The organism is Ureibacillus endophyticus (genome assembly GCF_024159215.1).
Taxonomy (GTDB): Bacteria; Bacillota; Bacilli; order Bacillales_A; family Planococcaceae; genus Ureibacillus; species Ureibacillus endophyticus.
Map to the genome: position 1 here is coordinate 3,087,335 of NZ_JAMYWW010000001.1, position 115,343 is coordinate 3,202,677.

Consider the following 115,343-nt stretch of genomic DNA (forward strand, 5'->3'; position numbering starts at 1 on the left):
ATCAGGCGTTTCGTCGTAATATAATAATTTGGATGCAATGTTTTTGCTGTTGATTCATTTTTCACAATCTCATCAATTTTATCGCGAACAAATTGAGAAACAACTGCATTCGTATCTTTGTTTACCGAAACATCTGGATACACTGAGCCTAATGCTAGACCACCAGTTTTCCAAACATACTCTAACGTTTCCTTTTGTTCTTGTGGTGTAAATTCTGTAGCAGATTTACCTGTTGTAAACATACGGATTCCACCAGGTGTTGTGAAGAATGAATCACGAATTTCATCATATTTCGAGATTGCTTCATCCTGTTGTTCTTTTGTTAACGGGTGGTTTCGAGCTTCCGCTACATAGTGCGGCGTGCGCATTAATAGTGTTAGCTCTTTCGCTTCTTTTGCAATCAGTGGCATTGCTTGTACTCCACTTGAACCATTTCCGATGACAACAACACGTTTACCTGTGAAGTCAACTTTTTCATGTGGCCATCTTCCAGTATGGTATTTTTCACCTTTGAAAGACTCAACTCCTTCAAATGGCGGAATATTTGTTGTTGATAAACAGCCAACACCACTAATGAAATATTTCGCAACAAATAATTCATCCGTATCTGTTTCAATTTCCCACAACTTCGTATCCTCATTAAACGTTGCTTTTTTAACATAAGTCTCGAATTGGATATCCGGACGTAATTCTAATTCATCTGCTACAAAATTCAGATACTCCAATATCTCAGGTTGTGCAGCATAACGCTCTTTCCAACGCCATTTTTTATATAAATCTTCTGAGAATGTAAAATTATAATAGATTGAGTCCGAGTCACATCTCGCGCCTGGATATCTGCTCCAGTACCATGTTCCGCCTACCCCATCAGCCGCTTCAATAACTCGAACATTTAGTCCTCGCTCTCTTAACTTATGCAACATGTAAAGCCCAGCAAACCCCGCACCAACTACTATCGCATCAAATTGTTTCGCTTCCATTATAATTCCCCCTTATTAAGAATTAACTTTTAAAGCATTTAAAAACTGAGCGATTGCATTCACTGTCTCTTTTGTTTCATCTGCAAAAACAGCCATGTTGCTAAAGTAACCGTGTATGCTACCAGGTAACACTGTATACTCTACTTTCACACCGGCATCTTTTAATTTATCGCGATATTGTGCACCTTCATCCAACAGTACGTCATTTTCAGCAGCCACAATGATTGCTGGAGGTAAAGCGCTTACATCCTCACACAATAAAGGCGACACATCTACGTTTTTATAATCTTCTTCACTATTCACATAATACTCACCAAACCAAATCATTAAATCTTTATCAAGACCGAATCCGTCTGCAAATTTCTCGTAGGACGCTGTAGTGAAGTCAAGGTTTGTTACTGGGTAAATTAGAGCTTGAGCTGAAATCGCTGGACCATCATTCTCTTCACTAAGAATTGTCATAATCGTTGCTAAGTTTCCGCCCGCCGAGTCTCCACCGACCACAATGTCATCTGCAATTGCATTTAACTCATCAGCATGATCATGTGCCCAGCATAGTGCCGCATAACTATCCTCTACTGGTACAGGGTATTTAAATTCTGGTGCTAATCGATAATCAACTGAAACCACAACACGTTTTGTATTTTCAGCTAATAATCGGCAACCTGCATCCGAAGTTTCTAAATTCCCTAGTACCCAGCCGCCACCGTGATAATAAACAAATAATGGGAATGGTCCTTCTCCTTCAGGTGTGTATATACGTACAGTAATCTCGCCTTCATGAACAGGAATTTGACGATTTTCAACTTTCGCAACAGGTGGTACTTCAACACCTTCTGGAACTGGAGCGTTCAATGCTTGACGTACAACATCTGGAGTTAAATCCTGAATTTTTGGACCACTATAAAATGCCTCTAAATACACCTTCGCATTATTTGATAAACCCATATTCTTCATCCCCTTATTTAGAAATTCGCATGCATTTGTATGCTAACTAAATACTATCAAACTATCTTTTTCGGTGTAATTCCTACTTTTAGCTATTTTCACTAACAAAATAGGTGAAATTTTTAGAATATGTACTACTTTTTGTATGATTTTTTGCATATTAAATAATTAGGGGTGATTGAATGAAAATAGATTCATGGACAATAAAAGAAGAGTTGAAAAGCATAGTACATTTACATTCACAAGAAGAGCAAATATGTTCCATCCTAAAACTTTTTGAAAAGTTATTTAAAGGTGAGAGACTTTCATTCTATCGTTTTAGTCCAATCGGTTATGTGGGAGAAGGAGTAGCTCTGTTAGACAATGGGCAACTTCATGCGCTTAATTATATTCGAGATGATATTCGTGGATTACCAGCAATTAGACAAGCTATCGAAAAGAAAGAAGCTATCTATTATTCCGGCAAAGATATTATTACCCAGATTACTAGTCGTTATCAGCAACCCTATCAACTTAAGTCATTACTAGTAGTTCCTATTATCGCAAATAATATAACGATTAGTTATATTTGCAGAGAGATACTAAATGAAGATCCTCTGTACCCTCCACAACAACTTGAGGAATTTTCTTTGTTCGGTAAAATAGCTGGTGAATTATTGATTCAACCTCAGAAAATCCAACACCCTAAACTAAGTCCCCGTGAAAATGATATTTTAATCGCTTTAGCAAATGGTTACTCCACAAAGGAAATGACAACCGTACTTTTATTAAGTGAAGCAACCATTAAACAATATATTAAATCCATCATGGTCAAACTGAATGCGAAAAACCGTGTTCATGCCGTCTCTATCTACATGACGCAATATATATAATGAAAAAAACTTGGTCTTCTCAATATACGAGAGACCAAGTTTTCTATAATACAATGATGTATTTTATTAATTATTGTTCAGGTGTACCACGATATTTGTATGTTAATCCTTTAATAAAGTTTCGTGTAAAGTTATCTCCACATTCTTTGTAATTTCGATGATCTGCCTTACGCAAGATTGCACCAAGTTCCCCTTTCGAAACTCTTAAACCAGCTTCACTAAAGATGTCTAACATATCTTCTGTTGTTAAGCTTAATGCAATTTTCACTCGTTTAATAAATAAGTTATTCGGTGTATCTCTCTTAGTAGTTGGTGGCGTTGATTTCTCTTGGTTTGGTTTTTGTTCCTGTTTACCACGTTTAAAAATAATAAAACCATTTAAAAACGCTTCAAGCATGTCATAATCGCATGGAATAAAATCATCACTTGGTGTTAAGTCATATTCACCATCTTCATTTACTTTTGGCTTAGTTAAGATTTTAAGTATTTCTTCTTTCGAAAAATCCATCCCACCTAAACGGAAAATTTCCACCATATCATTATTTTTAATATCTAAAGCATATCGCAGCCTAATTAATAAATCGTTATTCGTCATTTTGGTTCTCCTTTTATGTAAAAAATGTTTCTGTACCTTTACTTCAATTGTAACCATGCAATAAGCTTGTATTCCATCTACATATGAAATTAAAGGGATGAGCAGAAACTTTTTATTATCTGTGCATCCCTATTATTATGCATTAATCGGATAATATTTCAATAGTTAGCAGTAACTAGTCTTGCTTTTTGTACAATGTCGTTCTGTTTTTTCCAGTTTTCTTCGATTGGTAAAGGGCGTAATCTGCTCTTTCAATAATAGTTTTCGGATGGTTATCCATCTCCTTTAGACTTGTCACACCTAAAGAAACTGTAATTGGCTTTCCTGTTGGACTCGCAGTTTGTTCTATCTTACGTCTAAGCTGCTCAGCAATCTTATATGCTTCGTCTTCGCTTTTATTTTTAAGTAATATTCCAAACTCTTCTCCACCATATCTAAAACTTAAATCATCTTCACTTGAAAAATTGTTAATAGTGGCAGATAAATATCTTAACACATCATCACCGACTAAGTGACCATACGTATCATTTACTTTTTTAAAATTATCAATATCTAAAAATATAATTGAGAAAGATTGTCTTTTATTTATCCAATCTTTTATTATCTCATCAAACGTTCTTCGGTTCGCAAGCCCAGTTAAACCATCTAATTGCACTTCTTTCTTTAACATAACTAAATGACTTTTCACTTGACGATAAAGTTGATTTATTTCGTAAATATGTGATTGTATATTGATATCATCTTTACCGATATCAATTTTTCTATTAAGAATCGACTTTTCAGAGTACAGAGCTAATTCAGTTAACGGCTTTGTTATGCTTCTTACTAAAAAAGTTGCAATGATTAATAAAATAATTAAAGTCGTTAATGACCTTGTTACAATTTTTATTAGTAAGTCATTTATAGGTTCATTAATAGTCGATGCTGGTGTTAAGGAAACAATTCCCCAACCTAAATTTTTAGTAGTCGTATACCCTGCAAAATATTCCTTATCCCCTTTTGTTACCTTATCAAATCCACTTTTTCCTTGTTTTAATATTTTCATAATAGGATTATCACTTATATCTGCATAAATTCTACTAATATTAGGGTGAGAAATAATATGACCTTTTTTATCAACTGCAAAAACATATGATCCATCATCATATCCATGAGTGCCAAGTGCTATTTTAATAGCATTTTGATCCTCTAAATACACAGTCCCAACCATTACACCTATATGCTCTCTCTGTTCGTTAAAAACAGGTGCTGTTACAAGTAAAAATAACGTTCCACTTTTCGTTTTATATACTTCAGAAATAAAAGGTTTTTTTTCAGTTAATGCTCGCTTCATTATTTCTGAATCAATTTTTGTACCAGCTCTAACACTTATGTTATCAGGGGTATTAATAACACTTGGACTTATTAATTGAATCACTCCATTGGTATCTGTAAAGAAGATTGAATTAAAGTGATCATTCTCTGAATAAAAAAGGGTGTCCAAATTACTTTGTTGTCTAAAATCAGAGGAACTGGAAAGATTAGCAATAGTGATAATTCTTTTTTGCAATTCATCTGTAATGTAATCTACTTCCTCCGCTAACTTAATAGCGTAATTATGATTACTTTCAAGATAATTATTGGTTAATGACGTCCTTAAAGCATCCATTGAAGAGTATAAGTGAATGACAGTAGCAAAGAATACCACTAAAATGACTAGTATATTAATTACTACATTAAGTTTTAATACCTTCTTCATCATAACTCAGTCATCTTCTTTCAATGGGAAATCCAATTATTAAAGTCATCATTAGTATAATTTTTTACTTGTAGTTTTCAATAGGGTTTTTACAAAAAAATCCAAAAATATTATTACAATTATAATATTAGAATAAAATAGAGTTTATTCTTTTACAGGTTTTTATTATGGATTCAATTTTCCCAGAGGCTGGTCGACTTTCCTTTACTTCTACCATAAAAAATAGTAGAACATACCTTGGATATGGTTGTTCTACTAATGTTTACTATTTTACATAATTACAAAGTTTCCCGATATGCTCTACTTCTACTACTACAGTATCTCCAGATTTCATTGGACAACTTCCTGCGGGGGAACCCATCGCCAAAACATCTCCAGGTTCTAAAGTCATAACCTTTGATATCCAACTAATTAGGAAAGGAATAGAAAATGTCATTTGATTTGTATTCGCATCTTGAACTATTTTACCATTCAAGGTTGTTACAATTCGTAAGTTCGTTGGATCGATACCTTTTACAATACACGGCCCCAATGGACCAAACGTATCAAAACCTTTCCCCCTTGTAAATTGTGGGTCTTTCATTGTGAGATCTCTTGCTGTTACATCATTAAAAATCGTACACCCAAAAACATAATCTAACGCATCTTCTTCTTTTATATTTTTTCCGCGTTTTCCAATAATCAGTGCTACTTCTCCTTCCAATTCAACCTGATTTGTTAACTCTCTTGGTGGAAGAATGATTTCTGCTTGGTCTGGAATAATAGAAGATTGTGGTTTTAAAAATAAAAATGGTTCTTTAAGATTTTCTATTCCTCCTGTCTCCTTCACATGAGCTGCATATGTCCAACCAAAGTTAACAATTTTTGAAGGGATGACAGGCTCTAAAATTTTCACTTCATTGTATTTTAGAATTATTCCATCATATTTTAGTTCATCATTCACAATTTCATTAAAATTACTAGATAATTGCATAATTTCATTACCATCTAAAATTCCATAATAAATGTTATTGTTAGGGTGCTGGTAACGAACAAATTTTTGCGTTTTTTGTTGTGATTTCAAATCTATTTCAACTCCATAATTTTATAAAAATGACAAAGTAATATTATACATTCTAAGTCAACTTTCTTAAAATAATTTAATCGTTAAGTATAGTTAACGATTAAATTATTTTTTCTAAAACTTTCATAACTAACTTAGATGTATAGTATCTAGTTTTGCTATTTACTCCCACTATCTACTTTATTATTGATCTCATTAATTTGTTCACTTCGTTTAATGGATATAAAATATAAATAATACTACTGAATGGAGATGTAAGTATGCTCGATAGAATTCTCGGAGGCTTATTTGGTGTAGCAATTGGTGATGCTTTGGGAGCAACAACGGAATTTATGTCACAAAAAGAAATTGAAAAAGAGCATGGGATTGTAGATGATATCATCGGTGGCGGATGCTGGGATGTACTACCAGGAGAAACAACCGATGATACGGCTATGACTATTGCCGTAGCAAAAGGGATCATTACCAACCGCAATAATCCAATAGATGATATGGGAAAAGAGTTTTTGAAGTGGAAAAATACAGACCCTAAAGATATTGGCATTACGATTCGAGTTGTTTTTGATCGTTTTAATGGCAATTGGTTTGAAGCTGCAAAAAGTGCCCATGACTATCTGGATGGGAAAAGTGCAGGAAATGGTAGTTTAATGCGCTGTTTACCGATTGCATTAGCCTATCCAAAACTTGATAAAATTGAAGAACTGACTATTGCTCATTCCAAGATGACTCATTATGATGATTTAGCTAGTGAAGCGTGTGTCATTTATAATCGAATTGCCTATCGCGTATTAAACAATGAAGATTTAAAATCAAGTATTTTAGATGAAATAAAAAATACACGTTATGAAAAAAATGCAGCTAGTAAACCCGATTGCCCTCCTGATGGATTTGTTGTGAATTCAATGAAATGGGTTTTATATTGGCTTTTAAATAGCGATACATTCGAGGAAGTGATAATAGGCGCAACAAATATGGGTGGAGATAGTGATACGATTGCAGCCATTGCAGGTGGTTTAAAAGGTTTAGAAGTCGGCTATGAAAAACTACCAAATCACTACAAAGACAAATTACTGGATAAAGCAAAACTAAATGAACTTGCACATCAGTTACATGAAATCAGAGAACAAGAAACTCTAAACACATAAGGGAAAAGACCATATTGAAATTTTTAGTGAAGAAAAGGACTATGCAGAAATTCTATTATCTGCATAGCCCCAGTACTCTCTATATAAAAACAACCTTTTCTAAACTCTCAATGAACCACGGAATCCTCTAGCAGCATAATAGGAATCTGCCCCATTGTGATACATGAAAACCGTGTCATAGCGGCGGTCACAAAAAATGGCTCCTCCTAATTTTCGAATATTATCAGGAGTTTTCACCCAGCTTGAAGTCTTCAAATCAAAATTCCCAAGCTTTTGAAGTTCTCTATATTGTTCTTCCGTTAAAATCTCAATACCCATGTCTGTAGCCATATTTATTGCACTATTTTCAGGTTTATTTTTCTTACGTTTTTCTAGTGCTTCATGGTCATAACAAACACTTCTTCTCCCTGAAGGACTTTCTGCTGAACAATCATAAAAAATATATTTATCCGTTTCTTTGTCATACCCTACAACATCTGGTTCCCCACCTGTTACTTCCATTTCATTCAGTGACCATAGTTTCTCAAGATTGGCTACCAACTTTTCTTGTACTTTCTCCCACTGGACATCCTCATGACGAACCATATTATCTTCAAAACGATTTTTTAGTATTTCTAATAGTTCTTCTACTTGATCTGGTAATAATTCTTTCATAGCTGCTCTACTCCTTCTCTATTCCTTCATTCAATCCTTATTTTCCCTTGATACAAAATCTTAATCAATAAAAGCGCACTCTTATTAAAAATATTTTGAACAGGTGTAATTGGATTGGTGTAGAAATTTATATTAACCCACAAATTCATTTGAAACAAAAAAGGCAATTCAAATGAAATGGGTTTGAGACAAAAAGTGGTTTTTCAAATTTATTTAGAAATATTAGTGATGAAAATCTGCTATTTACAAAAAGTTGATTGAAATGGAGTGTGGCTGAGTGTAGCTGACGGCATTCGCCTTTCGCTACAGAGCAAAGCTTCCTGCGGGAATAGCATGAGCCGAAAATCCATTTTTGCCGGCTATAGACGGCAAAAATTAGTTGCGGCCATGCCCTCGGAAAGCGTCCACACGGAATGGAAATCAACGTCCTTCATATCAAAAAGACACCATTTTTCACGTTAGAAAAATGGTGTCTTTTTAGTTTTGTCCCAGCTTCACATTTTCTTGAATTGCCAGATACAATTACTCAGATACTGTATTTGTATCGATATTATAGTTATATTGTGTAGGGTCAACTGGAGTAAATCCTGTTGGTGTGTAGAATCTTAATAAATCACCATTTACAACCTTGTCTGATAATTGTAGTCGATAATCTACTTCTTTTTTAATATCATTAGCCATCTCAGCTTGACTCTCGTCTAATGGTAAACCTGTTTTAGCATCATAAAGTTTTTCATCGATTGAATAAATTGTTGAGCTTACAAAGTCACCATTTCTAAATGGAACAACATCATTATGTTCATCAGATAATAAATCTGAACCGAACTGAACATAATTTTGTGAATCAACACCTAATAAATGTAACACTGTTGGAAGAAGGTCGATTTGGCCACCGTAAGTATGGTTTATTCCACCTTCCATACCTGGTACATGAATGAATAATGGTACCTCTTGTAAATTAGCATTTTCATAAGGTGTAATTTCTTTTCCAATAATTTGTTCCATTGCTTTGTTATGATTATCTGAAATACCATAATGGTCTCCATAAAGAATAATCATACTGTTATCGTATAAACCAGATTCTTTTAATTGATTAAAGAACTGTTCAATTGCTTCATCTGCATAACGAGCCGTTTGGAAATAGTTATCCACAGATGGATCTCCTGTATTAGCTTTTTCAATAGAAGTTAATTCTTGATTAATTTTATAAGGATAATGGTTACCAACCGTAATAAATTTTGTATAGAAAGGTTGTGGTAACGTATTTAATAGTTCAGCTGATTGTTCGAAAAATGGTTTATCTAATAAACCATATTCCGCCATATCTTCTGGTGAGCTTGTATCATAATAGTCAGCATCAAAGAATTTATCATAACCAAATGATTTATAGATTACGTTTCGATTCCAGAACGTTCCACCATTACCGTGGAATACAGCAGATGTATATCCTTTATCTTTTAGGATACCAGGAGCTGCTTGATACGTATTTTGACCTTTCGTAATATAAGCTGATCCTTGTGGTAAACCAAATAATGAGTTTTCTAACATAAACTCAGCATCTGAAGTTTTACCTTGTGCAGTTTGATGGAAGAAATTATCAAAGTACAATGTTTTCGGATCTTTTGATAAAGAGTTTAAGAATGGAGTAACTTCTTCTCCATTTAATTTATAGTCAATAATAAAGTTTTGAATTGATTCTAAATGTAAATAAATAACGTTCATGCCTTCCGCTGCACCGAAATATTTAGGATTTGGCTCGGCATAATTTGATTTTGTATAGTTAATAACTTCTGTCATATCATCGCTATCCGCTAAAGCTCTTTGAGAAGATGCTTTAACAGTTTCAGCTGCATCATAAATCGTATAGTTATACATTCCTAAATATTTCACAATATAGTTTCTATCAAAACCACGTGTTAATAATTGTGGACGGTCAGCTTCAGCTAGTCCTAAATTTACGATTGAAATCGCTAAAGCAAACGTTACAATCACAATTCCTTTTCGATAACCAATACCACTTACTTGCTTTTCTACTTTTTTTGTAAAACGTAAGTAAAACATTACAAAAACATCAATAAAGAACAAAATATCATAAGGTTTTAATAATGAAAGAACACTACCACCTAAATCTCCAAAATTCTGTGTTTGGATGACTGTAGGTAATGTAATAAAATCACTAAAGAATCGATAATATACAACATTCGCATATAACAGAAATGATATAAGTGCGTAAATAGCAACAAGTGCTGTGTATCTTCTTTTTCCTTTAAATAAAAATGAAAATCCTAGAAAAATAAGTGCAGAACCTAAAGGATTTATAAATAAAAGGAATTGTTGCAGAAGTCCTTCTGCACCTAGTTCAAATTGTGTTGTTTGCGTTAAATATGTTTTAATCCATAACATTAAAACAGCTAAAAAGTATATTCCTAAAAATTTATTAAATAGGCCATCTTTTGTATTTACTAAACTTTTCATTTTTACACCTACCTTTTAATTTTCATGTATATCGGAGAAACTATTATTTTAAGATAACTTTCATAGATTATATATAGTATTCCTATTTTTCATTTCTGTCAAGTTTATATAACGAAAGACAATTAATATAGTTCCCTTCTAATATAGCTCTAAACTATACCAAATGATGCGTTTAATATGAGACTAAATATATATCTATTTAAACCTTATTTGAAATTGCCAGTTTGTCATTTTTATTAACTTTTCTCCAATTAGGTTGCTAAATTTACTACAACATATTATCACTTATTTTAGACTAGGAGGTGTTTTTTGATGAATCAAGCAATTTCGATTCAAAACGTGAATAAAAGCTTCGGAAAGAAGAATGTTTTAAAGGATATTAAATTCGAAATTATGGAAGGGAAAATTTATGGGTTTATTGGACCTTCAGGAGCAGGAAAAACAACATTAATAAAAATGATTGTTGGAATGGATATACCTGATACAGGTTCCATTTATTTATTAGGGGAAAAAATGCCGAATTTAAATGTCCTTCAACAAATTGGCTACATGGCGCAATCCGATGCACTGTACAAAGAACTTACTGGTAAAGAAAATTTAATGTTTTTTGCATCGCTCTATCAATTAAATAAAAAAGAACGAAAAAATCGAATTGAATATGCAGCAAAATTAGTTAATTTAACTGCTGACCTAAATAAAAAAGTGTCAGCCTACTCAGGTGGGATGAGACGACGATTATCCCTTGCAATTGCGTTAATCCAAAATCCAAAAATACTCATATTAGACGAACCGACAGTAGGGATTGATCCAGAATTAAAATTAAGTATTTGGAATGAACTGTTAAGACTTAAAAACGAAGAAGGCAAAACGATTATCGTCACTACCCACGTGATGGATGAAGCCGATAAATGTGATGTTATTTCTATGGTTCGAGAAGGTTCTCTTATTGCCACAGGTACACCTGAACAATTAAAAGAAAAATACTCTGCACAAAGCTTAGATGAAGTATTTTTAGCGGCTGGGAGGAAGGATCAATGAGAACTCTAGCACTCATTAAAAGAATTCTATTACAAATAGTAAGGGATAAACGTACTTTAGCTCTACTTTTCATTGCACCACTATTAATACTTACCCTTATGAATTTAGTATTTAATGGGAATACAGTAGAACCAGCTTTAGGAGTAGAAAATGGTAGTCCACAATTAATCGAGTCATTAAAAGAATCTGAAATAATTGTTCATGAATATGAAGATATTTCAGATGTTGAGAAAGCTATCTTGAAAGATAATTTGACCGGCTTTTTACAAATAGAAGGTACTGAGACTAAACTCACACTATTAAATGATGATCCGACAGCTGCCAAAAGTATAGAAATGAAAGTAAAACAAGTTATTAGTAAAGAACTTCAATTACAAGTAATGGGCATGACGCCAAACAATGATAGCATTCAAACAAACTACATTTATGGAAGCAAAGATACGCAACTATTTGATACCTTTAGCCCAATACTCATTGGATTTTTTGTATTCTTTTTCGTCTTCTTAATTTCTGGTATCGGCTTATTAAATGAAAGAACTACAGGTACTCTAGAACGATTAATGGCTACACCTATCCGGAGAGGTGAGATTGTTGCTGCTTATTTAATAGGATATGGACTATTAGCAATCTTACAAACAATCATCGTTGTTCTATTTTCAATCAATATATTAGATATAAATTTAGTCGGTTCGTTTTGGAATGTTATTTTAATCAATATCGTTGTAGCCATAGTCGCATTATCCCTTGGAATACTATTATCTTCTTTTGCGAGCTCTGAATTTCAAATGGTGCAATTCATTCCATTGGTTATTGTTCCTCAAATCTTTTTCTCGGGTATCTTTTCGATTGAAGGAATGGCTGATTGGTTACAAGTTTTAGCAAAAATAATGCCACTATATTATGCAGCTGATGCGTTAAAAGGTGTTATGTATAAAGGTTTATCACTCAGTGAGATAAGCAATAATCTATATGTTTTACTAGCTTTTGCATTTGTATTTATTATCTTGAATTTATTCGCTCTAAAAAGATATCGAAAATTATAGTTAAATACTCAAACTTCGCAGACTAAAATCGACAAATAAGCCTTGATATAGTTAGGCAGACCGTTAATCCACTGCTGTAGTTGACTTTTGATTAATTTTTGGATTGTTTTATTTGTCTTTTTTAGGGCATCTTCAAGAAGCTCGATTAATTGCTGTAACGCGACAGCCCAATCCAGTTCGTTGACTTCATCACATAATTCATAAAAAATGCCACCTAATGTTCGTTGATCGTTATGGCAACGATTTTGCCAGGACAAGACGATGTATCTGGAAAACACAACCGTTGTGTGGCTAATGAGTAAATCATACGATATGCCTTGAAATTCTTTCTGAAGGCGTAATAGGGATTTTGTCGTCTTGAAAAAGACTTCAATATCCCAACGCATGCCATAGATACGGACGATTTCTTGTTCAGAAAGCGTACAATCGGTGCTGAGAATCGCAAGCCATTCGCTCTTTTTATTGCGGTTTTGAATAAACACGACCTTTACTTGAATGCCATTTGCCATAGTAGTTTGAATCGATCGCATGATGCCTTTCTTGCCAGAAACAGGTGTGGCAACTTTGTATAGTTCTTTCAGAGATAGCCTTTGATCGTTCACCAAATAGCGTTGATTCGTTGCCTTCACCATGCCAATGACGTCAAGACCGAGTTCAACGATGGATTGAATAAGAGGTTGTTGCGTAAACCATGTATCCATTAACACATAATCAGCGGAAACACCTGCTTGTAATGCTCTTTCAAGCATACTGGGAATAACGGTAGGAGCAGATTCCAACGCTTCTACACGTCGTTTATAGCCGGAAGAACGCTTGTCAATATTCTCGGAAATCCCATTAATTTGTGCATTTTTTGAACTCAGTAACGTGAAGTCAAGTGGCATAAATGTAAAGCCATCCGACCAACCCAAAGTAAGCATACGAAACCCTTTATAGAAGCGTTTCGTTAAAGATGAATGATCCATACAACGCGCAAGAAGTTCTACCTTTTTACTCCGATTCCGATCAAACATAGAATCGTCAATGATCAACACTTTTGGACGCGTTACATCCGTCAGTTGATCGACCTTTTGAATGGCATGCACACTTAAATACGTTAAAAAGCGACGCCATGCAAACTTGGAATGATTCATGAAACGATAAACAGAGTCCTTTGCAGGGTAACGGTCTCCCTTCTTTGAATTTAAAAGGGTGAACCAACTCTTATGATGAAAGATTAAACAAAAAACAAGTTGAAACAAATAGGAAGTTGTAAAGCCAAACTTCTTAGTAATACCGGCTTTTCGAAGATGTTTCACGATCTCTAATTCACGAAACACAGATTTTAATTCTTTTGGTAGTTGATTATTTTGGTCATTATGCTCTATCATAATGGAAGCACCTCTTCTGTTTGGTAGTGTATTCTCGACAAATCCACTATACCAAAGAATGAGGTGTTTTTTGTATCTAAAAAAAGTATGTCAAGGTTCTTATTGAAATCGAGAAGAACCAAATAGCATCAACTATTGAACCTAATTATTTATGTGCGAAGTTTGAGTTAAATATAAAAAGAGCCCTTAAAAACGCATCATGCATTTTAAGAGCTCTTTACACTGTTCAAATTCCCCATCATTTTTCTTCTATTAAATAAGAAAGTAATGACTTCAAACTGTAATTTCCCATTCGTTGTAAATAAAAATCCTACCATTTCACAAGTGATTTCATTATAATTAATCAATGCAAAAAATCATTCTCATATTTGCTTTCTAGCAAAACTGAAAATACAGTAAGGAGTAAAAAATGAATTCGTATCAACGTAAAATAACAGGTGCGCTACTCGTAGCAACTTTTCTTTCTGCCATTGAAGGAACCATCATTAGTACTGCTACACCGGCAATCGTGAAAAGCTTAGGTGGACTCGACCTCATTAGTTGGGTATTTGCCATTTACCTACTCACTTCTGCAGTTACAACCCCCATTTTCGGGAAATTAGCGGACCTCTTTGGGCGTAAAAAGGTCTTTATTGTGGGTACTTCAATATTTTTATTAGGATCACTCTTATGTGGCCTTTCACAAAATATGGGGCAATTAATATTGTTCCGCGGGTTACAAGGAATAGGAGCGGGTGCTGTCATTCCAATTACCTTTACGATTATTGGAGATATTTTCACATATGAACAACGCGCGAAGGTTCAAGGACTAATTAGCTCAATTTGGGGAATTGCCGGTCTTTTTGGTCCCCTAGTTGGAGGGTCACTAGTCGATTATGTTAGTTGGCACTGGATCTTCTTTATTAATCTTCCTTTTGGATTAATCTCCATATGGATTATTGGTAAACATTTAGAGGAAAAGATTGAGAAACAAAAACGAAATATTGATTATGGTGGAGCCATTACATTCACCATTGGAACAACTGCAATCCTCTATGTACTGCTTTCTGGGCAATTTAATTCAATGCTAACTTATGTACTTTTAATTGTAGCGATCCTATTTCTTGCTGTTTTCGTTTTTATACAGTTCAAGCATCCTGAACCAATTATCCCGTTTAAACTATTTCAATATCGAGTAATATTAGTCTCTAATATTGTTGCCTTTTTAGCGAGTGTCATTGTAATTGGTGTCACAACTTATATTCCATTATGGACTCAAACTGTACTTGATAAAGGTGCTATATTTTCAGGATTTGTTTTGCTCCCTATGTCAATAGGGTGGCCCCTTGGAGCAACATTTGGTAGCCGACTTCTAATCAAGTTTGGTCCAAAAATAATTTCACTTATTGGAACTTTCCTAGTTACATTAGGATCCTTTGCTTTAACTTTTATCACAATCTCATCCCCAATTTGGATGTTCACTTGCATCATTTTCATAATGGGATTAGGATTTGGGTTCTCGATGACTGTATTTACAATTGTTGTCCAATCAGCTGTTGGTTGGAATCTTCGAGGTGCAGCTACATCTTCTAATACCTTTGTTCGTACATTAGGTCAGGCGTTAGGAGTAGCTGTTTTAGGAACTTACTTAAATCAACATCTAGGCACTTCAACAAATATGTCACAAGTATCATCAACTTCTTTGGCTACTGGTATTCACGGTATCTTTATTATCATGGCCTGCATAGGGGTTATAAGCTTCATTTTGACGTTCCTAGTACCTAAGAAAATAGAACAGGAAAATGCTGAGGAATCTAATTTGGCAACTGAAAAATAATTTTGAATCGTCTACTTAGCATTCAATTTAAGAAGTTAAGGAGTGTGCAAATCTATCTGCACACTCCTTTTTTTAATTTGTTTATAAATATTTTGATATAACAAAAATAGTAATACAATAGACATCTGCTGGTATAGTACTTAACCATACTAGAATCCAGTTTATATTTAATAGTAGATTTGCTGGCTGTTTGTTGATTAAGGATGTACTTTTGCCATGCTCCTTTACCGTTTCACTTTGATTAAGATTTGGATTACTATAATCCATCTCTAAAAAAGCATATTGAGGATTTTTTATCGACAAGTCTCCACTCCTCTCATTAATCGCACTTTTTTCCATTATATAAAATTCGACTTCATTTTATTTCAAAACAAAAAATTGGCTAAAATAAACCCGATTCAAAATCGAATTTAATCCAGCCAATCTACACTTATTATTATTGATTTTCCATTTCTCTTTCAAATTTGTCGAGCAATGCACGTACTTCATCCGTTGATTTTGTGCTCATTAACTGATTTCTTAATTCACCAGCTCCACGGAATCCTTTAACATAAATTTTAAAGAATCGATGAAGGGCAGTGATGGAACGTGGTAATTCTTCCGAATATTTATCCTGAAGATCCAGTTGCAATCTTAACAGATCAAGATATTCCTTCGTGCTATGTTCTTTCGGTTCTTTTTCAAAGGCGAATGGATTTTTAAAAATTCCTCGACCAATCATAATGCCATCCACACCATACTTTTCAGCAAGCATCAAGCCCGTTTGTCTGTCTGGGATATCGCCATTGATAGTTAATAGTGTATCCGGTGCGATTTCGTCACGCAGTTTCTTAATATCCGGAATGAGTTCCCAGTGGGCATCAACCTGGCTCATTTCTTTTCTTGTTCGGAGATGGATAGAAAGATTCGCGATGTCTTGTTTTAAAATATGTGTTAACCATTCTCGCCACTCGTCAATTTCTGTGTAACCAAGTCTAGTTTTGACACTTACAGGCAATCCGCCCACTTTTGCTGCTTGAATCAGTTCAGCTGCAACTTCTGGGCGTAAGATTAGGCCACTACCTTTTCCTCTTGATGCCACATTTGGTACTGGACAGCCCATATTAATATCGATACCTTTGAATCCTAATTCAGCCATGCCAATACTCATTTCACGAAAATATTCAGGTTTATCTCCCCAAATATGTGCCACCATTGGCTGTTCATCTTCAGTGAATATTAGACGGCCGCGCACACTTTTGTTTCCCTCTGGATGACAATAGCTATCCGAATTTGTAAACTCCGTGAAAAAAACATCTGGACGCCCTGCTTTACTTACTACATGGCGGAACACAACATCTGTCACATCTTCCATAGGAGCAAGTACAAAAAATGGTCGTGGTAACTCACGCCAAAAATTATCTATCATCTCAAACTCAATTCCTCTCATTATCGGTACAACTTTTAAATTCTTAAAATATTAATGATTTTCTTCTTTTACACTTATATCATGCTTATTAACCTATTTTCAAACACAAATCCATTCTTATAATATAATTTGTGAAAAAACTATTGTAAAAATCCACAAAAAAACATACCAACATTAGTAATGAACCGTTATTGGCATGTTTCTATTTCATTCTGATTTAGTTGTTATGATTTTAAATCACTTATTGGTATTTCAAATTCCGCATAATCACCCGCTGCATGAGGTACAGGCATTACAATCCCTAAAGCCTTTTCTGTTACATAAACATAAATACCATAATCATGCCCATCGTTAGTAGTAAGGGCTGATAATAATTCTTCATCGCTACTATACTGACTAAATGCTAATTCATTAATCTGTTGATCGTATTCCTCTTCTAATGAACCAACATACTTTGCCTTTTTTAACAGTGCTATAAAGTCCTTATCAATTGTTGAAACAAAATTAGATAGATATAATGGTTTACCTGTTTTTAAATCAATATTAGTCGTAAAAAATAAATTATACGGATGGGCAGCTGTGCTAATGTAGTTATAACTATAGTAAGCGATACTTAATGTGTCATTGTTCTTTAACTTAATTTCATAATATCCTTCCGCCTCATATTCTTGGTCCGGCTCTAACGACTGTATCGTCTCTAAAAAAGGTGCAAGGGCTTCTTTTTTAATAAATTCATTTATTTCTTTTTGTTTCTCTTCATTAGTTAAATTTATTATTTGAGGATATTGTATTGTTACATTACCTTCAGTAAATGTTTCACTTTTTAGTTCATACCCCTTACTATCTTCTTTAACAATAGAATGATCATTTTCTTCCATCTTAGTTACTTCTAATGTATCTGTACTTTCCTTATTACTACACGCTGTTAAAATCAGTAGAAAAATAATACAATATGGTACAACCGTTTTTTTAATCAATTTATTCCCCCCTGAATGGTATTACTAATTAATATTTCTCCATTTACTTTCAATAAACCTCAATTATTTATTTTAAGTTTAAATTTCAATTTAATATACCATATTATACCATTAAATTCTTCTCCATAAATTGTAATTGAAAATAATTCTCAAAAAAATATTGACCATAAAAGCAGTTAAGAGTATTATAAATCCGTACAAAGATAAATGAAAACAATTATCATTTAATTAAAAAAATTAATCAACAAAGTGAGGCAATTGTAATGAAAAAATCATTATTATTTATCATTACTTCTATTTTTGTTCTGATTCTAGCTGCTTGTGGCAATGACAGTACAAAAAATGAAGAAAAAACAACATCAGAAACAGAAAGCGATAATGAATATCCTATCGTTATTAAACATGCATTTGGTGAAACAACAATTGATGAAAAGCCTGAACGAGTTGCAACAATTTCTTGGGCAAACCATGATGTTGCTTTAGCACTTGGTGTTGTACCAGTAGGTTTCTCTGCTGCGAACTACGGTATCCAAGATGATTCAGGTTTATTACCATGGACAGCTGAAAAATTAAAAGAACTTGGTGAAGAAAATCCAAACGTCTACCAAGATACTGACGGTTTAGATTTTGAAGCAATTGCTGACAGTAATCCAGATGTCATTCTTGCAGCTTATTCAGGCATTACTCAAGAAGAATACGATACATTAAGCCAAATTGCTCCAGTAGTACCTTATGAAGAAACACCTTGGGTTACACCTTGGCGTGACCAAGTATTGTTAAATGCTAAAGGTATGGGTATGGAAGAAGAAGGTAAGCAATTAGTAGCTGACACAGAGAAGTTAATTGAAGAAAAAGCAAATGAATACTCTGTTATTAAAGGTAAAAAAGCTGCTTTCGGTATGTTTAACACAGCTGATTTATCAAGCTTCTACATTTATACACCTGCAGATCCACGTGGTGAATTCTTATCTGATTTAGGTATGGAATATCCAGAAGGAATTAAAAATTTAATTACTGACGATAGTTTCTACATTCAAGTTAGTGCTGAAAATGCAGATGCATTAAACGACACAGAACTATTTATTACTTACGGAAATAAAGATACATTAGCTGCATTACAAGCTGATCCAATTTTAGGGAAAGTTCCTGCAATTGCTGCTGGTAACATTGTAGTTATTGAAGACAATACGCCTTTAGCAGCTGCTGGTAACCCTAACCCACTTTCAATTCAATATACAATTGATGAATACTTAACTCTAATCTCAGATGTAGCTAAGAATATTAAGTAATTATGAAACAGTTGAACGTTGAACAAAGGAAGCAATCTTTCCTACCAAAGAATTTAGGAAAGTTAACGATTATTCTTCTAATATTACTAATCGTTTCAATCATTGCTTCTATAGCTTTTGGCTCTCGTTCAATTGGGTGGTCTACAATTCTGGATGGTTTATTCCATCCAGAGTTAATGGACCATGAATCTAGTGTCGTTCGTCAACGCGTTGTACGAACGATTTTTAGTTTTATGTGTGGTGGTGCATTAGGTGTATCTGGGGCACTAATGCAATCAGTCACGCGAAACCCAATTGCCGATCCAAGTATTTTAGGAGTTAATACAGGCGCTTCCCTATTTGTTGTCAGTGGAATTGCCTTTCTTAATATTAGCTCTGCAAATGAATATGTATGGTTAGCTATAGCAGGTGCAATTCTAACTGCTATTTTTGTGTTTACAATTGGTTCCCTTGGTGGAAGCGGTGCTACTCCATTAAAGCTCGTTTTAGCTGGAGCAGCAACAAGTGCAATCCTAACTTCACTCGTCACTGCAATTATGATCCCTCGTCAAAATGTTATGGATCAATTCCGTTTTTGGCAGGTTGGAAGTGTTGGAGCGGGTACATGGGATAGTATTCAATTACTTCTCCCCTTCCTAATAGTAGGTATCGTCATCGCTCTTATTACTGCACCTGCACTGAATGCGATGGCTTTAGGAGATGAAGTAGCGATAGGTTTAGGTGTTAAAACAGGGACGATTCGTTTAATATCTGCTTTTGCTGGCGTTTTACTTTGTGGTGCAGCTACAGCTTTTGCAGGACCAATTGCATTTATCGGTCTATTAGCCACTCATGTAATTCGATTAATGATTGGACCAGATTTGCGCTTTGTCATTCCGCTTTCTGCTATTTCTGGTGGGATCATTTTAACGATTTCCGATGTAGTAGGGCGCTTAATTGCTCGTCCTGGAGAAGTAGAAGTTGGAATACTAACAGCCTTTATTGGGGCACCGATTTTAATTTATATTACAATGAAAGCGAAAATGCGTAGCCTATGATGAACAATGAGACTTTACAAACTATAATTCAATCTAGAACGAAACGTAAACGTCGTTATATCATGACGCTTGCTCTATTATTTGTAATTGTCCTTGCATTGTGTAGCGCCATGCTTATGCTGGGAAATACTATTTATCCTGTAAAAGATGTCATTGCTGTTTTATTAGGCGAGGAAGTTAAAGGGGCAAGTTTTGCAGTAGGAACATTACGTTTTCCACGAATGTTAGCTGGACTTCTTGCTGGGTTTGCATTTGGTATAGGTGGCTATGTATTTCAAACAATGCTAAGAAACCCATTAGCAAATCCAAATGTTATTGGGATTACAGCCGGATCAAGTGCATCAGCTGTATTTTGCATCGTAGTCCTTAATGTAAGTAATACAATGATTTCAATTGCTTCTGTTGTTGGCGGATTATTAACAGTTCTCATTATTTATGGTTTTTCAAGAGCAACTTCTTTTTCCATTGGTCGACTAATTTTAATCGGGATTGGCATACAAGCAATGCTTAATGCCTTTATCTCTTATTTAATGTTAATTGCTAAAACAAATGATTTACCAACTGCTCTTCGATGGCTGAATGGTAGTTTAAACGGTGCAAAAATTGAAACCGTAATGCCTTTATTAATTCTTATCGTCATTTGTACACCGATACTAATCTATTTTTCTAATCATTTAGAAATGCTAGAGCTCGGTGAACAAGCAGCAACTTCATTGGGTGTTTCAACAAATAAAGTTCGTATTATTTTATTAGTAACAGCTGTACTCGTTATTGCATTAGCTACTGCAACAACTGGACCAATTGCCTTTATTTCATTTTTAGCTGGTCCAATTGCAAGACGTATTGTTGGGGTTGGATTCTCAGCACTTATACCTTCCGGATTAATTGGTGTAATTTTGGTGCTTGCAGCAGATCTAATCGGGCAATTTGCTTTTGAAGTAAACTATCCTGTTGGTGTTATTACAGGGATTATTGGAGCACCGTATTTAATTTACTTACTCATTAAGATGAATCGAAAGGGGGAAATTTAATGTCCCATACATTACAAACAAAAAACTTACATTCTGGTTATGACCAAAATCTAATTTTAAAGGATGTAAGCCTATCGATTCCTGAAAATAAAATCAGCATTATTATCGGTTCAAATGGATGTGGAAAATCTACTTTATTAAAAACAATGGCCCGCTTATTAAAACCAACGAAGGGTGATGTGTATTTAGATAATAAATCAATCTATGAAATCCCTTCTAAAAAGCTTGCACGTATGGTTGGACTTTTACCTCAATCCCCGATTGTTCCAGAAGGGATTACCGTTGCAGATTTAGTTGGTCGTGGGCGATTTCCACATCAATCTATGTTTTCAAGTTGGTCAAAAAAAGATTACGAAGCCGTTGCCACAGCTCTTGATATGATGAATATTGCAGAATTTAGTGATCGCCACATTGATGAATTATCAGGTGGACAACGCCAACGTGTATGGATTGCGATGGCATTAGCTCAGCAAACGGATATTTTATTTTTAGATGAACCAACAACCTATTTAGATATTACATATCAAGTAGAAATTTTAGATTTATTGAAAGATCTAAATGTAAAGTACGGAACAACTATAGTTATGGTGCTTCATGATATTAACCTTTCAGCACGTTATGCAGATTATTTATTTGCTGTAAAAAACGGAAAACTAATAGCTGAAGGTGCACCAAATGATATCGTGACAAGTGAGCTAATTAAAGAAACCTTTAATTTAGATTGCCAAGTCATCAATGACCCAATCTCAAACACACCACTTGTCCTTCCAATAAGTAGATATCATAAATAATCAGAAAGTAGAATTTGAGATCATCTCAAATTCTACTTTTTTATTGTCCACATTTTAAAGCCTTTCACCTCTTACCAATATTGATTATCATTCTGTTTTTCTCATGTTAAAAATTATTTTCTATCTATTGTTTAATTTCGTAAAAAAATAACAATACTCGACTTAAGGTATTTTTTAACTTCAGAGGAGGATTATACTTGGATAGTAAAAAGCAAGGTGTTTCACGTAGGGAGTTTTTGAAAACTACCGGTATTGCAACAGGTACATTAATTGGTGGAGGAATTATTGGTGGTCTTGTTGGCTACAACGTCAACAAAAGTCCAGGTAAAGAAAACAAAACCGGAAATAACCATCAAGGACAAAATCATGAACTAAATGTTGGCCTTAAATTCTTTAAAACCATGGCAAGTTTTAATATATTAGCTCAAGCAACTGAGCGAATTTTACCAGAGGATGAATTAGGACCAGGAGCAATAGGACTAGGTGTGCCATACTTCATAGACAACCAATTAGCGGGAGCCTATGGGATGAATGCCAAGGAATATATGCAAGGTCCGTTTGAAGATGGTGCCGTTACACAAGGATATCAAAGTAGGCTTACTCGAGCTGAAATCTTTGATCAAGGAATTGCTAAATTAGAAGAGGAAGCCCAATCAAGATATCAGAAGGGGTTTGTGGAGTTAGAACCAGAACAGATGGATGAAATATTAACAGCCTTCCAAAAAGGTGAAGTAGCAATGATGGCAGTCACTTCTAGCTTCTTCTTTACATTACTACGTCAAGCCACACTTGAAGGAGCATATTGTGATCCAATCTACAATGGCAACAAGAATATGGAAGGTTGGAAAATGAAAGGGTTCCCTGGTCATCAATTTAGTTATGCGAAAGAAATCGAAAGTAAAGAATTTGTTAAATATGAACCACAATCAATTAGCAGTATGTCTCATTCATAGATAAGGGGGTAACAAAATGGCTACTACATTAGAAAAAGTCGATGTTGTCACTGTTGGTGTTGGCTGGACAGGCGGCATTGTGGCAGCAGAATGTGCAAAAGCAGGTTTAAAAGTACGAGGATTAGAGCGGGGTTCAGAACGTAGTACAATAGATTATTCAATGGCTCATGATGAATATCGCTATGCAATCCGATATGAATTATTCCAGGACTTATCAAAAGAAACGATTACATTCCGAAATCACCGAAAAATGAATGCGCTCCCAATGCGTATGATGGGTTCCTTCCTTTTGGGAGAAGGCTTGGGAGGTGCTGGTACTCACTGGAATGGTCAAAACTGGCGATTCCTGCCGTACGATTTTGAAATTAAATCGATGACGGATGAAAAATACGGATCCAATAAGCTGGGGAAAGACTACCTGCTACAAGACTGGGGAATCACATACGATGAACTGGAACCTTATTTCAATAAATTTGAATATATAGCAGGTATTTCAGGTGAAGATAACAATCCATTTTGGGGAAAACGATCTGAACCTTTTCCAACGCCACCTATGAAAAAAACACCTATCCTTGAAAGGTTTGAAACAGCAGCAAAAAATCTTGGTTATCATCCATTTATGCTACCATCGGCTAACCTTTCAGAACCGTATACAAATCCCGATGGTTCAGCGATTGCCGCTTGCCAGTACTGCGGCTTTTGTGAAAGATTTGGATGCGAGTATGGAGCAAAATCTTCTGCTGAAATAACAGTTATACCAACTGCTCTGAAAACAGGAAATTATGATATTCGTTACCACTCTAATGTTGTCGAGGTATTAAAAAAAGGAAACAAAGTTACTGGGGTACGATTCTTTGATACTGTAACTGGCGAAGAATTTATCCAACCTGCGGAAGTAGTTGTACTGACTTCCTATGTACTAAATAATGCAAAGTTATTAATGGTATCAAATATCGGTGAGCAATACGATCCGGAAACAGGACGCGGAACGCTTGGAAAAAATTATTGCTATCAAATACTACCTGGCGCATCTGGGTTCTTTGAAGAACAATTCAATACCTTTATGGGAGCTGGAGCATTAGGAATGACAATCGATGACTTTAATGGGGATTCCTTTGATCATTCAAACCTTGACTTCATCCATGGTGCTAGCCTTTCCTTAACTCAGACAGGTATGCGACCAATTGCATTTAACCCTGTTCCTCCAGATACGCCTGCCTGGGGTGCAGAGTTTAAAAAGGCATCGATTCACTATTACACAAGAACATTAAGCATTGGTGGACAAGGTGCATCTATGCCACATAAAGAAAACTATATGTCCCTTGACCCAAAATATAAAGATGCTTATGGCGTTCCATTATTACAATTAACTTATAACTTTACGGATCAAGATCGTGCTCTTCATAAGTATCTTTCCGAGAGATCAGCAGAGATTATGAAGGAAATGGGTGCGGAAATCATTGCTGCATCAAATCCATTAACTGATTATGACATTGTTCCTTATCAAACAACACATAATACAGGCGGAACAATAATGGGCAAAGACCCTGCAACTAGCGTGGTTAATACTTATCTACAGCACTGGGATGCTGATAACTTGTTCGTAGTCGGTGCTGGGAACTTCGCACATAACGGAGGCTACAACCCAACTGGAACTGTTGGTGCACTTGCATACCGCTGTGCAGAAGGAATCATTAATTACAGTAAAGCAGGCGGTAGTCTAGCTTCATAAAAGGAGGAATTGGTATGGGTGGTATAGGAGCAATTGGTGTTCCTGGATTAATCATTATTTTAGTGATTGTCCTAATTGTGTTTGGTCCTAAGAAACTTCCTGAAATCGGAGGTGCAGTAGGGAAAACATTATCCGAATTCAAAAAATCTGCTCGTGAAATTATGGACGATGAAGAGGATGGAAAAAAGCCTGCCTTAAGGGAAATTAAGAAATCCGATGAGGCATCGTAGGTGATTTAGATGGATCCTTATGGCTATAACAACTTGAGTCCTTTGGATAAAAAAAAGAAGCAGGAATCCAGTAAAGAGATTGAGGAAATACGAGAATCGAAGGAATCAGTACAATTAATAGAGCAAATAGAATCCGAAGAAAATGAGAAAACCAAATCTGGAAACATAGAGTCTTGGTATGAACATATTTTCGATTTAAGAAAGCAACTAATCAAAAGCGCGATTACATTTATTATTCTATTTATCGTCGTCTTTTCTACCATCAATTTTTGGTTTCCATTGATTACGAAGGGGCATAAACTAGTCATATTGGGACCGTTAGAAGTAATTAAGTCATATACTTTGATTTCTGCGACATTAGCATTTGGTTTATCACTGCCTTTTATTTGTAATTTTTTATGGCAATTCGCAAAGCCAGGCCTTTATGAAAAAGAGCAGAAATTTATCGGTCTTTATTCACCTATAATGTTCCTTCTTTTCCTAGTTGGTCTTACATTTGGTTATTTTGTCGTAAACCCAATGAGTTATCATTTTCTTATTGGTCTTGGTGAAATGAATTTTAATATGTTAATTACAGCCACTGACTATATTCAATTTCTCATTATGACAACTGTACCAATTGGGTTACTTTTTGAATTACCAATCGTCGCTTTATTTCTCTCATCGATAGATCTTTTAACGTCTAAAACGATGAAGAATGTTCGAAAATGGTCCTATATCATAATGGCTGTTGTATCGGCTCTAATCACACCGCCTGACTTTATTAGTCAATTATTGATTTTAATCCCGATGATTGGCTTATATGAAGTAAGTATCTTTATCGTAAGAAAAGCTGAAGAAAAAAGAATAACAAATTCAGCAATGACAGAGGAAGGGAGTGTCTGAAACCTTGTTTTGAGACACTCCTTTGCAACTAGGATGGTGTTAACCACCGCAGGAGCAAGCATTTTCCTTAATAGATGGCTGTCCAGTAAAGTTTAACTTACTGGACAGCCTTTTTATAATCTTTCCTGTGAAACTTATGAGCACTAGTTGCAAAAAAAAACAACATTCCAAATAATATGAAATGTTGTTCTTATGAACTGACTATTCAGTTAAGGAAATGAGCTCATGGTTTAATGTTTGAAGTTTACCGGTTGCTTTATCAATTGCCTCTAACAATTTATTTTCCTCATAGATAGAAGAAACAATTTCTTCCGTTTCCGCACTGTTTTGCTGCGATACTGCTGATAGCAAATCAATTTCATTTAACAAATGAGTGAACTGACTACTTACCTTTTCAATTGCGATTACACTTTGCTTCATATTTGTATTTGAAATATCACTCGATGCTTTGACATGATTAAAAACAGTCGCAATTTCTTGTAATAACTCTTGACCTTCGATTGCTGTTGTTTGACCACGCATAGACTGTGCTTGTGCTGTCGATGATTTATCAAAAAGTTGTGAGGTTACTTCTGTAATTTTAGAAGCCGTAACAGCACTTTCCTCTGCTAGCTTTCGTACTTCTTCTGCAACTACCGCAAAGCCTTTTCCATGCTCACCTGCACGGGCTGCTTCAATAGCAGCATTTAATGCCAATAAATTTGTTTGATCCGCAATATTTTTTATACTGCCGAGAAATTCATTAACCCTTTGTAAGCTATTTTGTAAATCATCCATCGTACTAACCGTCAAATTCATTGAATTACTTAATTCATCCATTTGCTTTGTTACTTGGTCTACTTTTTGCGCACTTTTCGAAATCTCCTCATTTACTTGCTGAGAAAGCTGCATTGCCTCTTGCGATAAGTTAACTGTCTCCGAAAGTTCAGATTTGGAATCATGCATCACATTATTCATCATCAAAATGGAATCTGTCTCATTTTGAATAGACTGTGCGATTTGTTGAGTTGATTTTAAAATGGTTTCACTTACAGCCGATAATGAATTAGAAGTAGCCTTTACATCATCCGTTTCTGCACCTAACGTATGAGCACTTTGTTCAATCTTATGTACTAATTGCTTTGCTTCTTGAAGTAGCCTGTTTGATTCTTGCTCACGCTCTTGTGAATCGGAAACTAATTCGCCACCCCATTGATTTAATTTATTTAACATATAAAGAATTCCGTTATATACGAAAAACTGTATTATGAAAATAATGAAAGTATTGTTTTCCCCTAATAATTTATCCGGTGCTATTATATAAAGGGACACAACAAAAAACTGTATCAAAATACCATATGTAATTAATATTTTCCTATTAAAATAGATTGCTGCCATCACAATCGAAATGAACATAAAATAGTGCTTATTTAATGCAAATCCATCCAAAAAGAATAACGCATATGTTACTGCTCCGGGTAATGCTGAAAACAAAACTGCCTTTACCATATCAGGTAGCTTTAAAAAATAATTTAAGAATGCACACCCTAAAACACTAAGACCTGCAATAATATACATTTTCGATTCACCAAATCCACGAGAAACGATTAATGGAATTACAATTAAAGCTACCATGAAGCATGTAATTTTTAAGTTTAACTTATGTACCTTTTGTATATTAAATGAAAAATGTACATTATCCATGAGACAATTCTCCTCCAATTAAGTTACCATTTAGCATCTTCAAATTATTACTATTATAGAATAAATTTCATGCCACATTTTATTTTCTGATTTTTTATGAATTTGATAGTTATTTCTCAAAATAAAAAAATTCTATTATCAAATGCAAAATATATTACATTTAACCTACTTTCGATATAACTAAAATATTTTTAGCAATTAGTTTTATAGTTAAATAATCCTACCACATTTATACATTATTATGTCCAGAGCATGTATGTTTTATAGAGTTAAGTTAATACTCATTTTTTTACTATTTCAAAAAGATTATTATTAATTTTGAACTCAAAAAAATAGGTGAAATGACTTCCTTCTTTAATGCTTTAGTTTTTTTGATAAATAAAAATACCACACATCATCTACTTGTTGTAGTAATGTTTGGCATCATTCCCTTTTCCTTTGCCTAATTAGTTTTAGTTTCTTATATTATTAATCAATAGTAGAAATCTTATATAATGTCTCATTAAACATAATCAATTACATTACATAGCCATACCATATGGTCAGAGTCTTTTCCCCAGTAATCTTTTGCGATTTTATAAGGCTCGCCAAATTTTCTTATCCATTTTTCTTGAGCTCGTTTGTATCCACTATCTAAACAAAATTCTTTAATTCCTAAGCTATAAACAAACTTTAACATCGAATGAATCAACACAGAACCTATACCTTTGCCTTGATACTCGGGTAATATGTATAAGCTTCCTAGCTCCCCTATTGTATCGAGCTGGTTATTTGTGCATTTTTTTATTTCACTTCCACATGGTCCAAAAGAGATCGTTCCAATTACCTTGTCACCACTTTTTGCTACTAAAAAGTAAAAACCAGAATCTTTATTTTCAACAGAGTTCTTGAGCAAAGATTTTTTATCCTCGATTTCATATAATATATCTTCTTTTAAATCGCCAATTCCTTCTTTCTCAAAAGCATCCTTAATTGATGCTTCGAAAACATAGTATGCAGGTGTTAAATCTTCCTTTGTAGGTTTGAGAATCAATAAATCTTTTATCATAAAAAACCTCTCTATATTAATTTCCTGTTTTCAATTCTTCATTATGAATAAAATGTTCAAGTATTTTTGATTTAAAGATATTTAATGGGTTTAACGGTTCTTTATACAGTTCACTAATGAAAATAACCGATAAATTAAATTTAGGGACAATAATCATATATTGCCCCCCAAAACCTAATCCGTATTGTCAAAACTTATATATATAAATCGCTAATAATCGTTGGTTTTATAGTCTTTTACGCAAAAAAACTTGCCACCCCCTGAATTTTGGTGTTAGTTGAGGTTACCACACACAAAACTACCCAAAAAGGAAGTGACAAGTTTGTACCCTCAATTATTAGCGTATTTAATCGAATTTATCAAGTACCAAGAACAAATAATTAAAAATTTAATGGTGTTATTATTTGGTAAAGCTGTTGGAAGTGTGCGTCCGGAACAGCCAATTAACAAAGAATACCGAAAGTTACAAGTTGATGAGTTACCCATTCTTTTTCAACCTGAAAAGGCATCCTTTCAGGATTTACTAATGGCCTACTTCCATGAACATGGCAAAGAATTAAAGCCCGTAAGACGACATGCCAATTCCAAATCAAAAGTACCTGAAAACCTCTGTTGTCCTAAGTGTGGTGCACCTTCTTCGTATTTGTATGCGAATAATGGGGAAAACGGACAATATCGTTGTAAGGTTTGTGATTGCCTATTTAATCACCAAAATCGCTATCAAAAAGAAGCCACTTTTCGGTGTCCTCACTGTATGAAGACCTTAGAGAAAATTAAGGAACGAAAGGACTTTCACATTTGGAAATGTAAAAATAACCAGTGTTCTTTTTATCTATCGAATATCGGTCGAATGAGTAAGGAAGAGAAAGCTCGTTTTAAACAAGATTCACAAGCGTTTAAAGTTCGCTATATTTACCGTGAATTTTTGTTTGATTATCAACCGTTATCACCATCATCACCGGTAAAACCACGTGTAGATTTATCACGGATTCATACTTCATCTCATACACTTGGATTGATATTGACATACCATGTGAATTATGGGATTTCAGCACGGAAAACAGCAGCGATTATGCAAGACATACATAATGTTTCAATTTCACATCAAACGATTTTAAATTACGTGAATAGTGTCTCCATCTTGATGAAACCCTTCGTTGACCATTATCCTTATGAACTGTCCGATCAAATTTGTGGCGATGAAACGTATATTCGGGTTAATGGGAAATGGCATTACTTATTCTTTTTCTTTGATGCGGTGAAAAAGGTTATTCTCTCTTACCGTGTTTCGCCCAATCGCGATACATTGTCTGCCATTAAAGCAATCGATGATGTGTTACAGAAGTTGAAGGAGATTCCCGAAAACCTTAATTTAATCGTGGATGGCAATCCTATTTACTTACTAGCACAACACTTCTTCGCTCAACATAATATTTGGTTTGATGTGACACAAGTGATAGGCTTAACGAACGAAGATCCAGTGTCAGCCGAATATCGTTGGTTGAAACAAATTATCGAACGTCTAAACCGTACATTTAAAGGGCATTATCGTGCAACAACAGGCTTTGGTTCCGAAAAAGGCTCTGTTTCATTTGTGACAATGTTTGTGGCGTACTTCAACTTCCTTCGACCGCATGCGAAGCTAGAAAAACGTGTGCCGGTCATGATTCCAGAGCTGGACCAGATGCCACATATGCCGGCACGCTGGACAAAACTGATTGAACTGGCACAATTGAAGTTAACGAAATAACCCCAGCCTACTTTTTTTAGCAGAGCCCTCAAACAACAGCATACAGAGACAATCGGCGTAGCGAACTCTTGACAAACCGAATGGAGAAAAGGTTAAAATTGGTATTTGGCGAGGGTTATTTAGTGTGCCTACTTTTTCCTCTTCGCCCTCAAAAACAAGGCGCAACCTTTTCGGAATGTTTGTCAAGAGCGATTGTCATCTCGTTCGAAGAGTAATTTTGAGCCTAATACTTTGTGATTTTCAGTTTTTCATAGAAGTTTTTACACTACCACCTAATCCAAAATGAAAACGATTGGAATCTGAATCATCGTCTAAAGTAGGATTAATTTTTGAGGTCCACCAGTGCAAACCATACTCACCAATGTGCTTATATGTAGAATAGTGTGGCGATATCGCTTGTTCAATCCACTTTTCGGATACAATTTGAGTTCCCTTCCATTGCCCTTTTTGTAGCATTAGCAAGCAAAGTTTTTCCATATCCGCTATCGTTAGCCTTAAACCATCTGCACCTTTATAAATACCTTTATTATCCTTATACCATTCCACATTGCTAATATTTAAAGGCTTAAATAAGTGTTTTTGGGCAAATTGTAATGCTGTTTCTCCCGTAACTTGCTGCAATATTGCAGTAATCAAATGGGAGCATCCTGAATTATAGTTCATTTTTTCTCCAGGAGGCAAAATGAGTTCTCTATCTAAAGTAAACTTTATAATATCCCCGCCTTGAACCATTGGCGCAAAACCGTCCCATTCTTCCCACTCTGGAAAATGTAAACCTGGTGACATGGTTAATAGGTGATATAGTGTAATGTCGTTTTTTCTTTTATCGTTTTGTGCTTGTAGTTCTTTTGAAAAATATTCTTGAATTGGTTGGTGAAGATTATGTAAGTACCCTTTTTCAAATGCAATGCCAACTAATAATGAAAGGATTGTTTTTGTACAGGAATAGATTTTGTGTTGCTTATCTTCTATTTTTTTATTTTTTAAGTATTCAAACACACGAGATCCATTCATCATTATCGTGCATGCTAAAATCTTTTCTTTTGATAAAATCTTATTTAATTCTTGTTCATTAATTCCATTGCTCATTGATATGTATCTCCTCTTTTTCTATGTAGAAAACCATTACTTGCTTCAATTATTAATTCAATACAAAAAGAACAAATCCCTTTTGCAAATGTTCTATAAAAGTCACCTAAAATAGAGTTGGTAAATATCTACGGTAACATCTAAAAGGGAAAAAATAGGAACCTATGATACACTTAGGTTGACTTTTCTTAAGATCACGAAGCAGGAATTGTTAAGAAAGTTTTATTAGTTTGAAAACATATTATAAACAGATGAGATTTCTAAACAAATAACTTAGGCTATTTCTATACACAAGTTGAGGAGTGGAAAATTGTATGGAAACTTTCGGACTTATTGGATTCATTTTTGGGATTGTAGCTTTTACTACAGCACTCGGTAATGCTAATAAAGTAAAAGAACTTGAAAAGAGAATAAACGATTTAGAAAATAAAAAGTAAACATGTTACTTTAAATTAACCGTTACTTTAGTTTAATAAGACATTAAAAAAAAATATCAAACTAGTCGAAACCAGTTTGATATTTCTTTATATACAACTACTAATGGGGGTCATTAGTAATGTCATAACTAGGAACAATATTTTATTGATCTTCTATAATAATATAAGTTGCTTTTACTGGACCGTGTACACCAACAATTAGTACCATTTCTATATCAGCCGAGTTACTTGGACCGGACATAAATAAAATACAAGAAGGTACCTGTTCGCCTTGCTCGATTTGATTATGAATTTGGCGTGCTGCTTGGGTCATACGAGGAACGATTGAACTTTTTGGAATAAGTACAATCGATTTCTCTGGTAAGAAATTCATCGTACGTCCACGATTCGGGTGGCTATATAGAACAGCTGAAGCAGATTCGGCTAATGTTATTTCACTAATCGTAATGCCAATATTCGCTTTTTCTGCTTGGCGAATATTTTCCTCAGGATTTTTCTCGTCCCATTCGTAAAACTCAATCCCGCTTTCAGGCCAAAACTCCATTAATTGAGATAAGCCATATTTCTGGAAGCGTTCATCCTTCCAAGCTACAACGGATTTCCCACCAAAATCTGTTACAACCTGATGCAGTGTATTCGCTAAGTTAGCCGTAGTTGTTTCTAAACATACGGTATGAATGTTTTGACATTGCTTTTTTAATACTTCTACAAGCTCATCTTGTGAAGCATCTTTTAATACTTCATGTTGAGGCAAGTATTTCCATGCTGGACGCTCCACTTTAGTTCGGACAGGGCGACCAAGACTATTTGCAATTGTATTTAAAAATTGATCTCGATTTTGAATTGTCATGATTGATCCCCTTTCTGACGTTGTTTAAGCCAGTTACGGAAGCTTTCTTTATTTGGAGCTGGGAAGTCGCGCTCTTCAGTCCATGCTTTTAATGGGCCAGGTCCATTAGTGATTTTGTCGTCTTTTACAAAAGGAGACATGATTGGTGAAGCGACCTTTGTAGCCACATTAAAGAGTGGTGAAGTTGATGCACCAAAACCAAATGCTTTCATTAGTAAACGTTCAGAAATAGGTGCTTTTCCTTCTTGTTCTACAATCTTTTGTCGATGCTTATGCAGCAATTCGTGTAATGGAATCTTTACCGGACATACTTCTGTACAAGCTCCACAAAGAGTAGACGCATACGGTAATTCTTTGAAATCATCGTAACCACCAAGTAACGGTGTTAATACAGCCCCAATCGGACCTGAATAAATTGAACCGTAGCTATGTCCACCAACGTGGCGATAAACAGGACAAGCATTTACACAAGCAGCACAACGAATACATTGTAAAATGGATTGGAATTCCGTGCCCAAAATTTTTGAACGCCCATTATCAACGATTACTAGATGAAATTCTTCTGGCCCGTCTGTTTCGCCTTCACCTTTAACACCAGTTAGCATCGTGATATAGCTTGTTAGTTTTTGCCCAACAGCGCTACGTGTTAATAAACTTACTAACACTTCCATTTCTTCAAATGTAGGAACAATACGCTCCATCCCCATGACTGCAATTTGCGTTTTAGGTAATGCAGTAACAAGGTCTGCATTTCCTTCATTCGTTACAAGGGTCACTGTCCCACTTTCAGCTATCGCAAAGTTACAGCCAGTAATACCAATATCAGCTGTTAAATACTCTTGGCGTAGTTTTTCGCGAACGTAAAGTGCCATTTCTTCTGGCTGTTCAGATTTTTCGTAGCCGATTTTCTTAGAAAAGATTTCACGAATTTGTTGACGATTTTTATGTAGCGGAGGCACGATAATGTGTGAAGGTGGCTCGTGATCATTTAATTGTAAAATGTACTCACCAAGGTCCGTTTCAATTACTTCACAGCCTGCATCTTCTAACGCTGCATTTAAATGAATTTCCTCAGTCACCATTGATTTTGCTTTTACGATCTTTCTCGCCTGTTTTTGTAAGGCAATGTTTTTCACATATTCTGATGCTTCTTCAGCCGTTTGTGCGAAAAACACATGCCCACCACGCTTGACAACGTTTTCACTTAATTCGTAAAGATATGCATCCAGATTTTCAAGTACGTGCTTTCGAATTTCCTCTCCGTGTGCGCGCCATTCTTCCCAGTTTCCTAATTCATCTACTTGTGCTTGGCGGCGTGTTTGGAATCTACCTTGTGCTGCGGATACAGCTCCCCGCATAAATGTATCATTTAAGTTATTCGCAACCCGATTTTTAAATTGCTCATCACTCGTTTTCATAGCCATTATAAATCCCCCCTTAGCGACTATTTAATACTTCCGCAATATGCATGACACGAATAGGTTTACCAGTACGATTAATACGTCCACCGATATTTATCAAGCAACCTGCATCTGCCCCGATTAAAATATCTGCTTCTGTTTCTTCAACATTACATACTTTTTCATCTACCATTTGGCCAGAAATATTGCCCATTTTGACAGAGAATGTACCGCCGAAACCACAGCAACGTTCTTTACCAGGTAGCTCAACGTATTCTAATCCTTCTACATTTTTTAAAAGTTTAATAGGTGCGTCTTTTACACCCAGTAAACGCGTCATATGGCAAGAAGTATGATAAGTTGCCTTTCCTTCTAAACGAGCACCAACATTATCTATTTTTAAAACGTTTACAATAAAATCCGTTAATTCGTATGTTTTATCCGCTAACTTTTGAGCTTTGTGTTCCCACTCAGCATCACCTTTAAAAATATGTGGATACTCTTTAAACATATAAGCACATGAGCCAGATGGTGTAACAACGTACTCCGCATCTTCAAATGCTTTGATCATATTTTTCATAGAACCTTTTGATTCTTCAACATAGCCGCTATTATAAGCTGGTTGACCACAGCATACTTGAGATGTTGGGAAATCTATTTCGCAACCAAGTCTCTCGAGAAGTTCAACAGTTGCTTTCCCAACGTTACCTTGAAACATATCGACAAGGCATGTAGCAAATAATGTAACTTTCATCTAAATCCCCCTCAACATTACCTCGACATTCAACCGGTCATCTGATGACTTAATCGTAACATGTTTTTCAAAATTTCACTATATTTTTTGAAAATTTAATATTAATAATAGCTCATTACTCTCTAGCAAAATCAAAACTTTACTAAATTCTTTCTATTAAAATATATGTCCATTCGCGATAAATTTTTCCTCAAAAGTTTGGATATTGTGATAGGGAAAGTTGTTCAATACATACAAAACGCCACTTTGCATCCGTGTACAAAATGGCGTTTTTCTTATTTCACAGACTTATTCTTTTACTTTGTTCCATCAAAATATTTCATTAGAATTTTTTCCACATTACTTAAATGGGTGTACATTGCAAGTTCCGCAAGTTCAGGGTTTTGCTGTTTAATTGCTAAAAAAATTTGCATATGTTCATCATAAAGCTGTTCAGCCGTTGTTTGCTTTGAATATAACCAGATTCTACGCGTCTCTCTCATTAAATCAATCGTAAGACCAGAAACCTGATCGAGTAAAGTTGGGATTAGTGGGTTATGAGAAGCAGCGGCAATTGCCATATGAAATTCAAAGTCGACCTTTTCACCAAGTTCTTCATCGCCCTGAACAGTTTTCATTTTTTCAAGAATTTCTTTTAAACGTTCAATATCTTCCTGTGTACGATTTCTTGCGGCGCTAACAACCGTACCAACCTCAATTATCTTACGTAGTTCTAATAAATGAGGGACGTTCTCTCTATGTGCAAGGATTGAAGTAGAAAGAGGAAATTCTAGTATTTGTTCAGAGACTTCCTTCACGAATGTACCAGAGCCCTGCTTAATTTCAATGAGGCCCATCGCTTTTAAAGACGCTAATGCTTCACGCACAGCGGACCTACTTACTTGCAATTGTTCTGCTAAGTATTCAACCGAATCTAAACGATCACCGGGTTTTAATTCACCTGCTCGGATTTTTTCATGAAGTATTTCACAAACTTCTTCATATTTTTTTTTTGTTTTTACTTTTGTGAATTTCAAAGGACACACCTCGTTTTGTTATGTGAAATACACGTTTTTATAAAGTTTATTATACATAAAGATTAAATAAAAATCCTTCTCAATGACAATGTCAATCTAAAAAGTGATTTTTTTAGTTAAAAAATACATTGAATTATTAAAAAATTCTATTTATAATCTAGCACATAAGGTCATCTGATGAATTACTTGCTATTAGGGGAAAGAAATTTAATTTAAATTAGGGGGAGCAAGAATGACGTTTACTCAAGACTTTACTGCAGTCGCTAACAGTCTAGGCTGGACTGCACTAGTTGCAACAGTGCCAATTCTATATTTCTTCTGGGCACTAGCAATCAAAAAGATGAAAGGTTATATGGCAGGGCTTACAACATTAATTTTAGCTATATTAGTCGCAGTTATTGCATTTAAAGTGCCAGTCATAACAGCATTAGCATCTGCATCACAGGGGGCTGTGTACGGAATTATACCAATTGGTTGGATCATTATTACTTCAGTATTTTTATATAACTTAACGGTGAAAACAGGACATTTTGAAGTAATTCGCTCTTCCGTACTTTCTATTACACCAGATAGAAGAATACAAGCATTATTAATAGCATTTTCATTTGGTGCATTCTTAGAAGGGGCTGCTGGATTTGGTGCTCCGGTGGCAATTTCTGCAGCGTTACTTGTAGGACTAGGCTTTAAACCGTTACAAGCAGCTGGTCTTTGCTTAATCGCAAATACTGCTCCTGTTGCTTTTGGCGCAATTGGGGTACCGATTACAGTTATGGAGGGAATTACGGGGATACCAGCAATTGAAATCTCAAAAATGGTTGGTCGTCAATTGCCGATTCTAGCAGTATTTATCCCATTAGTGTTAGTAGTAATTATGGTTGGCTTTAAAAAAGCATTAGAAGTGTTACCAGCTATTTTAGTATCTGGTTTTTCATTTGCCATTACACAATTTTTAAGCTCAAACTACTTAGGCGCTGAGCTACCAGATATTTTATCATCATTAGTTTCATTAATTGCTTTAACAATTTTCCTACGCTTCTGGCAACCAAAAACAATTTATCGCTTTAAAGATGATGTACAAGTAAGTGAAATTAAACAAACACATTATACAGGTGGACAAGTCTTAACAGCATGGTCACCATTTATTGTATTAACTTTCTTTATCTCCGCTTGGGGAATTCCAACATTTAAGAAAGCGTTAGTTGGAACATATGATGGTGGAAATGCCATTTTAAATTTTGTGAATTCAATTGGAAGCGCTTTAACGTTTTATCCTGAAGTACCGTTCTTACATAATGTCGTCATTGATGGTGCAACAGGGAAAGAAATTGCCGCTGTTTATAAATTAGAACTTTTAGGTGCTGCTGGTACTGCTATTTTATTTGCTGCCATTATTTCAAAATTCATTTTAAAAATTTCATGGGGCAATTGGGTTAAAACATTTTTCTCTACTTTAAATGAAATTAAGTTCCCATTACTAACAATTTGCTGTGTTGTAGGATACGCATATGTAGCGAATACAGCTGGAATGATGGCAACTTTAGGTTTAGTGTTAGCGAAGACAGGCGCTTTATTCCCATTCTTCTCTCCAATTTTAGGTTGGATTGGTGTAGTTGTTACAGGTTCCGATACTTCATCAAACGTATTATTCGCGAAGTTACAACAAGTCACTGCAGAGTCAGTAGGAATGGATCCTGTGTTGGCCTTAGCAGCAAATACAGGTGGTGGTGTTACAGGAAAAATGATTTCACCACAAACATTAGCAGTTGCTGCAGCAGCTGTTGGACTAGCAGGTAAAGAATCTGAATTACTAAAATTCGCATTCAAGTATAGCTTAATTTTATTACTAGCAATTTGTATTATTACTTTCTTACAAAGTACTGTTTTAACTTGGATGATTCCTTAATTTCATAGGGGGTGTCCTAAAGTGAAAATTGTTTGGACACCCCCCTACTACTTAAACATGGTCTATTACTTTAAATAGAATTAAAAAATGGGGGGTAATTTTATGAGAAAAATCGAGAAAATTTTAGTAGCAAACCGTGGTGAAATTGCGATTCGTATTTTCCGCGCATGTACTGAATTGAAGATAAAAACGGTTGCAATTTATTCCCATGAAGATAGTGGTGCCATTCATCGCTTTAAAGCAGATGAAGCATATTTAGTTGGACAAGGTAAAAAGCCAATCGATGCTTATTTAGATATAGAAGGAATTATCGCAATTGCAAAAGATGCCGATGTCGATGCAATTCATCCGGGTTACGGATTCTTATCTGAAAATGTTGCCTTTGCCCAACGTTGTGAAGAAGAAGGAATAATTTTTATTGGTCCGAAATCTATCCATTTAGATATGTTTGGGGATAAAGTAAAAGCTCGTGAACAAGCGATTGCTGCTGGCATCCCTGTTATCCCAGGTACAGATGGTCCTGTAAATAGCTTAGATGAGGTTGAAGTATTTGCTAAACAATACGGGTTCCCTGTAATGATTAAAGCAGCCCTTGGTGGTGGTGGTCGTGGGATGCGTCTTGTTGAAAATCCAAATGACCTAGCTACAGCATACGAACGTGCAAAATCAGAAGCAAAAGCGGCCTTTGGTTCAGACGAAGTGTATGTTGAAAAGGCAATCATCAAACCAAAACACATTGAAGTACAAATTTTAGGTGATGAAGAAGGAAATATTGTGCATTTATATGAGCGTGACTGCTCCATTCAACGTCGTCATCAAAAAGTAGTAGAAATTGCCCCATCGAATTCAATTTCAAACGATTTACGCAATCGCATTTGTGCAGCTGCTGTGCAATTGATGAAAAATGTGCAATATGTCAATGCTGGTACGGTAGAGTTTTTAGTGACGGATGATGAGTTTTACTTCATTGAAGTCAACCCACGTATTCAAGTAGAACATACAATTACAGAAATGATTACAGGTATTGATATCGTTCATACACAAATTAAAATTGCAGAAGGTCATGCATTACATAGTAAAAAAATCGGTATGCCTCAGCAAAAAGATATTCCGTTATTCGGTTATGCGATTCAATCACGTATTACGACAGAAGATCCAAAAAATAATTTCATGCCGGATACAGGAAAAATTATGGTATATCGCTCTTCAGGTGGCTTCGGTGTACGTCTTGATGCAGGGAACGGTTTCCAAGGTGCCGTGGTTACACCCCACTACGATTCATTACTTGTGAAACTATCAACTTGGGGAATGACATTTGAAGAAGCAGCTCAAAAAATGGATCGGAATTTACGCGAGTTCCGTATTCGCGGTGTAAAAACAAATATACCATTCTTAGAAAATGTAGTGCTTCACGAGAAATTTATTAGTGGACAATTTGATACGAGCTTTATTGATACAACACCTGAGCTATTTGTATTTAAAGAACGAAAAGACCGCGCAACGAAGTTATTAAACTACATCGGAAATGTTACTTTAAATGGATTCCCAGGAATCGAAAAACGTCCGAAACCAATTTTTGTACAACCAAATATTCCAAGCGTAACTGGAACAACACTTTCTGGTACGAAGCAAATATTAGATGAGCAAGGTGCAGCTGGTCTTGTTAATTGGATAAAGGAACAAAACGATGTGTTACTAACGGATACAACATTCCGAGATGCGCATCAATCACTTCTTGCAACACGTGTTCGTTCAAAGGATATGTTTGAAATCGCAAATGCAACTAGTACGTTGCTGCACAACTTCTTCTCTCTTGAAATGTGGGGCGGTGCAACCTTTGACGTAGCATATCGCTTTTTAAAAGAAGACCCATGGGAACGTTTAGAGCAATTACGCAAGCAGATTCCAAATGTCTTATTCCAAATGCTTTTTAGAGGAAGTAATGCAGTAGGATATTCAAATTACCCCGATAATGTAGTGCGTGCGTTTATTAAACAGGCGGCACAATCTGGTGTGGATGTCTTCCGTATTTTTGATTCATTAAACTGGGTAAAAGCAATGGAAGTAGCCATTGACGAAGTACGATTGAATGGAAAAGTGGCAGAAGCGGCGATTTGTTATACAGGTGATATTTTCGATGAAAGCCGTGCGAAGTATACAGTGCAATATTATAAGGAAATGGCGAAACAATTAGAGCATGCAGGGGCTCATATTTTAGCCATTAAAGATATGGCTGGTTTGTTAAAGCCAAATGCAGCATATCGTTTAATCTCTGAATTAAAGGATGCAACGGATTTACCGATCCACCTTCATACTCATGATACAAGTGGAAACGGAATCTTTGTCTATGCGAAAGCAATCGAAGCAGGTGTCGATATTATTGATACAGCATTAGGTTCAATGTCTGGTTTAACATCACAGCCGAGTGCTAATTCATTATACTACGCGTTAAGTGGCGAAGAACGTAAAGTACGTGCAGATATCAATGCCCTTGAAAAACTTTCCTATTATTGGGGGGATGTGCGTAAATATTACGTGGACTTTGAGAGCGGTATGAATGCACCTCATTCAGAAGTGTTTGTACATGAAATGCCAGGTGGACAATATAGTAACTTGCAACAACAAGCGAAAGCAGTTGGGCTAGGCGATCGCTGGGAGCAAGTGAAAGACATGTATTCAAGAGTAAATTTAATGTTTGGTGATATTGTTAAAGTAACACCTTCTTCTAAAGTTGTTGGGGACATGGCATTATTTATGGTACAAAACGATTTAGATGAAGAAAATATTTATGAACGCGGGAAAACTCTAGATTTCCCTGATTCAGTCATTGAACTGTTCCAAGGTTATTTAGGACAACCACATGGTGGCTTCCCAAAAGAATTACAACAACTTATTTTAAAAGACCGAGAAGCAATTACAGTTCGACCAGGTGAATTATTAGAGCCTGTTAATTTTGAACAGTTAGCCATTGAGCTAGAAGAAAAAATTGGTCGTACACCATCTCATAAAGATGTTCTTGCATACGCACTTTATCCAAAAGTCTTTGAAGAATATGCGAAAGTAAATTCACAGTTCGGCGATATTTCAGTTTTAGATACGGCAACATTCCTATACGGCTTACGTTTAGGCGAAGAAATTGAAGTTGAAATTGAAAAAGGAAAAACACTAATTATTAAACTGGTATCAATCGGAGAACCACAACACGATGGTACACGTGTAATTTACTTTGAAATTAACGGTCAATCCCGTGAAATTATCATTCAAGATATGACGGTAGAAGTAACAGGCAATAAAGCACCGAAAGCAGATCCGTCAAATCCAAATCAAATTGGTGCAACAATGCCAGGTACTGTTTTAAAAGTAGCAGTATCAAAAGGTAGCTCAGTGAAACGTGGCGATCATTTATTAATTACTGAGGCTATGAAAATGGAAACAACAGTTCAAGCACCGAAAGACGGGATTGTTAAAGAAATTTATGTTGCTTCAGGCGACGCAATTTCAACAGGTGATTTATTAATCGAGCTTGAATAATGTGAAGGGCAACTTGAGGCTGTGTTAAAAGTTATTTGACTTTTAACACAGCCTTTCTTAGTAATACTATCCACTCTAGAATAGTGCCCCTGCAGTAAATGCCACCATTCTCGTCACAATATAATCTGATACTTTTTTTGTATACAAAATATTAATTATGCTAATTCCAACCAAGCAACCGCTTCACAATGCGTCGTATGTTTGTGGCAACACATTGGTGGGTTTTATTATATAGGATTGGATGAATTATCAAAACTAAAGAACAGTTTTAATGAATAAGTGGATTAGATTAACAATTTACATCAATAATGCGTAAAGGTTTTGACTTAAATAATCTATGTATTCTTCTCTATTAAATATAAATCCAGTTTCTTTACGCAATTCTTTTTGTCTTTTATCCAGTTGTTCACGTCTAGCTTTAACAAATTCCTCGTCTGCTTTAATAGTATATCGAACCCCTTTAAAACCCCGTATGCCCCTAGGTAGGCAGATTAAAAAAATTATCACTGTAGAGCTTTTTTACTGACAGAAGTTACTATTCCAAACAAGCAAAGCTTATGATCTAAAACTTATATAAAAGAAGGGATAAATTTGTATCTTAACCAAGCTAGTGCAACGGATGTGATTAAAGGTTTGAGACATTATTTTACCTTTCTACGAATATCTTCATATTGTACTGAAAATTTGAATTTACTGGAATATACGTAAAGCTCTAGGGGGGAAAATTTTGAAATCCAATGAAGAGTTTTGGCAAAGATATTATAACCAGTCAAAAGTGAATGACAGTGACAAATTTGGTCGTATGTTTCCATTTTTGCCATCAGCTCATAAAGATACGAAAAAAGTAAGGTCTGCACTATTGGAGCTAGGAAAAAAGGAAGGGATAATGGATAATGATTCCAAAAACCTTGATAATCCTAAAATTCCATCAGGTTTTACATTTTTCGGCCAATTTATCGACCACGATATAACTTTCGATCCAACGTCTAGCTTAGAACATCAGAACGACCCAAATACAATTGAAAACTTCAGAACACCTGTGTTGGAACTGGACAGTATTTATGGAGGGGGACCAGTTGCAAGTCCTCATTTATATGACATTACAACAGGCGGCATCAAGTTATTGATTGATAAGGATTTTCCAAACGATGTACCTAGAAACAGTCAAAATACAGCGTTGATGGCAGATCCGAGAAACGATGAGAATTTGATCATTTCACAACTCCACCTATCATTCTTAAAATTTCATAATGCAGTTGTGGATCAAGTAATAGCAAATGGAATAACCGCACCATTTCAAGCTTTTGCAGAAGCGCAACGTCTAGTTCGATGGCATTACCAATGGATTGTATTGTATGAATACTTGCCACTTATTGTAGGAAAATCTGTGATCAAGGATATTCTTAAGAATGGCCGAAAATTCTACAAGTTTAAAAATAAACCGTATATACCGGTAGAGTTTGCAATGGCAGCATTTAGGATTGGTCACAGTCAGGTTAGACCAGTTTATAAGGTGAATAGTCAATTTACAGCACCAATATTTAATTCTAGCCAAGATCAAAATCACCCAGATCCGGATGATTTACGAGGTGGTAAACGAGCTCCTAGGAGATTTGTAGAGTGGAGTAACTTCTTTAACACAGAAAGTGGTGTTGTTCAGCAAGGAAAAAAAATCGATACGACAATATCCAGCCCAATGTTTGAACTACCGTTCGTGCCAGATCCAAAAGCCCTTCCGCAACGCAGTCTTTTGCGAGGACTTTCATTTGGTTTGCCATCGGGCCAAGATATTGCAAAAGAAATGTTTATCCGACCACTACTACCAGTTGATTTGTCCGATGTTGCAGATTTAGGTTTTGACCGAAAAACTCCTCTGTGGTTCTATATTCTTAGAGAAGCACAAATTGAAAAGGATGGAACAAGGTTGGGGCCAGTGGGTGGCAGGATAGTGGCTGAAGTATTGATTGGTCTGCTTCAAGGGGATGAACAGTCCTTTTTAAGGGAAAACCCTGATTGGAAACCAACGCTTGGAAAAAAAGGTAAATTCAGAATGACAGATCTTCTGAAAATTGCTGGAGTGTTATAAGTTGAGATGAAATTAAACTTTTAAATATGTAGGATTTCTAAAAAAATAGCAGTTAGATGGTTAATTAAGTTATTGGTGGTTATAAATTTAAATAAAATGCTCCAAAAAGATAAATGACATTTTAAAGAAAAGCTCTTAAGCGCACCTAAAAAAGATGATGATTGTATTGCACAAGCATCATCTTTTTTAAGTTCCATTGTTCTCTGTGTGAATGATTATTAAACTAAACTGCGCTGTTAGTTCAATAACTTCAACAAAAAGCTTTTAAACCTTTTTAGAACAACAAGAAAAAAGAACTTATTCCACTATCGGAAATTCGTTCTTTGATCGTTATACTTGTTCAGTAATATTAATGTCCTGCTACACCCATTTTCCACAAACCCTTGTCATTCCTACGTTCATATTTTAAGAATTTTCAAACAGTTAAAATAGAGTTCTGCACGAATCAGGCATTTTCTCAATTTTCTTCTCACTTTTTTCTGCCACAACTTTATTATTTATGATAATAATGTTCTGCTATTTCTTGCTTTTCTTCCTGCCTTTTTCTCCTGCTTTTTCGCACTCTTTTTCAGGCTTTTGGGGTTCTTACGAACCCCTCACACTTTCATTCAAGTATTGATAGAACAGGGCTTATCAGTCTTTTCCTTCTCTTTTTTAGTCAGGCAAAAGGATGGGATTCCTGTTCCCACCCCTTCTTTTCTTTCTTTTCTTCCTGCCTTTATCCACACGATTTCCACAGGCATATCAGAACTTTGTTTTGATTTTCCTATTGGTTTATTGTGTGGCACAAGGGTTTATTATTGGGTTACATAGTTATTGCAGGGAATAGGATTAAAGGGGTTAGGGAGTATAAAGCATTTTAATCCCCAGAAATCACTTCATATATGTAGATAAATATTGCAACAGCAATTTTCTTGCCTTTTCAAAATCCATATATTCTTGGTAAAATCCATCATATTGAGTTATGTTATCTTCAAAAAATCTATATTGTTTAAAGAACTCAAAGAATGAAAACCTCAACATTTCTATTTGACCTTTTGGAATTTTATTTGACTTCCCTATTAAAACATAACTTAAAGTCCCAGCGATGTTCATGCAATAAGTATTAAAATCCGCTGTTAACCAGTTATCATCATCAGATAACTTGGAAAAAGCATTACTGTAATCTTCTTGGATTTTATCTGTATCTCTATAGGGGAACGGTTTCTGCAATTTCTCATTTATCAGTACCAGTTGTCTTTCAATATCATTCAAATCCATTTTCTTTTCTCCGTATCTTCCACATTATTTCCTGTTACGTTAAGTGATAATCATTCCGATAGTATCAACCTTCTTAACTCCTTTGTCATTTGTGGGGATGTAAGATAAATCGAATCATCGGTAATATACATAAACGTACTCTTCTCATTTTCCTTTCCTAACCATAAATGAATTCCATGTGTAGGCAGTCCCCCTTCTTCTGCCTCGTATTCCACCATTACATCGTAATCAGGTTCAGATATCTTAACCTCCCCTGGTTGTTTGACAGCAGTCGTAATCGCCTTTTCAAAAGCATCTAATGATTCCCCATCTTTAATTGATAGAATAATCTTCTCATTCATTTTTCCTGTTCCATTAGACTTTGAAATTTTAATTTCAGATATTTTTTCATCTAAAAGAACCATTGTTTCTCCTTGTTGTAATTGGCATCCTATTAAAGCAATTGCAACACATAAAATTGTTAATATCGAAAATATAACCTTCAAGCTATCTCCTCTCCTCTATTATCAAAGTGAGCAGAGTTACCCACTTAATAAGATGGTTTATATATTCTATCTGTGTCGGTATCAATTACATAATCAACCTCTATGTCTTCATTATAGGCAAGTTGGTCAAAGCAGTTAATTCTACAAAATAGAGCTGGAAGGTCAAAAATATCTGAAGTAAGTGCTTTGGCATTTATATACCTTTTCATAAGTTCCTGTTTTGAACACCTTTTCCCTTTAATTAGAACTTGGTGATAATATCCGTCAATTTTAACTATCAATGTCATCACGATTGACTGCTAATCAAACCATATAGCTTAGTTTGTTTTGTCTTTTCGACTGAAATACGGACCGCACCAGCCTGTTTCATGGGTTCTTACATAAGTCCAATTAAACTCTTTATCTACTACGTAGACATCTTCATCATTTACAAAGTCCTCGGCTGTTAAAGGTGAAGCATTTTCAAGGATAAAAGCATCATCGGTATGCTGATAAAAAACATAGCAAGATTGTTTGGATTGTTCGTTAAATGCTATATCAGCTTGTTCCTCCTTTAAATACTTCCTTCTTTCATAACTAAATACATGCCATAGGTAGCCACAACAACCATCTTCATCATAAAGATAAATAGATTTCTTTTCTTTATCGCTAAGATGATTGACAAAGTTATCTTCCCATTGCTTTCGCAGATATGTCCCCCACTTAGGTATTTCTATCACTCTTACTTTTTTCATTCTTAGTAAAGATACTAAATCCATCATATTCTCCAACATGACACCTACTTTTTATATATTCAAATTGCTAACCTTATGTTTCATAAGAAATCCCCATTAAAATATCTTCGTATGACTTTATCTTCCTACAAAGTGCCTCATATTCTGACGAATCAGGTTTGCACTTGTCTAATTCAACAAACATACTTATTAAAGATTTTTTTACTTCAACCTCTTTATCGGTTTGTTTTTCTGTATTTCTCCTATCTCTATACATAATGAGGTTTTCTTTAAAATTCTTTCTTGCTTCTGTGAGGGAATAATCACCATTTGGACCTCCCCATACTTCATTCGCATTTGGGTCGTCTTGTCCATCGTCTTCCCAATGACAAAGTTCACATATATCAAATATTCCCCGTTCTTCAATTGTTGGAAAACCACAACAAGGACACTTTTCCCGTTTCAATCTAATCTCTCCCTTTAGTCAGATAAAGTTTTTAACGCAAATGACGTTTATACTGCTTAAATGCCTTGTGTGGTGGAATCCCTACCGTTTCATCAGGTACATAACAATCTCTATCGTGATATGGCATTTCTAACTCTTCCCATTCAAAATCATCCTCAACACATTTAATAAATAAATCGTAACCCTCACCATCTGAAGGGGATAACCCTAACCTTATTTCTTTATGCTTTAATGCAACATCAATCGCTTCTTTAAGTTCGATTAAAGCTGTTCGATTGGCAATAAGATAGGCATCACTATGCCACATCTGTTGTCCAAATATATGGCACAAAGGGGTCGGTTCATCCTCTTCATAAAAACGATTCTTATATGCTTGATTTAGCTGTTCAAGTACGGTTTCGGGGCTATAAATATCTAAATAGGTATCCATACCACTTTCCCAATACCTTTGTCCACCACCCCAAAACGGTGAAACAAAGTCATCATATAAATCATTGTTCTCCACAAATAAATATCTTTCCAAGGCATCTTCTAAATCCCCAATATAATAATAGCTGTGTATTTGTATTTCATCCTTTTTATAAATAAAATGATAAAGAGTATCCGCTATTTTTTCGCTTTCCAGCAAATCAAAATGATTGTTCTTTGTACTTTTAGGCTTTAATCCCCCATTTACAAATGGTGTTTCTGGAATATAAATAGCTGTGAACAATTTTACATCTGACATTTATTGACACCTCCTGAACCAATATTACCTCAAATTCTATTTTTACAAAGTACGCAATTATTAACCATATATTATTTGGAGGAAAAACAATATGATAAACTTTTTATCCCAATTTATGAAAGAGCATTTTGATAACCTTACTTTAAGACCGCCCCTATTTTATTCATGGGAATACGGTATCCGTTTTGAAATTTCTATGCCCTGGGTACAACATGAAGATAAGAACAATCTTCAGCAAATCGAAGAAAGAATTAATGGCATATTCAATAAAGTTTTTCATGATACCGATGAAATGTTACTGGTCACTGACATTCATTGTGAGAGGAATGATACTTTCTTGCAAAAAAGACCCACAAAAGTCTACCAAAAATATATAAAAGACAAGAAGTTAAGGCAAAAACTGCAACATAAGATGTTACCAAGTGTTTTCTTAGAGGATGAAGATGATTATGAGGACATGGTCACACATCGATTTGTTCTACCTTGTAAAAAGAGCGACATTCGTTATAAACCGCTCTTAACTGCTATTAGTTATGAGGATTTTCCACATCCATCCCAAATTCTAAAAGGGTTATACCGCCCTGGTATTGACATTTATTTTATTAATGTTACAAAGAAAATGATTTACCATCTATATGATGACCGAGGCTGTGACGTTATCGCCTCAAACAAAGAAGATTTAGATTCACTTTATGAAGAACTAAATGATTGGATTTTAGACTACGACCGAGAACAGATTAATAAGATATTCAAATAATCTATTTGCTGTATAATTAAAGAAAAACATCTTAAAGAGGTGATTAACTTGGACCTTCTCATTACATTTCCTGCCATCATACTCGGCCTGTAGTGTCTAAATTTCCTTTGGGGGACTTTTACAGGCTGAGCCTTATCCCAAGGAGTGTGATGGCAAGTGAAGCCACATATTAAGAATCGAAGTCGTGCTTATTATCGACATCATCGAAAAAGAGTGATTCATCGTAAAATAAAGATTGCCAAACATTTAGGTTGGCAATCTCGCTTTACTGGATATTTCGCAAAAGGGAAAGTGCATTGTTCGTGCTGGATGTGTTCCCAAAAAACGAAAAAAGATGGATTTCCTCATTCACAAAACATTCAATTGGAAAGCTTGAATAGCCAATTATATGATTACTTTAGCGAAGGGGAATTTTAATCGTTTAATGAGCAGGGTGATAGTTCCTGCTCTTTCATTATTTTGTAGTCTTACTTCCCCATCAGCTATAAACATAAAGGTCAAAATCCACATCTGCCCCTATGGAATCGGTAAAATGAATAAATCTCCTATCTAAGTACATAGCTGGTTTTTCATTATTTTCTATTTGAATAACGATGGTAAATCTATACGCTAAGTCATAATTTTCCCTTAACTGATTTAACTGTTCTTCCTTCCCCTCCAATTGATTCAAAACGAAATCCAATTGTTCACTAATATCATAAGACTGCTCGTAATCTGTACCTAACTCCCAACTGGTATATTGCCGATAATGCGTTCCTCTCGAAATCACATTAGGATTAGGTGGTCTTTTAATAGCTTCACCTTTTATATATGTCCTTGTCGGCTTGATTCCTAATACATTTGTAAAATGTTCAATAGAAAATTCATCTGCCTTCGCTGAAAAATAAACCTTTACATTCGTTTTTTCCATTCATAAGCTCCCTAAAATTCATTCAATCATCTGTAAAATCTCAACTGAAATTTCATCAAGTTCTTCTAACTTTTCTCCTGCTGTTGGACTTTCAACAAGTCTTATTAAATTCTTTTTAAATTGCATTCTTAAATCCTCTGGTAATCTTTTCACCAAAATTATTAAACACCAATACTTCCTAACGTCATCATTCGTGGCTAAAACCTCTTTAATCAGTGGTACTATTTCATCTGAACAAGTTAATAGAAGTTCTGAAGCTTCCTCTGCTATCGGCCAGTTCATGTCCTGAATCCATTCCATAAGACCTGGTAACAAAAGAACGAGTTCTTTTCTACTTAGGTTCTTTAATTGGTTTACTCTTTTCGGAGTCATGCTTATCTCTTGGTAGATATTCAGTGTAAGTTTTCATTTTGCACCTTTAAGTCATAATGGAATTTATAAATTTAGTTTAAGTACAAACAGTTTTCACTGTTTCAATAAAAGAATTAATCATCAACAACTTCAATTAAATCGGTGTGAATCATTACAAAGTAGGTTTCGATTAATTCTCTCAATTTTTCATTGAGGTTATAATATTCATCGTTTGCTTTTTCGATAACGCTATAAAACTCCCTTTCATCTATCTCGTTATTTTCTAAGGAAACGTACAATCTCCACATTTCCACGCCATATGTTTTTTCAATCTTGGCATACTCATGAGCATCTATTTTTTCAAGAATACCGATTAGTTCTTCCAAATAACGAGTGATTCCTATTTTCTCTATATGGTCTGAATTCCATCTTAATAAACTTTCATGACCTCCACTTTCCATTTCTGAATAGTATTGAAGAATAATAAATGCTTCATATGCAATTTTATTTTCTGATGAGTAGCCAAATTCAATCAGCACATCACTAACAATGTTCCATATATCATCTCGATTTAATAACTCTCCTCTTTTTATTATTCTTGTCTTCTTATTCATGCTTAGAGTCACCTTTCTACCTTCATTTAAATACCTTTTTGGAATAGAATCGCCAAAAATAAATTATATTCTTCAACCATTAGCGTTTCAATCTCACACTGTAATATCTCATAGCCTTCAAATTGCCTTCCATCTCAAAAACACCTTTTTCTATCAACTTTCTTAGCCGATACTCGAAGAATGCATCCCCCATATATTGGTCTAAATGCCCTATCACTTCTCCTATTAATCTTGCAGACTTCATGAAAGGTTCAGGTTCTTTTGCTCGTTCTCTTTCAATCTAAAGTTTTTTCGCCACATTTATCATATATTGGTCGTAATAGTCCTCTTTAACGTTGCGTATCTTTCCACTTCTCCAAATACGCAATGTTTCCTTCGTATCAGCAAGAGCCATCCATGCTTTCTCGAGTTCCTTTCTCTCGTACTTTGATAAAATTTTGGGTTGTCCTTTCTCATAGATAACTTGCAATTGCTCAGGGGACATCTCTCCTGTTTGTAGAACAGTATATTGAATGTCTGGTCGATTAAAATGTTCAGCATGTCCCTTTGTTGCATTAATCACCTTGATTTCATTCGTTTTATTCCTCAATAAATATAGAACATATCTTAGTCCTGTCTGTTCATGGGTGTTATCAGCTACCCATATCGTAATTGGCACATTGTCAGGAACAGAATTTATTTGATTGACAGTGTTATAAAATCCCTGTTGATAATCTTGAAATTGGTCATCATCCATCACATTTTTCATCCATTGAAATCTTGCTTCTTGCCCATCACTTTCATGTAGTTGCTCAATAAGACCAATCGAGAATATATCCCAAAAGGAAATAACCTTTTCCCTCTTAGATAGGCCCATTTTCTTTAAAGCATATTTTAGTGACCCTGCACCAGAAAGCCCAAAGAGAATATGTACCTTTTGAAAAGTCTCTTCCTCCTTCGCTTCCGACCGTTCCTTTGATAATTTGAACACCGTTTCGTATATGCTTTCCACGTCATTTATAAAATTCGTCTCTGAATAATCCGTTTCTTTTACAAGATTCAATCGGAATAAAATATGAAATAGTAGTGACTTTGCTTCGCCTTCAGGCAGTTCTTCAATGGATTTTTTCAACTTTTCTATTTCCACTATGCCACTCTCCCTATATTCTCCTATAAACTCAAATACTATGATTATCAGCAATTTGCCACAGAAAATGAATTTTTAAATAAGTCTAAATCTATTCTATGTTATTATTTGGTATTAAGAAAGCCATTTATGAACTACTTTAAAAAGGAAACAAAAACATAAATACGGAGGTATTTCTTGTGGAAAATTCAAATGAACATCAATATTTGAGGGGTTTAAGACTGGAACGTGACAGCATAACTTCCTTTGAGAACTACCCCTTTCGTTTACCAAGCATAAAGACTTTGGATGAACTATCCTTTCATCCAAATGTCACTTATTTTATTGGCGAAAACGGGATGGGCAAATCAACGTTATTAGAAGCCATTGCGATTAATACTGGATTTAATCCAGAGGGTGGTACTTTCAATTTTAACTTTTCAACCTATGATTCTCATTCTTCATTGGAAAGGTATATAAAATTAATAAGGGGATTTCAAAAACCAAGAGATGGATTTTTTCTACGGGCAGAGACCTTTTATAATGTGGCTTCCAACATCGAAGCATTAGACAGCGAACCAGCTCCAGGACCACGAGTGATTGATTCCTTTGGGGGAGTGTCGCTTCATAAGCAATCGCATGGGGAATCCTTTTGGGCAACATTTATAAATCGTTTTGGGGGAAATGGCATTTATCTATTAGATGAACCAGAGGCCGCCCTATCCCCTCTTAGACAACTATCCATGTTAGCCCACATTCATGAATTAGTCCGTCAAAATTCGCAATTTATTATTGCTACCCACTCTCCCATCATCATGAATAGGCTACACTAAGTTGGACAGATAAAATAAGGGGTTGTAAACTTAGACTAATAACTTAAGGGAGCGTGCAACAATGTCACGTCAACGTCGAACATTTACACCCGAATTTAAACTGCAATTAGTGAAGCTTTATGAAAATGGTAAGCCTCGTGCGGAGATTGCGCGAGAATATGATATTACTCCTTCTGCGCTAGATCGCTGGATTAAAAACCACCAGGAAACAGGTTCATTCGCTGCGAAAGACAATCGTTCTGAAGAAGAGAATGAGCTCGCTCGATTACGTAAAGAAAACCAACGCTTACTAATGGAAGTCGATATTTTAAAGCAAGCGGCGCTGATCATGGGACGAAAATAAGTGTGATTCGTAATAACGCTCACAAGTATTCGGTATCAGCAATGTGTGCCGTCCTCGAGATTCCAACAAGTACGTATTATTATCATGCCGATCTATCTAGTCAACGTGCGAAAAAGGCTGAAGATAAGGTGATTTCAAAGGAAGTTGCGCGTATTTTCAAAGAAAGTCGCAATAATTACGGCACACGTAAAATCAAGAAAGAATTAGCGAAATTGCCTGAGCCAAAACACGTTTCTCGTCGTCGAATTGGTCGCATTATGAATGAACTCGGGCTCGTTTCAACCTATACAGTGGCGCAATTTAAGCCACATAAATCAAGCTGTAACGAAGCTCCAGTCAAGAATGAATTACAGCGTCAATTTAAACAGGATGAACCATTAGCGGTGATTGTCAGTGATTTAACATACGTTCGTGTCGGAAAAAAGTGGCACTATGTATGCCTATTTGTCGATTTGTTCAACCGTGAAATCATCGGTTATAGTGCTGGTGAAAATAAAACGGCAGAGCTTGTGCATCAAGCCATTGCAAGCATCAAGGTCAATCTAAATGACGTCAAAATGTTTCACACAGACCGAGGAAAAGAGTTTGATAATAAACTGATTTCAGAGGCACTTGAAACATTCGGAATCCAGCGATCACTGAGCATGAAGGGATGCCCTTACGATAATGCCGTGGCTGAAGCGACATTTAAAGTAGTTAAAACAGAATTCGCTAATCAAGCCCACTTCACCTCTCTTGAACAGCTGGCTCTTGAACTTGGGGATTACGTACACTGGTTCAACAACCTACGAATTCACGGAACACTCGGCTATTTAACGCCTGTGGAATTCAAGCAACAGTCCCTATAATTTTTGTCCAGTTTAGTGTTGACATTCCAACATATCTGCATAATGTTTTGGGTCAACTTCGCTTAATTTAGAGCCACCGTATTTTTGGATGATTTCCCTCACTTGGGCAGTAAGGCCAACCTGACTTTTTTCAGCAAGTTTTGCTCTGACTTCCTCCAGAGTGATTTCCTTTTTCTTTGGCGCAGATTCTTTTACGGTTGTAGTCGGTTCTTTTGTTTCCACAGGTTCATTGCCGGCCATTACATCAGCAACCGCTTGTATACTGTCCGCCAAAGAACGCATATCAGAAACCACATCAAGAAGTAGTTTGATTTTGCTCATGGTTTAATCCTCCCTCCTTAATCTCACTAATGGCGAGTTCCTGTACGGTGTCACCTGGAACAAGGATAGTCAGTTTCTGCTTATCACCAAGTAAGAAACGGAGGAGACGCTCCCTTATGGTGACATTACGACAGGAAACAATCCCGCCAGATTGTGGAGTTTTTGAAACACTGATTTTTAAGTTGTGTTTCATGTTCTTCACCTCTTTCCGAGAGCCTTTATGTGCTGCCCTCTACCTATTAGCCGTGGCAAGAGGGGAAAGTTGAGGATTCTGGAAAAACTTTTTTGAAATTCTTCTTAGCTGTATCTAAACGATGTGAAATGGCACTTTTACTAACACCCTCACGCTCTGCATACTCTGTTACAGAAACACCATCTAGGAATATAGCAATCAATAACTCTGCTTGTTTTTCCTTGAGGGTCTTGCGGATAATTTCACAGAGGTATTCATACTCTACTTGTTTCTCTCGAATCACTTCATCGGTGTTATCAGGGAAATAGTCCATATGGTCCGTAGCATCTTCGGATTCATCATCCTTGCGGAATGGTTTCTTTGGCATCCCTCTGTGCCTATCAAATTTATGCCAGTTATTGTACTCGGGTTTGTTGAAACGCTCGTCCATAATCTCCTGTGGGGAACGGCGTGTTACAGTTTCCTTGTCCTCAACAGAAGATAGCCTGTCCTCGTAATCTGCATCAATCATTAAAGTGAAGTCCTCGTCTGGTACCTCTAGGTAGATAGATTTGTTTTCGTGTTGAATTCTAATTTTCATTTTGCATCCTTTCCGCCGGACTGCATTGGCGGCAAAGGATACAAAAATAGGTCTGTGCCTCGAAGTACACAGACCCTTTGTCCTGAAAATGAGCGCAACAAGGTAAGGTACTTCTATTGCAACGCATAACAATCCTAAACGGACTGAAACGTTGCAATATGTATCCTTTGCCCTTATTGCAAATCAGGCATTTGATATTTTTTTGTAGACGAGGAATGGTCTAATTCTTGCTAACTACGAAGGACCTTTCCTTCATCTATCATTATTGTAGGTGAGAATTGGACAGCCTTGGCGGACACCTCATGCCCGTTAATTTCAGGCTCAAAATGACACATTTCTCAACAAAAACACCTAAAAAGAACAATAAAAAAAGCCATTCACAAACCCTTAAAAGGATTCATGCATGGCTTACTTATTTAATAACTAAAAAACGGACATCCTGTGTCCGCTTTTTCAAAAATATTATTGAATTTTATAATGGCTCTGCGCCATGTTCCTGTAAAAACGTTCTAATCTCATCCATCGATTTTGCATATAGATGAGTCAATGCAAAGTTATACCAAATATGACTATTGTTATTGAAGTTCAATGAAAATGGTGAGTTGCGAATTATATGACTGCTAATATTTGGCGGTAGATGAAGTCCAAGGCAGATTAATACTATGGAATTAATCGATCCCGGTTCCTCACCATTAACGATTCGTCTTATGGTACGCTCGTTGACCAATATTTTCTCTGCTAATTCTTTATAAGTTACTTTTTTCCACTCACGTACTATTTTGAGAGAGCTGGTATAACTATTTGGCAATTCATTATAGATTCGCATTTCTTCAGCTATTGTTTCGGCTAGTAATTGGGCCTTCTTTTCTGGAGCAGCATACTCAAAACCATTACAATATTTTATATCAAAATCAATATTCGATGTCTTATCACGATTGAGGAAACATTCAGTATAGTATCTTTCCTTACACCCGGATTTGACTGATAACTCGAAAACCAAGCAGCACTCTTCCATATGGGTTCGTGCATAGTCAGTAAGTACGGTATGTCCAAATATATCCTGTGTTATATATTTTGGATGGTTTAAAACAAAGTGGGAATCTACATATATATAACTTCCGTCCCTAACTAAAGCGGCCATTTCTGGATTGGTTATGCTTTGGATGGCAGCATCCTCTGCGCCTATAGAAAAGGTCTGATTTCTTTCAAGCGCACCCTTCTTAAATCTGTGAGGCTTGACGTAGCGACCATCTATGTAAGTAAAAGTTCCGATTGCTTCCTCATATCCAGCATCAATCATTCGAATTTTAGCTGCTGTCCGAGATACGCTGAAGAACGTTGCTAAGGCGTCAATAACTGGCTCCATTACATCTATAAGTTCAGATGTTCCCAGTTCTGAACGGAATTGCTTAATAAATTTGAACGCTTGGGTTTTAAACATGGCAAGGGGCATTTGTATCTTTGGAGCGAGGGCATTCGCCTGCCATTCCATCCAGTCAGTTGCATCTCTGGTATTGTCTTTTATACCTCCGACTACTTGACACTTGATTCGTGTGGCACTGCTGTTATATAACCGCTCCAATTCAAATGCTTTTCTATGTTGATCCCAATGAACACACTCATGTACAATAGTATTATTGACTGATCCTAGGTTACGAAGAAAGTAAGCTTTTGGGTCCACAATTATTGTACGAGCATTTACACGGGTTTGTACCATTTCATCGCTGTCTTCATCATAAAACTCTGAATCACAGTCGTGAAAGTATATCTGCCCAAAAACAGAGAAATCCTTTGTAATCTCTCGCATTTCTACTGTAAGGCCCATTTTTTCTGCTAACACTTGCGGCTCAACTGCCATTGGAGTTTTTAATGCTTCAGGGTAATGTCTTCTAAGGAAGTCTGTAGCAACAGATTCTAGTTGTTCCTTATGAATGATAGGAACAAGGGAGTCCGACATAGGTTTTGGCTGCTTATTTTTGCTAGTATACTCAGTTATACTGGAGATTGCAAAATCATCCAAATTGTAATTTAAATCTCCTGAGCATTCCAGCATAAACCATTGCCGGCAATTTTCTGATTCATCATAGTGATAATCTGACTCTCGGACTTCAAATTCAGCTTCAATAGCAACATCAAATTCTATTTTCATGTCCGGTAAGTCATTAACTGACACAAACTTAACTTCTACATCTGACAATTCTATGCCGCCAATGTTTTGAACTCTGTATAACCGTAAGTCTAGGTTGTCGTAATTATCTGAGATGTAACTTTGTACGGTAGCAAACATCTCATTATAGAATCTTTCTGCCACATAATCTTTAAATGAACGATTACCCGCCAAGGCACTCCCCCCTTATCAACAATCAATTTGATATATAGGTTTGCATTACTTCCTTTATGTTAAGATACTGTTCAATAATTTTTGTTCTCCGACACAGCTAGTTCCTGCAAATAAATCTCCAAACGTATATCCATCAATGTCATACTTTTCAATAATACCTTCTATAGTATTCAGCAATTTTGCTTTGCTGCCTAAATATCTCATCTTATCACCTTTTCTAGTTGTGCTATTCTTCTTTTACTTCGTCTGGTTGATATTCTAGTAAATCACTTAGGTCGCAGTCGAGAACCCTACAAATATTATTAAGCAATTCCAAATCGACCCTTTTGACTTTCTCGTGGTACAAATCACCGATAGTGTTTGGCCGCACACCAACCAACTCAGCAAGTGCTTTTCTAGTCATTTTGTTTTTACCTAATAGTTCAGATAATTTTATTCTAATCAAAGATATCACCTCAGGGGTATAAAATAACGATTATCGCTATAAATTAACATTTACCATTATATCATAACGCTATTCGTTTCTCAATATAATAAAATATATATTATTTATTCTAAAATTCTGCTAATCTTGATGGCTCACAAATTTACATCTATTCTATCTCCACAACCCCACGAAGTTATATAATCTATCAACTCAACCCTATCACTTTAAGGAGAGTTGATATATTTCCTCTAAAAATAAAAATAAGGGTTTCCCGACATTAACATCCTCGGCAAAGTAGCGGTGGGAAAAGTTCAATGTCAGGAAACCCTTTATTTATCAGTATTTTGTTTAGTCATATTTCTCCACCTGTACCATAAGAATAATCATCTGCTAAAACCCCACCCCTCCAACCCGCATTCCACCGTTCGAGTCATAATAAAGTTTTGCTACACCCCCCTCATTTTTATCCAATTTTGGATTAAAATCGGTCGTTTTTCGGGCCTTTTTCGGCCGTTTTTTCATGGTTTTTTCGGAGTCATAATAGAGTTTTGCGAACAAAACAAAGAAAAATAATGGAGATAAGAGGTCCAGAATAAGGATAAAATATTGGATAAGTATTGATTTGCTATTGAGTGCGATATTGGATAAACCCAATGATGGCAAGGGTTAGAACAAAAAAGAGAGGAAAGAAATCGAACTCTTTTCTCCCCTCTCTTTCATCTGTTATCCGAGAATTCATTGGATTTTGTATTGAAAAAGCAAATGTTTATTATTACAGAATTGGTGGTGAAGTTAGCAAGAGTTTATTATGACTGCCAAGAGTTTATTTTAGTTAGACATAGTAGAGAGAAGAGTTTAAGAAGCATAAATTACAGGAAATTCCTACAATAGTAAGAACTCAACAATCAGAATCATTTTATGAAAGTGTACTAGGAGCAAAAATCGTAAAATCACATGTTATAGTAATTTCTTATTTTCGGAAAATGTATAATAACCTTGGTCAATTCACCTTCTATAGAATCAACTGAAAGATCATGTCCTAACTTATTAGCTAGTTTTTTAGCAAGATACAGTCCCATCCCAGTTGATTTACTATGGTTCCTTCCAATGGAGCCTGTAAAACCTCTTTCAAATACTCGATTTATATCTTCAACTTTTATTCCAATTCCATTATCTTGAATAAACAATCGTTTTTCTTTATCGTCTTCTTCAAAATGGATGGAAATATTTCCACCATTATCTGTGTACTTTAACGAGTTCGTTATTAGTTGGTCCATTATAAATCCGAGCCATTTTTTATCACTATGCACAAATTTTTCACGATTATGATCCATATTTAAGCTGATCTGACTGTTAATAAAAATTTTCGAGTATTTTTTGACACTATTTTTTATTATCTGGTTTAAATCAATTTCTGTAACGAAGTAATCATTAGCAAATGAATCTACACGGGAGTAATAAAGTGCTTGTTCCACATAGTCATCTATTTTATCTAGTTCGTCTTCAAATTTATTAACAATATAATCCACTGTTTTCCCCTCGAAGTTATCGATAAGCAAGCGACTAGAGGTTATGGGTAATTTTATTTCATGAACCCATGACATAATATACTCTTCATGATCTCTTTTCTGGTCATATAACGATTGCAATTGTTTGTCTTGAACATTCATTATTTTTTCGAAAAGATCAAGATACAGCTTTTGCTCATGGTTCTGTGCGTTAGGTAATAACGTAAGAACATCTTCTTGAGAACTATTAATAATTCCCTCTATTTTTTTATAAAAATTCATGTGGTAAAAATAACCGATTATAATATATAGAATTGCCAAAAACAAACAACTAATATTAATGTAAACAATATTGCTCCATACATCTTTCGGTTCGACACTTACCAGTAAGATTAAAGAAATAAATAACATTAAACTCAAGTAAAAACACAGAAAGTAACGTTTATCATTTATGTATTTTAAGAAATTCATTTTATTAAGTATCCTTCTCCTTTTTTTGTGGTAATAAAGTTCTCTTTACCCAATTGAGATAACTTTTTTCGTAAACGGGTAATATTGACGGATAAAGTATTGTCATCAATGAAATGTTCATTTTTCCAAAGAGTACGCATGATTTTATTTCGGCTAACAATACTTCCTGCATTCTTCATAAGAAGATGTAGAATGACAAACTCTGTTTTTGTTAGCTCTGCTTTTTCGTCCCCACAATAGATATCCCAGTCATTCAAATTTAATTTAACCTCATTATGCTCTAGTACGTTTGATTGTGTTTCACTATAGGAATACGAGCGACGTAAAAGGGCATTAATTTTAGCCATAAGCACTTCCATATCAAAAGGTTTTTGAATAAAATCATCACCGCCCATGTTCATCGCCATTATCATATCCATAGGTGAGTCCCTAGAAGAAATAAATATAATAGGAACTTTCGAAACTCCCCTAATTTTATTACACCAGTAAAATCCATCAAATAAAGGCAAGTTAATATCCAGCAATAAAATAGTTGGCTGTTCACTAAGGAAATCTTCCAATACATTTTCAAATGAATTTAACATTACAACATCATAATTCCATTTTTTAAGGGACTCTCCCAAAAGTTCTCTTATTACTTGATCATCTTCAATAATCATAACTTTCATTTTTAACACTCCATTAATTAGTTAGTATAAGTATGGCATTTATATAAGATATCATTTCATAATACTAATATTAGTATTATACTTCGTATTTTTGTACCATTCTTTCAAAATCGTAAGGTTGCAAGGTAAAACTGTAAGGTTAAATAATAGTTACTTACGGTAGAATAAAAAACATGAAAGTAATTGATTTTTATGGAGGATCGAAAATAAATGAGAACAATCGTAAATGCGAAGAATATAAAAAAAGTATACGGAACAAAAGGAAATGTGTTTACTGCATTAGATAATATAGATTTAGAGGTACAGGAGGGTGAATTTGTAGGTATTATGGGTCCTTCTGGTGCTGGCAAATCAACACTTCTTAATGTTTTAGCAACTATTGATCAACCGACTTCTGGTGACATTAATATTGATGGGACAAGTATTGTAAATATGAATGAGGAACAATTAGCAGCCTTTCGTCGTGATAAACTTGGTTTTATTTTCCAAGATTATAATTTGCTAGATACATTAACGGTTAAAGAAAATATCATATTGCCCTTAGCATTAGCCAAAGTAGATCCGAATGAATTAGAGCATAGAGTACTTGAAGTAGCAAATAAGTTTGGGATAAGTCCGATATTAGACAAATATCCATATCAAATTTCTGGTGGCCAAAAGCAGCGTACAGCTGCTTCACGTGCAATCATATCAAAACCGAGCTTACTTTTAGCAGATGAACCTACTGGTGCATTGGATTCTAAATCAGCAACAGATTTGTTGGAGAGTTTAAAAGGATTAAGTGAGGTAGATAAAGCAACTATCCTTCTAGTCACCCATGACGCATTCGCTGCGAGCTACTGTGATAGAGTGATTTTCATTAAAGATGGCAAAATGTTTACAGAACTTGTCAAAGGAAAGGGTTCTCGTAAAGAATTTTTCCAAAAAGTTTTAGATGTACTCTCTGCACTTGGGGGTGGACAAAGTGACTCTATTTAATTTAGCGAAAAAAAACGTTATTGGGAACTTTAAAAGTTACTTACTCTATTTTATATCAATGGTATTCAGTGTTGTTATTTACTATACATTTGTATCCTTGCAATACAGCCCGGAAGTACAAATGGCCATTGAATCAGAAAATAGTTTACTTAATATCTTTATTGCTGGTTCCGTTGTACTAATATTATTTGTGGCAATATTTATTCTTTATTCAAATTCATTCTTTACAAAAAAACGAAAGAGAGAAGTAGGATTATATTCCCTTTTAGGTTTAAGGAAAAAAACAATCGGTAAAATGCTTTTTTATGAAAATATAATCATGGGTGGTATAGCGATTATAATCGGAGTTATACTCGGAACCATACTATCGAAACTGTTCACCATGATTGTGCTTAGATTGTTGGATACACCAGTTGAAGTTAGCTTTGAAGTATCCATTGAAGCAATTCTCAATACAATTATTGTCTTTATGATTATCTCCTTATTTACATCCTTTAATGCTTATCGTTTGATCTATCGTTTTAAATTAATCGAGTTATTTCGGGCAGAAAAGGAAGGAGAACATGCACCTAGAACATCTTTTATAGCTGCAATAACTTCAATCATTTTAATTGGTTTTAGTTATTGGATTGGATTTCAATCACCAACTTCAGATGTACAATTGCTTGTAAACCTTGGATTATATTTAATTAGTATCGTGGTAGGTACGTATTTACTATTTAGATTCTTAACCATTTATATACTAAGACAACTACAAAAGAAAAAAACAATTTATTATAATGGGACAAATTTAGTTGGAATCTCTCAGCTACTTTATCGTATTAATGGCAATGCTCGTACGCTTACTATTATAGCATTACTTAGTGCCGTTACAATAAGTGCTATATCTGTCGGTTACAGCTTTTATTATACGAATGAAAAACAGGCAGAAAAAGAGGCTCCATTCAGCTATATGCATATTTCTTTGGATGAATCTGTCGATAAACATATAGAAAAAACCATCCAATCAGATACAGAACACCCGATTAATGGGCAAATAGATATCCCTGTTATTAACTTAAACGGTGAAGTTTCGAACCCATTACTTCAAGATTATTTAGAAGAAGGCCCGATTAAAATAATATCTGAAAACACGTATAATGAAGCATTAAGGATGTTAGATAGGGAAAGTAATATTCAACTATCTGGCAATCAAACGATTGGCATACAGCCACTCTTAACTGAATATACTTCCGCTGATTATGAAGAACACACAATTACATTACAATTACCTAACAAAGAAATTGAGTTAGCATTTAGCTCAATGTTAGAAGATAGAATTATTCCTTGGAATTATCCAGACTTCAACATTGTAGTTAGTAACCAACTTTTCTCTGAAATTGCAACCCAAATAACTCCCGTAACCATTAAAGCATATGAAGTTGCAAATGAAAAATCAACAAAGGATACTACTGTTCAAATACAAAAAATAGCAAGTGAAGATATGCAATTAACCACCTTTTACAATATATATAGAAAAGGGTTAGAATCTGGTGGATTAAACTTATTTATTTTAGGATTTTTAGGACTTGTTTTTCTTGCGGCAACTGGCAGCATTATATATTTCAAACAATTAACGGAAGCTCACGATGATAGAAGCCGTTATGAAGTTTTACGCAAAATTGGAGTAAGTAAGAAAGAATTAAATGCTACTATAAGAAAGCAAATTATTTTTGTGTTTGGATTGCCACTCATAATTGGTATTATTCATGGGATTGTAATATTACAAATAGCTTCAAACATTTTTTCTGTATTAATAGGAATGAACTTAACTATTCCAATTGTTATAACCATTCTAGTGTATTTTATCATTTATCTTGGTTATTACTTTCTAACGCTCACTTCAGTAAAAAATACTGTGAATAACTAAAGTAAAAAGTCTCTCGAATAATTGAGAGACTTTTTATCCAATAAGTGACTTCTACATTGTGTTTTCTTTCCTCTTAACTCCTAATTCCCATATTATAGATGAAATATTACAAACGCAACTTCATTTATTTTTCTACTATATACAACCATAATAAACTCCTGTTAAACCCCACCCCTCCAACCCGCATTCCACCGTTCGAGTCATAATAAAGTTTTGCTACAGACCCCTTAATTTTATCCAATTTTGGATTAAAATCGGTCGTTTTTCGGGCCTTTTTCGGCCGTTTTTTCATGGTTTTTTCGGAGTCATAATAGAGTTTTGCGAACAAAACAAAGAAAAATAATGGAGATAAGAGGTCCAGAATAAGGATAAAATATTGGATAAGTATTGATTTGCTATTGAGTGCGATATTGGATAAACCCAATGATGGCAAGGGTTAGAACAAAAAAGAGAGGAAAGAAATCGAACTCTTTTCTCCCCTCTCTTTCATCTGTTATCCGAGAATTTATTGGATTTTGTATTAGAAAAGCAATTGTTTATTATTACAGAATTGGCGTTGAGATTAGCAAGAGTTTATTATGGTTGCTAAGAGTTTATTATTGATCTACAATTTCTGTACCATAAGAATAATCATTTGCTAAACCCCATCCCTCCAACCCGCATTCCACCGTTCGAGTTAAAATAAAGTTTTGCTACGGAACCCCCATTTTGAAGGTTTTTCGGTTCAAAAATGACCGTTTTTCGGCCCTTTTTCGGCTGTTTTTTCATGGTTTTTGGGGAGATGGAATAAAGTTCTGACATAATAGAGAGAAGAAAGTAATGGAGATAAGAGATCAAGAGAAAAGAGAAAAGTATTGAATGAGTATTGATTTATTATTGGGATTATATTGATTGGCATATTGAATAAACCCAGTAATACCAATGGTTTAGGAACATAACTGTATTGAAAAAACATTGAAAAAGGCATGAAAAAACTCGGGATCCCGATGAGGAAAACCCGAGTTTCTATTTGGATTTTGTGCTGAAAAAGCAAATGTTTATTATTACAGAATTGGTGGTGAAGTTAGCAAGAGTTTATTATGACAGTCAGGTGTTTATTCGTGATCTACACCACCCTCGACATCAAGACAACACACTCAACGTGGGACGAGCCACCAAGATTGATGTCTAGCGTTTTTTTATGAGTTAGTACGTCTGCGGGAACATGTCGACAATTGGTGTATGTACATGGGAACATATCAATGAATTTACTCAAATTCGGAACTTGAAATAGTTCTAATCAATACACAAAAAGACTCCCATTCAGCGGGGAATTTGTTACTGCCACTTCTTCTTACGTTGCGTTTTTTACGAATGATTTCAACTTCCCATTGTGTACCATCTAGCACATCTGGTTCTTCATACCTTCTTTTCCAATTTAGTAAGTCGATTATTTTTAATCCACCGATGAACTTTGTTATATCTTTACCTGATAATTCTTTTTCAAGCGAATCACCGTCTAAGCTATATTTCCATGTGAGTTTTTTATCTTGGAAATGAATCGTCACGTCATAATCCCCTTCGAAATAACCCCCAAACGATGCTCGCAGGCCAATAATTTCTTTATAAGCTGCATCAATTGCTTCATCTGCTGTCCACTCTTTACCACATTTATTACAATGATATTGTGGGCTGTCTTCAGATATCACGCATCCGCCTAATTTGATTTTACCTTCTTCCTGCTCCTTGAATGCATCTGCTGTTGGGTAACCATATATTTTATTTCATTTTAGATTAAAAAAACTTCTCCCTATGCTAATATGAAAAATATATAAAAACTAATGATATGTTCCAGGAAGTACTAGAAATTCCCAAAAAAACTTTAGTTTTATTTATTAAATATAATTTGTATAGACTTAATAAAATAAGCTTTAACGTGCGGAATAACAACAATGCAACCACAAGTTGACAAAGTGCAACTAGAATAGGATAGAAAAAATATCGATGTTTTATACAATATAGTTAATAACATGAAAGGAGCTACAACAAATGAATTTTGGAGAAAAACTTCTTAAGTTACGAAAAGAGAAAGGACTTTCTCAAGAGGCTCTAGCGGAAAAATTAAACACCACTCGACAAGCAATAAGTAAATGGGAAAATAATCAAGGATTCCCCGAAACTGAAAAACTATTGATGATTGGGAATATCTTTGAGGTATCTATTGATTACTTATTGAAAGAGTCTGCCGAAAATAATGATGATAAAGAAGATGGTTATTATGTTAGTAGAGAAATGGCAGAAGGTTTTTTATTAAGTTCAAAAAAAATTGCTAACCATGTTGGTATAGGCTTCGGACTGTTTGCACTAGCGTTTGAACCATATTTTATTTTAGGAACCACCTCACTTCTAGGTGTTCTATTAATTATTATCATCGCAACATTAGGTATTATTTCTTTTGCTACGTTAGGCTTTGATCAAGGACAATATACAGTTCTAAAAAAAGAAGTATTATTGTTTGATTCAAATTATATTAAAGAATTAATAACAAGATATGAAGGATTTAAAAGAAAACATTTAGGAACAACAATAGTTGGAGGTTCTTTATTAGCAGTAGGTTTTCTAGCTTTTGCTTTGGAGAAAAAGTTAGAAATGGGTATCTTAGTTCCTTATTATCCGATTTTTGTTTTTTTGATAGCTGTTGGCCTTGCTTTATCTGTTCGTACTGTCACTATTATTTCAGCATATCAATTATTAGTAAAAAATAATGAGCATACAAATCGCTTTAGTTTTAAATTAAAACAAAAAGTAAAAAAGAAGCTTGATGAGTTTTAGGGGCATACAAAATCGATTTCAAAAGTAATACCAATTCTAAGCAATGAATACAACCGAGGAATAATATTCTCCTCGGTTACTTCCATTTATTCATACTTCACAAACGCATCCTTAAATCCAGCTTTCTTCGCTTTTGTTAACTGCTTGTCTTCATTCTTTTTAACACTATAAGCACCAATCTGCACACGATACAGTTTCTTAGCGCCAGTTGATGGTTAAGAAGTTGTTGTTCCTTCCGCTAATTCTTTCTTCACATCTGCTCGGAACGTAGCCATTGATGTGCCAAATTTAGAAAACCAATGACGCGGGTCACCATGATTACTAGCAATCTTCTTTTGATAACCTTCATAATGACCACTAATATTTTTCTCAGTTTATTTGTATTGTTTACAAAGATACGCGCACAATTCAACCGCTTTTTAAAAAACTTTATTAAAGTAAGTTTTATCCGTTAAATTATCTTCACAAATTTCAAAGCCAATATGTGTATTATTCGCACCTCCACCCGCATGCCATCCGCGATGATTCCAAGGTAATGTTTGGTATGTTGCAATCGATCCATCTTTTAACTTTCCGATAAAAGTATGAACACACACCTGCCTATCATCCTGGTCTTGGCTAATTCCAGTGATTGTTGTATTGCTTTTTCCCTAGTAAACCATCATCCGGACCAACATAGCGTTTTTAGTTTGAATTGTTTGCTCCTGAGCTGTGAACCATAATTCCTATTGGTGTAATCTTTTTTCCCGCTTTGTAGCACTCATTCTTTGTTAAATATAACTTCTTTAATTTCATGATTCATTTCCCCCTTTATTGTGAAACTGAGCAAGTACTTTTTTTAACTTCTCTGGTATTGGTAAACCTAATCGTGAAAAGTTTTCTAGCATAGAAATACTTTCATTTGAACAATAAAAATAATGATGACCGCTGTTCTAAGAAAGCTGCCATCTCCTATCAAATGAGTGTCAATCTATGCCCGACACCAACCAATATAAAAATTAACACTTTTTTAAATATTCCTCGGTAACCAATTTCACTAGATAGTTCTTAATCGACAATTACAAACATAATTCCTGTGATATAATCAGCAACAACTAATATAATCAATGCATACAAAAAGCATCTAACCCTCCTAAAAACCAACCCATGAAACCACCTAGTGCTGTAACAATAATTTGTATCCAATTCCATATATCCTTCATAGTAAGTTTCCTCCTTTAGTTTTTAAAATAATCTATATAAAAAGAGTGCCTACATTTTGTAGACACCCTTGAATTATTTATATTTGTTTAGGCAATGCTTCCCACACCCGCATATCTTCCTGCCCTAATGACCAAATGGAAAACCTTCTACCAAGTAACTATTGGACAACCTTAAGTGGAGAATGGGATGTTTGGAAAAAAGATCCTGGACACTTTCCAAAATGACTGAAAAACCTTATTTTATCAATACTTCAACCCTTCTTATTTATCCACCCTAGACATCAAGGCAACACACTCCACGTGTGTCGTTTGAGGAAACATGTCCACTGGTTGAACTTCCATTGTCTTGTATCCACCATCTTCTAGAATGCGTAAGTCCCGTGCTAAGGTTGCAGGATTACAGGATACATATACTACGCGCTTAGGTTTTTGTTCAATAATAGTATTCAATAATGCCTCGTCACAGCCTTTACGGGGAGGGTCAACTACTAATACATCTGCCATTTTCCCGTCAGCGTACCATCGTGGAATAACCTCTTCTGCTGGGCCAGCTTCAAAATACGTATTGGTAAGCCCATTGATTTCTGCATTTCGTTTGGCATCTTCAATGGCTTGTTCCACAATTTCAACACCCATCACTTGTTTCGCTTTTTGTGCGAGGAATAAAGAGATTGTTCCAATGCCGCAATAAGCATCAATGACTGTCTCATCACCTGTTAATTGCGCATAATCTAACGCTTGTTTATATAGTACTTCCGTTTGAACTGGGTTTACTTGATAGAAAGAACGTGCGGAAATTTCAAATCTCACATCACCAATCGTATCTTCAATAAAATCTTTCCCCCACAACGTAACCGTTTCATTACCCAAAATTACATTTGTTTTTTCAATGTTAATATTTTGAACAATTGATGTAACGTTTGGAACTAGTTTTCGAATTAGTTCTACGGCTGCATCCTTTTGAGGAAACTTATGTTTATTCGTAACCAGTACAATCATTACTTCTCCAGTAGCACGCCCTTTTCGAACGACTACATGGCGCAGCATTCCTTGATGGGATTCTTCATTATAAGGAACAATACCAATTTCCATTAGTTCCTTTTTCAAATTCGCCATCATTTCATCTGCTTCTCCAACTTGGATTAAGCAACGTTCCATATCTACAATTTCATGGGATTTTAATTTATAAAAACCTGCTATCGGTCCTGTATCCGTCATGGAAAATGGAATTTGGGATTTATTACGATAATTCCAAGGGTCCTTCATTCCTTTAACAGGATGTACCGGCGCATCAATTTTTCCGATGCGTTTCATCACATTGCGAATCATGTTTTCTTTCCATTTTAATTGTCCTTCATAGGATAAATGCTGAAGCTGGCATCCCCCACATTTTCCAAAATAAATACATGGTGCTTTTACTCGATCTGGTGATGGTTTTATAATGTCAACAATCTTGGCAAATCCATAATTTTTAAGGGTTTTTAAGACGTGAATTTCTGCTGTTTCTTCAGGCAGTCCTCCTTGGATAAATAACGGATAGCCATCTACCTTTGCCACGCCATTCCCATCATGAGTTAAATCTTCTATATATACAACTTTGCGATCATTTTTCTTTACTGGTGCTGCCATGTTCCGTCCTCCATTTCAGTTCTTCTATTGTAGCATGGTCAAAGAAAATTTTGCTATAATGATGTGCGTTTGTTCTCGTCTAAAAGAAGAATTATAAAATTACCAGAACCCATCCTATGAAGAAAGCACTTTTAACTGTCCTTTAGTTGTTTAGGGATTTTTTATTTTTCTTATGATTTGCCTTTTCTTCCGGGGTATGAAGGTCACTAAACTACTGGTTCTGCTTGGATTTGTCCTTCATCTCGCGTATGAACGTCACTGGACTCCAGTTTCTCCTTCGATTTGTCCTTCATCAAGCCTATGAAGGTCACTAAACTCCAGTTTCTCCTTCGATTTGTCCTTCATCAAGCCCATGACGGTCACTGGACTCCAGTTTCTCCTGTACTGCACCCAATTTGTTAGACACGCAAACTAACAATTGAGGTGTCTTTTTATGGCTAAATCCAAATTTACTGATGAACAAAAATTACAAGCTGTTATGATGTATTTAAATAGTACTAAGAGTTATAGGGAAGTTGCTAAAGAGCTGGGGATGGATTACAGAAAAATCAATCAGTGGGTGAAACGTTATGAATACAATGGGGTTGAGGCATTTGTTAGGCAATGTACAAGTTATACACAACAGTTTAAACTGGATGTATTAAACTTTATGATTGAAAACGGCACATCCCTATTGGAAACTGCAGCGATTTTTAATATCGCTTCTCCTACCAGTATTTTTAATTGGAGAAATCAACTCGAAGAACAAGGATTGGTGGCCTTTCAGTTAGAGACTAAGGAGCGGTCATCCATGAACAAAAAAATAAACGAGAAAAATAAAGATTCAGTTACAGAAGTTTCAGTGGAAGAGTTACAAGCAGAGTTACAACAACTACGTATGGAAGTTAAGTATTTAAAAAAGCTGAATGCCTTAGTTCAACACAAAACATCATCACCAATCAAGACAAAGCACAAATAGTCTATGAATTAAGGCATGAATTTCCGGTGAAAGAATTGTTAAAGCGTGCCGATCTCCCACGAAGCACCTACTATTATCACGTAAAACAAATGGGAAAACCAGATCTAGACGCAGACTTAAAAAGAGAAATTAAAGCAATTTTTGACGAACATGAAGGGCGATATGGATACCGTCGCATTCGGGATGAATTAAGAAATCGTGGGCAAAAGGTCAACCATAAAAAAGTGCAACGAATCATGAAAGAGTTAGGATTGAAGTGTCTGGTACGAATGAAAAAATATCGTTCGTATAAAGGAACTGTTGGTAAGATTGCGCCTAATCATTTAAATCGCGAATTTACAGCGGAACAACCAAATGAGAAATGGGTAACTGATATTACGGAGTTTAAGCTTTTCGGAGAAAAACTTTATTTCTCACCTGTTCTAGATTTATTTAACGGAGAAATTATTACATATACAATCGGCCCAAGACCGACGTATTCCCTTGTCTCGGATATGTTGGATCAAGCTCTAGAACGGCTACCTGAAGACCACCAACTTCTAATGCATTCTGATCAAGGATGGCATTATCAAATGAAACAATACCGTGAGACGTTACAAGAGAAAGGGATTACTCAAAGTATGTCTCGTAAAGGGAACTGTTACGATAATTCTGTAATGGAGAATTTCTTTGGAATAATGAAATCAGAATTTTTATATCTTAAAGAGTTTGAGAGTATCGAGCATTTTAAATTAGAACTAGAAAAGTATATCGAGTACTATAATAACAAACGAATTAAGGCGAAATTAAAAGGTATGAGTCCAGTCCAATATCGAACTCATACCCAATACGCTGCTTAATCGTTAGAGCGCGAAGCGAGCCGCGACCTGCCAAGCCATTTCTTCCTCGCTACGCTTCGGAAAAAATGGCTTGGCAGGAAGTGGTCTAACTTATACAATTGATCGAACCTAATTAAATATTCGTGTCTAACTTTTTGGGGTCACATCACCTTCAATTTGTCCTTCATCAAGCCCATGAAGGTCACTAAATTCATGCTCCTCCTGCGATTTGTCTTTTATCAGACGCTTATACGCCATCTTAAAAGAAAAAGCCATCCATTTAGAATGGACAGCTCATACCGCGTCTTAACTAATCCGCTAGTGCTTCGACAATATGTTCTTTTAAAAATGGAGATAGAGTTCTTGCATATTCAGCCGTAATATGATGTGCATCGCGATACACAATGATGTTCCCAATAACCGAATAGCAAGTTTCATCATCACAGAAATAATCGGACATATCTGCAAAAAACACATTGCGAGGGATGCCCTCAGTATTTTCCCATGGTAGAACAGAAGAAAGTGCTTCTTCACGCGGAACGGAACAATCGATATAATCCTTTTCCCGTTCTAAACATAATGGCACGTTTTCTTTCATTCTTGGATTATCACGTACGGCAAAAACTTTCGTCACTCCCTCGAGTTTTTCCCATTGTTCAATATATCCGACTGGAACGATATCATTTTTATTTAAATTTGCAGTGGTAAATACTAAATCCGGTTTGTCTTTAATCAATTCTTGAATGACAAGATCGTTCCACTTCATACAAGCTTCTGTTAAAGTACCATTAAAATCATCATTTGAGAACCTACAACCATCATGATTATACACGTCGATTTGTAATTTTAATTCCTCAGCAAATCCCATTAATGCAGGAAACCAATGTCCGGAATGCGAACCACCAACAAGCGCAATTATGTGTTCTGGATTTTTAGTTACTCCAAAGGAACATTTGGTTACTCTTTCCCCCGATCTAGTAACGCAATCTTCTTCAGAATAAAATTCCGGAAGATTTTCCTTTATTTCTAACATTGAAGGAATGGGCTCAATATCTGGCTTGACCGTCATTTGAACAGCTAACGCATTTGCTCCGGGATAGTCTTCTAAATTATAAACGGTTTTTTCCTCTGTTAATTGCGTACCCCATAAAGCAATAATTGCCGTAACAGGTATTGCAAAAGATGTCGCAATGGATACTAATTTTATCTTTGAGTATTTTACATTTAATTTTCGTACAGGTGCTTCTAAAACTTTGGTTGAACTGTATGCAAGAATGAAGGTTAATAGTAAGATTACTAACCCTGCTCCGAATGACACGGTTTCTTTTTTGAAATAGGCTAAATAGAAAATAAGTAACGGCCAATGCCATAGATAAAAACCGTAAGAAATACTCCCCATAAATACGAGTGGTTTCGATCCTAATAGTTTCACAACACCAAAGCGGTGACCACTTTCTGCTGCAATAATGATTAAAATAACACCCATCGTTGGTAACAGTGCTGCATAGCCAGGAAATACGGTAGAAACAGGTAGCAAGACTCCCGTTAAACAAATAATTGCTAATCCACACCAACCGATTACTACACTATACACACTCTTTAAATGAATGATAGAAATAAGGATTGCAACGATCCCACCTAAGCTAAATTCCCAAACCCTTGCAAACGTATCGAAATAAGCCCATGGTTGATTAACTGCTGTTTTATAAATCGAATAACTAATCGATAATGTAAACAAAATGCCAAGAACAGTTAATAACGTTTTTCTTTCTGGTAATTTAAAAAGCTTTCGTGCAATAAAAAAAGACACGATAATAAGAAATGGCCATGTTATATAAAACTGTCCTTGTAAAGAAAGCGCCCAAAAATGTTGAACAGGACTTGCTTCATTGTTTTGTTCTAAATAATCGACCGAGTTAAAAGCTAACTGCCAATTTTCAAAATAAAAAGCTGAGGCAGTGATTTCAGATATAATTTGCTCCCACTGTACTTTCGGCATGATGAGAATCGATAACAATGATGTTACGATAAGTACTGTGAAAGCTAATGGGATTAACCGCTTTACTAACCCAAGTACATATTCAATTAAATGGATGCGCCCTTCCCTTTCAATTGTTGCAAGTAACGAGGTTGTAATAAGAAATCCCGATACAATGAAAAATACATCAACGCCGCCAGAAACTTTTCCTAGCCAAATATGATAAACTGCTACAAGCATAGCTGCAATTGCACGAATTCCTTCAATTTCAGGTCGGAACTTTTTTGATGGTGCAATTAAATCTCGCATAGTATCCCTCTTTTCAATTTCTGATACATGCTAATAGCTTTTCCATTTATTTCGAAAAATAGTAATTAGGTAATAAAAAAGTGGACGTCTGAATTTCATTTGAGACGTCCACTTTGTGACTGACGCTTACGCTTTCGTCACAGATATAAATTGCAAAGAGGTGTACAAAAAGTATAGACTTTTTGTACACCCCCTCTTATACTCGATCCTGTTCACGAATATCATCAATTGGAACAAAGACCTCAATATGTCGTTTTAAGTTGGTGAATTTCACCGGAGCATCGCCACCATATTCACCATCTAAATTAATATGGATTGTCGCATCATCCTCTACCGGCGATACTTTCACTACACTTGCTTTTTTATAGATTAAGTTCGGGTCATTTAAATGTTCTCCGCGCAATGCAAGGGAAGCAATTCTAATAAAGTCTGCGATGTTACATTTTTTTAGTATCATCATTGTAAACAAACCATCATTAATACTTGCATCAGGAGCTATTTTTTCAAAGCCACCAACGGAATTTGTAAGTCCACATAAGAACATCATTGCTTCGCCTTCAAATACTTCATCATCGTATTCAATACGCATATTTGTTGCTTTAATCGATGGGATCATTTCAATCCCTTTTAAATAATAAGCGAGTTGCCCAAGTACAGTTTTCATTTTACTTGGCACTTCATATGTTAATTCAGTTATGCGTCCTCCTGCTGCAATATTAATAAAATAGCGATCGTCATTTATTAATCCGACATCGACTGGGATTGTATCTCCTTTAATAATAATATCAATTGCTTCGTCAATTTTTCTTGGAATGTGTACTGCACGGGCAAAGTCATTTGTCGTTCCCATAGGCACTAAGCCAAGTTTTGGGCGATTCTCATAAGGACTCATCCCTGCTACGACTTCATTTAACGTACCATCTCCACCAGCAGCAATGATAATATCAAAACCACGTTCTACTGCTTTGGCAGCTGCTTGTTTTGCATCACCTTCACATGTAGTTGCATGGCAAGATGTTTCATATCCAGCAACTTCAAGCTTTTCTAACACCTCTGGTAAATGTCTTTTAAATGCCTCTCTACCTGACGTTGGATTATAAATGATTCTTGCTCTTTTCATAGTTTCGTCCATCCTATTTTTTCTAATTATGTATAAAAGAACGCTTTCAATATTGGAAAGTTCCCTTACAAAGAAGAGAACTTTCTAATCCTATTTTATGATAATTTTTTCATTATGATAACATATTTGTAATAACTGACTTCATATCTTCATAAACCCATTTAGCACATTGTGGATCTTTAACATATTTCTCCTGCAAAGAAGTATACATTTGTTTTTGTTTTTCATCAAATGATGGGTCATCTTTTTCAGGTAATTCTGCACGCATTTCTGTGACAAGTTGTTGAAGTTCAGGAGCACGTGGACCCCATTTTCCAATCACTTCACCTTGATCATTTAGGAATAAATAAATAGGGATAGCTCTTCCCCCATTTGTTAAATGACGGTCAATTAAATCCGTATCTGCATCACGGAAAGCACAACGAATATCAAGTCCTGCTTCTTCCGCAATTTTACGCATGATAGGATTATTGAGCATTGCATCGCCACACCAATCCTCCGTAATTGTTAGGATATGTGGTTTTTGCTCTTTTAAGAGTTGGAATACTTCATCTTCTGGGTTCACATTAAAGTTTTCATACACTTTAAAACTCGGCTCTTTTAAATGTGTTGTCATTTGATCCATGTATTGTGCCATAGTCATTGACTCTTCAAAATATTGTTGTTCTGATTTCATTATTATGACCTCCCTTTCTAAATTCTATTTTGCCTTGAGGAAGGTTTAAAAACAATTTTTATGATTCGCTGGATGGAAAAATATAGATTGTGAGTATTTGAAAGTGTATCTTGTACACATGCTAAGAGTTTTGTGCGTTTGAGAAATCCACTTGTGCACTTAAAAGTCAGCTTGTGCACTTAGCTTAAGAACTTGTGCGTTTAAGCCCCATCTTGTGCACATAGTCAAAAACTTGTGTGTTTACGCATCATCTCGTGCGCATAGCTCAATCTAATGTGCACTTAAGCGCTGACCTATGCACTTTAAACGTTTTCCCAATATAAAAAACCACCCTATTAGCTGAAATCATCCAACTATAGGGTGGCCAATATTGAAAAAATTATCGTTTATTAATTTCTTCAAGTAAGATTTTATTTAACATTGGTGGGTTTGCTTGTCCTTTAGTAGCTTTCATAATTTGACCTACTAAGAAACCAATTGCACGGTCTTTACCGTTTTTAAAGTCTTCAATTGATTGTGGGTTCGCATCTAACGCTTCTGTTACAAATCCTAATAATACAGCTGGATCAGAGATTTGAACTAAGCCTTTTTCTTTAACGATTTTCGCTGCGTCTCCACCGTTTTTCACAAGCTCAGTGAATACTTTCTTCGCGATTTTAGAAGAAATTGTACCATCTGCAATTAATTTCACCATACCAGCAAGGTTTTCTGGTGTTAATGCAGTTTCGCTAATTTCCTTTTGCTCTGCGTTTAAGTATGCTGAAACATCACCCATTAACCAGTTCGCAGAAAGTTTTGCATCTGCTCCTGAAGCAACCATTTCATCAAAGAAATCAGAAATCTCTTTGTTTACTACTAGTACACTTGCATCATAATTGTTTAAGCCAAGTTCTTCAACATAGCGTTTTTTACGAGCATCTGGAAGTTCAGGAATTGACTCACGAACGCGTTCTAACCAAGCATCGTCAATTTGTAAATCAACTAAGTCTGGCTCTGGGAAGTAACGGTAATCATCTGTTCCTTCTTTAACACGCATTAGAATTGTTTTACCTGTTTTCTCATCGAAACGACGAGTTTCTTGCTCAATCACTCCACCAGCCATTAATACTTCAGCTTGGCGTTTTTCTTCGTACTCAAGACCTTTACGTACAAAGTTGAATGAGTTTAAGTTTTTCAGCTCAGTTTTTGTACCGAACTCTTCTTGACCATATGGACGGATAGAAATGTTCGCATCACAACGAAGTGAACCTTCTTCCATACGTACATCAGATACACCAGTGTATTGAATGATTGCTTTTAATTTTTCTAAGTAAGCATAAGCTTCAGCTGGTGTGCGGATATCTGGCTCAGAAACGATCTCTACAAGAGGTGTTCCTTGGCGGTTAAAGTCAACTAAAGAATAGCCGTCACCATGCGTTAATTTACCAGCATCTTCTTCCATATGAAGACGTGTGATACCGATACGTTTTGTATAACCTGGTTGGCCGTCTGTTCCTTCAATTTCAATTTCAATCCAACCATTTTCACCGATTGGTTTATCAAATTGAGAGATTTGATATGCTTTTGGATTATCTGGATAGAAATAGTTTTTACGGTCAAATTTTGTATGTTGATTAATTTTCATGTTAAGAGCTAGTGCTGCTTTCATCGCATAATCAACAACATTTTTATTTAATACTGGTAATACCCCAGGATAACCAAGGTCGATTACTGTTGTATTTGTATTTGGCTCTGCACCGAAATGGTTTGGCGCTGGAGAGAAAATTTTTGATTCTGTTTTTAATTCTACGTGTACTTCTAAACCGATAACTGTTTCAAAGTTCATAATTATTTAACCTCCCAAATTTGAGGAGTTTGTTTTGTGAAATCTGTAGCTTGTTCGTAAGCATAAGCTGTGCGGTAAATAGTTTCTTCATCGAAGTGTTTACCGATAATTTGTAAACCTAGTGGTAGACCATTTTCAAAACCACATGGAATTGAGATTGCTGGAACACCTGCTAAGTTAATTGGAATTGTTAAGATGTCATTTGCATACATCGTTAATGGATCATCGATGTTTTCGCCAACTTTAAATGCTGGTGTTGGTGCAGTTGGTCCAATGATTACATCATAGTTTTCGAATACTTTGTCGTAATCTTCTTTAATTAATGTACGAACTTGTTGCGCTTTTTTGTAGTAAGCATCGTATGTACCAGCACTTAAAGAATAAGTTCCAAGCATGATACGACGTTTTACTTCATCACCAAAACCTTGCGCACGAGTTTCTTTATATAGTTCCATTAAGTTTTTCACGCCTTCAGCACGGAAACCATAACGGATACCATCGAAACGAGAAAGATTTGACGAAGCTTCTGAAGATGAAAGGATATAGTAAGCAGCAAGTGCATATTTAGAGTGAGGAAGAGAAACTTCTTCTACAGTTGCGCCTAAACCTTTTAGTACTTCAAGTGCTTCTAATACTGATTTACGTGCAGCTTCCCCAACGCCTTCTCCAAGGAATTCTTTTGGTACTGCGATACGTAAACCTTTAATGTCACCGTTTAATGCAGCAACATAGTTTGGCACTGGCACATCAGCTGAAGTTGAATCGTTTGCATCTACGCCTGCGATAGCTTCAAGTAATAGTGCGTTGTCATATACATTACGAGTAATAGGTCCGATTTGGTCTAATGAAGACGCGAACGCAACTAAACCAAAACGAGATACACGGCCATAAGTTGGTTTCATCCCTACAACACCGCAGTATGCTGCTGGTTGACGGATTGAACCACCTGTATCTGAACCTAATGAGAATGGAACTTCACCAGCTGCAACACTTGCTGCAGATGCACCTGAAGATCCTCCTGGTACATGATCAAGATTCCATGGGTTTTTAGTTGTTTTGAATGCAGAGTTTTCGTTAGAAGAACCCATTGCAAATTCATCCATGTTTAATTTACCCACAGTGATCATGCCAGCATCGCGAAGTTTTTTCACAACTGTTGCATCATAAATTGGCATAAAACCTTCCAAAATTTTAGATGCACATGTTGTTTCAAGACCTTCAGTTACGATGTTGTCTTTTACTCCGATCGGTAAACCAAATAATGGGCCGCGTTGTTCAAATGGAACTTTATCCATTTCTTCAGCCTGTTCTAAAGCTTTTTCTTTATTTAATGCTAAAAATGCTTGTACATCGCCATCAAGTTTTTCAATGCGTGCAAAAGCTTCATTTGTTAAATCAGCAATTTTAAAATCGCCGCTATGTAAGCCTTCTTGTAATTCCTTTGAAGAACGTTCAAATAACGTCATGAGTTACCCTCCTGCTTAGGTGATTAGTCTTCTAAAATTGGTGGAACTTTAACTTGACCAGCCTCTTGTTCTTTTACGTTTAGCATCATTACTTCACGATCTAAACCTTTTTGTGCAACGTCTTCACGCATAACATTTACGATAGGTAATACGTGAGAAGTCGGTTTTACGTTTGTTGTATCTAATTCATTCAGTTGCTCTGCAAAATCCGTAATTTTCCCAAGTTGCTCTGCAAATTTTTCTGCTTCTTCATCTGTAATTGCAAGACGAGCTAAATGTGCAACGTGTTTTACTTCTTCTTTAGTTAATTTCGCCATTAATTTACACCTCCGAATATGAACGTGGCAATAATCAATAATAATAACATTTTTCTTCTAAAAAATCTCAAGATTGGACTAAAAACTTGGTATCTCGTCATACTTTTACCTATTTGTCTTTATTCCGCTAAAGTTTTCTCAAACAATTTCTATTATCGCCAAATTTTCAATAAATTCAAACCTATTCATAGAAATGTCATATAGTTCTTAAATATCAAAAAAACAATGTAGCCAAATTGACTACACTGTTAATTGTAAATATGAACGAAGGGCTCTGCCTCATTACGTTCTTTCAGGATGAGGGCTTCTGGTCCGTTAACAGATGTAATACTTACCTCAATGTCTATATCCCCTGGTAATTGTTTAATAATTACACCAGAAAGATATTGTGAGAATCCGATAAGTTCCGTTGACCCATAGAATTGAACAGGAATTTCAACTGTCAGCTTCGTCAAACGATTATTTTGATAAAATCCTCGACCAATAACACTTGTATAGTTTGAGAAATATTTATCAATATCTTGTCTAAAGTTTAGGAATTTATCGTTTGCTTCTCTATAGATTTCATCTGGTGTAGACATTGGGAAAGTAACATAATTTTCTTTAATCTCTTGCCATTCCCCTAAAGTATTTTGTCCACTATCTGAAACGCTATAAGCAAAGTAAGTACCCGGTATAATCGCATTACGTTGTTCTTGTTTAAACAAACCGATAACGATTGGAAGATCCTTTAAATCAGGTCTTGCACGAAGTCTTGTAAGTACTTCTTCCGCAATTTGTTTGCCCTTTTTCACCATTTCCGCTTCAGGAATGGGCTCTTCATAATATTCTCCATACTGTTCCTTTTGATAATAGTATGTTGAATTTAGGGCAAGACCGATTGAAATACCGCCGATTTTCACTTTATTATCATCCGTTTTTGTCAGATAATTTTGCTCAACAATATGTGCTAAATAAATTGGTGCTTGTTTTGCCCTTACTTCTGGTGTCATTTTATTTCCCGAAGCATCTGTATCTGGTGGGTTCAGACCTTGTAATTCTGGTGATTCATCTTTGTTTTGATTACTTCGATATAACCAGTTACTTACGGTCTCTGCATCTAAATATTGACCCTCTTGGAAGTAGTAGTTTTCAGTGTCATAGACATTCTGAGATAAACGCATTAGTCCAGTTTCTACTTCATTAATATCATATTTTGTAAATAAATTTGACACGACTAATCCACGACTTGCACTCTCCTTGTAAGGTACAAGCGTTCTATAATAACTGTCACTTAATTGCATACTTGGGATGATTGTCGTTTCAACCTCTGCTTCAGCTTCATCTGTATTTTGTAACACTTCAGTATCTTCCTTTAGGGAAGGTACACAACCTGTTAGCATTGCTACAACGACCATCGCCGGAATCCAGCGAAATCGGTTCATCGTTAGAAACTCCTTTACTATTGTAATTGTTCAACAAGGCGGTTTTCGTCCCAAACTTCAATGCCCAGTTCTTGAGCTTTTGTTAATTTCGAACCTGCATCTTCACCTGCAATTACAAGGTCGGTTTTTTTACTCACACTACCTGTAACTATTCCGCCCAACTCTTCTATTTTCGCTTTTGCTTCATTCCGTGTCAATTGCGATAATTTTCCAGTTAGTACAATTGTCTTACCTGCAAATGGATTTTCACCAATCTCCACTTGAACTTTTTTACCTTTGTACTTCATATTTACGCCGACATCTTTTAATCTTGAAATCAGTTCTTTTACTTCATCTTGTTGGAAATAAGTAACGACAGAATCAGCCATTTTTTCACCAATTTCAAAGATAGCAGTTAACTGCTCTTCTGTTGCTTCCATTAAACTATCGATTGTTTCAAATTGTTCCGATAAGATTTTGGCTGCTTTTTCTCCTACATGACGAATACCTAGGCCAAACAAAAGACGTTCCATTGAATTTTCTTTTGAACGTTCAATTGCGTTGACTAAATTCGTTGCAGATTTTTCTCCCATTCGTTCAAGCTTCACAAGTTGCTCTACTTGAAGGTGATACAAATCTGACACGTCTTTAATATAATTTTCACGAAGAAGTTGCTCTACGACTTTTTCTCCTAAACCATCGATATTCATCGCGTTACGAGAAACGAAATGTTTAATGCCTTCTGCAATTTGTGCAGGGCAAGTTGGATTTACACAACGTAGGGCCACTTCACCTTCAATGCGAACAAGTTCACTTTCACATGCAATACAATGTGTTGGCATTTCAAAAGGAACAGCATCTTCTGGTCGTTGTTCTAATATTACCCCTACAACCTCTGGAATAATATCACCAGCTTTATGCACGATGACAGTATCCCCAATACGGATATCCTTTTCACGGATTAAATCCTCATTATGAAGAGAAGCTCTTCCAACAGTCGAACCAGCTACTAGAACAGGTTCTAAAATTGCTGTAGGGGTGATAACACCAGTACGACCGACAGTTAGTTCGATGTCTAGAATTTTTGTAACAACCTCTTCAGCAGGGAATTTATAAGCAATTGCCCATCGTGGACTTTTTGCCGTAAATCCTAGTTCATCTTGATGAGCATAGCGATTTACTTTTACCACGATTCCATCAATTTCATAAGGTAAATTTTGACGGTTTTCTGTCCACTTACTAATAAACGTCAGTACATCATCAATTGTTGCACAAAGTTGACGTTCTCTATTGGAAGGGAATCCTAGTGTCTCTAAATAATCAAGCATTTCTGCATGAGAATCGATGCCATATGCTTCACCATCTCCACCAATTGCATAGATAAAGGTAGATAAATTACGACTTGCTGCTATTTTAGGGTCTAATTGACGTAAAGAACCAGCAGCAGCGTTGCGTGGGTTTGCAAATGTTTCTTCTCCATTTTCCTCACGTTTTTGATTTAGTGTTTCAAAGGACTTTTTCGGCATATACGCTTCACCGCGCACTTCAATCGTTATGGGTTCCTTTAATCGTAACGGAATGGCACGGATTGTTTTTAAGTTTGCAGTAATGTCCTCTCCAACTGTTCCATCTCCGCGAGTTGCACCTTGAACAAAGACACCATTTTCATATTTTAACGAAATCGCTAAACCGTCTATTTTCAATTCACAAACATAGGAAAAGTTATCTCCAATAGCTTGTCTTATTTTACGGTCAAAATCGCGTAAATCCTCTTCACCAAAAGCATTGGATAAACTAAGCATTGGAAACCTATGAGTCACTTTTTTGAAGCCATCTACTGCAGTTCCTCCAACGCGGGTTGTTGGTGAATCAGGATAAATTAATGAAGGATTTTCTTTTTCTAAGGCAATTAATTCATGCAAAAGTTGATCATAAACTGCATCAGGTACAAGTGGTTTATCTAGTACGTAATAGGCATGTTCATATTCATGTAGCAATTTATTTAACTCTGCCACTCGTTTTTCAATGTCGTTCATTGTGTTCCTCCAAAATACATATTTTACCCTTTTGTAATTGGTGCGAATTTCGCTAACAAACGTTTTATTCCTATATTCGGGAAAGCAATATCAAGCTCAAGACCATCTCCCTCACCTTTCACACTAACAACTGTACCTGTACCCCATTTGCCATGGACCGCTTTATCGCCAGCTTTCCATTCAAGTTCATTTCCACCTGTCGATTGTAAGCTAGCTACTTGAGGCTTCGTTTGTACATTGCCAACTGTACGTCTATAACTTGAAGCTCGTCTATTAGAGCTAAATGGAAGATCGTCAGCATCAATTCGATTTCCTGATTTCGAAATATGCTCTATCACATCATCTGAAATTTCATTTATAAATCGTGAAGGCATGTTAAAACTTGAACGACCATACAGTGTACGTGAGCCTGCACATGTTAAATAAAGTCGTTGTTCTGCTCGAGTGATGCCGACATATGCGAGGCGACGTTCTTCTTCCATTTCTGCCGCATCACTTAAAGATCGTGAATGTGGGAAAATATTTTCTTCCATTCCGATAATGAACACAACCGGGAATTCTAATCCTTTAGCCGAGTGCATTGTCATTAAAATGATGCTGCCTTTTGAAGTATCCTCTTTATCAAGTGCATCAATATCTGCAACAAGTGCTAAGTCCGTTAAAAAGGCAACAAGTGATTTATCCTCACTACGCTCTTCAAAGGCTTTTGTTACAGATAAAAACTCTTCTATATTTTCTAGGCGACTTTCTGCTTCAATTGTTTTTTCATTTTGAAGCATTTCTCGATAGCCGGATTTATCAATGACTTGCTCCACTAATTCTGTAACAGATAAAAATTCTTGCATTTGTGTTAAGTTCGAAATTAATTCACGAAACTTCTCAACTGCTCCAGCTGCTCTTGAAGTAAGTCCCATAAATAGTACTTCCTTCATTGCTTCAAAAATTGAAAGGTCGTGCTGGATTGCATAAGTTGCCATTTTTTCAAAGGAAGTGGCCCCAATATTTCGCTTTGGCTCATTAATAATACGTGCTAAGGATAGATCGTCATCATTGTTTGCAATTAAACGTAAATATGCCAGCAAATCTTTAATTTCTTTTCGGTCGTAGAATTTTGTACCTCCTACGATTTGGTAAGTCATATTCGATTTTAAAAGCACTTCTTCCATCACACGTGACTGAGCATTTGTTCGGTAAAGGATAGCAAAATCATCTAATGAGCGATTTTCTTTTTCCATTAATTTTTGAATCGTTTGCACAACAAATTGAGCCTCATCCTGCTCCGTTGACGCTTTGTAGACTACTATTTTTTCACCATCAAGGTTTTCAGTTCTAAGCTTTTTCGGATATCTGCTCTCATTATTTTCAATCACATCATTAGCCGCTTGTAAAATTCGCTTTGTAGAACGGTAATTTTGCTCTAGTAAAATTACTTTTGCATTCGGGTAGTCCTTTTCAAAGGATAAAATATTTCCGATATCTGCTCCACGCCAACGATAAATCGATTGATCTGAATCGCCTACAACACAAATGTTTTTAAACTTTTTCGCTAATAATTGGACGAGTTTGTATTGAGAATGGTTTGTATCTTGATACTCATCTACATGAATATATTGGAATTTATTTTGATAGTATTCCAGTACATCTGGCACACGTTCAAACAATGTGATCGTCGTCATAATTAGGTCGTCAAAATCGAGGGATTGGTTTTTACGTAATCTCTTTTCGTATTCATCGTAAACTTGTGAAATGACCTTTTCATAAGGATTGCTCGGATTGCTATTTGCTTTATACATATCAGCAGTAATACACTCATTTTTTGCTGAACTAATTGCACTTAAAATCGCACGGGGTTCATATCGTTTCGAATCAATATTTAGTTGCTTTAATACGTTCTTCACTACAGTAAGTTGGTCAGACGAATCTAAGATAGAGAAATTTTTTGAATAGCCGATACGGTCAATATTTCTTCTTAAAATACGTACGCACATTGAGTGGAAGGTAGATACCCACATACTTTCTGTTGTACCATTCCCTAAAAGTCCATCAATACGTTCACGCATTTCACGGGCGGCTTTATTTGTGAAGGTAATCGCTAGTATCTTTGAAGGGTAAACTTCTTTTTCAACCACTAGATAGGCAATTCGATGAGTTAATACGCGCGTTTTTCCTGAACCTGCCCCTGCCATGATTAAAAGTGGTCCTTCTGTTGTTTTCACAGCTTCTGCTTGCTGTGGATTCATTCCGTTAAGTAGATTTTTCGTTATTTGTTCCATGATGCACCGCCTTTATACAAACATTTGTTCTATTATACTATATCTACTCTCCTAAATCATTTTAAATCGCTACACTTTTTACAGCTTCAACAGTTTTTAACGCTTGTTTTAGATCGTCATAAATAATATTACCAACGATCACCGTGTCCGCGATTTTTGCCATTTCTTCCGCCTGTTTTATATTTGTAATGCCTCCACCGTAAAACAGCTTCGTTTCTGATAGTACATCTTTTACAGCAGAAACAATTTCTACATCACCGTAAGTCCCACTGTATTCCACATAAAAAATTGGTAGTTTGAAATAATTTTCAGCTAATCTGGCATATGCAATCACATCGTCTTTTGATAAGTCTGTATTTGCACTAGTCGCTTCTGCTACTTTACAATCTGGATTTAATATACAGTAACCTTCAGCAATCAATTCGTCCCAAACCATTACATCTCCGTACTCTTTTAACGCTGCATGGTGAAGGTCCTTTACCCATTTTGTATCGGTACTATTTAATACTGAAGGAATCAGATAATAATCAAAACCACCGATAACTGACTCTAAATTAGAAATTTCTAAAGCAATCGGAACTGAAAAGCGTCTAACGCGTAACAAAATATCAATAACATTATCAACTGTTACACCATCAGTTCCACCTACTAAAATAACGTCTGTTCCGGATTCACAAACTTTTTCTAAATCCTCATCAGAGATTTCCTTTGCTGGATCAATTTTAAACACATGTCGCCAATTTTTATAATCCATTCTTGCACCCCATTTAATTCTGTTCTTCATTTATATAGATTCGTATCAAGTATAACGTAAACTACAATAAGTGAAAAATTTAGAAGTAAAAAAAGCTGCCTTTTTCACTTACTAGGCAGCCTAAGAGTTTAAATTTATTTTGGTTGGAATGGCTTTTCGTCAGGAAATAAACGTCCTAACATTTCATCGTACATATCATTTCCATAGTCAAAACAACGACGAACTCGAGAAATGGTTGCTGTTGATGCACCAGTTTCCTTTTTTATTGTTTCGTATGTTTTTTTAAGTCGAAGTAAATGAGCTACTTCAAAGCGTTGAGCCAACGATTGAATTTCGCTTATTGTACATAAATCATCGAAAAATTTATAACATTCTTCAAGATCTTTAAGTTCCAATACAGCTTTAAATAATTGGTCAGTTTGATGTCCCCGAATTTTATCAATCTGCATGTTTTTTCTTCCCTTCAATAAACTAAGAGAAACTAACCGAAGAAACTATGCCTGGATTTGATGGAACAAAATGTATCCAAGTATGTCCAGGTACTAATTTCACTTCACTTCCATCAGTTTCTACTGCTTTTAAAACACCATCAACGTTTTTCCATAGTACTTCACGCATAATTCCTTGTTGAAACACATAGGCTGTACCACCTGAAGTGATATCGATTTCACGACGTCCCGCGCTATCGATGATTCTATGATCCATTTCGAAAAATAAAACATTGGATAACTCGATTGGTTCCCCTGTTAAGTGATCGGTTGTTACGACACTTCCTGATTCCCTAGAATAGACTTTTGTATCAGCATTGTAAGTATAAACGCTATTAAAGGAACTAGATCCTCCATAAGTTATCTTAACTGAAGTTGCTTCAACTCCCATTTTAGCACTTTCATCTGGCTCATAAAAATTATACGACACTTTCTCCTGATAAAGAAGTGAAGCATTCACTTTCTCTGCTGCAAGTTCAATATTTTCTCCTGGAATATAAGAATTGTGAGGTGCAACTCTTTCAGAAGAACGTTTAAAGACTGTGCCATCATACGCCATTCCATTAATATTGTCCACAACCCCATTCATCAACATCGTTTGTGCTTCTGGACTATAACCATGGGCTATGTAAAATGCATCCAAACCAGCTGAAATTTCAATAAAATAATCTCGGGCACTTCGAATAGGCCCAATTGATTCTGGAATTTCTGATTGGAATAAAGCTAACAATCTAGTAATATCTCCTTCTGCTAACATCTCATAAACAACATCCGCAGATGCAATCCCTGATTGCGGTCTTGCATCTGGATGATTGTTGATTGTTGCAATGATAGGACGCATCGTTACTTCATTTGCAACCTTCTCTCCTGTGAAAGGTGTCACATAAGGTAACTCCACTTCTTCTGTTACCGGTATTGTTTCTTCTTCCTCAACTGTTTCTTCTACTTTTTCTGTTTCTTCTTTATCTCCACAGCCTACAAGTAACATTGTAGAGAATAGTGCAATCATAACTTTATTTTTAGTCATTTTTCTTTCTCCCCTTTAGCGCATCACAGCTGGTAACATCACTTTCTTTTGCATAACATCGTAAATTCCTCGAGGAGTTATACGAATATATGGTAGATGTGTTGATTGTAAGAATAATAATGTATAAATCAAATCAGAATGTTTATAGCCACGTTCTTTCATTTCGGACTTTAATGTTAACTCATATTCAATAAGTTCTTCAACATCCCCATCGAATAAAGTACCGTTTATTGGTAAAGGAATTGAAGTTACTACCTCTCCATTTTCAGTAAGAACAATTCCGCCTTTTAATTTTTTTAACTCTTCAAAGGCAAGCATCATATCTTCAATATTCTTTCCTATAACGATAATTTCACCAGTATTTGAATAGGATGAGGCAAATCCCTTAACATGTGTATCAAATCCTTTAATCATCGTATTTACACGCCATTTTCCATTTCGGTCAATTAACAATAAATAACTTTGATCTAATCCAACTGGCAACTCTCTCTTATTGAATTGTAGATTAATAGAGTAAGGTTTTGTTATTACATCATTTATCATTTCAATTCCGATTGGCATTGAAAATTGGAAATCATCATCGGATAATTTAAAAGATAAATTAAGAGGCTTAAAATGTCCCCAATCAATTTTTGGTAAGGAATTTACTTTTTGATTATCTCGTTTTAACCAAACCCCTTTTGATAAAACTGCTTCAGGATTTGGAGAAAATTCATCCTTCAAAATATTTAAAGATGCAAATCGACCTGTGGCAATTAAGCCGTGTAAGTGGTTCATGTTATAATATCGAGCAATATTATAGGTAGCCATATTATAAGCATCTATTGGTGAAACACCAGCATCAATTGCGATTTGAATACATTTGTCCATCACACCATCTTGATGGAAGCTAGGTGTAGAACCATCCGTCGTCATCATAAGATGATCAAAAATGTTTAATTTTTTCTCAAGTATACCTTCTAAAAGAATCGGTAAGTCTGGTCGGATAGAAGAATGTCTTAGAGTCACTGCATAACCGTGTAGAATTCGATTTTCTACCTCTTCTATTGTCATTGCTTCATGGTCACCATCTGCTCCAAATAATTTCATACGAGCGAGGGTTTTTTCGGAAGCTCCCGGAAAATGACCTTCCACCTTTTTCCCTTTGATTTTTGAAGCCTGTATCCAATACAGCATCATATCATCACCACGCGCAATACGTGGCCACCCTGTTAACTCTCCACCAACAATCACATCATTTCGTTCAAGCCACTCTAATACTGATTTATTAGTAAAAAGTTCATCTTCGTTTTCAATTTCTGTTTGTGAATCAAATCGAGCCCACCAATAAAATGAAAACGGTGATTTTTTCAGTTGGTCTAAAATTGAAAACGCTTTCTGATTAGGGAGTGATAATACATATGAAATGTTATCAGCTATAAATGTGGTTGTACCACTTTGTGACGCAAAATCAGCAAAAGATTGTGGATGATATAGCTGAAATGGATGTACATGTGGCTCAATATATCCAGGAACAACGACTTTTCCTTGCAAATCCACCACTTCTGTATTCGTAAGCTTTGTCGGGATTTCATTTCCCACATAAACAATCCGATCATTCAAAATCCAAATATTACCGTTAACCCATTTTTTTAGAACACTATGTAAATAGCGTGTATTTTTTAAAACAATTGATGGCGCTTGTTTCCCATCGATAACAGCAACTTGTTGACGTATTTCATGAATCTTCCAGGTAGACTCTGGCATAATTAACACTCCCTTCTATTACTTTTAAAATTTATTTCGACTAAAGACTTTTTATACGCACATACTAACTTTGCTCAAAAAGTATTCAAATTATTTATTTATTTTTTGAGCTTTTTACTATCGTATCACAGCACTTTTATAAATTAAAGTTTTTGGATGGAACATATTTACTTTAAAAGGAGTGTCTGACATGCAAGAAAATATTTCAGAAAGAAGCGGTTTTGTTCGTTTAGCACTTGGTACAGGGTTAACAGCTTTTGGTGTTGCTCAATTAACAAAGGAGTCTGGTAGCAAAACGCTCGGTTCTGCTTTAGTTCTTGCTGGTGCCATGAAGGTTGCAGAGGGGATATTCTTATATTGTCCAACAAAAGCTCTAATTGGGTCTAATGTAAAAGAAGCGATTTATAATTCCTTTGATGAGTATATGGATGGCGATAGCTTGATGAGAGCTTATAACGACACTTATCAAAATCGCTGGGGTAACTCTTCCCCTTCCAATACTTCAAAAAGTAGTCATTCCTGGTCAGAAGGCGGACTTGCAAAGATTGCTACTCAAGCAATGCAATCTGTAATGGAAGGTGAAAATCCTGAACAAGCGATAAATAAAGCTGCTTCTTCAACTGTGAACGGTAGTCGATCATCTAATTCATCTACAAGTAATAAACAAAAGGATAGCAACCATCGATTTGAAAATGTCGCATCAGAAGTAATGAAGAGCGTGGCGAGCGGATCAGACCCAGCAGAAGCCATATCTAAAGCAGCTTCTCAAATGAACATTAATCAAAACGGTGGACAATCCAAATCAGCACCAAATAAAAATAATTAGTAAGTAGAAAGGGCTGTGCAACATTGCACAGCCCTAAATTTTGTTTATTTAAATGTACGCCATCCAATATCTTTACGATAGAAGAATTTATCCCACTCTAAAGAGTTAATAGCACTATAAACTTTTTCTTGTGCATCTTTTAAGTTTTCAGCTTTTGCACCAATTAATAGTACACGGCCGCCATTACCAACATATTGCCCATCAACTAATTTTGTTCCCGCATGGTAAACAGCAAGATTTTCACTAATTTCAACTAAGTTAGGTAGTGGGTTCCCCTTTTCTACATCTCCTGGGTAACCTTCAGCTGCAACAACAACACCTAACATCGCTTCGTTAGACCATTGTAAATCAAAGTACTTCTCTTCCATTAATGCTTTCATGAATAAACCAAAATCAGAAGTCATACGTGGAAGAACAACTTGAGTTTCAGGGTCACCAAAACGAGCATTGAACTCAATTACTTTTGGACCTTGTTTAGTTAAGATTAATCCCGCATATAGAATACCTGTGAACGATACGCCTTCTTCTTCCATTGCTTTAACTGTTGGTTCAACAATTTTAATATACGCTTGTGAAACCACTTCTTGTGGAATTTGAGGTACTGGTGAATATGCTCCCATTCCCCCTGTATTCGGACCTTTGTCTCCGTCATAAGCACGTTTATGATCTTGTGCAATAACCATTGGATAAATTTGTCCTTTATGTACAAATGACATGAAGGAGAATTCTTCACCATCTAAAAACTCTTCAATTACAACGCGAGATGATGATTCACCAAAACGTTGATTACCAATCATATCATTAATGGCATCAATAGCTTCTTGTTCAGTCATTGCCACAATTACACCTTTACCAGCTGCAAGACCGTCAGCTTTTACAACGATTGGTGCGCCTTGTTGTTTCACATAGGCAATCGCTTGTTCTGCATCTGTGAACGTTTCGTATGCAGCAGTTGGGATGTTGTATTTTTTCATAATTTCCTTTGCATAAGACTTACTACCTTCGATTTGAGCAGCAGCTTTTGTTGGACCAAAAATCGTTAAATTACGTTCTTGGAAGAAGTCTACAATTCCTCCCGCTAGTGGTTGTTCGGGTCCTACAAACGTTAAATCAATTGCATTTTCTTTCGCAAATTGTGCAAGTCCTGCAAAATCCATTACATCTAGTCCTACTAATTCTGCACAATCACGCATTCCGTCATTACCTGGTGCTACGTACACTTTGTTTACAGATGGTGCATCATTAAACTTTTTGGCGATTGCGTGTTCGCGACCACCACTACCAATTACAAGGATATTCATATAGTACCTCCTACAATTTTTTATGTGCGGTTATTATCAATTTATGGGCGGTTTTGCCTTATTTAAGGGCGGTTTCTAAGGATTTATGGGCGATTTCTCGGAATTTATGGGCGAATTTTCACACAGCAAGTATTCCCAAAAAACGCTCGCCTCCTAAAGACGAGCGCTAATGTATATATTAATGTTTGAAATGACGTACCCCTGTAAACACCATTGCAATTCCAAATTCGTTTGCTTTATCGATAGAATCTTGGTCTTTTACGGATCCACCAGGTTGAATGATTGCTGTAATACCTGCTGCTGCAGCTGCTTCAACTGTATCACTCATTGGGAAGAATGCGTCTGATGCTAATACTGCACCTTTTGCTTTTTCTCCAGCTTGTTCAAGAGCAATTTTCGCCGCGCCAACTCGGTTCATTTGTCCAGCACCCACACCTAAAGTCATTTGAGCATCATTTACAACGATTGCGTTAGACTTAACGTGTTTTACTACTGCCCAACCAAGTTTTAATGCTTCTAACTCTTCTTCAGTAGGTTGACGATCTGTTACTACTTTAATATCTGCATTAACAAAACCGAAAGTATCTTCTTCCTGTACTAAAAGACCGCCTTCAACAGAAACTACTTTAAATTGATCTTTTTTCTCTTGAGCGAAGTTAATAGTTAATAAACGGATGTTTTTCTTTTTCGTTAAAATTTCTAAAGCTTCGTCAGTGAATGAAGGAGCGATAATAATCTCTAAGAAAATGCCGCCTAATTTTTCAGCAGTTGCTGCGTCTACTTCACGGTTTAATGCAATAATACCACCGAAAATAGATGTTGGGTCTGCTTCATAGGCTTTATCAAATGCTTCTTCAATTGTAGCACCTGTTCCAACACCACATGGGTTCATATGCTTAACTGCTACTGCAGCAGGCTTATCAAATTCTTTAACAATTTGAAGTGCTGCATTGCCATCTTGAATATTGTTATAAGAAAGCTCTTTACCATGTAATTGAGTAGCATAAGCTAAAGAGAAATCAGAGCTTAAACGTTTTTGATAAAATGCCGCTTTTTGATGAGGGTTTTCACCATAACGTAATGTTTGTTTTAACTCATAAGTCATTGTTAAGTTTTCTGGGAACTCTTCTTCTGTTAAATAATTAGAAATATAAGAATCGTACGCAGCTGTGTGACGGAATACTTTTGCAGCTAACGCTTTACGTGTTTCAATTGTAGTAGAGCCATTTGCTTTTAATTCTTCAAGAACTTTAGCATAGTCGTTTGAATCTACAATTACAGTTACATACTGATGATTTTTGGCAGCAGAACGTAACATTGTTGGACCGCCGATATCAATATTCTCAATTGCATCGTCCCAAGTAACATCTGGTTTTGAAATTGTTTCTACAAACGGATAAAGGTTTACACAAACAATTTCAATTGGTTCGATTCCATGCTCGTTCATTTGAGCTTGGTGTGAAGGATCATCAAACTTACCTAAAAGACCTCCGTGAATCATTGGGTTTAATGTTTTCACACGTCCATCAAGGATTTCAGGGAATTTTGTTACTTCGTCAACTGCAGTAACTGGAACATTGTTATCTTGCAGCATTTTTTTCGTACCGCCAGTAGATAAAATTTCATAATCTAAAGCTACAAGTTCTTTTGCAAATTCTAAAATACCATCTTTGTTTGAAACACTAATTAGTGCACGTTTAGTCACAAAAAAGACCTCCAAGTTATGTAATATAAGAATCAGTGCTGTGTTAAAAGTCAAATTACTTCTAACACAGTCTTTCTTAGTAATAAATATTCAGTGCTCCTGCGGTGGTCGCATCAAAATGCCACCATCCTCGTCGCAGAGGTGCCGTCTCAAAAGAACTTTCAGACGGCCCCTTCAATGATAAATATTAACTTTATTTTCAAATAATTGTTTCAATGTTTCTGTATAAAGTACATGTTCGATTGCATGAATTCGTTCTTCTGTTGCAGCACGATTACCTTCAACAACTTCAACTGCTGCTTGAGCAAGAATAGGGCCTGTATCCATACCTTCATCAACAAAGTGAACTGTAACACCTGTTATCTTCACGCCATGATCCATTGCTTGTCCAATGGCATCTTTGCCAGGGAATGAAGGTAATAGCGAAGGGTGAATATTCACGATATGATAAGGGAACGCAGCTAATAATGTTTCGCCAATTAAACGCATATAACCAGCTAAAACAACCCACTCTACTTCCTTCTCTTGAAGAACTTTAATAATTTCCAGTTCATAATCCGCCTTCGATTTATAATCTTTTGCCGTAAATGAAAATACAGGAATTTCGAATTTTTCAGCTCTTTTTACAACAAAAGCATCGGGTTTATCAGTGACAACAAGTTCAATTGTAGCATCTAGCTCGCCACGAAGAATTGCCTCTTGTATTGCCTGAAAATTACTACCACTACCAGAAGCAAAAACTGCAATTTTCGTTGTCATTTAAACTAAACTCCCATCATGCTCACCGTTGAAAATAACGCCTTCACCCTTAACAACTCGACCTATTTTGTAGGCTTTTTCATTATTTTCTTCAGCAATTGCGATTACTTTATCAACTTCTGATGCTGGAACTGATAACACATAGCCAATACCCATATTAAATACGTTATATAAATCTTTATCGGCTAAAGCACCTTTGTCTTTTAAGAATTCAAAGATAGGTAATACCGGCCAAGAGCCTAAATCGATTTCCGTTGCTAAACCTTCTGGCATCATACGAGGTAAGTTTTCGTAGAAACCGCCACCTGTTACATGAGCCATACCATGAATGTCTACTTGTTTTAACATTTCAAGAACAGGTTTTGCATAGATTTTTGTTGGTACAAGAAGTGCTTCACCGATAGGGCCAAGATCTTCATAACCTGCTACTACTTCATCAACCGCAAAGCCATTGTCTGCAAATACAATTTTACGAACTAATGAGTAGCCATTAGAGTGAATACCGCTAGAAGCAAGACCGATTAAAACGTCACCTTCAACAATTTTTTCACCAGTTACAACGTTTGCTTTCTCACAAGCACCTACAGCAAACCCAGCTAAATCGTATTCATCTTCTTCATAAAGACCTGGCATTTCAGCAGTTTCCCCACCGATTAATGCAGCACCGGCTTGAACACATCCATCTGCTACACCTTTTACGATTTGCTCAATTTTTACAGGTTCCGCTTTCCCAACTGCCACGTAGTCTAGGAAGTAAAGAGGTTCTGCACCTTGAGCAACGATATCATTCACACACATTGCAACACAATCTACACCAATTGTGTCATGCTTATCTACCATAAAAGCTAATTTTAATTTTGTCCCGACACCGTCAGTACCTGAAATAAGAACAGGTTCCTTTAAATTTAAAGAGGACAAATCAAACATGCCTCCGAAACCTCCGAATGTTCCCATAACGCCTAAACGATTCGTACGTTCAACATGGGACTTCATTCGTTTAACGGCTTCATATCCAGCTTCAATATTTACGCCTGCTTGTTCATATGCTTTTGACATTTTGAAATTGTCCTCCTTATTTTACTAGCTCTTTTTCATGTGGTAATACAGTATCTGGATAAATTTCCGTTGGGTAATTTCCTGTAAAGCATGCCATACATAGGCCGCCATTTTCATCATCAAAAGGACGTGAAATGGAATCCACTAACCCTTCATCAGAAAGGAATGTAAGAGAATCCGCTCCAATAGCATCACGGATTTCTTCTACTTTTTTACTCGAAGCAATTAACTCTTCACTTGAAGAAATATCAATACCGTAGAAACAAGGATTTTTCATTGGTGGTGATGAAATAACAACATGTACTTCTGTCGCACCTGCTTCTTTTAACATCGTTACAATACGACGTGAAGTTGTACCACGTACGATGGAGTCATCTACCATAACTACGCGTTTCCCTTTTACTACTTGTACAACAGGGGAAAGTTTCATTTTTACTCCACGTTCACGTAATTCCTGTGTTGGCTGAATGAATGTTCTTCCTGTGTATTTATGTTTAATTAATCCTAATTCGTAAGGGATACCTGCTTCTTCAGCAAAACCAATTGCCGCTGAAATAGATGAGTCAGGAACACCTGTAACAACATCTGCTTCAATCCCTTTACATTCTTGGGCTAAACGTTTCCCCATACGTTTACGTGCCATATGGATGTTAATTTCATCAACGTTCGAATCAGGTCGTGCAAAGTAAACATACTCCATTGCACACATTGCACGTTTCTCTTTCTCTGCAAAACGGTCTTCTTCCATACCGTTATTTGTAATAACTAGTAATTCACCTGGTTCCACATCACGAACATATTCCGCTCCAATTAAATCAAAGGCACAAGTTTCTGATGCAACAACCCATGCATCACCTAACTTACCGATTGATATTGGACGTAATCCGTTTCGATCGCGGGCAATCATCATACAATCTTTTGTAATAAGTAGAATCGAGAATGCACCTTTTAATAATGAAAGAGCTTCTTTAACTTGTGCACGTAATCCTGGTTTTTTACTTTTCTTAATTAAATGCACAACAACTTCAGTATCAGAAGTTGAATTGAAAATGTTCCCTGAACGCTCTAAATGTTGCTTTAAATGATTTGCATTTACTAAGTTCCCGTTATGGGCAATCGCCATACTACCAGTAGATGAACGGAAAAGTAATGGTTGCACATTTTCAATTCCGCCACCGCCAGCAGTTGTATATCGAACGTGGGCAATTGCTGCATTTCCTTTTGCAGACTTTAATTTCTCTTCATTAAAAACATCATTTACAAGTCCTTCACCTTTTACCGCGCGTAAGGCATCGCCGTCAGTAACGACGATACCAGCTCCTTCTTGACCGCGGTGTTGTAATGCATGAAGTCCATAGTAGCTTATATGTGCAGAATCTGGATGTCCCCAAATTCCGAATACACCACATTCTTCGTTTAAGCCTCTGATTTCACCAAGCATGGGATTGCTCCTTTCCAAGCAGAACGGAATTCCTCCACTGTACCTTCTAATAAGATACCAGTATCACCATTGATTGTAATTTTTGCATCGTCTGTTACGATACCGATTTTCTTTGCATCAGACACAATACTTTCAAATGCAGCTGCATTTTCTTCTTTAACTGTAACAACAAAACGAGATTGTGATTCACTAAATAATGCAGTTACCGCTGAACCTTCTAATGTTACATATACACCTAAATCTTCAGTTCCAAATGTTTTCTCAGCTAACGCAACTGCAACGCCACCTTCTGAAACGTCGTGAGCAGATTGTACAAGACCTTCACGAATAGCAGTTAAAATTGCTTGTTGACGTTTTGCTTCTACATCTAAATCAATGCTAGGCGCTTTTCCAAAGATTTTGCCATACACTAATTTTTGAAGCTCAGATCCACCAAATTCAGTAGCTGTTTCCCCTACTAAATACACTACATCACCAGCAGATTTCACTTGTTGAGTTGTTACATGAGCTAAATCTTGAACTAAACCAACCATACCGATTGTTGGTGTTGGGTAAACCGCTTCACCTGAACGTTCATTATAAAGAGATACGTTACCACCGATAACTGGTGCATTTAAAGCCGTACATGCTGCTGAGATACCATCAGCACTTTTTTCAATTTGCCAGAAGATTTCTGGTTTTTCAGGATTACCGAAGTTTAAGCAGTCTGTAATTGCAAGTGGTTGTCCACCAGAAGCAACAATATTACGAGCTGCTTCAGCAACAGCAATTTTCCCACCTGTTTCTGGATCTAAATAGATGTAACGAGAGTTACAGTCTGTTGTCATCGCTAGACCTTTATTTGTACCGCGCACACGAAGTACTGCAGCATCTGAACCTGGTGCTACAACTGTGTTTGTACGCACTTGATAATCATATTGATCGTAAACCCATTCTTTTGAAGCAATTGTTGGTGCTTGTAGAAGGGATTTTAATGCTTCTTTATAATCTGCTACTTCTGGTTCACTATTTTCAATTGCTTGGAACTCAGCAAAGTAAGCAGGTTCAGCAGATGGTTTATGATACACAGGAGCGTCTTCTGCAAGCGCATCAGCAGGAACTTCTGCCACAACTTCTCCTTTATGTAATAAACGAAGCATTTTGTCGTCTGTTACGCGACCAATTGCAACAGCGTCTAAACCATATTTATCAAAAATTGCTTTAATTTCATCTTCGCGACCTTTTTTCACAACGATTAACATACGTTCTTGTGATTCAGAAAGCATCATTTCATAAGCTGTCATACCTGTTTCACGTTGAGGAACTAAGTCTAAGTTCATTTCAACACCAGAACCAGCTTTTGAAGCCATTTCTGCTGATGAAGATGTAAGACCAGCTGCACCCATATCTTGAATACCAACTAGTGCGTCTGATTTAACAACTTCTAAACAAGCTTCAAGTAAAAGTTTTTCCATGAATGGGTCTCCTACTTGAACTGCTGGGCGTTTTTCTTCTGAATCTTCACTTAATTCTTCTGATGCGAATGTTGCACCGTGGATACCATCGCGACCAGTTTTAGCTCCAACGTACATAACTGTGTTCCCAACACCTGCAGCAATACCACGTTGTATATCTTTATGATCGATTAAACCAACACACATTGCGTTTACAAGAGGGTTACCTTCATAACATGGATCGAATTGAATTTCTCCACCCACTGTCGGAATTCCAATACAGTTACCATAACCAGCAATCCCTGCAACAACTTCTTCAAATAAGTATTTTCCTCGTTCGGATTTTAATTCACCGAAACGTAATGAGTTTAACATTGCGATTGGACGCGCACCCATTGAAAATACGTCACGGATAATCCCACCTACACCAGTTGCTGCACCTTGATAAGGCTCAATAGCAGAAGGATGGTTATGCGATTCCATTTTGAAAACTACTGCTTGCTCATCACCAATATCAACAATACCAGCACCTTCACCAGGACCTTGTAATACTTGAGGACCTTTTGTTGGGAACTTACGTAATACAGGTTTTGAGTTTTTATATGAACAGTGCTCGGACCACATTACAGAAAATAAACCTGTTTCTGTCCAGTTTGGCGTACGTCCAAGGATTTTCTCTGCCATTTCAAATTCTTCATCCGACATACCCATGCCAGCATATAACTTTTGCTCTTTAATTTGTTCTGCTGTTGGCTCCATCTTAGACATGAGCTTCCCTCCACTGTTTAACAATTGATTTGAATAAAGCTAGACCATCACTACTACCAAGTAAATCATTTACCGCACGTTCTGGGTGTGGCATCATCCCAAGAACATTTCCACGTTCATTGATAATTCCTGCGATATCATCTAAACTACCATTTGGGTTTTCCCCTGAATATGTGAAAACAATTTGATTATTTGCTTTTAATTTTGCTAGAGTTTCTTCGTCACAGAAGTAGTTACCTTCTCCGTGAGCGATTGGAATATTAATAATTTGGCCTTTTTCATACTGATTAGTAAATTGTGTATCGTTATTTTCTACTTTTAACTGTACAGTACGGCACATGAATTTAAGATTTTTATTTCGAAGTAGTGCACCTGGTAAAAGACCCGCTTCCGTTAAGATTTGGAATCCGTTACACACACCTAAAACTGGTTTTCCCGCTTCTGCAGCTTTTTTAACTTCAACCATTACGTTCGATTGATTTGCCATGGCACCACATCGTAAGTAGTCACCATATGAAAAACCACCAGGAACTAAAATTCCGTCAAATTCACTTAAGTCTGTTGCATCATGCCAAACGTATTCTACTTCTTCACCAAGCTCATCCTTAATAGCGTGGTACATGTCGATATCACAGTTTGACCCAGGGAAAACGAGTACTGCGAATTTCATAATTAGTTAGCCTCCTCGACTTCATAGCGGTAGTCTTCAATTACTGTATTTGTAAGAAGCTTTTCACACATTTCTTTCACTAGTTCATCAATATTACGTTCTGTGTCACCAATTTGAACTTCTAAATATTTACCGATACGTACATCAGTTACTTCGTTGTATCCCATCTTTGCTAATGAGCCTTGTACAGCTGATCCTTGTGGGTCTAATACACTTTCACGTAATGTTACGAAGATTTTAACTTTTGCCATTTTATTTTCCTCCAAGTCTAGCAAGAATAATTTCATATACCTCTGTAAGGCTACCTAAATCACGACGGAATACATCTTTATCAAGCTTTTGTTTTGTTTCTGCATCCCATAGGCGGCAAGTATCCGGTGAAATCTCATCTGCAAGTAATACATTGCCATCTTTGTCACGGCCAAATTCGAGTTTAAAGTCGACTAAAATAACCCCTACATCTTGAAAAATAGGTTGTAAAATACTATTAATCTTTAAACCTTGTTCATATAACGTTTCTACTTCTTCTTTAGTAGCAATGCCTAAAATGTCAATATGATCGTTGTTAATCAGCGGATCACCTAAATCATCATCTTTATAATAGAACTCTACGATAGTACGTTTTAAAGGAGTTCCCTCTTCTAAACCAAGACGATTTGCTAATGTTCCCGCAGCGATATTACGTACAACCACTTCAATTGGAATAATATCTACTTTACGAACTAGTTGTTCATGGTCTGAAACTCTCTCAACGAAATGTGAGTTTATTCCAAGTTCTTTTAATTTTTCAAAAATTAACGTTGTAATACGATTGTTTAATGTACCTTTGCCTTCGATTTCTGCTTTTTTCTGACCGTTGAATGCAGTTGCACTGTTTTTATATTCAACAAACAAAATATCTTCCTGTTCTGTTTGATATAAACGTTTTGCTTTACCTTCGTATAAAAGCTGACCTTTATTCATGTCGTGGCGCCTCCTGATTTTAGGGATTCATCCCCGTAGTTTTGGGGATGAATGGTATCAATATTCATTTGTTTAGTAGAGCTGATTAATCATTTAAACCTAGACGATCGAAAATTAAATCTACATTTTTAATGTGGTAGTTGTAGTCGAAGCAATCATCAATTTCTTCTTTTGATAAATATGAAGTGATTTTTTCGTTCGCTTCTACTAATGGACGGAATTGTGTTTGCTCATCCCAAGCGCGAGCAGTAAGTGGCTGTACTGTATCATAAGCCTCTTCACGAGAAAGTCCTTTTTCAACTAACGCAAGTAAAATGCGTTGAGAGTAAATTAATCCGAATGTACGATCCATGTTGCGTTTCATGTTTTCTGGGAACACTGTTAAGTTTTTCACAATGTTACCAAAACGGTTCAACATGTAGTTTAATGCGATTGTTGCATCCGGTAAGATAACGCGTTCAGCAGATGAATGTGAAATATCACGTTCATGCCAAAGTGACACGTTTTCGTATGCTGTAACCATATGTCCACGAATTAGTCGTGCCATACCAACCATATTTTCAGAACCGATTGGGTTACGTTTATGTGGCATTGCCGAAGAACCTTTTTGACCTTTTGCAAATGCTTCTTCTACTTCACGAGTTTCAGATTTTTGAAGACCGCGAACTTCTGTTGCAAACTTTTCAATTGAAGCTGCAATTAACGCTATCGTAGCCATGTATTGAGCATGACGGTCACGTTGTAATGTTTGAGTAGAAATTGGTGCTGCTTGTAATCCTAATTTTTCACAAACATATTGCTCAACAAACGGATCAATATTTGCGTAAGTTCCAACTGCCCCTGAAATTTTACCTGTTTCAATTACTTTTGCAGCTGTATCAAAACGTTCTAAGTTACGTTTCATTTCTTCAAGCCATAAAGCAAGCTTTAAACCGAAAGTAGTTGGTTCAGCGTGAACACCATGCGTACGTCCCATCATAACTGTATATTTATGTTCTTTTGCTTTTTTCGTTAAGATGTCGATAAAGTTCACAATATCTTTACGTAAGATTGTATTTGCTTGTTTGATTAGATAAGAAAGTGCTGTATCAACAACGTCTGTTGAAGTTAAACCGTAGTGAACCCATTTACGTTCTTCACCGCAAGTTTCTGAAACTGCACGAGTGAAAGCTACTACGTCATGACGAGTATCTTTTTCGATTTCATAAATACGATTAATATCAAATGATGCATTTTGGCGAAGTAAAGCAACGTCTTCTTTTGGAATTACACCAAGTTCAGACCAAGCTTCACATGCTAAAATCTCAACTTCTAACCAAGCTTTAAATTTGTTTTCTTCTGTCCAAATTGCTCCCATTTCAGGACGTGTGTAACGTTCAATCATTTTTCAATCTCCTTCTATTCTGACCAGATGCCAGAACTATCGATTTGTTTTAATGTGTCGTCAATATCTTCCGTTAATATTGTCACATGACCCATTTTACGATTCACTTTTGCCTCAGCTTTTCCATAAAGATGAACTGACCAACCAGGATATTTTGAAATGGAATTTGTTAAAGGAACAACATGCTGGCCTAATAAGTTAACCATGATGGATGGTTTTAACATTTTCGGTTTACGTAGTGGCCAACCACAAACCGCTCGAATATGTTGACCAAACTGAGAAATATTACAAGCTTCAATGGAATAGTGACCAGAGTTATGTGGTCTTGGTGCTAATTCATTGATGACAATTTCTCCATTTTCTAGAACAAACATTTCAACAGCTAACGTTCCAACTAATTGTAAGTAATCTGCAATTTTTTCGGCTGCCTCAATTGCTTTTTGGTATGTCTCACCTGAAATACGTGCTGGTACAATTGTTTCGTGTAAAATGTGATGCACATGAATATTTTCTCCAACAGGCAAGCAATATGTTTCGCCATGGCCATTTCGTTGAACAATAACGGAAATTTCTTTTTCAAAAGGAACAAAACCTTCAGCAACACAATGAGAATGTTCAAATAAATCTTTTGCTAATGGTAAGTCTTCTTTTGAATTTAATTGTTGTTGACCTTTTCCATCATATCCACCACGAGCAGTTTTCACAATACAAGGATACCCGATTAACTCAATTTGACTAACTAATTCATCATAATTTTTTGCAACTATGTATGGAGCAACAGGACAACCAGCATTTGAAATTGCTTCTTTTTCAGTAATTCTGTTTTGTGTAATACGCACCAATTCAGCACCTTGTGGAACGTATGCAATTTCTGTTAATCTTTTTAAACCTTCATAATCTATATTTTCAAATTCATAAGTAATGACATCACTAACTTCTGCTAATTCTTCTAAAGCTGATTCATCATCATATTGTGCAACAATTCGTATATCAGCTACTTGTCCACATGGAGAATCCATTGATGGTTCAAGTACAGCAATTTTAAAACCTGCTTCCTTTGCCGCTAGGGCCATCATGCGTCCTAATTGGCCCCCACCAATAATTCCAATTGTTTGGCCAGGATAAATCATTCTTGTCACACTAGGTCACCTGTACTTTCTAGAGCCTTTTGCTTCATCATTTCTCTATGTTCTTCAAGTCTAGCTGCAAGTTCTTTGTCCGTAGTTGATAAAATTCTTGCTGCAAGTAAGCCCGCGTTTGTCGCACCTGCTTTACCAATTGCAACAGTTGCTACAGGAATACCCCCTGGCATTTGTACGATGGATAATAATGAATCCAAGCCATTCAATGCTTTCGATTGCACTGGAACCCCTATCACTGGTAATGTCGTTTTAGCTGCTACCATACCTGGTAAATGAGCAGCCCCACCTGCACCTGCAATAATCACTTCAATTCCTCGTGAACGTGCATTTTCTGCATACTCAAACATCAAGTCAGGTGTGCGGTGTGCCGAAACAACTTGTCGCTCGTACGAAACTTGTAATTCATCAAGAATGTCACAAGCATGTTTCATTGTTTCCCAATCACTTGAACTTCCCATAATGATACCGATTTTTGGATCCATTATTTTCTCTCCTTCGATTTAGAAATCTACCATCACAATGTTATTATTAATAAAAATGTCCTCAACTATTTCCACTTTCTCGTAAATGCGAAGAAAGCAGAATAATTGAGGACAATTATTCTTACAGAAAGTATCATGCAAGTATGTTAGTTACCCACATTTTCTGATTTGCCGTAGCAAGCTTTCCCGCATAGTCCGACATTTACGGCGTCGGGTAGAGACACTAGAGCCATATCCTCTAGCATATATGTGGGATGTTTATATAAAGTTTTTCTAGATGACTTAATCATTGCTTTGTTTTCTCATTCACATTTTAACAAGGCTTGTTAAGAAAATCAACGAAAAAATGCGAACAATAAATTTTCAGAAAACGGTAATGTTCGGATTTTGAGCGAAAACGTTTTCAATTTTCCATTAACATCCCTTTAAATTTGATTTTTTGCCGTAAATACGTCGGTTCTCCATCCACTAAATGAAAGACAGGTTCCTCTTTCCGCCCACATGGCATGTACCCTTCTTTCTTCATTCGCTCTAAACATTGCTCAATTGTCTCATTTTCTTCTACTTCAAACCAAATTTGTTTTTTACTCATCTTGTTATCCTTTCTTATTTGTTACTATATTAGAAAAAATTACTTAGGAATTTTTTATTACGGTAATAATACTAACATTAAAGACTTCTTCTCATCATTTTTTAATGTAAGTTCTGTATTATTTTAACTGAATATTATTTTAAAGCGAGTTGATTGATAAATGGAAAATCGTATTTTAATTATTGAAGACGAAGAAAATATCGCTCGAGTGTTGCAGTTAGAGTTACAATTTGAAGGATATATTGCAGATACTGCCCATACAGGTACAGAAGGATTAATTAAATATCGTGAAAACAAGTACGATCTAGTACTCCTTGATTTAATGTTACCCGAAATGCACGGACTTGATGTTTTAAAAAGAATCCGTGCAACTGAAATTTCTACACCTGTCATTTTATTGACTGCAAAAAGCGAAGTGGAAGATAAAGTGAAAGGGTTGGATTTAGGGGCAAATGATTATGTTACGAAGCCCTTTGAAATTGAGGAATTATTAGCAAGAATTCGCAATGCGATTCGTTTTACGAAACAAGTAACAAAGGTTGAAGAAAACGACCATCTTCTAACTTACAGTAATTTATCCATTGATGAACAATCTCGAGAAGTTCAATATTTTAATCAGCACGTAGAACTTACCCCTAGAGAATACGATTTACTTCTCTACTTGTTGAAACATCCAAAACAGGTCCTTACCCGTGAACAAATTTTAGATGCAGTTTGGGGCTTTGATTATTATGGGGATACGAATGTTGTGGATGTGTACATTCGTTATGTTCGTCAAAAGCTCGAGAAAGCAAATCCAACTTCTTTAATTCAAACAGTGCGTGGAGTTGGATATGTTTTAAGGGAGTCTTCTAATGAAGCTTAGAACAAAAATTCATTTATTTACAACTTTATTGATGCTCCTTTTATTAGTCATTATGAATATAGGGATCTATTCACTGTATGAGAAAATCACAATTAATACGGAATTAAAGCAATTGCAATCTCGGGGTGAAGAATTACTCGCAACCTTATCCCAAATGGAACAGACCATTGATCCAGCTACTGTTTTAAGAGCATATATGCCGACAAATGGTGCCATTCGAGTATTAAGTAGTAATGGTGTAGAAATTACAGCTGTGGAAGCTCCAGACGCATTAGATGGGCTTAATTTGAATCTAAATGAGATATCAAGTTTGATAGACAGCTCAACAATCCTGATTCAACTAAAGGCAATATGGATAAATGGAGAAGTTGTTGATTTACAATTAATTCAAAAACTAGATGATGTTGTTCAAAATCAACAATTATTAAAACTTGTATTAGTTGCTGTAACAGTTCTAATTGCGATTCCGATTCTTTTATCCAATATGGCATTAACAAGAATAATCTTAAAACCATTAGAACGGTTAAGTATTGCTATGAAGAAAAGTGGCACTTCTGGAACATATGAAAAGCTAGAAATTGTTGAGGGAAAAGATGAGCTGGCTGAAATCGGACGTACTTTTAATACAATGATGGAAGCTTTAGAAACCAATTATAAAAAGCAAGAACAATTTGTCTCAAACGCCTCTCATGAACTAAAAACACCATTAACCGTTATTGAGAGCTATGCGAAACTCTTACTTCGTCGAGGTTTTTCCAATGAAAAAGTTGCACAAGAAGCACTTGATGCCATTGTCAGTGAATCATCGCGTATGAACGATATGATTGTTCAAATGCTTGAGTTAGCCAAAAATAAAGAACATTTATCTTTAACAGTCGAAAATATTAATCTAACGAAGTTACTTGAAAATACGTTAGAGGAAATGCGTCAGGCTTATAACCGTACTTTTTCTTTGCAATGTGATGAAGGTCTATTTATCCAGTCAGATGAACAAAAATTAAAACAATTGTTATTTATTATTTTAGATAATGCTCGTAAATATAGTGATGAAAATATCGATGTTCAAGTAGTCAAGGAGAATGACAGCGTAAAAGTCGATATTCAAGATTATGGTGTAGGGATTCCTCAAGACCAACTACCTCACCTATTCGATCGTTTCTTTAGAGTGCATCAAGACCGTAGCCGTAAAACAGGTGGAACAGGACTTGGATTAGCAATTGCTAAGGATTTAGCTGAAATATTACAAATTCAAATAGAAGTAGAAAGTGAATTAAACGTAGGTACTTGTTTTACGCTACAAATCCCTCTCACCTTCTTAAACGGGGAGGATAACAGATGACAAACTATTTTAAATTAATGATTAGCCTTGTAATTATGATGGTAGCCATTACAGCAATAGTTATTTGGAATATACAAGAACGATTTTTCAAACCGGAACAATTAACGATTCAAGAAGCATCCGCTAAAGTTGAAAAATTATACGGTGGTACTGTTGAATCCTTTGAACAAAAGGGAAATATATTTTATCTCACACTCCAACGACAAGAAAAAGCTTATGATTTACAAATGGATATGAATACTGGGAATATCACAAAAATGAATCTTGCTATTGTAGATAATACTGATGAACCCGCAACTCAATTAAAAACAAAAAAGGAAATCCAAGCTTTATTTCAAAATAAAGGCACGATCCAATCAATAACACTACAACAAAGTGAAGTCCCTACCTATAAAATTGAAATTACAGAAAATGAAACATTAAAAATCGTTACAGTAAATGCAAAAACCGGTGAAGTACTCTCAGAGCAGGTAAAACAGCAAAACAATACGAAAAATGAAACCATTATTTCTAAGAATCAAGCCAAAAATATTGCACTATCTCAATTAAAAGGCAAAGTAGAATATATTATTTTCGAAGAAAGTTCTAATGGGGGATATTATTTAATCGAAATCGAAACTGAGGAGAAATCTTCAACATTCCAAATTCACGCTATTTCAGGAAAAATCCTTTCAGTAACACATGAAAAAGACGATGATGAGAATGAAGATGATGATGACGATGATGATTAATAAATTCTAATATTTTTCTCATCAAATTCTAATCAAACTCTCCATCTCCTATCATTTTCAACTTGTAAGATACAAGTATCAAATAAATGAAGGAGAGAACATCATGAAAAAGATTATTTTAGTTCCAGCTTTATTAGGAGTAATGGGTATTGGAGGTTTAGTTGCATTAGGCGACGGAAACATCATTGGTTCTGCAAATAGTGCAGATATCTTATCAAAATCTGAAATCGAAAAGAAAGCATTAAAAGAAGTTAACGGAAAAATTACTGAGTTGGAATATGAAAAAGAAGGTTTAAAAAGTTTCTATGAAGTAGAAGTCACTACAAGTGATGCAGAATATGATTTACTATTCGATGCACAAACTGGAGAACTTCTAAAAAAACATAAAGAAACTTTTAGAAACAAAGTTAAATCAGGCGACGGAAACAGCATCTCTACAAATAGTTCAGACATCTTATCAAAATCTGAAATCGAAAAGAAAGCATTAAAAGAAGTTGATGGAAAAATTACTGATTTGGAATATGAAAAAGAAGGTTTAAAAAGTTACTATGAAGTAGAAGTCACTACAAGTGATGCAGAATATGATTTACTATTCGACGCACAAACTGGAGAACTTCTAAAAAAACAGAAAAAAACTTTTAGAAACAAAGTTAAATCAGGCGACGGAAACATCACCGGTTCCGCAAATAGTTCAGGTATCCTATCAAAATCTGAAATCGAAAAGAAAGCATTAAAAGAAGTTGATGGAAAGATTACTGATTTGGAATATGAAAAAGAAGGTTTAAAAAGTTACTATGAAGTAGAAGTCACTACAAGTGATGCAGAATATGATTTACTATTCGACGCACAAACTGGAGAACTTCTAAAAAAACATAAAGAAACTAACGATGATGACGATTGGTATGATGATGATGACGATGACCGTTATGACGACTAATCAAAATTAAAAGGGGCTACTTCGAACGGCCCCTTTTTTGTTTATGAATTATTAATCTTCAAAGCATTCGGGTCAATTAACTGAATGGCGCCCTCATCTAATATTTGTTTCGTTCCAAATATAATGTCTTGCTGCACTGCATATTTTTCATGAATATTATTTGTCGGGATGTAAAAGCTTATCAGCATACGATAATAGTCTGCATGAAATTCATCAATATACACGAGCACAAACTCTTCCTTTGACACTTTCGGATGTAAAAGAATTTGTTTATTAATTTCGCTACAAATATTTCGAATGGACTCCTCATCTTGATTAGTTGAAATATATAAGAAGGTTTCTATTTTTCGTTTTTCTCGTTTCGATAAATTATATATTGGTTTATTCATTAAATAAGCATTTGGCACGTATACGATTCCTTTATCTGCCGTTGAAATTAATGTAGAGCGCAAATTGATATCCGTAATTGTACCTTCTATTTTTCCATCCTCCGTTGAAATAAAATCCCCCACTTGAAACGGCTTATCAAATCCCATCGACAACCCGCCAAAAATGTGGGAAGAGGTATCTCTTATCCCAAACGCTAAAGCAACACCCGTTAACCCAATTCCCGTTAAAAACCCATTTAAATTGAATCGCCATAGTCCCGCAATAATTGCAACTGCAATAAGGGCTAAAAAAGCTTTCATAATGCGTAATGAGAACGGTGTTAGAAAGGGGATCTTCTTTTCTTTTAAAAACAAAGGATCAGGGTGATTTGCATAATAAGTTAAGACATCATACGCTCCCTTAAACGCGTAAAACACTATTAAAGAATAAAAGAAATTTCGTACAGAAGAATTAGTAAATAGGGACACTCCAATTAACCACGACAATGCAAAAAAGATGATCCCTGTAAAAATTGCATGTCTCGTTTCTCTACTAAAGTGTTCAAGTATTCGAGCAGTTACAACTTTAGATCGCTTTTCAAAAAACTTTGCCACTTTTGTAATGACATATTTTAAAACATAATGTTGTATTATCCAGCCTAACAATATAATCAATAAAAAAATAAGAATGTCCGTTAAATTAGGCTCCTTCATTTTCGGAAAAAGCCATTTTAGATAGTCAATCATCTATGATTCTCCTAAATTTATTATCGGTATTATTATAAGGTCAAAAGTTACTTATATCACTATTAAAGAACATTTTCTACAACATTATCATTACAATGGCCTAAACAGAAAAAAAATCCCCCATGGAACACTCCATAGGGGATTACATTTTTTATTAATGTGATTGAGTTGCTAAGTACAGTATGAAAATTACTGCAAATACATACATAATTGGGCTTACTTCTTTTCCTTTACCTTTAACAATCATTGTTAATGGGTAGAAAACGAAACCTACTGCAATACCAGTTGCGATTGAATATGTTAATGGCATCATAACCATTGTTAAGAATGCTGGTACTGCTACTTCAAAACGATTCCATGCAATTTCACCAAGAGAAGCAACCATTAATACACCTACAACGATTAATGCTGGTGCAGTAACTGCAGATGTAATTACTGATAACACTGGTGAGAAGAATAAAGCTAATAAGAATAAACATCCAGTAACAATCGATGCAAAACCAGTACGTGCACCTGCTGCTACACCTGATGAAGATTCTACATAAGACGTAATTGTTGAAGTACCAAAGATTGAACCAATAATTGTAGCGATTGAGTCAGAGATTAATGCTTTACCAGCTCTAGGTAAACGGTTATTTTTTACGAATCCTGCTTGGTTAGCAACTGCCATTAAAGTTCCTGCATTATCAAAGAAATCTACAAATAAGAAAGTTAAAATTACAGAAAGCATTGATAAAGTATAGAAGTCTGGATCTGAGAACGCATCAAATACTGAACCAAAAGTTGGTGCAATGCTTGGTGGTACATCAAATACTTTTGTTGGTGCATCTACTAAACCAAAAATCATCCCTACGATAGCAGTAATCACCATACCGTAGAATACTCCACCTTTGAAACCTTTCACTAAGAAAATTACCGTAACGATAATACCAAAAATCGCAAGTAATACTTGAGGGTCACTTAAATTACCGATACCAACTAATGTTGCATCATTATTCACAATGATTCCTGCATTTTGCATACCGATGAATGCAATGAATAGACCAATACCAGCACCAACTGCTAATTTTAACTCCATTGGAATGGCATTAATTAATTTTTCACGTAAACCTGTAATCGTTAATAGTAAGAAGAATACACCTGAAATAAATACTGCTGCTAATGCATGTTGCCAAGGACTTCCGTTAACTAATACTACTGTATAAGCAAAGAAGGCGTTTAATCCAAGACCTGGGGCAAGCGCTAATGGATACTTCGCAAATATCCCCATAATAAAACTACCAATAGCTGCTGAAACAGCAGTTGCAACGAAAACAGCACCATAATCCATTCGGTTAGGTAAATCCGGAACGTCTGCTAACGTTAATGTTAAGGGGTTAACTACTAATATGTAGGCCATTGCTAAGAATGTTGTAAAACCTCCTAGTATTTCACGGCCATAATTTGTTCCAAGTTCATCAAACTGGAAATACTTTTTCATTTTTTTCCTCCGTATGTATATCGTCATCTGTCTAAAAATAACAAAAAAGACACACTACTATAAAAAGAGCATGTCCACGATTTTAGAACAGTAAACCCCATTAGGAATATTGTTCTATATCTAATCGTAGTCAAGCCATTTAAGGTAGCTTGGTAGAAACTTTCGAGCCATATTCTCGACATTATACGACGATTTATTTAATTCACTTCTGTAATATACCATCTGATTTTTATATTTTCAATACTAATTACGAACATTATTAAAATTTTTATAGAGAAAGTTCGTATAAATTTCAACTTTGTACCTATCTTTACAACTAAAGTCTTAGGGAAGGATTATACTATGCTTTTTACATCATTTGAATTTATATTTCTCTTTTTACCGGTAGTTTTTATTGGTTATTCCATATTAACGAAGGTCAATTTCTCTTTAGCAAAACTTTTTTTAGTTTTAAGCTCTTTCTTTTTTTATAGCTGGTGGAATATTGCATATCTTCCGTTGCTATTAGGATCGATTGTTTTTAATTATTTTTATGGCAAATTATTGAGTTTTAAGCAATCAAAATTTTTGCTGACACTTGGAATTATCGTGAATGTGTTAGTTCTTGGGTACTTTAAATATATGGATTTTTTCATTTCCAATGTAAATTTCCTATTTTCAACTAATTACGGACTTCTTTATCTTCTATTACCTTTAGGAATTAGTTTTTTTACTTTCCAACAAATTGCTTATTTAGTGGATTCGCACCGCAAAGAAAGTAAGGATTATTCCATACTCGATTATTCGTTGTTTATTTCATTTTTTCCTCAGCTCATTGCTGGGCCAATTGTTTACCATAAAGAAATGCTTCCTCAGTTTGTGAATAACGAAAATCAGCGTATTAATATACAAAATATTGCAACGGGGATTTTTATTTTTATCCTCGGATTATTTAAGAAAGTCGGCATTGCAGATACCTTTGCAAAATGGGCTAATTTAGGTTTCGACAATTCAGCTGATTTAGCATTTTTGGAAGGTTGGATTACTTCCCTATCCTATACAATGCAGCTTTACTTTGACTTTAGTGGCTATTCTGATATGGCAATTGGCTTAGGATTAATGTGTAATATCCGTTTACCATTAAACTTTAATTCGCCTTATAAATCATTAAGTATTCAAGAGTTTTGGCGTCGTTGGCATATGACATTAAATCAGTTTTTAACGAAGTATTTATATTTCCCTTTAGGTGGAAGTAGAAAAGGTGCTATACGAACGTATATCAACATTCTAATTATCTTTGCTGTTAGTGGGATATGGCATGGTGCTGGATGGACCTTTGTCATTTGGGGAATGTTGCACGGAATTGCTTCTTGTATAAACAGGTTGTGGTCAAAATACGGATTTCGTCTCCCAACATTTTTAGCATGGTTTTTAACATTTAATTTTGTCAATATTGCGTGGGTATTTTTCCGTGCGACTTCAGTGAATCAAGCCATGGAAGTGTTAAGTAGTATGTTTAATGTTAATAATCTACTTTCTTCTAATTACTTAGCACAGCAGTTAATGCTATTCCATACGCCTACTGAATTTTTTGGCCATTCATTCTCATTAGTGTATTTCATTACATTGATGATGGCATTATGTTTAGGCATTGCATTATTTGCAAAAAACACTTGGTAATTAAGTCAATTGCGCTTCAATTCGGGGCTAGGTGCCGTTTACGTAGCAGCACTTATTACAATAGCGACTTATATTGTGTTTACTAATTTCAGTAGTAGTGAATTTATTTACTTTAACTTTTAGGGGGGCTTCGCATGAACTATAAACAATGGCTTTTAACGACAGCAATTTTAACAACTCTGTTTTGCAGCCCTTTTCTATATATGATTTTTTATAATTACTACGTTGATCCATTATGGAATTTTAATCATCAAAACAAGGCAAATGAAAGCCAAATTGCCTTTGATGAACGCCAATTAAAAGTTAATTATATATCACATCAAAATCAATTTGACTCATTGCTTGTTGGGACAAGCAGGACAACCTATATTAACCAGTACGATTTTAAGGATATGTCAGTGTATAACTTTTCTGCAGGGTCGCTCACTTTAGGCGAGTATGGACCATATATAAGATATGCGACAGAACAGAATAAAAAAGAGTTTGAAACAATCATTTTAGAATTGTATCCAACAGGTAATTTAGACGAAGCGTTGGTTAGTAGTTATCCAGAGCCAGAGACTTATTTCGAAACTACGAATGCACCATTGTATTCTATCAAATCGTTATTTTCCTTTGATACGTACGAAAAAGCGAAAAACAATGCAAGTGATGAAACCCCAAAAGGATTTCGCATCTATGATCGAAACAATGTTGTCTCCCTAGATACGGTAGATAGCAAGACCGTACAATCCAACATTAATAGAGGGTTAAAGAAATTGGGTTCAGTTAAAGAGGCAAAGGATTTAACGGAATACAAAAAGGCGCTTTATGACATTAAAGAAGCCAATCCCAACAGTAAGTTTATCGTTTATTCTCCACCTTTTTTTCATGAGCGATTGGCGAAAATTTTTAAAAAAGAGGGCGGAATACAACTTTATCGAGACTGGTTAGAAGCGTGTATCGAAGTTTTTAATGGTGTCGTGAATTTCACAACGATTAATGATATCTCTTTAAATGTAAATAATTACTTTGATACAAATCATTTTTATCCAAGTACAGGGACATACATTACGAAAGATATTGTCGCTTTCAACAACGGACAACCTTTACAATATGCGACCTATGTAAATACTGACAATATAGATGCATTTATTGAACAGTTTAGAGAGCAGATGAAGGAATATAGATAACCCCATTTCCATATAAGAGAAATGGGGTTTTTTGAGTACCATTGAAAGACAATTTAACTATAATTTAAAATGATCAATTTGAGAATTCAGCTTTTGAACTGACTCGTTTAACTCTGTTGCAATACTCAATATTTCTTCAGAAGAGGCTGATTGTTCTTCAATTGCTGCTGCGATACTTTGTGTACTTCCATTTGTCACTTCAAATGAATTCACCGTTTCATTCGTTGTATCGCGAGAGGTTTCTCCGGTGCAGTTGCTTCTTTTTCCTAAAAATGTTTACGCTAAAAGTCACCCGATAAATCAGATGGCTTTTCATAAAGTATATTTTGCTGCTACGAATACTCGTCGCACAAATTTTTTCATCTACGGATCTTTTTTATCTGGGATTATATTTATATGAATCAATAATTAACTATTTTATATTGGATTGGTATCATTATAGTTAAGCAATGATATAGCATCTTCTTCTGTAAGATAATATGCATTTTTTCACTTAAATCATTTAAAAGGAATCATAATAAATAATTTTTTCATATTTAGGTAAGTTTAACAATGCATGTCTCTCTTTGTTTAACTGGATATTTAATCGTTGGCAACCTTCACACTCAGTATATTCTGCTAAATAAGCATCTACTGAAATTACAACAGTTTCATTTTGTATAGCATGTTCTAATATTGCTTGTAAAATATCAGGTGTAAATACGTGGCTTTCAACGATATAAATTCCTTCACCATTTTCAGAACACCCTTCAAAACGCCAGCTATTACGCTGGAAATGATAATTCGTTTGGCAAACCGTACAAATCATAATTATTCTCCATTTCAAATATAAATTTATTTGGAATTAATTACATTTTGGTTAATCATAGCATTCTCACTCACATTTAGTAACTTTACAGATATAATATTTATTCAATAAAAAGCCACCCGCTAATTGCGGATGGCTTTATAAAGTATATTGTGCTCCTGCGCTGCTACGCATGCTCGTACGAAATGCTCGCTTTGCTATAGCAAAAAATTCTCCGGTGCAGTTGCTCCTTTTTCCTAATAAAGTTTACTCTAAAAGCCACCCGATAAATCGGATGGCTTTTCATTAAGTATATTGTGCGTCTGTCGCTACGCTTTCGACGCAGAAATTTTTTCAAGTACAACTTGAAAAAATTTTACTCCCACTCAATAGTTGCAGGTGGCTTAGATGTGATATCATACAGCACGCGGTTTACGTGTTTTACTTCGTTTACGATACGTACTGAAATTTTTTCTAGTACATCATATGGGATACGTGCCCAGTCAGAAGTCATTCCGTCGATTGATGTTACGGCACGGATACCTACAGCGTATATTTCTACTATTATATATTAATGTAAAACTTCTTAATTTCATGTAGATTTGTATACAAATAGTAGCATGTTTTTAGTAATTCCGCAATTAGCTTTTCATAAGAAACCACTTTCTAAAGTGACAAGTGGTTTTACATTTCATAAAAATGATGAAACAGGTACTCTGGAAAGTTTCAGATTAAAAGTCTTCTAATTTACCTTAAACCAGTAAAATTCAGAAATTCATCAATAATAGTTATTAGACACCCCTAAACCTGTTCATACGGTTAACCTGCTATTAAGTTTTAATTACCCTGATTGTTAATATCTCTTTTATTTAGAGGCCTCTAATTTATTAGCATTATAATGGTCTAAATCCCATAAATCATTACCCTCTAGCCCCATTTCATTAATATAAGTTTTTACCTTAACTTCAATATCCTCAATTGTTTCATACACTAAAGCTGGAGGGATATCAGAAATTCGGTTCACATAGGACAAGAACCCTAAAAATTTCTGTACATTTACGTTACTCAAGTCACTATAATTTTCTTTAAAATACTTCCATGCACCATAAGGCTTTGATGAATCAGTTACTCCATTCAAATACTCTCCCTCAAAATTTGGTACTGATATGAAGGTTTTAATATCTAGTCCTTTTTCTCTTCCTTTATTAACTTCTTCAATAATTTTATAGTTATTAGTCCATGCCCCATTCTTAACTTTTTTCTTTACTTTTTTGCCTGGATTTTCGGGGTCATTTACCTTTTTCAAAGTTGTCGGATTATCCGCATCATGGAGAACAAAATAAGGCACATTAAAATGATTTAATATTTTTGAAACTGTTACAATATTCCCCTTTCCAAAACAATTTAAGATATGCAAATCAGAACCTATCCCAGCTACTTCTTGTATTAATTTTACTACTGTGTATTCTGTTTCACCCTCAACTAACAAATTTGATTTCGCAAAGAAATATTCATTAAAGTAGGGATTGCAGAAATTTAACATTTTCAAGTTTTCTCTCTCATCTTCAGTAAAGTTTACATCTTCAGTTGAGAAGGTTTTAATTGTTCTACTATCTTTGGAATCTTTTTCAATTCTAATAATTGTTGTATGGTCTTTAGTTAAATCAATAAACATTGGTGAATGTGTTGTTGTCATAACTTGCCAACCCTCTAATTCCGCAATTGCATATAATGCTTCACGTGCTTCACGAATAGCTTTAGGATGTAAAAAAGCCTCAGGTTCTTCTATTAGTAATATTTTTGATGCAGTATTTGGAATAGTGTTTCTACCCCGCTTTAACTTTCCTGTTTCCGCTAACATTTTTAAAGCAGACCACAAGAATGTTCTTTGTAATCCTGTACCATGATTTGATAGTGGGACACTATATTGTTGTTCACCATTTGGACTTGCACCTCCTACCCTTATCATACTGCCAGCAGCTATTAATTTTTCTGTTTCGATTTTATTTGGTTGAATATCAATTTCAACATGGTTAAATTCAGGAAAAACCTTATTAAGTTGTTCTGCTATTAAACCAGTTGCTATATCAATTTCATCTGAAATGTCTCTTTTAATTAACTCGGTTAATTCTTCAATTTGAGTAATTAATCGTTGTACATTTTCTTGATTTTCATTAGCGTTCGCCTTAATTGCCTCATTTAAAATTGCTAGAATCTTACCTTCTAAAGTTGCAGGGTCTTCAAGCGGTGAAATCTTAATAGGTGTTGGCACTCGGCTTGACAAAATTGCATCTATACCTCCAGTACCGTTTGGAACAAAGTCTCCAATTTCAGGGTCAAATGAATATTTTTTTCGGGTTGTGTCAGGTGTTTCCCAAACATATTTAACCTTTATGCAATCTTTAAAATTATTTTCTTCATCGTCATATATCCATTTTTCCGCTATACCACCATCTTCTGGAGTAACATTTTCAAATACACCAATAATAGTCGGTGTATTTTGAATATTCTCTTCAAAAAAGTCCTTTTTACTTAATTTGTAACCACTATCAGCAAAAGCTTCATAAGCACTTAAAATAGTTGTTTTACCAACATTATTATTCCCAATTAGTGCAACAATATTATCAATTTTTATATTTACTGGGCTTCCAATTCCTTTAAAATTTTGAATTATAATTTCTGATAGTTTCATAACTTTATCTCCCTCTTAACTTTGTTATACTAATAATAACAATTAAGAGATTACAATATTCTATAAAATTTTACAAATTATGTAACATTCTTGAGTATTTATTTAACTGGTTCGAAAATAACTATATGTCTATTCACTCACACTATCTACACTTCCTAAAAAGCTTTGCTATAAACAATATTCTTATAAACACTCTTAAATCCGATGCATTAGAGAATAGACAATTTATCAAAGAAGCACCTGAATCAGTGTAAAACTAAAACGGGTGCTTTTCTTTGTATTTGGAGGATATTTTACAATTCAGTATCTAGGTAATTCATTAATAATTCTCTCATTCTCCTAGAAGGAATATAAAGGTTAATAGCTTCACCCTTCCGTATCCTACTTCTCCAAATCCATTGTATCAGTTCCGACAAAGCATACATATCTTCATTAACTGTTACCCCACGTGATTTAAAGAAATTCTTCTTATATGGATGCATATAACGATTAATTGTGTACGCTAACGATTCCTTTTCCTGATAATCGTTTGTAGCACGTGCATTATGTGAAACAAAACCTTTCGAATATCCCCCACCCTTCAATCTAGCTTTGTCATCCTTGAAGCATGTCCACATATTAACCTTTGATGATGTCTTAGCGTTATTTCTGAAGTAAGTGTAAAGATTCTGCTTCATCTTCTCTACTAATAATGCATTCTTCTCTCTCCTATACCATGACATTGATAGACTATTCACTTCACCAATATTATTCAACTTTCCTTCATAGATACTGATTAATGCT

The 115,343-nt window shown here is 35.5% G+C and carries 103 protein-coding genes, 5 pseudogenes and 2 riboswitches (2 of these 110 running past the window's edge); of the genes and pseudogenes, 33 read left to right on the forward strand and 75 right to left on the reverse strand.

What is annotated here, in order from left to right; genetic code table 11:
• Both NKR20_RS15320 and NKR20_RS15325 read right to left on the reverse strand, forming a co-directional pair.
• On the reverse strand, positions 1 to 980 hold the 5' portion of the coding sequence (locus NKR20_RS15320) for a flavin-containing monooxygenase (RefSeq protein ID WP_253427356.1). It extends 640 nt beyond the left edge of the window; the window shows 980 of its 1,620 coding nt (coding positions 1–980); it begins with the start codon at positions 978 to 980; its stop codon lies beyond the left edge, outside the window.
• Between the two features lie 15 nt (positions 981 to 995).
• Positions 996 to 1,928 (reverse strand): alpha/beta hydrolase, encoded by a 933-nt coding sequence (locus tag NKR20_RS15325; protein ID WP_253427358.1) that lies wholly within the window; start codon positions 1,926 to 1,928, stop codon positions 996 to 998.
• A 182-nt stretch (positions 1,929 to 2,110) separates the two neighbouring features.
• Here NKR20_RS15325 and NKR20_RS15330 point away from each other — a divergent pair, with 182 nt between their 5' ends.
• Positions 2,111 to 2,800 (forward strand): response regulator transcription factor, encoded by a 690-nt coding sequence (locus NKR20_RS15330; RefSeq protein ID WP_121215514.1) that lies wholly within the window; start codon positions 2,111 to 2,113, stop codon positions 2,798 to 2,800.
• A 70-nt stretch (positions 2,801 to 2,870) separates the two neighbouring features.
• Here the strand turns inward: NKR20_RS15330 and NKR20_RS15335 are convergent, their stop codons facing one another.
• The 3 genes from NKR20_RS15335 to NKR20_RS15345 form a co-directional block, all read right to left on the reverse strand.
• Positions 2,871 to 3,395, reverse strand: coding sequence for a YehS family protein (locus tag NKR20_RS15335; RefSeq protein WP_253427359.1), 525 nt, complete (start codon positions 3,393 to 3,395; stop codon positions 2,871 to 2,873).
• A 175-nt stretch (positions 3,396 to 3,570) separates the two neighbouring features.
• Positions 3,571 to 5,136: a sensor domain-containing diguanylate cyclase gene (locus tag NKR20_RS15340; protein WP_253427361.1), complete on the reverse strand. Its 1,566-nt coding sequence runs from the start codon at positions 5,134 to 5,136 to the stop codon at positions 3,571 to 3,573.
• Positions 5,137 to 5,398: 262 nt separating this feature from the next.
• Positions 5,399 to 6,196 (reverse strand): fumarylacetoacetate hydrolase family protein, encoded by a 798-nt coding sequence (locus NKR20_RS15345; protein WP_121215511.1) that lies wholly within the window; start codon positions 6,194 to 6,196, stop codon positions 5,399 to 5,401.
• A 260-nt stretch (positions 6,197 to 6,456) separates the two neighbouring features.
• Here NKR20_RS15345 and NKR20_RS15350 point away from each other — a divergent pair, with 260 nt between their 5' ends.
• Positions 6,457 to 7,341 (forward strand): ADP-ribosylglycohydrolase family protein, encoded by an 885-nt coding sequence (locus NKR20_RS15350; protein ID WP_253427363.1) that lies wholly within the window; start codon positions 6,457 to 6,459, stop codon positions 7,339 to 7,341.
• Between the two features lie 99 nt (positions 7,342 to 7,440).
• Here the strand turns inward: NKR20_RS15350 and NKR20_RS15355 are convergent, their stop codons facing one another.
• The gene (locus NKR20_RS15355; protein ID WP_253427366.1) at positions 7,441 to 7,995 is read right to left on the reverse strand and encodes a DUF4256 domain-containing protein; all 555 of its coding nucleotides are present in this window, start codon (positions 7,993 to 7,995) and stop codon (positions 7,441 to 7,443) included.
• 522 nt (positions 7,996 to 8,517) lie between these two features.
• Positions 8,518 to 10,470, reverse strand: coding sequence for a lipoteichoic acid synthase (gene ltaS, locus NKR20_RS15360; protein ID WP_253427368.1), 1,953 nt, complete (start codon positions 10,468 to 10,470; stop codon positions 8,518 to 8,520).
• 312 nt (positions 10,471 to 10,782) lie between these two features.
• Between ltaS and NKR20_RS15365 the strand changes: the two genes are divergently transcribed.
• Together NKR20_RS15365 and NKR20_RS15370 are read left to right on the forward strand one after the other, a co-directional pair.
• The gene (locus tag NKR20_RS15365; RefSeq protein ID WP_121215508.1) at positions 10,783 to 11,508 is read left to right on the forward strand and encodes an ABC transporter ATP-binding protein; all 726 of its coding nucleotides are present in this window, start codon (positions 10,783 to 10,785) and stop codon (positions 11,506 to 11,508) included.
• On the forward strand, positions 11,505 to 12,551 hold the full coding sequence (locus NKR20_RS15370; protein ID WP_253427370.1) for an ABC transporter permease: 1,047 nt from the start codon (positions 11,505 to 11,507) through the stop codon (positions 12,549 to 12,551). Before NKR20_RS15365 ends, NKR20_RS15370 begins: the two co-directional genes overlap by 4 nt.
• 8 nt (positions 12,552 to 12,559) lie before the next feature.
• Here NKR20_RS15370 and NKR20_RS15375 read toward each other — a convergent pair whose 3' ends face one another.
• Positions 12,560 to 13,921 carry an IS4 family transposase gene (locus tag NKR20_RS15375; protein WP_121215386.1) on the reverse strand — a complete coding sequence of 454 codons (1,362 nt, stop codon included), beginning with the start codon at positions 13,919 to 13,921 and terminating at the stop codon, positions 12,560 to 12,562.
• Positions 13,922 to 14,330: 409 nt separating this feature from the next.
• On the opposite strand from NKR20_RS15375, the gene NKR20_RS15380 reads away from it, so the two are divergent.
• Positions 14,331 to 15,737: an MDR family MFS transporter gene (locus tag NKR20_RS15380; protein WP_253427372.1), complete on the forward strand. Its 1,407-nt coding sequence runs from the start codon at positions 14,331 to 14,333 to the stop codon at positions 15,735 to 15,737.
• An 81-nt stretch (positions 15,738 to 15,818) separates the two neighbouring features.
• On the opposite strand, the gene NKR20_RS15385 is transcribed toward NKR20_RS15380, so the two are convergent.
• The 3 genes from NKR20_RS15385 to NKR20_RS15395 form a co-directional block, all read right to left on the reverse strand.
• Positions 15,819 to 16,076, reverse strand: a complete 258-nt coding sequence (locus tag NKR20_RS15385; protein WP_253427374.1) for a hypothetical protein — start codon at positions 16,074 to 16,076, stop codon at positions 15,819 to 15,821.
• A gap of 97 nt (positions 16,077 to 16,173) precedes the next feature.
• Positions 16,174 to 17,166, reverse strand: coding sequence for a tRNA dihydrouridine synthase (locus NKR20_RS15390; protein ID WP_121215504.1), 993 nt, complete (start codon positions 17,164 to 17,166; stop codon positions 16,174 to 16,176).
• Positions 17,167 to 17,369: 203 nt separating this feature from the next.
• Positions 17,370 to 18,122, reverse strand: coding sequence for a PdaC/SigV domain-containing protein (locus tag NKR20_RS15395; protein ID WP_253427376.1), 753 nt, complete (start codon positions 18,120 to 18,122; stop codon positions 17,370 to 17,372).
• Positions 18,123 to 18,385: 263 nt separating this feature from the next.
• On the opposite strand from NKR20_RS15395, the gene NKR20_RS15400 reads away from it, so the two are divergent.
• The 8 genes from NKR20_RS15400 (at position 18,386) to tatC (ending at position 26,070) form a co-directional block, all read left to right on the forward strand.
• The gene (locus NKR20_RS15400; RefSeq protein WP_253427378.1) at positions 18,386 to 19,411 is read left to right on the forward strand and encodes an iron-siderophore ABC transporter substrate-binding protein; all 1,026 of its coding nucleotides are present in this window, start codon (positions 18,386 to 18,388) and stop codon (positions 19,409 to 19,411) included.
• 2 nt (positions 19,412 to 19,413) lie between these two features.
• Entirely contained in the window at positions 19,414 to 20,448 is a 1,035-nt protein-coding gene (locus NKR20_RS15405; protein ID WP_121215501.1) for a FecCD family ABC transporter permease, read from the forward strand.
• On the forward strand, positions 20,448 to 21,479 hold the full coding sequence (locus NKR20_RS15410) for a FecCD family ABC transporter permease (protein ID WP_211330960.1): 1,032 nt from the start codon (positions 20,448 to 20,450) through the stop codon (positions 21,477 to 21,479). Before NKR20_RS15405 ends, NKR20_RS15410 begins: the two co-directional genes overlap by 1 nt.
• Positions 21,479 to 22,270, forward strand: a complete 792-nt coding sequence (locus tag NKR20_RS15415; RefSeq protein ID WP_121215499.1) for an ABC transporter ATP-binding protein — start codon at positions 21,479 to 21,481, stop codon at positions 22,268 to 22,270. Before NKR20_RS15410 ends, NKR20_RS15415 begins: the two co-directional genes overlap by 1 nt.
• A 197-nt stretch (positions 22,271 to 22,467) precedes the next feature.
• Entirely contained in the window at positions 22,468 to 23,223 is a 756-nt protein-coding gene (locus tag NKR20_RS15420; RefSeq protein ID WP_121215944.1) for a gluconate 2-dehydrogenase subunit 3 family protein, read from the forward strand.
• A gap of 16 nt (positions 23,224 to 23,239) precedes the next feature.
• Positions 23,240 to 24,955: a GMC family oxidoreductase gene (locus NKR20_RS15425; RefSeq protein WP_121215943.1), complete on the forward strand. Its 1,716-nt coding sequence runs from the start codon at positions 23,240 to 23,242 to the stop codon at positions 24,953 to 24,955.
• Between the two features lie 14 nt (positions 24,956 to 24,969).
• Positions 24,970 to 25,185 carry a twin-arginine translocase TatA/TatE family subunit gene (tatA, locus tag NKR20_RS15430; protein ID WP_121215942.1) on the forward strand — a complete coding sequence of 72 codons (216 nt, stop codon included), beginning with the start codon at positions 24,970 to 24,972 and terminating at the stop codon, positions 25,183 to 25,185.
• A gap of 9 nt (positions 25,186 to 25,194) precedes the next feature.
• Positions 25,195 to 26,070: a twin-arginine translocase subunit TatC gene (tatC, locus tag NKR20_RS15435; RefSeq protein WP_253427380.1), complete on the forward strand. Its 876-nt coding sequence runs from the start codon at positions 25,195 to 25,197 to the stop codon at positions 26,068 to 26,070.
• Between the two features lie 201 nt (positions 26,071 to 26,271).
• Here the strand turns inward: tatC and NKR20_RS15440 are convergent, their stop codons facing one another.
• From NKR20_RS15440 to NKR20_RS15450, 3 genes are all read right to left on the reverse strand, one after another.
• Positions 26,272 to 27,753 (reverse strand): methyl-accepting chemotaxis protein, encoded by a 1,482-nt coding sequence (locus NKR20_RS15440; RefSeq protein ID WP_253427382.1) that lies wholly within the window; start codon positions 27,751 to 27,753, stop codon positions 26,272 to 26,274.
• A 502-nt stretch (positions 27,754 to 28,255) separates the two neighbouring features.
• The gene (locus NKR20_RS15445; protein WP_253427384.1) at positions 28,256 to 28,801 is read right to left on the reverse strand and encodes a GNAT family N-acetyltransferase; all 546 of its coding nucleotides are present in this window, start codon (positions 28,799 to 28,801) and stop codon (positions 28,256 to 28,258) included.
• A gap of 16 nt (positions 28,802 to 28,817) precedes the next feature.
• On the reverse strand, positions 28,818 to 28,958 hold the full coding sequence (locus NKR20_RS15450; RefSeq protein ID WP_253427386.1) for a hypothetical protein: 141 nt from the start codon (positions 28,956 to 28,958) through the stop codon (positions 28,818 to 28,820).
• Between the two features lie 165 nt (positions 28,959 to 29,123).
• Here NKR20_RS15450 and NKR20_RS15455 point away from each other — a divergent pair, with 165 nt between their 5' ends.
• Entirely contained in the window at positions 29,124 to 30,551 is a 1,428-nt protein-coding gene (locus NKR20_RS15455) for a DDE-type integrase/transposase/recombinase (RefSeq protein ID WP_253428162.1), read from the forward strand.
• A gap of 240 nt (positions 30,552 to 30,791) precedes the next feature.
• Here NKR20_RS15455 and NKR20_RS15460 read toward each other — a convergent pair whose 3' ends face one another.
• Positions 30,792 to 31,640, reverse strand: a complete 849-nt coding sequence (locus tag NKR20_RS15460) for a serine hydrolase domain-containing protein (protein ID WP_253427388.1) — start codon at positions 31,638 to 31,640, stop codon at positions 30,792 to 30,794.
• 314 nt (positions 31,641 to 31,954) lie between these two features.
• On the opposite strand from NKR20_RS15460, the gene NKR20_RS19470 reads away from it, so the two are divergent.
• The gene (locus NKR20_RS19470) at positions 31,955 to 32,077 is read left to right on the forward strand and encodes a hypothetical protein (RefSeq protein ID WP_301285945.1); all 123 of its coding nucleotides are present in this window, start codon (positions 31,955 to 31,957) and stop codon (positions 32,075 to 32,077) included.
• A gap of 142 nt (positions 32,078 to 32,219) precedes the next feature.
• On the opposite strand, the gene NKR20_RS15465 is transcribed toward NKR20_RS19470, so the two are convergent.
• The 4 genes from NKR20_RS15465 to NKR20_RS15480 all read right to left on the reverse strand — a co-directional run bounded on the left by NKR20_RS15465 (position 32,220) and on the right by NKR20_RS15480 (position 36,097).
• On the reverse strand, positions 32,220 to 32,927 hold the full coding sequence (locus NKR20_RS15465) for a LutC/YkgG family protein (protein WP_253427390.1): 708 nt from the start codon (positions 32,925 to 32,927) through the stop codon (positions 32,220 to 32,222).
• Complete coding sequence (locus tag NKR20_RS15470; protein WP_253427397.1) at positions 32,924 to 34,351, reverse strand: LutB/LldF family L-lactate oxidation iron-sulfur protein; 1,428 nt, start codon at positions 34,349 to 34,351, stop codon at positions 32,924 to 32,926. The genes NKR20_RS15465 and NKR20_RS15470 overlap by 4 nt, the downstream gene beginning before the upstream one ends.
• A 13-nt stretch (positions 34,352 to 34,364) precedes the next feature.
• Positions 34,365 to 35,081 (reverse strand): (Fe-S)-binding protein, encoded by a 717-nt coding sequence (locus NKR20_RS15475; protein WP_121214617.1) that lies wholly within the window; start codon positions 35,079 to 35,081, stop codon positions 34,365 to 34,367.
• Positions 35,082 to 35,377: 296 nt separating this feature from the next.
• Entirely contained in the window at positions 35,378 to 36,097 is a 720-nt protein-coding gene (locus tag NKR20_RS15480; protein ID WP_121214618.1) for a FadR/GntR family transcriptional regulator, read from the reverse strand.
• A 232-nt stretch (positions 36,098 to 36,329) separates the two neighbouring features.
• Here NKR20_RS15480 and NKR20_RS15485 point away from each other — a divergent pair, with 232 nt between their 5' ends.
• The 3 genes from NKR20_RS15485 (at position 36,330) to NKR20_RS15495 (ending at position 43,617) form a co-directional block, all read left to right on the forward strand.
• On the forward strand, positions 36,330 to 38,000 hold the full coding sequence (locus tag NKR20_RS15485) for an L-lactate permease (protein ID WP_253427399.1): 1,671 nt from the start codon (positions 36,330 to 36,332) through the stop codon (positions 37,998 to 38,000).
• Between the two features lie 102 nt (positions 38,001 to 38,102).
• Positions 38,103 to 41,531, forward strand: coding sequence for a pyruvate carboxylase (gene pyc, locus NKR20_RS15490; protein ID WP_121214620.1), 3,429 nt, complete (start codon positions 38,103 to 38,105; stop codon positions 41,529 to 41,531).
• Positions 41,532 to 42,258: 727 nt separating this feature from the next.
• Positions 42,259 to 43,617, forward strand: a complete 1,359-nt coding sequence (locus NKR20_RS15495; protein WP_253427401.1) for a peroxidase family protein — start codon at positions 42,259 to 42,261, stop codon at positions 43,615 to 43,617.
• A gap of 873 nt (positions 43,618 to 44,490) precedes the next feature.
• Here NKR20_RS15495 and NKR20_RS15500 read toward each other — a convergent pair.
• The 5 genes from NKR20_RS15500 to NKR20_RS15520 all read right to left on the reverse strand — a co-directional run bounded on the left by NKR20_RS15500 (position 44,491) and on the right by NKR20_RS15520 (position 47,268).
• Complete coding sequence (locus tag NKR20_RS15500; RefSeq protein WP_253427403.1) at positions 44,491 to 44,877, reverse strand: YxiJ family protein; 387 nt, start codon at positions 44,875 to 44,877, stop codon at positions 44,491 to 44,493.
• 50 nt (positions 44,878 to 44,927) lie between these two features.
• The gene (locus NKR20_RS15505; protein WP_253427405.1) at positions 44,928 to 45,362 is read right to left on the reverse strand and encodes a YhfM domain-containing protein; all 435 of its coding nucleotides are present in this window, start codon (positions 45,360 to 45,362) and stop codon (positions 44,928 to 44,930) included.
• 317 nt (positions 45,363 to 45,679) lie between these two features.
• The gene (locus NKR20_RS15510) at positions 45,680 to 46,120 is read right to left on the reverse strand and encodes a DUF4275 family protein (protein WP_253428164.1); all 441 of its coding nucleotides are present in this window, start codon (positions 46,118 to 46,120) and stop codon (positions 45,680 to 45,682) included.
• A gap of 49 nt (positions 46,121 to 46,169) precedes the next feature.
• Positions 46,170 to 46,541 (reverse strand): CPCC family cysteine-rich protein, encoded by a 372-nt coding sequence (locus tag NKR20_RS15515; protein ID WP_253427407.1) that lies wholly within the window; start codon positions 46,539 to 46,541, stop codon positions 46,170 to 46,172.
• 31 nt (positions 46,542 to 46,572) lie between these two features.
• Positions 46,573 to 47,268, reverse strand: a complete 696-nt coding sequence (locus NKR20_RS15520; protein ID WP_253427409.1) for a hypothetical protein — start codon at positions 47,266 to 47,268, stop codon at positions 46,573 to 46,575.
• A gap of 91 nt (positions 47,269 to 47,359) precedes the next feature.
• Here NKR20_RS15520 and NKR20_RS15525 point away from each other — a divergent pair, with 91 nt between their 5' ends.
• Positions 47,360 to 48,025, forward strand: coding sequence for a DUF3885 domain-containing protein (locus NKR20_RS15525; RefSeq protein ID WP_253427411.1), 666 nt, complete (start codon positions 47,360 to 47,362; stop codon positions 48,023 to 48,025).
• A 156-nt stretch (positions 48,026 to 48,181) separates the two neighbouring features.
• Positions 48,182 to 48,442 carry a hypothetical protein gene (locus NKR20_RS15530; RefSeq protein ID WP_253427413.1) on the forward strand — a complete coding sequence of 87 codons (261 nt, stop codon included), beginning with the start codon at positions 48,182 to 48,184 and terminating at the stop codon, positions 48,440 to 48,442.
• 61 nt (positions 48,443 to 48,503) lie between these two features.
• Here the strand turns inward: NKR20_RS15530 and NKR20_RS15535 are convergent, their stop codons facing one another.
• The 4 genes and pseudogenes from NKR20_RS15535 to NKR20_RS15550 all read right to left on the reverse strand — a co-directional run bounded on the left by NKR20_RS15535 (position 48,504) and on the right by NKR20_RS15550 (position 51,026).
• Positions 48,504 to 48,935 carry a DUF4279 domain-containing protein gene (locus tag NKR20_RS15535; protein ID WP_253427415.1) on the reverse strand — a complete coding sequence of 144 codons (432 nt, stop codon included), beginning with the start codon at positions 48,933 to 48,935 and terminating at the stop codon, positions 48,504 to 48,506.
• A gap of 18 nt (positions 48,936 to 48,953) precedes the next feature.
• Positions 48,954 to 49,307, reverse strand: a complete 354-nt coding sequence (locus NKR20_RS15540) for a DUF5071 domain-containing protein (RefSeq protein WP_253427417.1) — start codon at positions 49,305 to 49,307, stop codon at positions 48,954 to 48,956.
• Between the two features lie 113 nt (positions 49,308 to 49,420).
• A complete protein-coding gene (locus NKR20_RS15545; RefSeq protein WP_253427419.1) occupies positions 49,421 to 49,900 on the reverse strand; it encodes a DMP19 family protein in 480 nt (159 codons plus the stop codon).
• A 79-nt stretch (positions 49,901 to 49,979) separates the two neighbouring features.
• A pseudogene (locus NKR20_RS15550) lies at positions 49,980 to 51,026 on the reverse strand (DUF1835 domain-containing protein).
• A gap of 179 nt (positions 51,027 to 51,205) precedes the next feature.
• On the opposite strand from NKR20_RS15550, the pseudogene NKR20_RS15555 reads away from it, so the two are divergent.
• Positions 51,206 to 51,823, forward strand: a pseudogene (locus tag NKR20_RS15555) (AAA family ATPase); the annotation flags it as partial.
• Positions 51,824 to 51,899: 76 nt separating this feature from the next.
• Positions 51,900 to 53,029, forward strand: a protein-coding gene (locus NKR20_RS15560) for an IS3 family transposase (RefSeq protein WP_253427421.1) whose coding sequence is annotated in 2 segments (ribosomal slippage) — positions 51,900 to 52,146 and positions 52,146 to 53,029 — 1,131 coding nt in all. Because the reading frame shifts where the segments join, the coding sequence is not laid out codon by codon here.
• Between the two features lie 12 nt (positions 53,030 to 53,041).
• Here NKR20_RS15560 and NKR20_RS15565 read toward each other — a convergent pair.
• The 8 genes from NKR20_RS15565 to NKR20_RS15595 form a co-directional block, all read right to left on the reverse strand.
• Positions 53,042 to 53,350 carry an rRNA biogenesis protein rrp5 gene (locus tag NKR20_RS15565; protein WP_253427423.1) on the reverse strand — a complete coding sequence of 103 codons (309 nt, stop codon included), beginning with the start codon at positions 53,348 to 53,350 and terminating at the stop codon, positions 53,042 to 53,044.
• Positions 53,325 to 53,543, reverse strand: coding sequence for a hypothetical protein (locus NKR20_RS15570; protein ID WP_026561416.1), 219 nt, complete (start codon positions 53,541 to 53,543; stop codon positions 53,325 to 53,327). The genes NKR20_RS15565 and NKR20_RS15570 overlap by 26 nt, the downstream gene beginning before the upstream one ends.
• Positions 53,544 to 53,589: 46 nt before the next feature.
• On the reverse strand, positions 53,590 to 54,054 hold the full coding sequence (locus NKR20_RS15575; protein ID WP_253427425.1) for an ECF-type sigma factor: 465 nt from the start codon (positions 54,052 to 54,054) through the stop codon (positions 53,590 to 53,592).
• A 541-nt stretch (positions 54,055 to 54,595) separates the two neighbouring features.
• Positions 54,596 to 56,464, reverse strand: coding sequence for a helix-turn-helix domain-containing protein (locus NKR20_RS15580; RefSeq protein WP_253427427.1), 1,869 nt, complete (start codon positions 56,462 to 56,464; stop codon positions 54,596 to 54,598).
• A gap of 54 nt (positions 56,465 to 56,518) precedes the next feature.
• Entirely contained in the window at positions 56,519 to 56,668 is a 150-nt protein-coding gene (locus NKR20_RS15585; protein WP_147716690.1) for a DNA adenine methylase, read from the reverse strand.
• A 22-nt stretch (positions 56,669 to 56,690) separates the two neighbouring features.
• Positions 56,691 to 56,918, reverse strand: coding sequence for a helix-turn-helix domain-containing protein (locus tag NKR20_RS19555; protein ID WP_353579897.1), 228 nt, complete (start codon positions 56,916 to 56,918; stop codon positions 56,691 to 56,693).
• 923 nt (positions 56,919 to 57,841) lie between these two features.
• Positions 57,842 to 58,870, reverse strand: a complete 1,029-nt coding sequence (locus NKR20_RS15590; RefSeq protein WP_026562877.1) for a sensor histidine kinase — start codon at positions 58,868 to 58,870, stop codon at positions 57,842 to 57,844.
• Entirely contained in the window at positions 58,867 to 59,538 is a 672-nt protein-coding gene (locus NKR20_RS15595; protein WP_026562878.1) for a response regulator transcription factor, read from the reverse strand. The genes NKR20_RS15590 and NKR20_RS15595 overlap by 4 nt, the downstream gene beginning before the upstream one ends.
• A 210-nt stretch (positions 59,539 to 59,748) precedes the next feature.
• Here NKR20_RS15595 and NKR20_RS15600 point away from each other — a divergent pair, with 210 nt between their 5' ends.
• Positions 59,749 to 60,516 (forward strand): ABC transporter ATP-binding protein, encoded by a 768-nt coding sequence (locus NKR20_RS15600; protein ID WP_026562879.1) that lies wholly within the window; start codon positions 59,749 to 59,751, stop codon positions 60,514 to 60,516.
• Positions 60,503 to 62,425 (forward strand): FtsX-like permease family protein, encoded by a 1,923-nt coding sequence (locus NKR20_RS15605; RefSeq protein ID WP_026562880.1) that lies wholly within the window; start codon positions 60,503 to 60,505, stop codon positions 62,423 to 62,425. The genes NKR20_RS15600 and NKR20_RS15605 overlap by 14 nt, the downstream gene beginning before the upstream one ends.
• Before the next feature lie 1,247 nt (positions 62,426 to 63,672).
• On the opposite strand, the gene NKR20_RS15610 is transcribed toward NKR20_RS15605, so the two are convergent.
• Positions 63,673 to 64,113, reverse strand: coding sequence for a hypothetical protein (locus NKR20_RS15610; protein WP_253427431.1), 441 nt, complete (start codon positions 64,111 to 64,113; stop codon positions 63,673 to 63,675).
• 340 nt (positions 64,114 to 64,453) lie between these two features.
• Between NKR20_RS15610 and NKR20_RS15615 the strand changes: the two genes are divergently transcribed.
• The gene (locus NKR20_RS15615) at positions 64,454 to 65,236 is read left to right on the forward strand and encodes a helix-turn-helix domain-containing protein (protein ID WP_253427433.1); all 783 of its coding nucleotides are present in this window, start codon (positions 64,454 to 64,456) and stop codon (positions 65,234 to 65,236) included.
• An 86-nt stretch (positions 65,237 to 65,322) separates the two neighbouring features.
• Here NKR20_RS15615 and NKR20_RS15620 read toward each other — a convergent pair whose 3' ends face one another.
• From NKR20_RS15620 to rlmD, 5 genes and pseudogenes are all read right to left on the reverse strand, one after another.
• Positions 65,323 to 65,421 (reverse strand): hypothetical protein, encoded by a 99-nt coding sequence (locus tag NKR20_RS15620; RefSeq protein ID WP_253427434.1) that lies wholly within the window; start codon positions 65,419 to 65,421, stop codon positions 65,323 to 65,325.
• A 234-nt stretch (positions 65,422 to 65,655) separates the two neighbouring features.
• A complete protein-coding gene (locus tag NKR20_RS15625; protein WP_253427436.1) occupies positions 65,656 to 65,832 on the reverse strand; it encodes a peptidoglycan recognition protein family protein in 177 nt (58 codons plus the stop codon).
• Positions 65,833 to 66,027: 195 nt separating this feature from the next.
• A pseudogene (locus NKR20_RS19610) lies at positions 66,028 to 66,141 on the reverse strand (phage holin family protein); the annotation flags it as partial.
• 49 nt (positions 66,142 to 66,190) lie between these two features.
• Positions 66,191 to 66,268: a hypothetical protein gene (locus tag NKR20_RS19615; RefSeq protein WP_472926697.1), complete on the reverse strand. Its 78-nt coding sequence runs from the start codon at positions 66,266 to 66,268 to the stop codon at positions 66,191 to 66,193.
• 431 nt (positions 66,269 to 66,699) lie between these two features.
• Positions 66,700 to 68,067: a 23S rRNA (uracil(1939)-C(5))-methyltransferase RlmD gene (rlmD, locus tag NKR20_RS15635; protein WP_253427438.1), complete on the reverse strand. Its 1,368-nt coding sequence runs from the start codon at positions 68,065 to 68,067 to the stop codon at positions 66,700 to 66,702.
• 433 nt (positions 68,068 to 68,500) lie between these two features.
• On the opposite strand from rlmD, the gene NKR20_RS15640 reads away from it, so the two are divergent.
• A protein-coding gene (locus tag NKR20_RS15640) for an IS3 family transposase (protein ID WP_253427441.1) occupies positions 68,501 to 69,864 on the forward strand; the annotation gives its coding sequence in 2 pieces (ribosomal slippage) (positions 68,501 to 68,969 and positions 68,969 to 69,864; 1,365 coding nt in all).
• 289 nt (positions 69,865 to 70,153) lie between these two features.
• Here the strand turns inward: NKR20_RS15640 and NKR20_RS15645 are convergent.
• The 13 genes from NKR20_RS15645 to NKR20_RS15705 form a co-directional block, all read right to left on the reverse strand.
• Positions 70,154 to 72,130, reverse strand: coding sequence for an acyltransferase family protein (locus NKR20_RS15645; protein ID WP_253427443.1), 1,977 nt, complete (start codon positions 72,128 to 72,130; stop codon positions 70,154 to 70,156).
• Between the two features lie 196 nt (positions 72,131 to 72,326).
• The gene (locus tag NKR20_RS15650) at positions 72,327 to 73,250 is read right to left on the reverse strand and encodes a diacylglycerol kinase (RefSeq protein WP_121214623.1); all 924 of its coding nucleotides are present in this window, start codon (positions 73,248 to 73,250) and stop codon (positions 72,327 to 72,329) included.
• A gap of 112 nt (positions 73,251 to 73,362) precedes the next feature.
• Positions 73,363 to 73,926 carry a thioredoxin family protein gene (locus NKR20_RS15655; RefSeq protein WP_253427445.1) on the reverse strand — a complete coding sequence of 188 codons (564 nt, stop codon included), beginning with the start codon at positions 73,924 to 73,926 and terminating at the stop codon, positions 73,363 to 73,365.
• A gap of 379 nt (positions 73,927 to 74,305) precedes the next feature.
• A complete protein-coding gene (gatB, locus tag NKR20_RS15660) occupies positions 74,306 to 75,751 on the reverse strand; it encodes an Asp-tRNA(Asn)/Glu-tRNA(Gln) amidotransferase subunit GatB (protein WP_253427447.1) in 1,446 nt (481 codons plus the stop codon).
• Between the two features lie 2 nt (positions 75,752 to 75,753).
• On the reverse strand, positions 75,754 to 77,217 hold the full coding sequence (gatA, locus tag NKR20_RS15665) for an Asp-tRNA(Asn)/Glu-tRNA(Gln) amidotransferase subunit GatA (RefSeq protein ID WP_253427456.1): 1,464 nt from the start codon (positions 77,215 to 77,217) through the stop codon (positions 75,754 to 75,756).
• 23 nt (positions 77,218 to 77,240) lie between these two features.
• Positions 77,241 to 77,534: an Asp-tRNA(Asn)/Glu-tRNA(Gln) amidotransferase subunit GatC gene (gene gatC, locus NKR20_RS15670; protein WP_121214627.1), complete on the reverse strand. Its 294-nt coding sequence runs from the start codon at positions 77,532 to 77,534 to the stop codon at positions 77,241 to 77,243.
• 248 nt (positions 77,535 to 77,782) lie between these two features.
• Positions 77,783 to 78,958: a CamS family sex pheromone protein gene (locus NKR20_RS15675; RefSeq protein ID WP_121214628.1), complete on the reverse strand. Its 1,176-nt coding sequence runs from the start codon at positions 78,956 to 78,958 to the stop codon at positions 77,783 to 77,785.
• Between the two features lie 17 nt (positions 78,959 to 78,975).
• Positions 78,976 to 80,973: an NAD-dependent DNA ligase LigA gene (gene ligA, locus NKR20_RS15680; RefSeq protein WP_253427459.1), complete on the reverse strand. Its 1,998-nt coding sequence runs from the start codon at positions 80,971 to 80,973 to the stop codon at positions 78,976 to 78,978.
• A gap of 23 nt (positions 80,974 to 80,996) precedes the next feature.
• The gene (pcrA, locus tag NKR20_RS15685) at positions 80,997 to 83,246 is read right to left on the reverse strand and encodes a DNA helicase PcrA (RefSeq protein ID WP_253427461.1); all 2,250 of its coding nucleotides are present in this window, start codon (positions 83,244 to 83,246) and stop codon (positions 80,997 to 80,999) included.
• Positions 83,247 to 83,307: 61 nt separating this feature from the next.
• Positions 83,308 to 84,000 (reverse strand): heptaprenylglyceryl phosphate synthase, encoded by a 693-nt coding sequence (gene pcrB / locus NKR20_RS15690; protein WP_121214631.1) that lies wholly within the window; start codon positions 83,998 to 84,000, stop codon positions 83,308 to 83,310.
• A gap of 134 nt (positions 84,001 to 84,134) precedes the next feature.
• Entirely contained in the window at positions 84,135 to 84,449 is a 315-nt protein-coding gene (locus NKR20_RS15695) for a YerC/YecD family TrpR-related protein (RefSeq protein ID WP_121214632.1), read from the reverse strand.
• A 22-nt stretch (positions 84,450 to 84,471) separates the two neighbouring features.
• Positions 84,472 to 85,515, reverse strand: a complete 1,044-nt coding sequence (locus NKR20_RS15700) for a DUF3048 domain-containing protein (RefSeq protein ID WP_253427463.1) — start codon at positions 85,513 to 85,515, stop codon at positions 84,472 to 84,474.
• Between the two features lie 15 nt (positions 85,516 to 85,530).
• Positions 85,531 to 87,261, reverse strand: coding sequence for an adenine deaminase C-terminal domain-containing protein (locus tag NKR20_RS15705; protein WP_253427471.1), 1,731 nt, complete (start codon positions 87,259 to 87,261; stop codon positions 85,531 to 85,533).
• Between the two features lie 190 nt (positions 87,262 to 87,451).
• Between NKR20_RS15705 and NKR20_RS15710 the strand changes: the two genes are divergently transcribed.
• Positions 87,452 to 88,087 (forward strand): YgaP family membrane protein, encoded by a 636-nt coding sequence (locus NKR20_RS15710; RefSeq protein WP_253427473.1) that lies wholly within the window; start codon positions 87,452 to 87,454, stop codon positions 88,085 to 88,087.
• A gap of 44 nt (positions 88,088 to 88,131) precedes the next feature.
• Here the strand turns inward: NKR20_RS15710 and purD are convergent, their stop codons facing one another.
• The 13 genes from purD to NKR20_RS15775 form a co-directional block, all read right to left on the reverse strand.
• A complete protein-coding gene (gene purD / locus NKR20_RS15715) occupies positions 88,132 to 89,388 on the reverse strand; it encodes a phosphoribosylamine--glycine ligase (RefSeq protein ID WP_121214636.1) in 1,257 nt (418 codons plus the stop codon).
• A gap of 178 nt (positions 89,389 to 89,566) precedes the next feature.
• Entirely contained in the window at positions 89,567 to 91,093 is a 1,527-nt protein-coding gene (gene purH, locus NKR20_RS15720) for a bifunctional phosphoribosylaminoimidazolecarboxamide formyltransferase/IMP cyclohydrolase (RefSeq protein WP_253427475.1), read from the reverse strand.
• A gap of 174 nt (positions 91,094 to 91,267) precedes the next feature.
• Positions 91,268 to 91,852: a phosphoribosylglycinamide formyltransferase gene (gene purN, locus NKR20_RS15725; protein ID WP_253427477.1), complete on the reverse strand. Its 585-nt coding sequence runs from the start codon at positions 91,850 to 91,852 to the stop codon at positions 91,268 to 91,270.
• On the reverse strand, positions 91,853 to 92,908 hold the full coding sequence (gene purM / locus NKR20_RS15730; RefSeq protein WP_253427479.1) for a phosphoribosylformylglycinamidine cyclo-ligase: 1,056 nt from the start codon (positions 92,906 to 92,908) through the stop codon (positions 91,853 to 91,855).
• A gap of 16 nt (positions 92,909 to 92,924) precedes the next feature.
• Positions 92,925 to 94,349: an amidophosphoribosyltransferase gene (purF, locus tag NKR20_RS15735; protein ID WP_253427481.1), complete on the reverse strand. Its 1,425-nt coding sequence runs from the start codon at positions 94,347 to 94,349 to the stop codon at positions 92,925 to 92,927.
• Positions 94,325 to 96,550 carry a phosphoribosylformylglycinamidine synthase subunit PurL gene (gene purL, locus NKR20_RS15740; protein ID WP_253427483.1) on the reverse strand — a complete coding sequence of 742 codons (2,226 nt, stop codon included), beginning with the start codon at positions 96,548 to 96,550 and terminating at the stop codon, positions 94,325 to 94,327. Before purL ends, purF begins: the two co-directional genes overlap by 25 nt.
• A complete protein-coding gene (gene purQ, locus NKR20_RS15745; RefSeq protein ID WP_121214642.1) occupies positions 96,543 to 97,220 on the reverse strand; it encodes a phosphoribosylformylglycinamidine synthase subunit PurQ in 678 nt (225 codons plus the stop codon). Before purQ ends, purL begins: the two co-directional genes overlap by 8 nt.
• Positions 97,221 to 97,222: 2 nt before the next feature.
• On the reverse strand, positions 97,223 to 97,471 hold the full coding sequence (gene purS / locus NKR20_RS15750) for a phosphoribosylformylglycinamidine synthase subunit PurS (protein WP_121214643.1): 249 nt from the start codon (positions 97,469 to 97,471) through the stop codon (positions 97,223 to 97,225).
• Between the two features lies 1 nt (position 97,472).
• On the reverse strand, positions 97,473 to 98,183 hold the full coding sequence (gene purC / locus NKR20_RS15755) for a phosphoribosylaminoimidazolesuccinocarboxamide synthase (RefSeq protein ID WP_121214644.1): 711 nt from the start codon (positions 98,181 to 98,183) through the stop codon (positions 97,473 to 97,475).
• An 85-nt stretch (positions 98,184 to 98,268) separates the two neighbouring features.
• A complete protein-coding gene (purB, locus tag NKR20_RS15760; protein ID WP_253427485.1) occupies positions 98,269 to 99,567 on the reverse strand; it encodes an adenylosuccinate lyase in 1,299 nt (432 codons plus the stop codon).
• A gap of 14 nt (positions 99,568 to 99,581) precedes the next feature.
• On the reverse strand, positions 99,582 to 100,706 hold the full coding sequence (purK, locus tag NKR20_RS15765; RefSeq protein WP_121214646.1) for a 5-(carboxyamino)imidazole ribonucleotide synthase: 1,125 nt from the start codon (positions 100,704 to 100,706) through the stop codon (positions 99,582 to 99,584).
• On the reverse strand, positions 100,703 to 101,191 hold the full coding sequence (purE, locus tag NKR20_RS15770) for a 5-(carboxyamino)imidazole ribonucleotide mutase (protein ID WP_121214647.1): 489 nt from the start codon (positions 101,189 to 101,191) through the stop codon (positions 100,703 to 100,705). Before purE ends, purK begins: the two co-directional genes overlap by 4 nt.
• 171 nt (positions 101,192 to 101,362) lie before the next feature.
• Positions 101,363 to 101,462, reverse strand: a riboswitch (purine riboswitch).
• Between the two features lie 132 nt (positions 101,463 to 101,594).
• Entirely contained in the window at positions 101,595 to 101,783 is a 189-nt protein-coding gene (locus NKR20_RS15775) for an NETI motif-containing protein (protein ID WP_121214648.1), read from the reverse strand.
• A 160-nt stretch (positions 101,784 to 101,943) separates the two neighbouring features.
• On the opposite strand from NKR20_RS15775, the gene NKR20_RS15780 reads away from it, so the two are divergent.
• From NKR20_RS15780 to NKR20_RS15795, 4 genes are all read left to right on the forward strand, one after another.
• Positions 101,944 to 102,648: a response regulator transcription factor gene (locus NKR20_RS15780; protein WP_121214649.1), complete on the forward strand. Its 705-nt coding sequence runs from the start codon at positions 101,944 to 101,946 to the stop codon at positions 102,646 to 102,648.
• Positions 102,638 to 103,987 (forward strand): sensor histidine kinase, encoded by a 1,350-nt coding sequence (locus NKR20_RS15785; protein WP_253427487.1) that lies wholly within the window; start codon positions 102,638 to 102,640, stop codon positions 103,985 to 103,987. Before NKR20_RS15780 ends, NKR20_RS15785 begins: the two co-directional genes overlap by 11 nt.
• Positions 103,984 to 104,718: a PepSY domain-containing protein gene (locus NKR20_RS15790; RefSeq protein ID WP_253427489.1), complete on the forward strand. Its 735-nt coding sequence runs from the start codon at positions 103,984 to 103,986 to the stop codon at positions 104,716 to 104,718. The genes NKR20_RS15785 and NKR20_RS15790 overlap by 4 nt, the downstream gene beginning before the upstream one ends.
• Positions 104,719 to 104,821: 103 nt before the next feature.
• On the forward strand, positions 104,822 to 105,655 hold the full coding sequence (locus tag NKR20_RS15795) for a PepSY domain-containing protein (RefSeq protein ID WP_253427491.1): 834 nt from the start codon (positions 104,822 to 104,824) through the stop codon (positions 105,653 to 105,655).
• Between the two features lie 41 nt (positions 105,656 to 105,696).
• On the opposite strand, the gene NKR20_RS15800 is transcribed toward NKR20_RS15795, so the two are convergent.
• Together NKR20_RS15800 and NKR20_RS15805 are read right to left on the reverse strand one after the other, a co-directional pair.
• Entirely contained in the window at positions 105,697 to 106,770 is a 1,074-nt protein-coding gene (locus NKR20_RS15800) for a mechanosensitive ion channel family protein (RefSeq protein ID WP_253427493.1), read from the reverse strand.
• 154 nt (positions 106,771 to 106,924) lie between these two features.
• A complete protein-coding gene (locus NKR20_RS15805) occupies positions 106,925 to 108,250 on the reverse strand; it encodes an NCS2 family permease (RefSeq protein WP_121214653.1) in 1,326 nt (441 codons plus the stop codon).
• Between the two features lie 107 nt (positions 108,251 to 108,357).
• Positions 108,358 to 108,459, reverse strand: a riboswitch (purine riboswitch).
• A 133-nt stretch (positions 108,460 to 108,592) separates the two neighbouring features.
• Here NKR20_RS15805 and NKR20_RS15810 point away from each other — a divergent pair.
• Positions 108,593 to 110,032, forward strand: a pseudogene (locus NKR20_RS15810) (MBOAT family O-acyltransferase).
• A gap of 11 nt (positions 110,033 to 110,043) precedes the next feature.
• Positions 110,044 to 111,081 carry a hypothetical protein gene (locus NKR20_RS15815; RefSeq protein ID WP_253427495.1) on the forward strand — a complete coding sequence of 346 codons (1,038 nt, stop codon included), beginning with the start codon at positions 110,044 to 110,046 and terminating at the stop codon, positions 111,079 to 111,081.
• A gap of 57 nt (positions 111,082 to 111,138) precedes the next feature.
• On the opposite strand, the gene NKR20_RS15820 is transcribed toward NKR20_RS15815, so the two are convergent.
• The 5 genes and pseudogenes from NKR20_RS15820 to NKR20_RS15840 form a co-directional block, all read right to left on the reverse strand.
• Positions 111,139 to 111,294 carry a hypothetical protein gene (locus NKR20_RS15820; protein ID WP_253427497.1) on the reverse strand — a complete coding sequence of 52 codons (156 nt, stop codon included), beginning with the start codon at positions 111,292 to 111,294 and terminating at the stop codon, positions 111,139 to 111,141.
• Between the two features lie 289 nt (positions 111,295 to 111,583).
• Positions 111,584 to 111,889 (reverse strand): hypothetical protein, encoded by a 306-nt coding sequence (locus tag NKR20_RS15825; protein WP_121215147.1) that lies wholly within the window; start codon positions 111,887 to 111,889, stop codon positions 111,584 to 111,586.
• A gap of 355 nt (positions 111,890 to 112,244) precedes the next feature.
• Positions 112,245 to 112,421: pseudogene (locus NKR20_RS15830) on the reverse strand (GMP synthase (glutamine-hydrolyzing)); the annotation flags it as partial.
• A 312-nt stretch (positions 112,422 to 112,733) separates the two neighbouring features.
• Positions 112,734 to 114,560: an ATP-dependent nuclease gene (locus tag NKR20_RS15835; RefSeq protein WP_253427499.1), complete on the reverse strand. Its 1,827-nt coding sequence runs from the start codon at positions 114,558 to 114,560 to the stop codon at positions 112,734 to 112,736.
• A 293-nt stretch (positions 114,561 to 114,853) separates the two neighbouring features.
• Positions 114,854 to 115,343 carry the 3' end of a DEAD/DEAH box helicase family protein gene (locus NKR20_RS15840; RefSeq protein ID WP_253427501.1) on the reverse strand. The gene runs 722 nt beyond the window's last position, so 490 of the gene's 1,212 nt are visible here — the last part of the coding sequence; its start codon lies beyond the right edge, outside the window; it ends in the stop codon at positions 114,854 to 114,856.

Excerpts from the sequence above, each read along its gene's own strand:
- NKR20_RS15615 (WP_253427433.1), top strand. The coding sequence starts at position 64,454 with ATGAATTTTGGAGAAAAACTTCTTAAGTTACGAAAAGAGAAAGGACTT.
- NKR20_RS15525 (WP_253427411.1), top strand. The coding sequence starts at position 47,360 with ATGATAAACTTTTTATCCCAATTTATGAAAGAGCATTTTGATAACCTT.
- pcrA (WP_253427461.1), bottom strand. The coding sequence starts at position 83,246 with ATGGAACAAATAACGAAAAATCTACTTAACGGAATGAATCCACAGCAA.
- pyc (WP_121214620.1), top strand. The coding sequence starts at position 38,103 with ATGAGAAAAATCGAGAAAATTTTAGTAGCAAACCGTGGTGAAATTGCG.
- NKR20_RS15785 (WP_253427487.1), top strand. The coding sequence starts at position 102,638 with ATGAAGCTTAGAACAAAAATTCATTTATTTACAACTTTATTGATGCTC.
- gatB (WP_253427447.1), bottom strand. The coding sequence starts at position 75,751 with ATGAACTTTGAAACAGTTATCGGTTTAGAAGTACACGTAGAATTAAAA.
- NKR20_RS15410 (WP_211330960.1), top strand. The coding sequence starts at position 20,448 with ATGAACAATGAGACTTTACAAACTATAATTCAATCTAGAACGAAACGT.
- NKR20_RS15350 (WP_253427363.1), top strand. The coding sequence starts at position 6,457 with ATGCTCGATAGAATTCTCGGAGGCTTATTTGGTGTAGCAATTGGTGAT.
- NKR20_RS15540 (WP_253427417.1), bottom strand. The coding sequence starts at position 49,307 with ATGACTCCGAAAAGAGTAAACCAATTAAAGAACCTAAGTAGAAAAGAA.
- NKR20_RS15465 (WP_253427390.1), bottom strand. The coding sequence starts at position 32,927 with ATGACAATTCAAAATCGAGATCAATTTTTAAATACAATTGCAAATAGT.
- NKR20_RS15330 (WP_121215514.1), top strand. The coding sequence starts at position 2,111 with ATGAAAATAGATTCATGGACAATAAAAGAAGAGTTGAAAAGCATAGTA.
- NKR20_RS15355 (WP_253427366.1), bottom strand. The coding sequence starts at position 7,995 with ATGAAAGAATTATTACCAGATCAAGTAGAAGAACTATTAGAAATACTA.
- NKR20_RS15545 (WP_253427419.1), bottom strand. The coding sequence starts at position 49,900 with ATGAATAAGAAGACAAGAATAATAAAAAGAGGAGAGTTATTAAATCGA.
- NKR20_RS15835 (WP_253427499.1), bottom strand. The coding sequence starts at position 114,560 with ATGAAACTATCAGAAATTATAATTCAAAATTTTAAAGGAATTGGAAGC.
- NKR20_RS15570 (WP_026561416.1), bottom strand. The coding sequence starts at position 53,543 with ATGAAACACAACTTAAAAATCAGTGTTTCAAAAACTCCACAATCTGGC.
- NKR20_RS15390 (WP_121215504.1), bottom strand. The coding sequence starts at position 17,166 with ATGAGAGGAATTGAGTTTGAGATGATAGATAATTTTTGGCGTGAGTTA.
- NKR20_RS15340 (WP_253427361.1), bottom strand. The coding sequence starts at position 5,136 with ATGATGAAGAAGGTATTAAAACTTAATGTAGTAATTAATATACTAGTC.
- NKR20_RS15825 (WP_121215147.1), bottom strand. The coding sequence starts at position 111,889 with ATGATTTGTACGGTTTGCCAAACGAATTATCATTTCCAGCGTAATAGC.
- purC (WP_121214644.1), bottom strand. The coding sequence starts at position 98,183 with ATGAATAAAGGTCAGCTTTTATACGAAGGTAAAGCAAAACGTTTATAT.
- NKR20_RS15405 (WP_121215501.1), top strand. The coding sequence starts at position 19,414 with ATGAAACAGTTGAACGTTGAACAAAGGAAGCAATCTTTCCTACCAAAG.
- NKR20_RS15520 (WP_253427409.1), bottom strand. The coding sequence starts at position 47,268 with ATGTCAGATGTAAAATTGTTCACAGCTATTTATATTCCAGAAACACCA.
- purN (WP_253427477.1), bottom strand. The coding sequence starts at position 91,852 with ATGACAACGAAAATTGCAGTTTTTGCTTCTGGTAGTGGTAGTAATTTT.
- NKR20_RS15600 (WP_026562879.1), top strand. The coding sequence starts at position 59,749 with ATGAGAACAATCGTAAATGCGAAGAATATAAAAAAAGTATACGGAACA.
- NKR20_RS15445 (WP_253427384.1), bottom strand. The coding sequence starts at position 28,801 with ATGATAAAAGATTTATTGATTCTCAAACCTACAAAGGAAGATTTAACA.
- NKR20_RS15415 (WP_121215499.1), top strand. The coding sequence starts at position 21,479 with ATGTCCCATACATTACAAACAAAAAACTTACATTCTGGTTATGACCAA.
- purB (WP_253427485.1), bottom strand. The coding sequence starts at position 99,567 with ATGATTGAACGTTACACACGTCCTGAAATGGGAGCAATTTGGACAGAA.
- NKR20_RS15645 (WP_253427443.1), bottom strand. The coding sequence starts at position 72,130 with ATGCGAGATTTAATTGCACCATCAAAAAAGTTCCGACCTGAAATTGAA.
- purQ (WP_121214642.1), bottom strand. The coding sequence starts at position 97,220 with ATGAAATTCGCAGTACTCGTTTTCCCTGGGTCAAACTGTGATATCGAC.
- NKR20_RS15535 (WP_253427415.1), bottom strand. The coding sequence starts at position 48,935 with ATGGAAAAAACGAATGTAAAGGTTTATTTTTCAGCGAAGGCAGATGAA.
- ligA (WP_253427459.1), bottom strand. The coding sequence starts at position 80,973 with ATGAACGACATTGAAAAACGAGTGGCAGAGTTAAATAAATTGCTACAT.
- NKR20_RS15425 (WP_121215943.1), top strand. The coding sequence starts at position 23,240 with ATGGCTACTACATTAGAAAAAGTCGATGTTGTCACTGTTGGTGTTGGC.
- NKR20_RS15380 (WP_253427372.1), top strand. The coding sequence starts at position 14,331 with ATGAATTCGTATCAACGTAAAATAACAGGTGCGCTACTCGTAGCAACT.
- purE (WP_121214647.1), bottom strand. The coding sequence starts at position 101,191 with ATGGATCCAAAAATCGGTATCATTATGGGAAGTTCAAGTGATTGGGAA.
- NKR20_RS15675 (WP_121214628.1), bottom strand. The coding sequence starts at position 78,958 with ATGAACCGATTTCGCTGGATTCCGGCGATGGTCGTTGTAGCAATGCTA.
- NKR20_RS15705 (WP_253427471.1), bottom strand. The coding sequence starts at position 87,261 with ATGCCAGAGTCTACCTGGAAGATTCATGAAATACGTCAACAAGTTGCT.
- NKR20_RS15655 (WP_253427445.1), bottom strand. The coding sequence starts at position 73,926 with ATGAAATCAGAACAACAATATTTTGAAGAGTCAATGACTATGGCACAA.
- NKR20_RS15565 (WP_253427423.1), bottom strand. The coding sequence starts at position 53,350 with ATGAGCAAAATCAAACTACTTCTTGATGTGGTTTCTGATATGCGTTCT.
- NKR20_RS15595 (WP_026562878.1), bottom strand. The coding sequence starts at position 59,538 with ATGAAAGTTATGATTATTGAAGATGATCAAGTAATAAGAGAACTTTTG.
- purD (WP_121214636.1), bottom strand. The coding sequence starts at position 89,388 with ATGAATATCCTTGTAATTGGTAGTGGTGGTCGCGAACACGCAATCGCC.
- NKR20_RS15475 (WP_121214617.1), bottom strand. The coding sequence starts at position 35,081 with ATGAAAGTTACATTATTTGCTACATGCCTTGTCGATATGTTTCAAGGT.
- NKR20_RS15795 (WP_253427491.1), top strand. The coding sequence starts at position 104,822 with ATGAAAAAGATTATTTTAGTTCCAGCTTTATTAGGAGTAATGGGTATT.
- NKR20_RS15780 (WP_121214649.1), top strand. The coding sequence starts at position 101,944 with ATGGAAAATCGTATTTTAATTATTGAAGACGAAGAAAATATCGCTCGA.
- NKR20_RS15575 (WP_253427425.1), bottom strand. The coding sequence starts at position 54,054 with ATGATTGATGCAGATTACGAGGACAGGCTATCTTCTGTTGAGGACAAG.
- NKR20_RS15365 (WP_121215508.1), top strand. The coding sequence starts at position 10,783 with ATGAATCAAGCAATTTCGATTCAAAACGTGAATAAAAGCTTCGGAAAG.
- NKR20_RS15775 (WP_121214648.1), bottom strand. The coding sequence starts at position 101,783 with ATGAGTAAAAAACAAATTTGGTTTGAAGTAGAAGAAAATGAGACAATT.
- NKR20_RS15805 (WP_121214653.1), bottom strand. The coding sequence starts at position 108,250 with ATGAAAAAGTATTTCCAGTTTGATGAACTTGGAACAAATTATGGCCGT.
- NKR20_RS15790 (WP_253427489.1), top strand. The coding sequence starts at position 103,984 with ATGACAAACTATTTTAAATTAATGATTAGCCTTGTAATTATGATGGTA.
- NKR20_RS15335 (WP_253427359.1), bottom strand. The coding sequence starts at position 3,395 with ATGACGAATAACGATTTATTAATTAGGCTGCGATATGCTTTAGATATT.
- purF (WP_253427481.1), bottom strand. The coding sequence starts at position 94,349 with ATGCTTGGTGAAATCAGAGGCTTAAACGAAGAATGTGGTGTATTCGGA.
- NKR20_RS15695 (WP_121214632.1), bottom strand. The coding sequence starts at position 84,449 with ATGCAGATTGATAAAATTCGGGGACATCAAACTGACCAATTATTTAAA.
- gatC (WP_121214627.1), bottom strand. The coding sequence starts at position 77,534 with ATGGCGAAATTAACTAAAGAAGAAGTAAAACACGTTGCACATTTAGCT.
- NKR20_RS15650 (WP_121214623.1), bottom strand. The coding sequence starts at position 73,250 with ATGAAAAGAGCAAGAATCATTTATAATCCAACGTCAGGTAGAGAGGCA.
- NKR20_RS15440 (WP_253427382.1), bottom strand. The coding sequence starts at position 27,753 with ATGGATAATGTACATTTTTCATTTAATATACAAAAGGTACATAAGTTA.
- NKR20_RS15585 (WP_147716690.1), bottom strand. The coding sequence starts at position 56,668 with ATGAGATATTTAGGCAGCAAAGCAAAATTGCTGAATACTATAGAAGGT.
- NKR20_RS15815 (WP_253427495.1), top strand. The coding sequence starts at position 110,044 with ATGAACTATAAACAATGGCTTTTAACGACAGCAATTTTAACAACTCTG.
- NKR20_RS15590 (WP_026562877.1), bottom strand. The coding sequence starts at position 58,870 with ATGAATTTCTTAAAATACATAAATGATAAACGTTACTTTCTGTGTTTT.
- gatA (WP_253427456.1), bottom strand. The coding sequence starts at position 77,217 with ATGACGTTATTTGAACGTTCTTCAAAGGAATTACAAGAAGGCTTACAT.
- NKR20_RS15385 (WP_253427374.1), bottom strand. The coding sequence starts at position 16,076 with ATGGAAAAAAGTGCGATTAATGAGAGGAGTGGAGACTTGTCGATAAAA.
- purL (WP_253427483.1), bottom strand. The coding sequence starts at position 96,550 with ATGTCTAAGATGGAGCCAACAGCAGAACAAATTAAAGAGCAAAAGTTA.
- pcrB (WP_121214631.1), bottom strand. The coding sequence starts at position 84,000 with ATGGATTATAAAAATTGGCGACATGTGTTTAAAATTGATCCAGCAAAG.
- rlmD (WP_253427438.1), bottom strand. The coding sequence starts at position 68,067 with ATGGCAGCACCAGTAAAGAAAAATGATCGCAAAGTTGTATATATAGAA.
- NKR20_RS15500 (WP_253427403.1), bottom strand. The coding sequence starts at position 44,877 with ATGGATTTGAATGATATTGAAAGACAACTGGTACTGATAAATGAGAAA.
- NKR20_RS19470 (WP_301285945.1), top strand. The coding sequence starts at position 31,955 with ATGGAAACTTTCGGACTTATTGGATTCATTTTTGGGATTGTAGCTTTT.
- purS (WP_121214643.1), bottom strand. The coding sequence starts at position 97,471 with ATGGCAAAAGTTAAAATCTTCGTAACATTACGTGAAAGTGTATTAGAC.
- NKR20_RS15375 (WP_121215386.1), bottom strand. The coding sequence starts at position 13,921 with ATGATAGAGCATAATGACCAAAATAATCAACTACCAAAAGAATTAAAA.
- NKR20_RS15470 (WP_253427397.1), bottom strand. The coding sequence starts at position 34,351 with ATGGCTATGAAAACGAGTGATGAGCAATTTAAAAATCGGGTTGCGAAT.
- NKR20_RS15485 (WP_253427399.1), top strand. The coding sequence starts at position 36,330 with ATGACGTTTACTCAAGACTTTACTGCAGTCGCTAACAGTCTAGGCTGG.
- tatC (WP_253427380.1), top strand. The coding sequence starts at position 25,195 with ATGGATCCTTATGGCTATAACAACTTGAGTCCTTTGGATAAAAAAAAG.
- tatA (WP_121215942.1), top strand. The coding sequence starts at position 24,970 with ATGGGTGGTATAGGAGCAATTGGTGTTCCTGGATTAATCATTATTTTA.
- NKR20_RS15400 (WP_253427378.1), top strand. The coding sequence starts at position 18,386 with ATGAAAAAATCATTATTATTTATCATTACTTCTATTTTTGTTCTGATT.
- NKR20_RS15510 (WP_253428164.1), bottom strand. The coding sequence starts at position 46,120 with ATGGATTTAGTATCTTTACTAAGAATGAAAAAAGTAAGAGTGATAGAA.
- NKR20_RS15460 (WP_253427388.1), bottom strand. The coding sequence starts at position 31,640 with ATGAGCAATGGAATTAATGAACAAGAATTAAATAAGATTTTATCAAAA.
- NKR20_RS15450 (WP_253427386.1), bottom strand. The coding sequence starts at position 28,958 with ATGATTATTGTCCCTAAATTTAATTTATCGGTTATTTTCATTAGTGAA.
- NKR20_RS15370 (WP_253427370.1), top strand. The coding sequence starts at position 11,505 with ATGAGAACTCTAGCACTCATTAAAAGAATTCTATTACAAATAGTAAGG.
- NKR20_RS15710 (WP_253427473.1), top strand. The coding sequence starts at position 87,452 with ATGCAAGAAAATATTTCAGAAAGAAGCGGTTTTGTTCGTTTAGCACTT.
- purM (WP_253427479.1), bottom strand. The coding sequence starts at position 92,908 with ATGTCAAAAGCATATGAACAAGCAGGCGTAAATATTGAAGCTGGATAT.
- NKR20_RS15700 (WP_253427463.1), bottom strand. The coding sequence starts at position 85,515 with ATGACTAAAAATAAAGTTATGATTGCACTATTCTCTACAATGTTACTT.
- NKR20_RS15800 (WP_253427493.1), bottom strand. The coding sequence starts at position 106,770 with ATGATTGACTATCTAAAATGGCTTTTTCCGAAAATGAAGGAGCCTAAT.
- NKR20_RS15325 (WP_253427358.1), bottom strand. The coding sequence starts at position 1,928 with ATGGGTTTATCAAATAATGCGAAGGTGTATTTAGAGGCATTTTATAGT.
- ltaS (WP_253427368.1), bottom strand. The coding sequence starts at position 10,470 with ATGAAAAGTTTAGTAAATACAAAAGATGGCCTATTTAATAAATTTTTA.